This is a genomic window from Streptomyces sp. NPDC002573, from assembly GCF_042889625.1.
Taxonomy (GTDB): Bacteria; Actinomycetota; Actinomycetes; order Streptomycetales; family Streptomycetaceae; genus Streptomyces; species Streptomyces gibsoniae.
Genome location: NZ_JBIARC010000029.1, coordinates 1 through 115343 on the forward strand (window position 1 = coordinate 1; position 115343 = coordinate 115343).

Below are 115343 nucleotides of genomic sequence, written 5' to 3' on the forward strand. Positions count from 1 at the left end.
AGTGTCTAACTGCGTGACAACGTCGACAGACAGCAGCGGACGAGCGCGGACGCCTGCGGACGATCCCAGCAGGTGAGAGGTACATCGGCCCAAGGTCCGGCACCCACCCAAGTTGCTTCGGGACGAAGAGGTCGTGGGTTCAAATCCCGCCACCCCGACAGTGAAACACCAGGTCAGGGGCCTGATCCGCATCCCGGGTCGGGCCCCTGAGTGGTTTGTTGGGGTCTCCTGGGAGAAATCTGGGAGAAGATCTTGGAATCGCGCTCGCAGGCGGGCCTACGGGCGCGGCCGCCCCCGTAGCAGGTGCTTCAGCACAGCTGCAGGAGCGTGCGGGGGGACCGAGACAAAGACGTCGAAGCACTCCGCCTAGCAGCGGACGCGGATGTGTTGGCCACGACCAACCCTGCACCTGCACCTTCACCCTCGCCCCAGCCGCTCCACGGCAGCCGGAGCACCACCGCACCATCCCTGGGGGACACCTTGCGCACCACCACCGCCTCGGCCGCCGTCATAGCTGCCGCGCTCGCCCTCGCTGGCTGCATGTCCTACGACCCGTCCGAGTACACCAGCGCGAAGGAGGCCGGCGACATCCGTGAGTACTGCGTCGGCCTGTCCCACATGACCTACGACGCCACCCACGGCACCCTGACCAGGCAGTCCGCCGAAGGCTTCAAGCTGGTCCTACGCAGTTCAGCGGAACGCCTCGCCCAGCGCCGCGACGACGCAAAACACCTGCTCGCGGACACTGATGCCCTCTTCAGTGGCGATCCCAGCGGCGACATCAGCGCGTGGGGGCCTGCCCTGAACTGGTGTGACGCGCAGGGCTACCGCTAGCTATAGCGGAACTCCCCGGGCTGCCCGGCCCCGGACTGCCCGAGGCGAAGGTCCGTGAGGGACGGGCTCGGGTGCGTCGCGCGTCGCGCCGCACTGCGGAGCGCCGAAACCGGGTCCCCCTCGTGGTACAGCCGCTCCGACGTCTCGATGCCGTCGAGGAACTCCTGGTAGCGCACGGCGTACATGAGCTGGGCGAGCGGCTCGGCAAGCCGCAGGGCTCGGACCGGGTCGCTTCCGGGGGCGTGGGCCTTCCAGGCCTCGGCCCAGGCGCGGGCCGCCGTGGTCCGGGCGGGCTCGGGGAGGAAGTCATGGGCGCGCAGGCCGTCCACCACCGGGTTGCCCCAGTGGGCGTCCGCGAAGTCCAGGACAACCGGACGGCAGCCGTCGCTGCGCCAGTTGCCCGGGTGGAAATCGCCGTGCACGACCGTGTCGGGGAGCCCGCACTCCGCGAGCTGCCGCCAGCCGCCTGCCAACTCCCTTACCCTCGCCAGCTCCTGAGAGGTCAGCTCGGCCGCGACCGGGCCGTCGAGCAAGGCCTCCACCCGGTCCGGGAGCACGGCGGTACTCCAGTCCCGCAGACCGGCGGGCCGGTTCGACGCGAGGGATGCCTGTGCCGCGACGAACCGCTCCATCACCGCCGCCACCGTCCCGGATGAAGCGCCATAGCAGTCCTCGCCGGGTATGTGCTCCATGAGGATCCGCCGCTCGCCCCCGCCCAGCAGGATCGGCACCAGTCCGGGATCCACACGGGCGAACGCGCGCACGGTGGCCGCCTCGTCCGCCGCGAAGTGCGGGGTCGCCTTGAGCCAGACCGGTCCGCTCGCGGTGGGTAACCGGAACAGGCCGGCCAGGTTCCAGGTCCGCCGCTGTTCGACACGTCCGGTGACGGGACGGCCCGCCGCCTCCAGGGTGCGGCCTGCCCAGTCGATGAGTTCCCGCAGGCCCTCGGCGCGGGCCCACGGGGCGCGGAGCGCGTCGTCCCGCGTCAGCGGACCCTCGTCGAGGGTACGGGATTCCAGCAGTCCGGGCGCCGGACGCCGCGACGCCTCGACGTGGTACGTCGCGTGACCGTCCCGCCCTCCCTCACCTCCGTCCACCGTCAGCAGCCGCAGCACGAGCACCTGCACACCCAGCATCCCCTCGAGGCGGCTGATGACCGGCTCGACCTCCTGCCACCACGGCACCTCCACGGGAAAGGGTCCGACGACGCCCAGGACGTCCTCACCCGCGGTCACCCACGCACTGACGGTTCGGCTCACCGGGCCAGTGTGCGGGTGGGCGCTCTCCTTGGCATGCAAGTATTTGCCTGCATAACGTTGAGTGTGCGATCAGGGAGCGACTCCGAGCTGGATCAGGTCTTCAAGGCGCTGGCCGACGCCACGCGCCGGCGGCTGCTGGACCGGCTGCACGAGCGCGGCGGGCAGACGCTCGGCGAGCTGTGCGCACACATCGACATGACGCGTCAGTCGGTCACCCAGCACCTGGCCGTGCTGGAGGCCGCCAACCTGGTCAGCAACGTGCGGCGCGGACGGGAGAAGTTGCACTACCTCAATCCGGTGCCGCTGCACGAGGTCCAGGAGCGCTGGATCGACAAGTTCGAGCGCACCGCTCCCCTGAGCGGCTCCGCCTGATTGTCAGAGGGGTGTCATAGTGTTCGCGCACCTGCCTGTTGGCCTTGGGGGGAACCGTGGCCGCGTGACTGTTGACCTGCAATCCTGACGTCTTCGACATCGGGCGCCTCCGTAGCGATGGTCAGGTACTCGACTCTCTTGGACCATCGCACGTCACAGGGCTGATGTCGCGGCCGGCGATGACTTGTGTGACCGCGTGGGCGTGATGCTTGCCTGGCCCGGACAGGAAGGCCTGATCTTCAAAGTCTGCTCAGAACGCTAGGAACGGCAGCAGCAGTAGGGCCCCACCTACTCACGTGAGCAGGTAGGGCCGCGTCGCTGGGTCTCATCGGCACGTTCTCTGACGTTCCTGCAACAGGCCGTTGAGCACCGCGACCGGCGATGTCAGGCACATCACGAGCCGGCTATCAAGGGATGTCTCCCACTCAGCCGTGAGGTTCTGCAACAGGTCCTGACGCATGTCACGGGTGATGTGCGAGTAACGCGCCTGCACGGACCCATCGATATGCCCCATGCGCTCGTCCATGAGCTTCGGCGGGGTGCGGAACCCTTCCATGCGCGTCTTGTGCGTGGGGCGCAGCCCATGGGGGGTGAGCCCGTTGGCGACCGGCACCCAGCATGTGTCTGCTCGCGCTTGCGCGCCTCTGCCCCGCGCCGGCACCCCGGGCCAGGGGTTGGCAAGGACTGGCACGGGCCGCGCCTCCTGCGGCGCCTTCCTCGGATACCAGCCTGAGGCAGCCGGTGTGAAAAGCCACGTGGCGAATCCGTTCCGTCGCCAGTGCTCCGCCTGGTCGACGGCGCCGCCACCACGGATGAATCCGAGAGCCTCAACGGCCTCCAGCGGCTACAACGTCCGGCCGGTTTCCTTCCCTGTCCCTTTGGCCGGCGCGCGAGACTCGGAGTAGGCACTCGGAGGAGGGCACATGACCGACGACAGGCCCGCATGGGCGCGACGCATCGCTGCGGAACGCGCAGCACGCGACTGGTCGCACGCGACGCGGTCAGGGCACTGCGGGCGCAGGCCTGCTCGGCCCGCCGGCGGCGTTCGAGGAGCCAGTGCGGGAAGTAGCTGCCCTGGCGCAGTTTGGGGACGGCGAGCTCGACGGTGCCCGTGCGAGTGTCCCGCTCCCGCGGGCGATATCCGTTGCGGTGGTTGACTCGCTCGTCGCTGAACTGGCCGTATTCGGCATTGCAGAGGGCGTCGGCCTCCGCGGACATGAGGGCGTCGGCGAACGTCTTGACCATCGCTCGGAGCAGATCGGGACTCGCCGCGGCGAGGTGGCGTGCAAGGGCAGACTGTCGGGTGCGGTCATCGCGCTGATCTCCTTCGGGCTTCGAACCTCGAAGATCAGCCGGTGGCCGTTCATCTATGCGGGCACCATCCCGACGCCGGAGCAAACCCCCGGATCAGGTCGAACCCGTACACCACTTGCCTGGACGCAACCAAGGGTAGGTCCGGGGGCCTCAGTGTTGTCCCGGCCATTGCCGGGACAACACTGAGGGATTGGGTGTGGCGTTATGGCGTCTGGGTCTTCCAGATGCCGCGGCCGTGCGTGGCCACGTAGACCTGGTTGCCGTCCGGGCCCGGCGACAGGTAGACCGCCGGCGAGGTGGGCAGGTTCGTGCCCAGGCGCGCCCAGTGGCCGGGCGAGGTGCTGGTGAACACGCCCAGGTCGGTGGCGACTACGAGGGTGCCATCCTTGGTGACCAGCGCCGCGTTGGCCGGGGTGTCGGGGAAAGAGTCCGTGGCCGAGGCGTCGCCGCTGATGTCCGTCCAGGTCGTGCCGCCGTCCGTGGTCTTCCAGACATGGCCGTAGCCTGCGCCGGGGCCCTCGTTCCAGTGCCGCGAGAAGCCGTTGATCACCGCGTAGACCGTCTTGCCGGAGGCGTCGGACGGGTCGATGGTCAGACCGGAGATGTAGCGGTTCGGGAAGGCGGTGGGCAGGTTCACCTGGTGCCAGGTGCCGCCGTAGTTGGTGGCGATGCCCCGCCCGAAGGAGTCGTTGACCGAGGAGCAGGGGCCGCACCAGGCCGCCCACGTCACGTGGTTGCGGCTGGCGACGGCCGAGGCGGAGTGTCCCGCGCCCAGGTCGTACAGCTTGGTCCAGTCGGCTCCTGATGTGCTCTTCCAGGTTTTGGTGTTGCCCCAGACGTACTGGCCGCCCGCGACCCACAGGCCGTTGGGGTCGGTCTCGTCCGCGCTGAACGGGGCGGTGAAGCGGGCTCCCGGGTCGCCGGGCGCGATGTCGGCGATCACGTCCTCGGAGCCGTCGTCGCTCGCGGTGTAGCCGCAGTTGTTCGTGATCTGCAGCGCGAGGTCGACGTATTCGCCTACCGTCTGGCAGCCGTTGTCGGGGTTGACCAGCTGGTCGCCTCCGTCACCGCCGTAGGGGGAGACCATCTGACCGTCCGGGTTCAGCTGCTGCCCCTGGTAGGTGGCGCCCTTGGGCGCGAGCAGTGAGACGCCGTTGTCCTGCAGGCCGCCCCAGACGGCGTCGCCGCTGCCGTCGGTCATCTTCCCCGCGCGCACCGAGTAGTACTGGAGGTTGCGCAGGGTGCCCGATTCGTTGAGGTTGCGCCAGCCGGCTGTGGTCTGCGTGGTCGGGCGGGCGTAGGCGCCACCGTCGTTGCCGACGAACACCTCCGGCGTGCTGCCCTTCCACTGCGAGAAGGCGATCGCGTGCTGGTCGGAGTGCATCACGTCGCCGTCACAGGTGTTCTGCGCCGGGTCGTAACTGAAACAGGGCATGCCGAAGTTCCAGTAGCGGCCGACCGCCTTCCAGGTGGCGCCGCCGTTCCTGGACTCAAACATCTCCTCCAGGCCCAGGTAGACGTGGTTCGGGTCGCTCGGGTCGACCGCGATGACCTGGTCGTACCAGGCCTGGGAGCCGGGCTGGTAGCCGCTGCCGATCTCGTGGATCTTCATCGCGGAGCCGGTGGTCGACAGCGACGAGGACGTGGCGATCTGCTTGAACGAGCCGTTCGCGTTGCCGCTCTGGCTGACATACACGCCGGCGAGGACCGAGTACACCCCGGAGCCGGAGGACTTGTTGAGGAGTTTGGGGGACTCCATCGAGACGTACAGCCTGCTGCCGTCGGCCGCGTAGGCGAAGGCGGCGTTGCCGATCTCGGCGGGATTGATCGCACCGGTCGGGTTGGCGCGCTTCCAGGTGCTGCCCGCGTCGTCGGAGTAGTAGAAGCCGTTGTAGTCGGCGCCGCTGCGCCAGGCCACGTTGGCCAGCAGCTTGGTTCCATCGCTGCCGGGCTGCACGGCGATGTCGTTGGCGATGTCCGCGTAGTGGCTGTCCACTCCGCAGCTCACGCCGCTGATGCCGACGCCCGCGCAAGGTGCCAGGACCTTGGTCCAGGCGGTGGACTGGCCGGCCGACAGCGGACGCCGGAAGAGGCCGTGCGAGGAAGCCGCAAAGACGTACCCGGCTGCCTTGTCGAAGGTGACGGTGTGGATGGAGGCGGAGTCCAGCTCCGTACCGCCCACCTTGTCGTTCTCGCTGAAGGTGCCGGTAACCGGGTCCGCGAGACGGTAGACGCCGCTGCCCAGGTAGTTGTCGGAGGCGGTGGTGGCCTCGCCGGTGGCCAGCCACAGCGAGCCGTCGGGCGCGACCGTGAGAGCGCCCACGGACAGAGCGGGCAGCCGGTCGGCGATCGGTGTCCACGTCTTGCCGTCGTCGGTGGAACGGAACACACCGCCCCCGGCGGCGCCGGCGTAGACCACGCCCTGGTGGGTCGGGTCGGTGGCCAGGGCGGCGATACGGCCCGCGGAGTGGCCCGCTCCGCCACCGGAGTTGGAGGCCGAGTGATCGCGATAGTGCAGCGCGTCCTCGTTGTACGGCGAGGTGGTGACCTCGCTCCAGCTACCGGAAGCAACTGGCATGTTCTTGATGTGCGCCCAGGCGTCGGCGTACGCGCCCGGCGCGATCTGGCCGCCGGGCGAGAGTCTCGGCTCGTTGAACGCGTCGACGGATTCCATCAGCTCGTGGGACTCCTCGCCCGCCGTGTCATGGCGGCTGGAGTCCGTATCGCTCGCCCCGTACGCGGCGACGGGTCCCGTCCCCGCTATCAGGAGTGCCGCGGCGATGACGGCGAGTGCCGTTCTGCCGCCGCTCTCCGCCCCGCGGCGCGGTCTGCGCCGTGCGGAATACACACGCATGGACTGTCTCCGGCTTCTTCGGCGTAAGTCGCGGCCGCCCCTACGGCCGCACTGGATCTCCTACTGCCGAGCGCCGGAACCGTACCCCTGTGCACTCCTTCAACCCCAGACGTTTACAGCAACTTTATAGCCTGACAAACGTAACAATTGTCAAAAGTGGCCTCGTTCGCCGTCTCGCCTCTCAGAGTGAGAGCACACCTCACACTTGCAGCGCAGCCAGTCGCTTCTCTGTTACCCAAGGCAGCCTGCCCAGCCGGTGGCCGGGCGTGCCCATGCCGCGCTGGCGGCGCTGAACCAGGGCGGCGCCGGCGGTCGCGGAGACCGCCAGTGATCTCGCGTGTGCGATTTCCTGAGGGGACTTCGTGATAACGGGTGCATCGCACCCCGTCCACAAGCACCAGCAGGCCGCCGCCACCCAGCAGGGAAGGCAGAGGTGGAGGCGGTAGGTCTCAAGCCGGTCGTCCAGGGACGGGATGAAGCTGCGGTACAGCAGCGAAGTACATCAACCACCGCAACCGTGGCTGACTGTCGGTCGAGATAGCCGTTTTTCTACGTCTCGTAGTAGCTTGAGCGGTGGACGATGGCCTGGCCGAAGCAGCGAGGGAGGTGCCAGATGGCGGGCGGTAAGGACGAGCGGGGCGAGGCCCGGCGGCGTGCGCGGGGTGAGCTGGAAGCAGAGGTTCTGGCTGCCTTGTGGTCCGTCGGCGGCCCGGTGCCCGCGGCTGTGGTCCAGGAACAGGTGCCCGGTACCGCGTATACGACGGTGCTGACCATCCTGACTCGGCTGTGCGACAAGGGGATGGTGACCCGGCAGCGGCAGGGGCGCAGCCATGTCTATGCCCCGGTGGACGACCAGGCCGGGCACGCTGCCGCGGGAATGCACTCGCTGCTGGACGAGGGTGGGGACCGTGCGGCGGTGCTGGCCCGGTTCGTCTCGGATCTGTCGTCGGAGGACGAGCAGTTGCTGGAGCAGTTGTTGCACGGCGACTTTCCTGACCGGGGGTGAGGCGTGTTCTGGCCGGTGCCGATGTATCTGCCGTTGCTGGTGAGCGCGGTGCTGGCGCTGGTTGCGCCATGGGTGGGGCGCCGGATGCCCCCGCGCGTGGGTGTGTGGGCGATGGTGTGCGCGGCGGTGGTTGCGGCCGGAACCTGGGTGACCGAGCTGGCGATTCTGGCTTTCACCGCGGTGGGCCAGGTGCCGCTGGTGGCGGAGCAGGGGCCGTGGTCGGTGAGTGTGCTGGCGGCGGAGGATCCGGTGAGCCGGAACATAGCCGCGGTGTGTGCCGGGGTGGTCCTGCTCGTAGTGGTCAGCCTGACCGTGGCCTCCTGGCGCCGCGGACGTGCCTTGGTCGATGCCTGGCGGGAATGCCGGAACATCGCGGCAGGCGGGGACTTGGCCGTGCTCGACGATCCGGTGCCGGCGGCGTTCGCCGTGCTGGGCATGCCGGGGCGGGTGGTCGTCTCCTCCGGGATGCTGCGGCTGCTGGACGGCCCGGAGCGGCACGCTCTGCTCGCCCATGAACGGGCGCATCTGCGGCAGCGGCACCATCTGTTCTCGCTGGTGCTGCATCTGACAGCGGTGGTGAACCCGCTGTTGCGGCCATTGGAGCGGGCAGGGGCGTTCGCCGTGGAGCGGTGGGCGGATGAGGAGGCCGGGGCCGTGGTGGGGGACCGACGGCTGGTCGCCAGGGCCATCGCGCGGGCAGCACTGGCATCGAGCCGGGCCAAGCAGGCCGCTCTGTCCGCGACCGGCGGGCCGGTGCCCCAACGTGTGCAGGCGCTGCTGGCTCCGCCGCTCCCCCGCCCCAACATGATCATGGCGGCGTTCGTCGTCCTGATGGGGGCCTGCTGCGCGAGTCTGGCCGTCACGGCACACGACACAGAGCGGTTGTTCGAGGCCGCGATGCGCGCTCACGCCACCGCTGCGCAGCTGCGCACGCGCTGACCGCTCTCCCCAGGGGCCTTTGGCACCGGACTCCGGGCCGTCGGGCATGAGTGCCGGCTGCCGGGGGATCGTGTCCGATGTGAGCGGACGCTATCCACCGTGGCTGGGCGCGCCGTTGCAGCACGGCCCCTGGGGCGCCGCGTTCGCGGTCTTCGCTGTGACGCCGGGTGGCCTGTGGCTGTTGGCGCTGGTGCTGGAGCGCCGGCTGATGGGTCTTCGTACCGGGTTCGCGGCGGTGCTGCTCGGCGATCCGCTGGAGGCCCTGGCCGTCGCGCTGGGCGTGTGGCGCATGGGGGCGGCGGCGCCGGACGGGCCGGCGGGGCAGTGGTGGGGGCTGGCCTGCGGCGAGGTCTGGTTGTGCTTCGGCCTGGTGCAGTGGTGGGGAGAGCTGCGGGCAGGATCTTCACCTGCGAGCAGGCGGTGGCTCCGACCAAGATCTGGCACCAGCTGGTGGTCCATCCGCTGCTCGGGTACTGGCTGTGGACGGCCGGCGTGGGTGGCCTGCCGGCGCCCGGTGCGCGTCCGAGCGATGGCGCCGGGCGCGTGCTGATCGTCGCGTGTGTCGCAGGCTGGATGCTGATCAACGGGTACGACCGGCGCCGTCCGAAGCTCGGACATCCTCCGTACGACTGGCGAAGGCTTCGCCCCTTCCCACAACCCTGGTCGGCTTCGTCGCGCACGCTGAGCGCCTACCGGACCGGGATCGGCGCCGAGGAGCGGGTCGGCCGCCGCTGAGGGAAACCGTCCTCGCTCCAGCCGGCGTCCGAGGAAGGCTGGGGCGTGGAAGCGGCGGCGAACGCGATGCCCGTCAGCGCGGACCGGTACGGCTCGTAGCGCCGGATGGCCTGAGCGGCTGATCCGGGACAGTCGGGAGGCCGGTGCACGCGCCGGGCGGTTGAGGAATGCTCGTCGCGGGTCTCCTTCGGTCGCCGATCACTGCGCGCGCTGGGCGACGGTAAGGGGTTCGGCGGTCAGCACCGGGCGCAGCGCGCCGCGGTTCAGGGCTGCGACCAGCGGGGTGGCCCAGCGGCGCAGGGCCAGGCTGGTGAGGTAGGCGACGGGGAGGCCGAGGAGCGCGGAACCGAGGACGTCGTGGGGGTAGTGGGCGCCGACGTAGACCCGGGAGAAGCCCTCCACGACGGCGAACACCGCGGCGACCGCGCTCAGGCGGCGGTCCAGCAGGAACAGCGCGGCCACGGTCGCGGCGGCCACGGTGGAGTGTCCGCTGGGGAAGGCGTAGTCCGACGGCGCCGGGCAGGCATCGACCAGGTAGGCGTGGGGCATCGACCGGCAGGGCCGTGCCTCGGCAACGATCTTCTTGACCACCTCGGCGACGGCGAAGGCGGTCACCACCGCAACCGGTGCGGCCAGCGCGACGGTCATCGCCTGTGTGCCGCGGCGGCGCGCATTCCACCAGCCCATGACCATGAGGACCGCGAAGACGCCCAGGCCGAGGTTGGTCCAAACCTCCATCGGGGTGTTGAGCCACTTGGTGTCGCGCGCGAAGCCGGTGACGGAGGTGAACAGCGAGCCGTCGACGCCGGATCCGTCGAAAGCCAGTTGCGCGGTGGCGGCCGCGGTCATAGCGAGACGTCCTTCCATGTGAGCACGAGGCGCCGTGGAACGGCCCGGCGCCGTCGGCCGATCCCCCGCCCGCGATGGCATGTTGGTGACATCTGGGTGAATCAGGGGTGGCCGTCCACTCAACCTACTACATGTTGTAGGAGTTCACGGTCCGCCCGCGGTGTGCGGCTCAGCGCCGGATCGCGAGGGGCTTCCATCGGTGCATTGCGCTGCGGGCCCCTGTGTGCGTTCCGGCGCCCGGTCTGCCACCTGCCGCCGCGGCAGCCCGCAGAGGCGGGGCGGTACTGCGTCATCGGCGAGTCCCCCCACCTCTTTCGCCACACCCCCACCGAACTTCTACGTCGTGTAGTAGCTTTGCCGGTATCCGTTCCTCCGCCGGCCGTACGGCTGGGGCCCGCCCCTGTGATCGCCACCCTCGCATGCACCCTTGCCGCCGCCCTTGAGGCCGGAGTGCAGGCCGTCGCCGTGCCCAGCCCGATCGTCGCGGCCACCGCCGCCATGAGTTCGGCCAGAGTGCGCCGCCAGTTCGGCTGTGCTGGACATCTGTTCACGCTGGCTCTGTATGCCTTGACGCCAGTGGCGATTCGCGCGGCGGGCTGGGCGGCGCAAGGTCTTGATGAGTTCCGGCCACCGCTCCCCAATTTCTACATCATGTAGTAGCTTCGGCCTTCGATGTCCGCCGAGACCGAGTAGCCGCACTCGGCCGTGAAGGTGTGCGGCCCCGTTCTGCGCACGACACCGTCGGGACTTCGGGCATCTCCGGCTGTGCGCTGTTCCGTCAGGAGGCTGAACAAACGTGCCCCACCGTGATGACCTGGCGTCCGAGCCGGCGCCCTCCGCGCTCCCGCTGGGCTCGGGCCCCAGGCGGATCGTCCTCATCTCCGCGAGTGTCGGCGCGGGACACGACGGGGCCGCCGCCGGGCTTGCCGGCCGCCTGACCGCGTACGGATTCCTGGTGGACCGGTACGACTTCCTCGACCTGCTGCCCGCGCGGGCCGGCAGGTTGCTGTGCAGCGGCTACCACCGCCTGCTGACCTGGGCGCCGGAGGGCTACCAGCGCCTCTACAAGGCCACCGATCAGGGTTCATCACGCCCCGGCGCGCTCTGGCGGGCACTGTTCCGCGCCGCCGAACGCCGCACGCTCGCGGCACTGCCCCCCGACACGTGCGCAGTCATCTCGACCTATCCGGGGGCGAGCCAGGTCCTCGGCACGCTGCGGCGACGCGGGCTGCTGACCGTGCCCGCCCTCACCTACCTGACCGACTTCTCCGTTCATGCCATGTGGGTCGCCCCCGGCGTCGACGCGCACCTGGCCGTGCACCCGGTTCCGGCAGCCCAGGCCCACGCACAAGGCGCGGCCGGGGTCACGGTCGCCGGTCCCGTCACCGATCCGCGCTTCACTCCCGCCACCACGGAGCAACGGCCCGCCGCACGTGCCCGGTTCGGTCTTCCGGCGCGCGTGCCGCTGGCCTTGCTGGTCGCGGGCTCGTGGGGCGTCGGCCCGGTGAGGCAGGCCGCCGTCGAGATACAGAAGACGGGTATCGCCGTCCCCGTGGTGGTGTGCGGACGAAACCAGGCCCTCGCCGAGCAGTTGCGGCAGGACGGCATCGAGCACGCCTTCGGCTGGGTCGACGACATGCCGGGACTGATGCACGCCTGCGACGTGCTGGTCCAGAACGCCGGCGGGCTGACCTCACTGGAGGCCTTGGCCGCCGGTCTGCCGGTGGCCAGCTACCGCTGCATCCCCGGCCATGGCCAGACCAACGCCCAAGCGCTGGAGGAGGCGGGTCTCGCGGCCTGGATCCGCGAACCGGCACGTCTCGGCCCCGTGCTCACCGAACTCCTGCACGGGCCGCGCGGCCAGGCCCAACGCGCGACGGGAATCGCCCTGCACGAATCCGCCCCTGGCCCGCTACCCGCCATCACTGAACGAACCGGACACGGGCTCACACCGACCGCACCGTCCCCGACGGTGCGTCACGCCGGCGGGCGGCGGCTGGCCCTGACCGCCGTCACCGCGGCGGCGGCCGTGTCGCTGGGTGTCGCCGCCCCGCTGGCCCATGCCTACACCGAAGTCCCCGCCCGCTTCACCGCCGTAGCCCACTACCTGGACGGAGACAGGCGATGACCCCGGCCCGCCCCGCCCTGCTCGCTTCGGCCGCGGTCCTGCCCGCGCTCGCCGCCCTGCACGCGGCACCCGTGATCTCCACGTTCGGGCCGCTGCGCAACACGGCCATGCCGCGCCTGGCCGGCCAGGGCCGCCCGGACCATGTCGCCCTCACCTTCGACGACGGCCCCGACCACCTGTCCACCCCGCACTTCCTCGCACTTCTCGAAGCACGCGGGATCCATGCCACCTTCTTCCTGCTCGGATCGATGCTCGTCCGCTCGCCCGGGCTGGCGAGGGAGATGGCCGCCGCCGGGCACGAGATCGCCGTCCACGGCTGGCATCACCGCCCCTTGCTGGTGCGCGGCCCCCGTGCCACCTACGACGACCTCGCCCGCGCCCGCGACGCCGTGGCCGACGTCACCGGCCGGCCGCCGACGCTCTTCCGGCCGCCGTACGGAGTGATGACCGCCGCCACCCATCTGGCCTGCCGCCGCCTCGACTTGACCCCGATGCTGTGGACCGCCTGGGGCGAGGACTGGCGCAAGCGGGCCACGCCCCGATCCGTCGAGGACACCGTCCTGAAGGACCTGCGCGGCGGCGGCACCATCCTGCTGCACGACTCCGACTGCACCTCCGCCACCGGCTCCTGGCGCACCACCCTGCGGGCACTGCCCCGCATCCTCGACGTCTGCCAGGAGCATGGCTGGCAGGTCGGTCCCCTGCGCGAGCACGGACACCGAGCGCGGTGAAGTAGGGAAGAGCCCCGTGCCGGTCAGCAGGGCAGGCGAAGGGTGACAGCCGCGCCATGCCCCGCGTTGTCGGCATGAGCGGTGCCGCCGTGCGCGGTGGCCACCGCGTGCACGAAGGCCAGTCCCAGGCCGGATCCGTCACTGGTCCGACTGGCCTCGGCGCGGGCGAAGCGGTCGAACACCCTGGGCAGGAACTCCGGCGGAAAGCCCGGTCCTTCGTCCGTGACGCACACACTCAGTACGCCCTCGTGGACGGTCGCCTCGACGCGGACGCTGCCGTGCCCGTGCCGCATGGCGTTGTCGACGAGGTTGCTGACGGCCGGCCGCAGCCACCGGGAGTCGATGTCGACGACCACGTCGGTGGAGTCGACGGTCAGATCACGACCGGCCCGCTCGGCGGTACGTCGATGAGGGGTGACAGCGGCGTCGATGAGGTCCGCGAGACCCGCGGGAGCGCGCGTGACGTGGCCGGTGCTGCCGAGTTCCTCCAGACCCAGCAGCGCGTTGGAGAGGTCGATCAGTCGCTGGACCTCGGCGTCCACGGAGCGCAGGGTCTCGGTGAGTTCCCCGGTGGAGCGGGGGCGGTGCAGGGCGACGTCGAGTTCGGCGCGCATCAGAGTGAGCGGGGTGCGCAGTTCGTGGCTGGCGTCCGCGACGAACCGGCGCTCGCGGTCGGCGGACGCCTGGAGGCGGTCGAGCATGTGGTTGAGGGTGTGGCCGAGGCGAGTGATCTCGTCGTCGCGGTCGGTGGGCACGTCCAGGCGCAGGTTCTGGGTGCCGTCGGCGAGGGTGGCGGCTCCGCTGCGGTAGCGCTCGACGGGGCGCAGAGCGGCGCGGGCGGTGCGGTAGCCGACGTAGGAGGCGGCGATCAGGGTCAGGCCCGAGGCGGTGGCCAGTTGGGCGAGGAGTTCACGCAGCGCCTCGTCGCGGTGGCCGCGCCGGACGGCGGCGATCACGATCCGCCTTCGGCCGCCAGCCATGACGTGATGGGCCTGCAGGCGCAGGGTGTCCGAGGTGATCGGCAGCAGGGAGCCGACGTCATGCCGGACCGTGGCTCCGCGCGCGACGGAGTCCAGTTCGTCCGGAGTGAGCAGGATCTGGTGGCGGACGGCGTCGCTGGAGTCCAGCACCCGGCCGTGTGCGTCGAGGACCTGCTGGAGACTGCCCCTGGGGCCGGGCGGGAGCTGCGCCCGGTTGCGTACGGCGTGGTCGAGACTTCGCTGGTAGGTGGTCAGGTCGTCGTCGAGCTGCTGGTCAAGGGCTGTTTTGACCCGCCAGTAGACGAAGCCCGCCGCGCCCGTCAGGACCAGCGACATGGTGATGGCCACAGCCAGCACGAGACGCGTGACCACGGGCAGCCGCCTGAACCACGGCAGCAGCCGGCCGGGCAGGGTCACGGAGCGGTCTCCAGCCGGTAGCCGCGGCCCCGCAGCGTCGTGATGGTCGTACGGTCGAAGGCCCGGTCGACCTTGGCGCGCACCTTGGAGACATGCACGTCGATGGCGTTGCTGCGCAGGTCGGCCTCGCCGTCCCACACCTCCTCCAGCAGCCGTAGCCGCGACACCACGCACCCGGCGTTCTCCATCAGCACCTGGAGCACGGCGAACTCCCTTCGCGACAGCTCCAGTTCGGTGTCCGCGCGCCAGGCGCGCTGCCGCTCGGGGTCGAGGACGAGGTCGCCGACCTGGAGCCGGCCGGCCGGATCGGGGCGGCGCCGGGATATCGCGCGCAGCCTGGCGAGCAGTTCCTCCATGGCGAACGGCTTCACCACGTAGTCGTCGGCTCCGGCGTCCAGCCCGGCGACCCGCTCGTTGATCGCACCGCGGGCGGTGAGCAGGATCACGGGCACGTCGATGCCCTCGCCGCGCAGCGTCCGGCACACCTCCACGCCGTCCAGGCCGGGCAGCATCACGTCCAGCAGTACGGCGTCCAGCCGGGGGTCGCGAGCGGCGGCCAGCCCGGAGGGGCCGTCGTAACGGCCCTGGGCGGTGTGTCCGGACTCGGTCAGGTAGCGGACGACCAGATCGGTCAGGCGGGTCTCGTCGTCGACGACCAGGCAGTGCATGCCGTGCAGACTAGCCAAGCATCGGCCATGGCCCGGTCCGCGGGAAGCCTTCATGGTCTGGGGTACGGGACTCTCGGCCGTGTGCGGGCGCGTGAGCCGGCTCTCGGTCAGCCGATGGTGAAGTAGGCCAGGCTGCCGAGGCCGGCCAGGGTGCAGTAGATCGCGAACGGGATGAGGGTCCGGTTCTCGAAGTACTTCACCAGATAGCGGGTCGCGAGGTAGGCCGCGATGAAGGCGGCGACACTGCCCGCCAGCAGAGGCCCGCGCAGGCCGTTGCCCTCGGAGCCGAGGAGCGGGGGCAGCTTGAGCAGTGCGGCTCCGCCGATCACGGGGGTGGCGAGCAGGAACGCGAAACGGGCGGAGTCCTCGTGGTTGAGGCCCTTGAAGATGCCCGCGCTGATGGTGGAGCCGGAGCGGCTGATGCCGGGGAGGAGAGCGAGGATCTGGGCCGCGCCGATCGTCACGGCCTGGCGCATGGTCATCCGGGTGATCCGCAGGTCCGACAACTCGTCCGGGCTCAGGTGTTCCTCGTCCGGCGCGACGGCGTCCTCCGCCCGCCTGCGGCCCGTGCCACCGCGGCGCAGCCTTTCGGTGACGAAGAGCACGATGCCGTTGAGGGCCAGGAAGATCGCGGTCGGAACGGGGCGCCCGAGCGTCGTACGGAAGACCTTGTCGAGCGCGACACCGGCGATGCCCACCGGGATGCAGGCCATGATGATCAGCCAGGCGAGCCGCTGGTCCACGGTCTGGATGCGGCGCTGCGTGATCGACGTCGCCAGGCCGCGGATCACCCGGACCCAGTCGCGCCAGAAGAACACCACCAGCGCGAGCGCGGTGGCCAGGTGGAGGCCCACCAGTTCGTTGAGGTACAGGGACCCGTCGGCTGAGACGTCCAGGTCGTGCTTCCAGTGACCGCCCAGGAGGGCGGGGATCAGGATGCTGTGCCCCAGGCTGGAGACCGGGAACAGCTCCGTGACGCCTTGCAACAGGCCGACGCCTATGGCTTCGGGGTAGGTCAGAAGGGACATGGATGGCCTTTGGCTCGGAATGCAGGGTTGAGGCTTGGGGCGACGCTCGCGGCGGCTCCGGCCAGCCAGGAACGCACTACATCTTGTAGAACTCAGACCCCGGGATGGGAAGTTTTCATGTCGATGCCTGACAGGGTGCGCGCCTCAGGCGTTCCGGTCGGCCGCTCACCCGGTCAGGGCGATGAGTCGGTATGCCACGTAGGCGGCAGCCGGTCCGAGCGCCAGGAAGGTGGCGGCCAGCAGTCCGGCGCGGGTCGCGAGTCTCTCGCGCGCCTTCTCCGAGACGAAGGCCACCACCCCGAGCAGCATGACGGACGGCAGCACCAACTCGACGCTCAGATCCAGCAGGATCGCCGCGTCGAAAGCGGCGGTATGGGGGATCGAGGGGCTCATCCGACGTGCTCCGGCTCGGGAGTGGGCTGGGCGGGCACACCGTAAGCTACTACATGATGTAGAACTAGGGGTAGTCCGGTCGCGGGGGCGGCTCCTCGCGGATGCGTGGACCTTTCGCGTTGCCCGCGCACGAACGGTGGGGTGACCGGTGTGGTGAGAAGCGGGGGAGGAATCGGAAACCCATGTCCCTGGGGGTTGCTGCGTCCTGGTGGCCGCACGCGGTGGCCATGGTGAACGCCACCTGGCTGCTGTCCACTTTCGGCGCGTTCGGGGTTCTGGTCTGCATCTTCGCCGAGTCCGGGCTGCTCGTGGTCGGCTTCTTCCTGCCGGGCGACACATTGCTGGTGCCGGCCGGACTGTTGTGCGCCTCCACCGCCCGCGGCGGGCCGCATCTGCCCTTGCTCCCGGTTCTGCTCTGCGCCGCGGCGGGCACCATCGCCGGTGCGCAGGCCGGGTTCTGGACCGGACGGCGAGCCGGCCGTGCCGCTCTCGCCCGGGTCGGCAATCGGCGCCTGCGCGCGGGAGCGGACCGTGCTGAGCTGCTGCTGACACGCTACGGCTACGCGAAGGCGGTGGTGCTCGGACGGTTCATCCCAGTGGTGCGCACCGTTCTCAATCCAGTGGTCGGGGCAATAGGCGTGCCGGTGCGAGCCTTCACGCTGTGGCAAGCGATCGGCGGCCTGGCCTGGTCGCAGTCGCTCGTACTGGGTGGGTACTGGCTGGGCGACTCCGTACGTCATCCGGACGCCTGCCTTGTGCCCGCGGTGGCCGCGGTCGTCGTCTCCTTGGTCCCGGTGGCGCTGGAAGTGCTGCGCGGGCGCCGCACGAAGCGCGCCGACCGTGCCCCGTCGGCGGACGTGTGACCCAGCCACAGGCGGCGGGGTCCACTCCTTCGACGTCGCCTCCAGAGCCCCTTCGGTCAGTACTGACATCAGGCTTCATGGTTGCTTCATGCGTCGTCCCTATGGTTCCCGCTCATGAGCGAAGTGCTGGCGGTCAATGCCGCCGAACTCACCAAGACGTACGGCACATTGACTGCGCTGGACCGGATCTCGATCAAGGTTGCCGAAGGCGAGGTCTACGGTCTTCTCGGTCCCAACGGCGCAGGCAAGACGACGTTCCTGCGGATGCTGTTCGGACTCATCCGCCCGGACAGCGGCACCTTGGAAGTCTTCGGCCGCTCGTGGGACAAGCACGGTGTCGCAGTGCTCGAGGGAGTGGCCGGCTTCATTGAGAGCCCGAAGTTCTATCCCGGCCTCAGCGGCCGGCGGAACCTGCAGCTCCTCGCCGGATTCGACGGCGGGGCCGCATCCGACCGCATCGACGAAGTCCTCGACATCGTCGATCTCACCGAGCGGCAGCGCGACAAGGTGGGCGGCTACTCCTTCGGCATGCGCCAGCGCCTGGGCGTCGCCGCGTCCCTGGTGCGCGACCCGAGACTCCTCATTCTCGACGAACCCGCCAACGGGCTGGACCCGGCCGGCATCCGCGACATGCGTGCCCTGGTCAAACGCCTCGCCTCCAGTGGCCTGACCGTGCTGCTCAGCAGCCATGACATGGGCGAGGTCGAGCAGATCTGCGACGACGTCACGATCATGCGCACCGGGACGGTCGCGTACCACGGGTCGATCGCCGCCCTGCGCGAGCAGGCCCCCGCGCAGGCCCATCGCATAACCACCACCGACGACGCCGCCACCGAGGAACTCGTCCGCGCGCGCGGCCTCAAGGTCGACCGCACGGGCGACGGTCTCGCCGTCCACGGATCGCATGGGGACATCGACGCTCTGATCACCGACATCCTCGGAGCCGGCATCTTTCTGCGCGGACTGGGCCTCGACAAGACGCCCCTGGAATCGCTGTTCTTCATGCTCACCGAGCCCACGCCAGACGCACCCTCCCCCGAGATCGACACCCCAGTGACCAGCGGAGCGCACCGATGACCACGACCACCACCGGGGTTCCCCGCACTCCGGCCACGACCGCCTCCGCGGCGCCTGGGCGCACCACCCGGCGCCCCGGCACCGGGACCGTCCTGCGTTGGGAGATCGCCAAGCTCGTCGCACAGGCCCGCAGCCGCTACGCACTGCTCGTCTGCCTCATCGCGCCGATCGCCATCGTGCTCGTGTTCAACGGGCAGCAGCAGTCGCCCAGCGACACGATCTACGGTCGGCAGATCCACACCAGCGGATACGCAGCACCGCTGTTCATCCTCGCCTTCGGCTCTCAGTGGATCTTCCCGATGCTGGCAGCCCTCGTGGCCGGCGACATCTTCGCCAACGAGGACCAGCACGGCACCTGGAAGACCATCCTGACCCGGTCGGTCACCCGCGGCCAGATCTTCTGGGCGAAGACGCTCACCGCGACCCTGTTCACCGTCGTCTCGCTGGCCGTTCTGGAAGCGAGCACCATCGGCTCCAGCCTGCTGATCATCGGCACACGGCCCCTGGTCGGACTCGGAGGCCAGCTCATTCCCTCCGGCACGGCGCTTCCCCTGGTCATCGCCTCCTGGGCGACCGCCCTGGCGCCGCAGATCGGGTTCACCGCCCTGGCCATCCTGTTGTCGGTCAAGACGCGCAACCCCGCCGCGGGAGTCGCGGTGCCGGTCGCCCTCGGACTGGTCATGCAACTGGTCGGCACCCTCGGCGGCATCGACCTCACTCGCCGGTTCCTGCTGACCACACCGCTGGACTCGTGGCACGGACTGCTCGCCGAGCACCCCTTCTACGGCCCGCTCACATTCGGGCTGGCGGTCAGCGCCGCCTGGACCGTCATCTGCCTGGCGGGCGCCTACGTCTCGCTGCGCCGCCGCGACATCACCGGAGGCTGAACCGTGATCCGCACCCGAATTCTCACCCGTGCCCTGATCGTCGCCGCGGCGGTCGCCGCCGTGGCCGTGTCCACCGCCTTCAGCACGCCCGACGTCACCAAGGCCCGCGTCGAGCGAGCACTGGCCCCGACGTTTGCGAACCTGTACGTCCAGCAGGCTGCCGTCCTCGGGATCCCCGGTATCACCGTCGCCGGCATCGACGCCTCGGCGACCTGTGACCGCGGCGGCCCGAAGGTCGCCGATGTCGGCTCCGGAACGGACTGGATCTGCATGGTCACCTTCCACGACGACACCCACCAGGTGCGGACCGGGAAGTTCGAACTGCAGATCAGGGCCGACTCCACCTACGTCGCCGGTGGGCCCTCCAAGCTCATCGGCATGGCGACCATCACCGACAAGAAGTCCGGAAAGGACGTCCCCAACCCGGTGTTCGAGTTCGACGGCACGCTCGACCCGGACCACCCGTAGCGCGCGGCGGAGAGGCACCCCAAAAGCGGCTCTGCCTCGGGACGCACACGGGTCCCGAGGCAGAGCCGCGATCGGACGATTGAAGAGCGGCCGGTGCTCCGGCAGGCCTTCCCGCCGCCCCTCGCGCACGAGGGGCGGCGGGTCAAACGTGGTGCCGTGTAGGGCTAGTTGGTGAAGTACAGGTACTTCCAGGACCCGTACGTCGTCGTGTTCACGGTGTCGCCGGACGTGCCGTCGATGTACGAGGACCGCACCCGCGCCTTGACGCCGGACCTGCCGGGAGCCGGGATGTGGACGACGGACTTGCCGTTCGTGCCCAGGCTGAAGTAACCGGAACCGCCCGACTCCCACTTGCCGTTGACGTAGACCTGCAGTTCGAGGCGCTGCTTGCGGCCCGGGTAGTAGGTCATGGTCGTGGTGAACTGGGGCTCGACGTTCTTGTGGAACCAGTAGTAGAGGGTCGTGCCGATCTTCGCCGTCTTGTACTGCCGGGAGACCGCGAGGGAGTCGGCCACGTGCGCGTACGCCGTGGACTTCACCGTCTTGGCCGCGGTGCGGGTGTCGCCCTTGAAGACGGCGGTGACGTCCGTGTCCCGGACCATGTTGATGGTGACGGAGAGGTTGCCGCCCGAGTCGACGGTGCCGCTCTTCACCAGCTTGTTGGGCTTGTCGGCGCCGTAGGGGTTGGCCCAGATCTCGACCGTGCGGTTCTTGTACGTCGAGCCGAGGTGCGCGGTGAAGGTGACGGCCTTGTTGTAGTCGTACACCTTGCCGTTGTTGCTCAGGGTTACGCTCGGCGTCGCGAAGGAGACCTTGACCTGAGCGGTCGCGGTGGCCGCCGCGTGGGTGCCGTCGCCCGCGTAGGAGACCTTGTAGGTGGCGGTGCCGCCGGCGTGCGGGGTGTCGGTGAAGGAGTACGAGCCGTCGGCCTGCACGGTGACGGCCGGCAGCACCGTGCCCTTCGGGCTCTCCGCGTCGGTGCGAACGACCGTCAGCCCGGTGCCGGCGGGCAGCTGAGTCGACGTCGACAGCGTGCCGGAGACCGTGAGCTGCTTGCCGCCGGTCGCGGTGGACGGAGCGTGCACCGTCAGGGTGGGCTGCTCCAGCGCCGGGTTGCCGAGCGGGGTGACGACCCAGCCGTTGTTGGTGCCGACGAGGGCGAACAGCTCGGTGGAGTCCGGGGACCAGGCCAGCGGGGTCTTCGCCCCGTTGGAGCCGGTGTCGTAGGTACGGATCGGCACGGTCTCGTCCGGCCGGTAGACCGACACGGTGCCGCCGTTCGCCTGGGCGACCAGCCCGTTCGGGGCGATGTCGGCGTCGGTCCCCTTCGGGTAGGCGCCGTCGGCGGTGAACTTGCCGTTCGCGTACGCCTGCCGCTCGGTGCCGTTGACCAGCACGTGCGTGCCGCCGGGCACCAGGTCGATGTCCTGGATGCCGCTGTTGAGCGAGTAGTCGCCGTTGTAGTACGCGACCTGCTGCGGCGCGCCGGAGGAGACGTCGAGGACGGCCATCGAGTCGGTGGACAGGCCGGTCTCACCGACGGCGAGGACGCCGGGCCGGCCGGGGTCCGTGTCGAGCAGCGCCTGGCCCCAGAGCTTGCCGGAGTACTGGCCCGTCGTCACCGTGCCGTCGCCGGCCGGGTCGACCGAACCGAGGTTGCCGTCCCACTGGTCGCCGTAGGTGAACCACACCTTGCCGCCGGACACGGCCACATGGGTCGGACCGGTGGTGGTGGGCACGGTGTAGCGGGTCTTGACGTTCAGGGTGGCCGCGTCCAGCGCCACGATCTGGTGGTTGCCCGAGGCGGCCGCGTACAGCGTGCTGCCGTCGTCCGACAGGGCGAGGTCGGTGACGTCGGTGATGCCGTCCGCCTCGCCGACCTGGTTGCCGCTGTAGTCGGCGGCGAAGACCTTGCCGGTCTCGGCGTCACCGACGAAGACCCGGCCTATCGCGCCGTCGACGACGAAGCCGCCGACCGCGTACACGGGGGCGGGAGCCGCCGAGGCCGTACCGGCTGCGACGACGCTCAGCGCTGCCGAGCTGAAGAGAACCGCAAGCGCCGTCGCGGTTGAGATACTGCGCCTACGCATAGTTGTGTAACCCCCACGAGGAGTCCCGGCCTGAGACCGGGAGCCGATGGCGCCACGCATCGCCCGGACGTGACCGAAACTGTGCGGTGATGACCGGGGCGCGGTTGCCAGCGGCAGCGTATGTCATGGGTGTGACAGCCGATGAGCGTGATTGGTTGTGCGGCAGGGGACAACAACGTTCCTTGACGGGCGACAACTTGGCTCACCACGAAGCCCGGTGGGCGCGAGGTTCGCAAGGGCTTCGAGGGAGAACTCTGCTACGCGGGTGATCCCCGCTTCGCCTGCGTCGTCGCCGGGCCGGACCTGACGGCCGTCAGCCAGGCGGTCCAGCCCACCGCGTACGACCCCAGGACCTCGCCGCGTCGCAAGGGCATCAGCCCCGAAGTCCGACGGCGTGCCCGGGCCATCGGTGCGCGCGTCGCCGACTGACGCGGTCCGACGGTCTTTCGGTCAGCGGGACTTGAGTTCGTCGGCGTCCAGGCCGCGGTCGGCGTCGTGGGGGATGACGTACTGGCCCGGTTCCGGTTCGAGGCGTTTGCCGTCGAGATGGACCTCGGTCTTGTCCGGTTCGAAGGAGACCAGGCCGGTGATCCGCTCGACCTGCCGGTAGGCGTCGGGGTACGACCAGGCGGCGCGGTGGGCGTCGCCGATGTCGTAGTAGTCGCACAGGCCCTTGCAGGGGCAGAAGGTCTGGCCTTCCACGGGGCGTAGCCGGGTCTCGTCGATGTCGGCGCGGGGGACGTACCAGCGTGGGGCGAATCCGGACTCGTAGAGGACCACGGGGTGCTCGGAGCGGGCGACGACCGTGTCGTCCAGGCGGACTTCCAGCGTGCGGGAGGTCTCGCGGATGTCGATGCGGTGGTAGGGGTCCGCGGCGTGGCCGAGGATGCGTTCGTCCTCTTCGTAGAACGCGTCCATCGCGCGCCGGGCGAAGGCGATACGGCCCTGGAGTTCGGCGGCGTGCCCGGGCAGAGCGGTGAACTCCCAGGCGGCGCGCTCCGTGGTGCGGTCACCCGCGCGCGCCGCGTACCAGGCGGGTGTCGCCGAGGTCCTTGTGGTGGGTGACCTTCTCGGACGCGACCAGGGCCTGTTCGTCGACGTCCTCGCGGGGGAAGTAGGCGACGGGGTAGCGGCCCGGTTCATGCAGCAGGAGGACGTGTTCGCTGTCGGCGATCCAGGTGCCGTTGAACCTCACGCGCACACGGCGGCGCAGCGGTTCGGCGAACAGGAGGCGTTCGGGCAGGGGCTCAGGGGTGAGGAAGTGTCCGATCGCGCCGGTGGAGAGGGGGCCTTGCTGCCAGGACAGTCCCATGGCGGGTTCCTTCCGGGTGCGGGACGGCGGGTGGTCGTCAGGAGTCAGGGGAGGACGCGGGCGAGGAAGCCGCGGATGTGCTCGGTGATGGTGTCGAGGTGGCTTTCCAGGGCGAAGTGCCCGGAGTCCAGCAGATGGATCTCGGCATCGGGCAGATCCTGGGCGAACGCCGTGGCGCCGTCGGGGCCGAAGATCTCGTCGTTTGCGCCCCAGACCGCCAGCAGCGGGACCCGGGAGTCGCGGAAGTACCGGTGGACCTGCGGATAGAGGTCCACGTTGGCGGGGTAGTCGCGGAAGAGCCTGAGCTGGATCTCGGCGTTGCCGGGGCGGTCCAGCAGTGCCTGGTCGTGGACCCAGTTGTCGGGGCTGACCAGGCTCGGGTCGGCGACACCGTTCAGGTACTGCCAGCGGGTGGTCTCGGGTGTCAGGGCGCTCCGCATGGCGGCCTCGTTCTCCGGTGCCGGGTCCTTGGCGTAGGCGAAGACGCCGTCCCAGAAGGGCTTCACGAACCCCTCCTCGTAGGCGTTGCCGTTCTGGGTGATGATCGCCGTGATGCGGTCCGGGGCCTGGAGGGCGAGCCGCCAGCCGATGGGGGCGCCGTAGTCCTGCACGTACAGCGCGAACCGGTCGATGCCCAGGTGCTGGAGCAGGCCGGCGGTGACCTCGGTGAGGGCCTCGAAGGTGTACGGGAAGTCCTGCGGAGCGGGCGTCGCGGACTGGCCGAAGCCGATGTGGTCCGGGGCGATCACGTGGTATCGGTCGGCGAGCGCCGGGATCAGGTGGCGGAACATGTGCGAGCTGGTCGGGAAGCCGTGGAGGAGTACGACGGCGAGTGCCGCAGGGTCGCCGGCCTCCCGGTAGAAGACGTCGAGACCGTTGACGGTGGCGGGGCGGTGGTGGACTGGGGAGCCCATATCCCTAACCCTTCTGGAAGTTTTTACTGGTTATCCCATCCAGTCGAGCACGCCCCCTCTAACCTGTCAAGATGGACATCGAGGTTAGACTGAAGGTGCCATCTCCTCTCTCAAGCCTCCGTCCGCGGGCGGTCGGCAGCCAGCGCAGTCGGCGCAGCCCCGGCGGCCGGGTAACCTGTCTAGCAGGCTTGTGCGGTTAGGAGGCGCGGTGACGGACGACCGGGAAGAGCAGCGGGCGCGGCAGGACGTTCTGCTGGAGCTCCTCAACAGCACGCCGGTGGTCAACGGCGTGGTCCAGGACCAGCTGGCGGATCCGGCAGCGGCCAGGTCCTGGCAGCAGGCCCACGGCGGCAGCGGTACGGCAGAGGAGCACCGGCACCTTCTTCAGGCGCGTGACGCCCTCCAGGACGTGGTGCGCGGCACCCGGCCCGCCGCGTCGCTGGCCCCGCTCCTGAAGGACGTCACGTCCCGTCCGCACCTCATGCCCGCAGGGGTGTCGTGGGAGCTGGACACCCCTGCGGAGCGCCGGATGGCGGTGGAGGCGGTCATGGCGTGGAGCGGGCTCCAGGAGGCGATGCCCGGCCGGCTGCGAGCGTGCGCCAACCCGGAGTGCCGGCTGTTCCTCATCGACCGCAGCAAGACCAACAAGGGCCGCTGGTGCTCGATGGCCGTCTGCGGCAACCGCATGAAGGCGCGGCGCCACTATCAGCGGACCCGCGACACCGCGGGCGAGTGACGCCTCCGGGACGGGCCTCCGCCGGATACTCCATGTGATCGTCCGGGTGCGGCACGGCACGGTCCGTCGCCTTGCGCCGTGCGCAAGGAGCGGGTTCCCTCAGGAAAAGTGGGGGCTCGGCGCAGGAGGTCCGCAATGGCGACGCTGTTGTCCGTCAACGTGGGAATGCCCAAGGACGTCCCCTGGCAGGGCAGGACCGTCCACACCGGGGCCTGGAAGTCGCCCGTGCACGGCTCGCGGATGGTGCGGCGGCTGAACGTCGAGGGTGACGGGCAGGGCGATCTGGCCGGGCACGGCGGCGAGATCCGTGCCGTTCTCGTCTACCAGTTGCAGTCCTACCAGTACTGGCAGAAGCAACTCGGCCGGGACGACCTGACGTTCGGCGTCTTCGGGGAGAACTTCACCGTCGACGGCCTGCCCGACGACGAGGTGTGCATCGGTGACCGCTACCGCATCGGCGAGGCCGAGTTCGAGGTCACCCAGCCGCGCGTCACCTGTTATCGCGTCGGGATGCGCCTGGGCGAACCCACCATGGCCGCCCAGCTGGTCGCCCGCCACCGCCCCGGCTTCTATCTGCGTGTCCTCAGCGAGGGGCGCGTCCAGGCCGGTGACGAGATCACCCTGATCCGCAAGGGTCCCGAGGAACTCAGCGTCGCCGACACCGACGCGCTGCTCTACCTCCCCGACCGCGACCCCGCGAAGCTGCGCAAGGCGCTGAACATCCCCGCCCTCAGCCCCGGATGGCAGCAGTCCTTCCGCGAACTCGCCGCCACCCGGCAGCCCCAGCAGGAACCGGGATGGCCGGGCGAACTCACCGCCTGCCGGCAGCCCCGGGAAGAACCGGGATGGCCGGGCTTCAAGACCATGCGCGTCGCCCGTATCGTCTCCGAGACCCCCACCGTCTCGTCGCTATATCTCGACACCACCGACGACAGGCCCCTGCCCGAGGCCTGCGCCGGACAGTACCTCTCCCTCCGTCTCGCCGTCGGCGAAGCGGCCCCCGCCGTGCGCAGCTACTCCCTGTCCTCCACCCCCACCGCGGGCACCTATCGCATCAGCGTCAAACACGAGCCCCACGGGAAGGTCAGCGGCTTCATCCACAGCACGCTGCGCCCCGGGGATCTCGTGGACGTCGCCAGCCCACGCGGGACGTTCGTGCTCGAAGGGGGCACCCGCCCGGTCGTCCTCGTCTCCGCGGGGATCGGCGCCACTCCCGTACTCGCCATGCTGCACCAGCTCGCCGCGGCACGGGACACACGCCCCGTCTGGTGGATCCACATCGCCCACGACCGCGCCCATCATGCCTTCGCCGCCGAGGTCCGGGCGCTGCTGGCCCAACTCCCCCACGCCCACCAGCACATCTACTACACCGCGGAGGCCGCCCTCCGTCCCGGCGAGCCCGACGTCACCCAGGGCCGCCCGGCCCCTTCGTCGCCCGCGGCCGTGGGCATCCCCACCGACGCCGACGCCTACCTCTGCGGACCGACCGCCTTCATGGACGACTTCGGCGGTTATCTACGGGATCACGGTCTGCGTCCCGAGCGGATCCACACGGAACGGTTCAGCGCGCTCCCCGCCATCAATCCCGGCGTGGCGCCCACTGCCGCGGTCCGGCCCCATCAGCCGCCCGGGCCGCCGGGCACCGGCCCTTCCGTCACCTTCGCCCGCAGCGGCGTCACCACCCCCTGGACACCCGCTCACGGCTCGCTGCTCGACCTCGCCGAGGCCTGTGACATCCCGACCCGCTGGTCCTGCCGTACGGGCGTCTGCCACACCTGCATCACCCACCTTGTGTCAGGCGACATCACCTACACCACCCCGCCCCTCGAACTGCCCGAAGCCGGCACCATCCTCGTCTGCTGCAGCGAGCCGACCACCGAAGTCGTGCTCGACCTCTAGTACCCCAACAGGCGGGGCACTGGCTCCGATCAACCTCTGGCCTCCGTAGGCGTCCAACTCAGTGAGCGGTCGGCTCCGGTCGGCGCCGGGTTGCCGGGGGCCGGCCACGACGTGGGCGGGTCCGGAGACGGAGAAGTGGGGTGGCTGCCAGGGTGAGCGGTGAGTTGAGGCCGAAGCCATGTGCATCGCGGCGCTCGGTACCGGTCCCTCCCCTCGTGGGGACCGGTACCGAACGGCGCGGATCGGCGGGAGGCCGGATCCGTGACCGACGCGACAGCGGTGTCCGGGATGCATCCCGGCTCCACGGATCGCTTCGGCTCCCGCGGCCAGACCGTCGCCTCCACCCCGTCACTGCGGCGGAGGCGACCGAGAACGTGCGTCGTGAGGTGACTCTCGAACGCCGGGCCAGTGGCTTGTTCCTGACGATGCGCTTTGGTGCGCTCTGGGTCATGATCCTGCCAGTCGGTAGGTCCCCCCGAGGAGGCTCCGATGTCAAACCGGCAGCTTCATCGCAGGTCAGCCGTATAAAGTGAGTTTTCCGGTCCGGATGTCCAGCTGCGGGGGAAGTAAGGAGAGAAGGCCTTGAGCTCCGACTCAGGGGCACGCACAGCCTTCGCGGAACGTCTCGCGTTGTTGTACAAGGAGGCTGGCAACCCTCCTCTCAAGCGCGTGGCCGAAGCGGTCTACCGACTGCAGCGGGCCGACGAACGGGGGCGACCCGTACGGGTGTCGGCGCAGCGCATCAGCGACTGGCGGCGGGCCAAGAACGTGCCGGCCCAGTTCGCCGTGCTCGCCGCGGTGCTGCACGTCCTGATACCCCAGGCGCGGCGCGCGCGGCCCGCTCCGGTGTCCAAGGGCCTGTACGACGTGGCCCAGTGGCAGCGTCTGTGGGAGCGGGCGGTGGCCGATCCGGCCGGCGAACGGCCCGAGACGGCCCTCGAAGGGGAGGAACGGCCTCCGGCCGAGGCCCCGGACGTCAGCGGAGTGTGCCCGTACCGGGGTCTGGCCGCGTACCGGCGGCAGGACGCCGGATGGTTCTTCGGCCGGGAGCGGTGCACGGAGGCGCTCGTCGCCCAGCTCGGCGCGGCGGAGGAGTCCGGCGGGCTGGTCATGCTCGTGGGCGCCTCGGGAGCGGGAAAATCGTCCCTGCTGAACGCCGGTCTGGTGCCCGCGTTGCAGAACCGCGTGCTGAGCGACGAGGGCAGCCGGGCGCGAGAGGTCCTGCAGCTCGTACCTGGAAGCGATCCGCTCGGGCAACTGGTCCGGCAGGTCCCGGAACTTGCGCCCGTGATAGCCGACGCGAGGGCGAACGTCGCGTCGTCAGCTGCCGCGCGGGAAGCGGCGGCGCGAGACGCGGCCTCCAGGGAACCCGTGACCAAGGACCCCGCGACCATGGGCCCCGCCCTCAAGGACGCCTGCGCTCCGCACTTCCCGCACGCCGTGCGGGAGGCCGTCGCGGCCTGGGCTGGGCGTACGGCGTCCCCGTCCGCCCGGCCGGTCCTCATCGTGGACCAGTTCGAGGAGACGTTCACCCTCTGCGCCGACGAGGTGGACCGGCGCATCTTCATCCATCTGCTCCATGCCGCCTGCTCACCGGCCGGTCCCGGCGAGCGGGCCCCGGTGCAGATACTCCTCGGCATCCGCGCCGACTTCTACGAGCAGTGCCTCAGCCACCCCGAACTGTCCGACGCCCTGCAGCACCGCCATATGCTGCTCGGCCCGCTGACCACCGCGGAGCTGCGCGATGCGGTGACGGGTCCGGCCAAGGCCGTGGGACTCGAACTGGAACCGGGACTGGCGGAGCTGATCCTCCGTGAGGTGGGTGCGGACGGCCCGCGCGGCGCCCACAACGCGGGGGTTCTGCCGCTGCTGTCCCATGCCCTGCTCGCCACCTGGCAGCGCCGCAAAGGGGTACGGCTGACGCTGGCCGGCTACCGCGCGGCGGGCGGGATCCAGGGCGCGGTGGCGGCGACCGCCGAGCGGGCCTGGTCCAGTCTGGACCCGGCGGCACGCACGGCCGCGCGGCTGCTCCTGCTCAGGCTGGTGCGGCTCGGGGAGGACACCCAGGCCACCCGTCGCCGGGGCACACGGCGCCAGTTGTCACAGGAGTCGACGGACCCCGGCAAGACGGAGGAGTCCCTCGAAGCGCTGGTGCAGGCCCGGCTGGTGACCCTCGACGCGGACACCGTGGAGATCACCCATGAGGCGCTGCTCCACGCCTGGCCCCGGCTGCGGGACTGGATCGACGAGGACCGGAACGGCAATCTGCTGCGGCAGCGGCTGGAGGAGGACGGCCGGGCCTGGGAGGTCTCGGACCGGGACAACTCGCTGCTCTACCGCGGCTCCCGGCTCGAACAGGCCCGCGGCTGGGCGAAGTCCGCCGGGGACACCTATCTGACCCGCAGCGCCGTGCAGTTCCTGGCCGCCTCGGTCAGGCTGCGCCGGCGTACGGTCCTGATCAGCCGTGCCGCCGTAGCCGCGCTGGTCGTGCTCGCGGTGCTCGCGGCCGGTTCTGCGGTGGTCGCGTGGCGGCAGCGGGACGACGCCGTGTTCGAGCAGGTGCTCGCGGAGGCGGACCGGGTCCAGCACACGGATCCGTCGCTGGCCGCCCAGCTCGACCTGGTCGCGCACGACCTGCGGCCGGACGACAAGGGCACGTACAGCAGGCTGATCTCGATCGTGAACGCGCCCCTGGCCACTCCCCTGCTCGGTCACCACGGCGCGGTCTACCTCACCTCGTTCAGCCCCGACGGCAAGCTCCTGGCCACGGCCAGCTACGACCGGACCGTCCGGCTGTGGAACGTGGCCGACCGCAGCCGCCCCGAGCCGCTGGGCAAGCCCCTCACGGGTCACACGAGCTGGGTGAGCAGTGCCGTCTTCAGCCCGGACGGGCACACCCTCGCCAGCGCCGGGGACGACGGAACGATCCGGCTGTGGGACGTGACCGATCCCGCCCGTCCCACATCTCTCGGCGCGCCCCTGACGGGCCATGAGGGCACGATCTATCTGATCGCCTTCAGCCCGGACGGGCACACGCTGGCCTCCGCCGGCGAGGACCGCACCGTACGCCTGTGGAACGTGGCCGACCCGCGCAAACCGAAGCCGCTCGCCTCGCTGGGCGGTCACACGGCCGCCGTGCGCTGCGTGGCGTTCAGCCCCGACGGGCGCATGCTCGCGGCGGGGGGCGACGACGACACCATCCAGCTGTGGAACATGGCCGATCCACGCCACCCCGTGCGGCTGCGGACGCTCACCGGCCACACGGACCTGGTGCACTCGGTGGCCTTCAGCCCCGACGGGCACACGCTCGCCAGCGGCAGCGCCGACGACACCATCCGGCTGTGGAACGTCTCCGACCCCAGGCACGCGGAGTCGATCGGCTCGCCGCTCACCGGCCACACGGGGGCCATCTGGTCCGTGGCCTTCAGCCCCGACGGGGGGCGGCTCGCCGCCGCGAGCGCGGACAGCACGGCGAGTCTGTGGAACGTCAGCGACCCGAACTGGCCCTCGCAGGTCGGGGAGCCGCTCGCGGGCGGCAGCGGCGAGATGTACGCCCTGGGGTTCAGTCCGGACGGCCGTACGCTCGCCACCGGCAGCGGTGACAGCAAGGTCCGTCTGTGGTCGATCCCGGCCTCGGACATGGCCGGCCGCAACGGGGTGTTCCGCCCGGACGGCAAACTGCTCGCCACGGTCGCGAGCGACGGCAGGATCCGGCTGTGGAACGTGGCGGTCCCCGGCCACCCCCAGCTCATGAGCAAGCCCTTCATGCCCGCCGACGGCGGCCAGCGGTCGCTGGTGTTCTCCCCCGACGGCCGCACGCTCGTGGTGCTGACCGACAAGGAGTCGGTGTACCTGTGGAACGTCACCGATCCGACCCGTCCGGTCGCCACCGGGCCGCGCCTGCCCCTGAGGACCCGGTTCATGGGGTCGTACGCCCTGGCGTACAGCCCTGACGGACGGGTCCTGGCCACCGCCTACGACCAACGCACCATCCAGCTGTGGGACGTCAGCGACCTCTCCCGCGCCGTCGCGCTCGGCAAGCCGCTCACCGGGCACCGGGGCTTCATCAACGCCCTCTCCTTCAGCCCGGACGGGCATACGCTCGCAAGCGGCAGCGCGGACAGCACCGTACGGCTCTGGGACGTGACCGACCCCGCTCATGTGGCACCGCTCGGCGAACCGCTCACCGAGCACTCCGGGCCGATCAACGCGCTCGTCTACAGCCCCGACGGCCATACGCTGGCCAGCGGCAGCGACGACGACACCGTACGGCTCTGGAACGTCACCGACCCGCACACGGCGAGCGAGCTGGGTCCCCCGCTCACCGGCCACACCGAGGCGGTCACGTCGCTGACGTTCAGCAGGTCCGGGCAGACCCTGGCCAGCGGCGGCAACGACAACACCGTACGGCTGTGGGACGTCGCCCGGCCGCAGTCGGCCACCCCCATCGGCCAGTCGATGAGTCCCTACGCCAAGACGGGCAACTTCCTGTCCTTCAGCCCCAACAGCCATGTGCTCGGGGTGTCGAGCGGCTCGGACACGATCCGTCTGTGGCGCCTGGACTCCGACGAGGCGATCCAGCACATCTGCTCGGTCACCCGAGGCGTGCTGACCCCGCAGCGGTGGCACGAGTATCTGCCCCGGCTCTCGTACAGACCGCCCTGCGGCGGGTGAGGGTGCCGGGCGGCCCACGGGCGGATGTCACGTGATCCCGCTCACAACTCGCCGCTACGGCCGAGCAGTCGGCTCCCGCTGCCCGAGCGGCGTTGTTACGCTGGACCACAGCCCGATCGCTGGTGCATCCCCCGTCGCCAGCGGTCGGGCGCTTCCATGCCCGGGTGCGGGCCCTTCCGAGGACGCGGTTCCCGACGACCGGCGCGCTCCACCGGCCGGGCCCTCGGGCGGTCGTACGCTGATCTCCGGCCGTCGGCCGGCCCCGCCCGCCGCCGCGCCGGGCCCCAGACCCCGGATCGGGGAGCACCCGTGCCCAAGCCGTACGAGGGGATCGCGGACGATCTCCGGCGCCGCCCGCGCATCGCGGTCGTCCGCGACAACGGGCGCCATCAGTGGGAGAAGAACCGGGCGCGCGAGCCCCTGGCCGAGCGCGCCCGGACCGGCGCCACGGAACACGACACCGGCCTGAGGCGCCAGGACCTCACGATCCGGGCGAGATACCGCGAGATCGAGGCGCCCCCGGAGCTGGCGGAGGCGTTCGGGGTGCCCGAGGGCACCGCGCTCGTCGAACGGACCTACCGGACGCGGTGTGTGTCGGGGTCAGCCCCGTTCGGCCTGGTGACCTCGTATCTGGTCCGCGAACTGGTCGCCGCGAACCCGGATCTCCTGGACGAGCGCAACGAGCCCTGGCCCGGCAGCACCCAGAACCAGCTGTTCACGGTGGGCATCGAGGTGGAGCGGGTCGAGGAACGGATCACGGCACGCCCGCCGACTCCGCAGGAGGCCGAGGAGCTGGAGCTGCCGCCGGGCACGCCGGTGATCCTCCTCCGGAAGACGTCGTACGACATCGACGGCCGGGTGGTGGACGTCTGTGATGTCACGCTGCCCGGCGACCGCACGGAGCTGGTCTTCACCACGCCCCTGGAGAGGTGGTGAGCCGGGTGGACGGGTAGCCGGCTCATCGGTCGAAGGGCAGGTCCAGCATCCTGATGGCGTTGCCGCGCAGCAGCTTGTACGTCACGTCGGCGGGCAGTCCGGCCACATGCTCCGCCGCCACCTGCCGGGTGTGCGGCCAGGTCGAGTCGACGTGCGGGTAGTCGGTCTCGAAGGTCGCGTTGTCCACGCCGACGGTGTCGATCGCCTCGATGCCGTGCCTGTCGCGGAAGAAGCAGCAGAAGATCTGCCGGTAGTAGTACGACGACGGCGGCTCCGGGATCAGGTCCCTGACCCCGCCCCAGGCCCGGTGCTCCTCCCACACGTCGTCGGCGCGCTCCAGGGCGTACGGGATCCAGCCCATCTGCCCCTCGCTGTAGGCGAGCTTGAGCCGGGGGAACTTCACGAGGACCCCGGAGAAGAGGAAGTCCATCATCGACGCCATCGCGTTGTTGAAGCTGAGCGACGCCTGGACGGCGGGCGGGGCGTCGGGGGACGCGGCGGGCATCTGCGACGACGACCCGATGTGCATGTTGACGACGGTCCCGGTCTCCTCGCAGGCCGCGAAGAACGGGTCCCAGTAGCCGGAGTGGATCGACGGAAGGCCCAGATAGGTCGGGATCTCGCTGAAGGTCACGGCCCGGACGCCGCGTGCGGCGTTGCGCCGGATCTCCGCGACGGCCAGGTCGATGTCCCAGAGCGGTATCAGGCACAGCGGGACCAGCCGTCCTCCGCTGTCGCCGCACCACTCCTCGACCATCCAGTCGTTGTAGGCGCGGACACAGGCGAGCGCGACCTCCTTGTCGCCGGCCTCCGCGAAGGTCTGTCCGCAAAAGCGCGGGAAGGTCGGGAAGCAGAGCGATGCCTCGACATGGTTGAGGTCCATGTCCTCCAGCCGGGCCTTGGGGTCCCAGCAGCCGCGCCGCATCTGCTCACGGGTGATGCCGTCGAGGGTCATCTCGTCCCGGGAGAAGCCGACGGCCGCGATGATGCGCTTGTACGGGAACAGCTCGCCCTCGTACTGCCACCAGTCGGTGATCTGGCCTTCCGGGTCGGTGGTGAACCGGTACTTGCCGCCGACGTACTGGAGGTCACCGATGCCGGCGGTGAGGGGCTTCGGCCCTCGGTCCCGGTACTTGGCCGGGAGCCAGGTCTCGAAGAGGTGCGCGGGCTCGATCACGTGATCGTCCACGCTGATGACCTTGGGCAGGTCCTTTGTGCTGCCTTCCGTTCCCACTGCTTCTCCCCCTCAAAATCTGACGGAGCGTCAGATTCAAAAGTAGACGGCACCTACGGCGGCGGCAAGGGGCGGGGGCGCGGGCGGGACTTTCGCAGCACACCCAGTCCGTCTCGGGGCGGGACTTTCGCAGCACACCTAGTCCGTCTCGGGGCGGGTCCGGCCGATCTCCGGGGGTTCGGCCAGTTGCGACCGGGTGTGCAGGATGTCGCCGATGAAGAGGTCGTAGACGAGCACCCCGGTCACTCCGCCGATGAGGGGTCCGACGACGGGGATCCAGAAGTAGTCGCTGAAGGACCCCGCGAGGGTGCCGGGCAACGCGAGGTCCTGCCAGCCCGCGAGCCAGGTGAACAGACGCGGGCCGAAGTCCCGGGCGGGGTTGATGGCGTAGCCGGCGTTCGCTCCGTAGGACATGCCGATGGCGGCGACCGCGAAGCCGATCACCAGGGGGCCGAGATTGGCCTGCACGGCCGTGTTGCGCCGGTCGACGACCGCCACGATGAACATGACGAGAAAGGCCGTACCGACGATCTGGTCCACGAGCGGGCCCCAGATTCCGCCCTGATAGTAGGCCGCGGGAAACGTGCCGAAGATGGAGAAGGACGCGAGGGTGTGCCCGTTGGTCTTCGGGCCCGTCATGGCGCGGTCGAAGGTGTTGATCGCGTCGTGGTAGACGCCGTACACCAGCGCGGCCCCGGCGAACGCGCCGACCAGCTGCGACGCCATGTACGGAACCACCTTGAGCCAGGAGAACCCGCGGCGCACCGCGAAGGCCAGCGTCACCGCCGGGTTGAGGTGCGCGCCGCTGACGCCGCCGGCCACGTACACCCCGAAGGTCACGGCGAGCGCCCAGCCCCAGGAAATGAGGAGCCAGTCACCGGCGCCCAGGAAGAAGGTGGTGGGACCGGCCGTGCGGCCCGAACCCGGCAGCGCGGCGACCGCCATGGCCACCACACCGCACCCGAACGACACAAGGACGCACGTCCCCAGGAATTCCGCGAGGCATTCACCGAAAAGGCCCCCTCGGCTCCTGAGCCGTGAGGGATTTACCAGGGGCGGAATTTCCACGGCCATGACGGACCCCCTCAGGGAACGGTCCGGCCCGTGGAGCCGATGCCACCCATCCGGGCCTGCGTATTCGGATGTGACGACCTCCGCATTCCTCGCACGGAACACAGCACGACACAGAGCGGGAACACCACGAGTATGACTCAGAAAATGCACGGATCGCTGCCTTGTCCAGCACGATTACCCGTTCGGATGACACCGGATCGCGGGGGCGGTCGCCGCCTTTTCAGGAAAGGCGCCGAAGCCTTTCGGGGAGGGGCGCTCCGAAAGACCCGCCACGGAGGGGCTCATGGGGAGATCCTGCTCGGAAGCTCCCCCGCCCCTGTGGAACCGGCCTGTCCATAGGGCAGTCTTTCTCCTCGTGGCAGGCGTTCCGCAACAGAACGGGTCGAGCGACGCGGTCGCGCACATGGTGGTGTGCGGGGACGACGGACTCGCGCACCGGCTGGCCGCCGAGTTGCGCGGGGTGTACGACGAGCAGGTGACACTCGTCGTGCCACCCGCCACACGGGTCGCCCGGCAGCCGGTGGTGGGCCGTGCCCGCGCCTCCGCGCTGCTCGACCGGGTCTCCGCCGCCGTGACGCGCGCGGCGGGCAACGGCAACGGCAACGGCGCGGACGGTCGCACCGCCGGCGCCGGGGGCGTCCGCACCTCCCAGCCGCCCGGCGCGGTACGGCTGTTGGAGGCCTCGGAGGCCTCCGATGCCGTGCTCGCCGAGGCCGGGGTGGAGCGGGCGACGGCCCTCGCGCTCGTCTACGACGACGACGAGACCAACATCCGTGCCGCGCTCACCGCCCGCCGCCTCAACCCGCGCCTCCGGCTCGTGCTGCGGCTCTACAACCGGCGGCTCGGGCAGCACATCGAGGCGCTCCTCGACCAGGCGGCGACGCTGGCCTCCGGCGGGACCGACGGGGAGGCCGAGCCGTTCGACACGTCCACGACCGTCCTGTCCGACGCCGACACCGCCGCGCCCGCGCTGGCGGCGACGGCGGTGGCCGGCACCACCAAGGTGGTGCAGACCGACGGGCTGATGCTGCGGGCCGTGGAACGCCCGCCGCCGCGCCCCGGCGAGGTCGCCGACCCCGGACTGTGCACCCTGGCACTGCTGTCGGCGACGGCGAGCGATCCCGCCGGTGCCGACGGCTCCGAGGGCAGCGGCGAGCAGGGGCCGCAACTCCTGCCCGACGAACGGGCGATCGCCGGGGCCACCGGACGCGGCACGGTCGTCCTGGAGACCGTCTCCTACGCGGGTCCCGCGCTGCCCACCGGACGCAGCGTCGTCCCCCTGGGCTCGCTGGTCTCACGACGGCTGCGCTGGTCGTTCGCGGGAATCGTCGGCTGTGTCGTGGCGCTGGCCATCGCGTCGATGGCGGTCACCGGGGAACGTCCGCTGCGTGCCACGTACTTGACGCTGCTCGATCTGTTCGCGATCAACAACCCGGCCATCGGGGAGCCCGCGGGACGTCAGATCCTGCAACTGCTGTCCGGTCTCGTGGGGCTGTTGCTGCTGCCCGTGCTGGTGGCGGCCGTCCTGGAGGCGCTCGGCACCTTCCGCAGCGGGACCGCGCTGCGCAGGCCGCCACGCGGGCTGTCCGGCCATGTGGTGCTGCTCGGCGTCGGCAAGATCGGCACGCGGGTGCTCACCCGGCTGCGGGAGCTGAAGATCCCCGTGGTGTGCGTGGAGGGCGATCCGGAGGCGCGTGGCCTCGCCACGGCCCGGCGGCTGCGGGTGCCGGTCGTACTCGGCGACGTGACACAGGAAGGCGTCCTGGAGGCCGCCAAGATCCACCGGGCGCATGCGCTGCTCGCGCTGACCAGCGCCGACACCACCAACCTGGAGGCCGTCCTCTACGCCCGCTCCGTGCGGCCCGATCTGCGGGTCGTCCTGCGTCTGTACGACGACGACTTCGCGACCGCCGTGTACCGCACCCTGCGCGCCGCCCACCCGCACGCCCTGACCCGCAGCCGCAGCGTGTCGCACCTGGCCGCGCCCGCGTTCGCGGGGGCCATGCTGGGGCGGCAGATCCTGGGGGCTATCCCCGTCGAGCGGCGGGTGCTGCTGTTCGCCGCCGTGGACGTGGCCCGGCATCCGCAGCTGGAGGGTCGGACGGTCGCGCAGGCCTTCCGGGCGGGGGCCTGGCGCGTGCTCGCCCTGGACACCGCGGCACCCGGCGAGCGGGCCCTGGCGCCGGACCCCGAGACGGGCGGTCCGGGCCGTCCCTCCGGGCTGGTCTGGGACCTGCCGCCCACCTATGTCCTGCGGCCGGAGGACCGGGTGGTCCTGGCCGCTACGCGCCGCGGCCTGGCGGAGCTCCTGGGGCGCAGGCGGCGCGAGGGGGCGGGGGCTTAGGCGGGGCGGGGGCGCCGGGCGGGGCTTGGGCGCGGTCCGGCGGGGCGGGGGCGCCGGGTGGCACGAGGGGGTCGGGGCGGCGGCCGGGAGGCTTCGGTGGTGCGGCCATGCAGTCGTGCGGTCGTGCCTGGTCAGAGCGTTCCCCCGAAGAGTTTTCCACAGGCTGGGGACCTCGGCCGCACGATGCCGCCCGAGCCAGGCACTATGGGGCCATGACTGAGAGCAACGGGTCCACCTCGCCCGAGCGCGGCGAGGACATGCCGGACTGGGAGAAGCGCTTCCGGGCGCCGCGGGTGTCACTGCCGGACTGGGCGGAGGACGCGCCGCACCGCGCGTTGTTCGTCTCCAACGCGACGGGGACGTACGAGCTGTACGCGTGGGACCGCACCACGGGCGAGCAGCGCCAGGTCACGGACCGGCCGAACGGCACGACGGACGGGGCGCTCTCACCGGACGGCGAGTGGATCTGGTGGTTCGACGACACCGACGGGGACGAGTTCGGCATCTGGAGACGCCAGCGGTTCACCCCCGGCGCCTCGGGTGCGGACTCCGGGCCCGACGAGCCGGCGGCTCCCGGTCTCGCACCGTCGTACCCGGCCGGGCTCGTGATCGCGCGGGACGGGCGGACGGCGGTCGTGGGCCGCTCGACCGACGAGGACGGTTCGACGATCCATCTGGCACGGACCGGCCAGGACCCGGTCGAGATCTACCGGCACCGCGAGTCGGCCGGCGTGGGCGCCCTCTCGCACGACGGTGCGCTGATCGCCGTCGAGCACACCGAGCACGGCGACGCGATGCACTCGGCCCTGCGCGTGCTGCGGCCCGACGGCTCGTCGGTGGGAGAGCTCGACGACACCAAGGGTGGCAGGGTCGAGCTGGGCCTGGAGGTGCTGGGCTTCGCGCCGATCGACGGGGACACCCGCCTGCTGGTCGGGCACCAGCGGCGCGGCCGGTGGGAGCCGCTGGTGTGGGACGTCGCCTCGGGCGAAGAGACGGACCTGGCGCTGGAGCTTCCGGGCGACGTGGCCGCCGAGTGGTATCCGGACGGCTCCGCGCTGCTGATCATGCACAGCTTCGAAGCCCGCAGCGAACTGCTGCGGTACGACCTGGCGACGCACGAGCTGGTGCGGGTGCCCACGCCGCCGGGCACGGTGTCCGGCGCGACGGCCCGCCCCGACGGGACCGTGGAGTTCCTGTGGTCGTCGGCGGCCGAGCCGCCGGTGGTGCGGTCGACGTCGGGCGAGGTCGTGCTGGATCCGCCCGGGATGAAGTCGCCGGGGTCGGTTCCGGTGGAGGACGTCTGGGTGGAGGGCCCGGGCGGCCGTATCCACGCGCTGGTGCAGAAGCCGGCCGGGGCGACCGGGCCGCTGCCGACGGTGTTCGACATCCACGGCGGTCCCACCTGGCACGACAGCGACGCGTTCGCGGCGGGCCCGGCGGCCTGGGTGGACCACGGATACGCGGTGGTGCGGGTCAACTACCGGGGTTCGACGGGGTACGGACGCGAGTGGACGGACGCCCTCAAGCACCGGGTCGGGCTGATCGAGCTGGAGGACATCGCGGCGGTGCGGGACTGGGCGGTCTCGTCCGGACTCGCCGACCCGAAGCGGCTGGTTCTGACCGGCGGCTCCTGGGGCGGGTATCTGACCCTGCTCGGGCTCGGCACCCAGCCGGAGGCATGGACGATCGGGATCGCGGCGGTGCCGGTCGCGGACTATGTGACGGCATACCACGACGAGATGGAGTCGCTGAAGGCGATGGACCGGACCCTGCTCGGGGGCACGCCCGAGGAGGTGCCGGAGCGGTTCGAGGCGTCGTCGCCGCTGACGTACGTCGACGCGGTGCAGGCGCCGGTGTACATCTCGGCGGGGGTGAACGACCCGCGCTGCCCGATCCGCCAGGTCGAGAACTACGTGGCCCGGCTCACCTCACGCAAGGCCGTGCACGAGGTGTACCGGTACGACGCGGGACACGGCTCCCTGGTGGTCGACGAGCGGATCAAGCAGGTGCGGCTGGAACTGGACTTCGCGCAGCGCCATCTGGAGGGCTGACAGGCGGGACTCAGGTGCCCGGTCCGGCGTACGAGGAGGGCGCGCGAGCCTCGTACGCCGGGCCCCACGGGCGGGCGCCCGAACGCGGCACCGTACCGTGGAGGGCGTGTACCGGTTTCTGCTGACGCCCCGCTGGTGGGGGATCAACGTCTTCGTGCTGCTGGCCATCCCCTTCTGCATCTTCATGGGGTCATGGCAGCTGAGCCGGTTCGAGGCCCGGATGCACGAGCAGCAGAGGGCGAGCGAGCAGGTCTCGGCGGACCGCAAGGAAGCCGCCCGGCCGCTTCAGGAGCTGCTGCCCGTCGACCAGGGCACGTCCGGGAAGCGGACCACGGCCACCGGGCGGTACGGCAAGCAGCTGCTGGTGCCGGACCGGGTGCTGGACGGCAAGCAGGGCTTCTATGTGCTGACCTTGCTGCGCACCGACGGGGGCCGTGCCCTGCCGGTCGTGCGGGGCTGGCTGCCGGGTGACGCGAGCTCCGCGAAGGCGCCGGCCGCGCCGACCGGCGAGGTCACCGTCACGGGTGCGCTGCAGGCGTCGGAGAGCCCGGGGTCGAACGGGGTGGGAGGGGGCGGGGGGCTCCCCCCGGACGAGACCGCCGCGATCAGCGCGGCGTCCCTGGTCAACCTCGTGCCGTACAGCCTCTACGACGCCTGGATCACCCTCGACACGGCCGACAGCGGGATGCGGGCGGTGCCGGCGACGGTGCCCCAGAACACCGGACTGGATCTGAAGGCGTTCCAGAACCTGGGCTACACGGGCGAGTGGTTCGTCTTCGCGGGCTTCACGGTCTTCATGTGGTTCCGGCTGCTGCGCCGCGAGGTGGAGTACGCCCGGGACGCGGAACTGGGCCTCGTCACGGAGGGGCCGGGGGCCGGAGGCCCGACGTCCCCGGCGGAGCCGGAAACGGCCGAGGACGAGCAGGCCGCCGAGGACGAGAAGGCCGCCGCCGAGAGCGAGCCCCGGACCGCCGCGACCTGAGGCCCGAGCAGCCGGGACCAGTCGGCTCCGGGCGGCCGGACCAGCCGAGCCGGTCAGCCCCCGGCCACGGGACCCCGGCGGGACCAGCCGCCCCGGGCGTCCCGGGCGCCCGCGACAGGCTCAGGACGCCGGAAGTATCCCCGTGCGGTAGACCGTGCCGGCGCAGGCGTTGGGGACCGTCGTCGTGGCGGTGCCGGAGCCGGTCTCCGGGGTGTGGGAGACGACCACGCTGCCGTCGGCCACGGCGCCGTCCTCCGTCATCAGCTGCGGTGCCACTCCGGTGCCGCCGCCCTCAGGGGTCGTGCCGCCGCTCGTACCGGTGCTGTCCGAGGGGCTCGGGTCCGGTGAGGGTCCTCCGGTGCCGCCGCCCGTGGTGGGGCAGGTCTCCGACGGGACCCAGGCGAACTTGACCTCGTAGGCCGCGCCGGGCTTGAGCACCAGCGAGGTGGCCTGCTGGGACGGGTCGGGCAGCCCGGTGGCCGCGTCGCCCGCGACATGGTTCGCCACGCTGATCTTGGAGGCTTCCGCCGCGCCCTGCGGGGTCGTGGAGACGCTGCCGCCGGCCGAGACCGTACAGGGGGTGGTGGAGACGTTGGTGACGCGGAACGCGCCGTAGACCGTCCCGGTGGAGTCCGGTGCGCCCGCGGTGGCGGTCGCGCCGCCGAGCTGGGCTCCCGTGCACTCGGGGGCGCTCGCCGCGGAGGCCGTCGGGTTGACCCCGCCGGTGGCTCCGCCGGGCGCGCCCTTGCTCTTGTCGCCCTTGTCCTTCTGGCCGCCCTGGTCCGTGCCCTTGGTGGTGCCGCCGGAGCCGACCGAGCCGCTGGAGCCGCCGTCCGGGCCCTTGCCCTGCTCGGTGCCCTGCTGGGCCTGCGAGGCCTGACCGGCGATCGAGGGATCGGCGTCGGAGCCGGTGGCGTCGGAGACGTGCACGAGGGCGGGGATCGCCGTGCCGATGAACAGGGCGGCGGCCGCCATGCCGACCAGGGCCTGCCGCTTGCGCGCCCGCCGGGCGGGCACCGCGCGCCGCAGATGGTCCAGGGTGCCGTCGCGCGGCTCGATGTCGTCCACCGCGTGGTGGAGCATCCGCCGCAGCGCCAGTTCCTCCGGGCCGAACCGGGTCTCCGGGCCGTCCGGGCCGGCGCCGGGCCCGCCCGTGCGGCTCTCGAGGCCGCCGGGCGCCCCTGCGAAGCGGTCGGCGGTGGGCTCGTCGGGAGCGGTGTGCTCCGGCCGGGCTTCCTGGCGGCCCTGGTCGTCGGGGCGGTGGTTCACAGTTCCGTTCCCAGCATGCTGCTCGTGGTCGTCCTCGTGGGGCGCGGACCGGTCCGTCGGCTCGTGCCACACATCGGGCTCGTGTCGTTCGTGGGAGTCGCGTCCCGGGACGGCAGGGCGCCGCCGCTCCTCGTGCTCGCTCATGCCGGCGCTCCCATGGCGGTACGCAGCGCGGCGATGCCACGCGATCCGTACGCCTTCACCGACCCGAGCGATATCCCCAGCGTCTCGGCGACCTGGGCCTCGGTCATGTCCGCGAAGTAGCGCAGCACCAGCACCTCGCGCTGGCGGCGCTGCAGGCCCTTCATGGCCCGGATCAGCGAGTCGCGCTCCAGCTGGTCGTAGGCGCCCTCCTCCGCGCTCGCCATGTCCGGCATCGGCTTGGAGAGCAGCTTGAGGCCGAGGATGCGGCGGCGCAGCGCCGAACGGGAGAGGTTGACCACCGTCTGGCGCAGATAGGCGAGCGTCTTCTCCGGGTCGCGGACGCGTTTGCGCGCGGAGTGGACGCGGATGAACGCCTCCTGGACGACGTCCTCGCAGGAGGCGGTGTCGTCGAGGAGGAGTGCCGCGAGCCCGAGGAGGGAGCGGTAGTGGGCGCGGTAGGTCTCGGTGAGATGGTCCACCGTGGTGCCGGCGGCCGTCGTCTCCTCGGCGTTCTCACGCTGGCTGGGTATGCGGGCGGGCCGCGCTGCGGGCATGGGGGCGATCACCGGCATGCCGCCGGGCACGCCAGACATGCGGGGGCGGCGGGGCGGACGCAGGGCTGTGCCCCTCGCTCGTACGGCGGTGAATTCGAGTACCTCTGCCACGCCAGTTGGACACGTCTCCCCCCGGGAGGGTTGTACGCGACGGGCAACACCTTCGTGTCAGGCAGCACGTCCGTCTGCACATGCCCTCGTGCGCCCCCCAGCGCAGCGGACCGTGCGTCTAGTGCCCTCATGCGTACCAGCTCTTCCCCTATGCCCCATGTGTGATGGTGCCCGCCCCCCGGAGGGCGACCGCAAAGACGCTCCCCGCTCCGCAAGCGGTTGCGGGGCGGGGAGAGAAATCTTCGAACACCCGAAGGCTTCGATTCAAGTGGTCCGGACCACATGACGGGCCGTTGGAACCGACAGGGATCCTACAAACGATCCGGCCGACGACCAGCGGATTTTCTGTCGGGTGGGACGACGGCCGAAGCATCTGCGGCCCTACGGAGCCTCCCACTCGGACGCGACCAGTTCCGCGATCTGCGCCGTGTTCAGTGCCGAGCCCTTGCGCAGGTTGTCCCCGCACACGAACAGTTCCAGCGCGGTCGGGTCGTCGAGGGAGCGGCGCACCCGGCCCACCCAGGTGGGGTCCGTGCCGACCACGTCGGCGGGCGTGGGGAACTCGCCCGCGGCCGGGTCGTCGAAGAGGACGACGCCGGGCGCGGTGGCGAGGATGTCCCGCGCACGGTCGACCGTGACGTCGTCCTCGAAGCGGGCGTGGACGGTGAGGGAGTGCGCGGTGACGACGGGCACGCGGACGCAGGTGACCGCCACCCGCAGCCGGGGCAGCCCCAGGACCTTGCGGGACTCGTGACGGATCTTCATCTCCTCCGAGGACCAGCCGTCCTCGTCGGGCGTCCCGGTCCAGGGGACGACGTTCAGCGCCACCGGCTCCGGGAAGGGTCCCGTGTTGTCGCCCACAGCGCGCCGTACGTCACCGGGACTCGTCCCGAGTTCCGTGCCCGCCACCAGCGACAGTTGCTGGCGGAGGGTGTCGATGCCCGCGCGTCCCGCGCCGCTGACGGCCTGGTACGAGGAGACGACCAGCTCGCTGAGCCCGAACTCGGCGTGCAGCGCGCCGAGCGGCACGATCATCGAGAGCGTCGTGCAGTGGGGGTTGGCGATGATGCCGCGCGGGCGCACCCGGGCGGCGTGCGGGTTGACCTCCGGCACGACCAGCGGGACGTCCGGGTCCATCCGGAAGGCACCCGAGTTGTCCACCACGACTGCGCCGTGCGCGGCGGCGACCGGCGCCCACTGCCGCGCGACCTCGTCCGGTACGTCGAACATCGCCACGTCGACGCCGGAGAGCGCCGCCTCGTCGAGCGCGACGACCTCGACCTCCTCGCCGCGGACGGTCAGCTTGCGGCCGGTCGAGCGGGGCGAGGCGATCAGACGGATCTCGCCCCAGATGTCCGCGTGCTGGGACAGGATCTGGAGCATGACGGAGCCGACGGCCCCGGTCGCTCCCACGACCGCGAGCGTCGGCCGCCCGGTGCGGGCCGTCACCGGCGCTCCCCGCGGGGCACGCCCGGTTCCGGCAGATGGGCCCGCCGTACGGGACCCGAGGCCGGCCCGCAGCCCGTACGGTACGCACGACCGGATCCCGCACGGTCCGCGCGCGCGGAGCCCGCACGGCCCACGCACACGGACCCCGTACGGTCCTCGCCCCCGCGGGGGAGGCCGGTCATCGCCCGGTGCCTCCGTAGACGACGGCCTCGTCGCTCTCCGAGTCCAGGCCGAACGCGCTGTGCACCGCGCGCACCGCCTCCGGGACGTCGTCCGCGCGCGTCACGACCGAGATACGGATCTCGGAGGTCGAGATCAGCTCGATGTTCACGCCCGCGTCGCTCAGCGCCTCGAAAAAGGAGGCCGTGACGCCCGGGTTCGTCTTCATGCCCGCGCCGACGAGGGAGATCTTGCCGATCTGGTCGTCGTAGCGCAGCGAGTCGTAGCCGATCGCGGTCTTGCCCTTCTCCAGGGCGTCGATCGCCTTGCGTCCCTCGGTCTTCGGGAGCGTGAAGGAGATGTCCGTCAGGCCGGTCGCCGCGGCCGACACGTTCTGCACGACCATGTCGATGTTGATCTCGGCGTCGGCGATGGCGCGGAAGATCGAGGCGGCCTCGCCCGGCTTGTCCGGCACGCCGACGACCGTGATCTTGGCCTCGGAGGTGTCGTGCGCGACACCGGAGATGATGGCCTGCTCCACCTGCTGTTCCCCTTGCTCGATCGGGTCGCTGCTGACCCACGTGCCCTGCAGTCCGCTGAAGGAGGAGCGGACATGGATCGGGATGTTGTAGCGGCGTGCGTACTCCACACAGCGGTGGAGCAGCACCTTGGACCCGGACGCGGCCAGCTCCAGCATGTCCTCGAAGGAGATCCAGTCGAGCTTCCGGGCCTTCTTCACCACCCGCGGGTCGGCGGTGAACACGCCGTCGACGTCGGTGTAGATCTCGCACACCTCGGCGTCGAGGGCGGCGGCCAGCGCCACGGCGGTGGTGTCGGAGCCACCCCGACCCAGGGTCGTGATGTCCTTCTTGTCCTGGCTCACACCCTGGAAACCGGCGACGATGGCGATGTTGCCCTCGTCCAGCGCGGTGCGGATGCGGCCGGGCGTGACGTCGATGATCCGGGCTTTGTTGTGGACGGAGTCGGTGATGACGCCTGCCTGGCTGCCGGTGAAGCTCTGGGCCTCGTGGCCCAGGTTCTTGATCGCCATGGCCAGCAGGGCCATGGAGATCCGCTCTCCGGCGGTCAGCAGCATGTCGAACTCACGCCCGGCAGGCATCGGGGAAACCTGCTCGGCGAGATCGATCAGCTCGTCCGTCGTGTCGCCCATCGCGGAAACGACGACAACCACCTGGTTGCCGTTCTTCTTCGCTTCCACGATCCGCTTGGCGACGCGCTTGATGCCCTCGGCATCGGCTACGGAGGAGCCTCCGTACTTCTGCACGACAAGGCCCACGTGCGCTCCTCGCTCAATCCGTCTCTTTCCGCACCCGCGCAGTGCCGGTGCGGTCGGCTCAGTCTATCGAGCGACCGAATTTCCCTTCCGGGATACCGCATGGTGAGATGTCCCGCTCACATCGGGACCATCCCGGTTGTCTCCGGGTCCAGGACGGACGTTCGACGGTTTTCACCGCCGTCCTCCGCAGGTAATCCGGGCGCTCCGCACGGCACCTGCCCCCGCCGCGCACCGCGTACTCGGAAACGTGCCGCGTGTCACAGCGGCCGTTCGCCGGCTACCTGACCTGTCGCAGTCCGAGCGGTCGCGCGATCTCCCGGTCCATGACCCGGCCCGCCTCCTCCGCGAGGATCTCGTCACCGAGGTCCTGGTCGGTGTCGAGGCCGTCGAGCTCCGCCAGGGGCTGGTTCAGCCGCACGTGCGCGACCACGGACTGCAGCGCCCGCAGGGTCGCGGAGGCGGTCGCGCCCCAGTTGGAGAAGTACGAGAACTGCCACCACCACAGCGCCTCCGTGGTGCGGCCCGCACGGTAGTGGGCCATGCCGTGGCGCAGATCCGTGATGATGTCCGCGAGATCGTCGGAGATACGGGCCGGGACCGGAGCCGTGCGCGGCTCGTACGGGTCGAAGACCTCCGAGTAGACGTCGATCGGGTCCAGCATGACGGCGAAGCGCTCGCGCAGCTCGTCCACGTCAGCGTCCGGGCCCGCGTCCGGCTCGTAGCGCTCCTCGGGCACGATGTCCTCGTGCGCGCCCAGACGGCCGCCCGCGAGCAGCAGCTGGGAGACCTCCAGCAGAAGGAAGGGGACGGCCGAGTCCGGCTCGTCGCCCTTCGCGACCTCCGTGACGGCGACGAGGAAGCTCTCGACCTGATCCGCGATCTGGACGGCGAAGTCGTCCGGGTCCTGCGTCGTGGAGTGCAACGTGGCGTCAGACATCTAGGAGTCGTCTCCCCTCGAAGGCGCGGCCGAGCGTGACCTCGTCCGCGTATTCCAGGTCGCCACCCACCGGGAGGCCGCTGGCCAGGCGGGTGACCTTGAGGCCCATGGGCTTGATCATGCGGGCGAGATACGTGGCCGTGGCCTCGCCCTCCAGGTTGGGGTCCGTGGCCAGGATCAGCTCGGTGACCGTGCCGTCGGCCAGCCTGGCGAGCAGCTCCCTGATGCGCAGATCGTCCGGGCCGACGCCCTCGATGGGGCTGATCGCGCCCCCCAGGACGTGGTAGCGGCCGCGGAACTCGCGGGTGCGCTCGATCGCGACGACGTCCTTCGGCTCCTCCACCACACAGATGACCGACGGGTCGCGGCGCGCGTCACGGCAGATGCCGCACAGCTCCTCCTGCGCCACGTTGCCACAGGCCGCGCAGAAGCGGACCTTCGCCTTCACCTCGAGCAGCGCCTGGGCGAGCCGGCGGACGTCCGCCGGCTCGGCCTGCAGGATGTGGAAGGCGATCCGCTGGGCGCTCTTGGGACCGACGCCGGGCAGCCGTCCCAGCTCGTCGATCAGGTCCTGGACCACGCCTTCGTACAACGGACTGCCTTCCTGAAGAGCTTCGGTACGTACCGTAGCCGGGCCCGGTTTCTTGGTACGTACGGTAGTTGGCCCTCGCCTTCCACAGAAGGGACGGGCCGGTGGACTCAGAACGGCAGGCCGGGGATCCCACCGCCGCCGAGCCCCTGGGCCAGCGGGCCGAGCTTCTGCTGCTGGAGCGCCTGCGCGTTCTCGTTGGCCGCCTGGACGGCCGCGACGACCAGGTCGGCGAGCGTCTCGGTGTCCTCGGGGTCCACCGCCTTCGGGTCGATGACCAGGGCGCGCAGCTCGCCGGCGCCGGTGACGGTGGCCTTCACCAGGCCGCCGCCCGACTGCCCGTCGACCTCCGTCCGGGCCAGTTCCTCCTGAGCCCGCGCGAGATCCTGCTGCATCTTCTGGGCCTGCTGGAGCAGCTGCTGCATGTTGGGCTGGCCACCACCGGGAATCACGATCAGCTCCTGGTCTCGTTCGGGTACGGACGGCAGGTCGCGTACCGCTGTCTGGGCGGGATGTGCCGCCTGGCACGAGCCTACGTGGTCACCGGGACGACCGCTCCGGTAGTCCGTCCGGACCCGGGCCCGGGCAAGCGGCGGCACTCTTTCGAGTGGCATTGCGGAGCGGCCTCCCCCGGTGACGGCCCACTTCCGGGCGGAAAAGCCGGGAAACCCGGGTCCTCGTCGTCCGGGGAACGGTAGGAAGGATCCGGCGCTTCGGCACCATGCGTCACGAGCTCATCACGGAGCGTGTGCCGCGCGTGGGCGGGCGCACACCGCGAAGTGACCATCGCGGAACGTCACAGCCGTACGTAGGGAGTGCCGGGTGAGTCAGCCGGAGATGCAGCCCGAGGGTCCGCTCCAGGACGGGCGGGACGACGGCGCGGCGGGACTTCGGCCGGGCGACCTCGGGGGACGGCCGTTCCCGCACGGCGACTGGGGGGAGCCCGCCGAGCGGCTGGACGAGCTGTACCGGTGGGTGGAGCGGCGGGCGCTGGAGACGGCGGCCTGGTATCTCGCGAACCGGGTGTGGAAGCGCCGGGTCGCGCGGGCGCTGCGCGGGGGCGCGGCGGCGGGGGTGGTGTGCGGGGCCGCGCTGCCGCTGCTCGATCTGACCGGGCTCACGGACCGCGCCGTGCCGTGGGCGTATCTGTCGCTGCTGCTCGGCATGGCGTGCGTCGCGGGGGACCGGTTCTTCGGGGTGACCTCCGGGTGGATGCGGGACGTGGCGACCGCCCAGGCTCTGCAGCGGCGGTTGCAGACGCTCCAGTTCGACTGGGCGACCGAGAGCGTGCGGGAGGTGCTCGGGCCGACGGAGGGGACCGCGGGCGAGGCGGCGGAGCGGTGCCTCGCGGTGCTGCGGCGGTTCAGCGAGGACGTGACGGACCTGATGCGGGCGGAGACCGCGGACTGGATGGTGGAGTTCCGCCGGGGGTCCGCCCCGCTGGTGCTCCAGTCGGTGGGGGCGGCCGCGTCCCGGGCCGAAGGGGTGGCGCCGGGCCGGTTCACCCCGCCCACGGGGGCCCGGCCCAACATGCCGAGGCAACGGCCGCCGGACCCCCGGTGAGGCGGGCGGCGGCCGTCGGGGGCGATCAGCCGTCGTCGTCCGCGCAGAGCGGCAGCACCGCCGGCGCGGAGCACGGCAGATGGCCGTGCGTGCGGATCTCGCTCTCGCCGGTGCCCTGGCTGACGTAGGCGAGGAACTGCGCGGTGAGGGAGCCGGCGAGTGGGCGCCGGTAGGTGTAGGCGTACTCGACGCCGCGGTAGGGGTAGTTGCTCCGGCGGTACTCGATGTCCTCTATGGAGGCCGCGGCGCCGTCCAGCGGCACCCGGCGCAGGCCCTTGTGGCGGGCGAGGTTGAGTTCGCTGTAGCCGATGGCGCCGGGGATCCTGGCCACCGTGTCCAGCACCTTCTGCGTGGAGTCGAGTTCGCAGCGCATGACCGGCGCGGACCGGTCGTCCTGGTGGACGCAGTCCAGCGAGGTGCTGGGGGCCCGCTCCCAGGTGCCGAGCACCCGCCGCTGGAAGATCTGCCGGGTGCCGGAGTCGGCGTTGCGGCTGACGAGCACCACGGGCAGATCGGGCAGGTGCGGGTCGAGCTGCTTCCAGCGGGTCACCTGCCCGCGGTAGATACGGCGCACGTCCGCCAGGGAGAGCCCGTGCGGCAGGTCGACGCCCTCGTTGACGACCAGGGTGAAGGCGGACACGGCGACCCGCGTCCCGTCGAGATCGGAGACCACGCCCGCCCTCGGGGTGGGACCGTCGGAGAACGCGATCATGGCGGGGGCGCTCTTCGACCGGGCGCCCAGGGAGACGAGGTCCCCGACCCCTGCCTCGCTGCCGCGGGCGTCCACCCTGATGTCGGAGCCCTCGCACCTGTCCTCGTACTGCTTCGCCAGATCCCGCACCACGGGTGCGAAGGCCGTCGAGCCGGTGACCGTCAGGGTTCCGCGGGCGCAGCCGATGGGGAGCGGGTGGTCGTCGCGGGCGATGACGATGCCGGCGAGCGTGAGGACGCTGAGCGTGAGGGTGATGCTGATCAGCCGGGCGGCCCGGCTGAACAGGGGCGGCTGGTCGTCCGGGGTGGCGCTGCGGTTGGGGTGCACCTCACCGTCGTGGATGCCGCCTATGAGCCGTATCTCGCGGCCCACGTCGCCACCGGACAGCAGCACGAGCAGCTTGAAGTGCTCGCCCCGGTTCAGCGGGACACGCGGGATGCGCAGCCGGTTGCCCTCGTAGCCGAAGCCGCTCTCCGCGGTGAAGTGGTCCATGAGGTGGTCGGTGTTGGTCGGCTGCGTGACCGACACACCGCGGACGATGCGATCGGTGAACACCGCGGTCAGACCGTGGCTCTCGGGGCCGCTGTAGTCGCCGCCGCCGATGCCCTGCGAGCCGTCGTTCTCGATGCGCAGCAGGACGAGGGTCGCGTCCGCCATGTCCGGGGTCTCGTCGAAGAGGCCGAGGCGTCTGTTGGCGCGGCCGGAGCGGTCGCCGATCGGGTTGTCCATCTGGACGCGGTAGCCGATGCGTTTGCGCCGCGGCACCCGGCGTTCGTACCAGACCATGGCGACGGACGCGACGATGCCGAGGACCGCGGTTCCCACGGCCACGACGTTCTCTGGACTGAACCATTGCACCGTGGGTCCCCCACAACTCCCCGGAGCCGAATGTGGGGTCACCGTACGGCCGTCGGCGGCCGCACACAGGGTACGGGCGCCTAAGTTCGTGTGACGTTCAATCTGCCGTCAGGTGACGGGAGTTCAGCCTTGTTTGGTGTACGTGAGGGATTCGCCACCGCTTGTGTTCACACGGCGCAGACGGCCGTCCGGCAGGATCGTCAGCTCCGTGGCGCCGCCCGGGGTGCAGGCGGACGCGGGACGGCCCGACGCGACCGTGGAGGGGCCGATGTCCAACGGGCCCTCCGCGCCGGGCGATCCGGACAGCGCGGCCCGGAAGACGCAGTGGTACGTGCCGCCGTCCAGCGGGCCGTCCGCGGTCAGCGAGAGCACCGGTTCGCCCACCGCGCCCTGCTCGATGACCAGTTGGCGGGTGCTGTGGCCGCTCGCGCTGTCGATGGCGGCGGTCCACGTGCCGAGAAACGCAGCGGGTACGGCGCCGGCCGCGGGCGACCCTCCGGAGGGGTTCGCGGTGGCCGGGGCGGAGCCCGTGGGGGTGCCCGGGGCGGAGGTGGCGGGCGTGGCGGAGCGGTGCGCATGGCCGTGACCGCCGCCGGTGGCGGTTCCGTCGCCGCGCATCAGCGCGTACACCGAGCCGCCCGCGCCGAGCGCGACCACCACGGCGGCGACCAGCAGCGCGGCGGTGGAGCGGCCGCTTCTGCGCCGCGGCTCCGCCGGGTCCGGGTCGCCGAAGGGGTACGGGCCGTGCTGCCGGGTCGGGCCGGGGGTGGGGCCGAAGCCGCCGTGGCCGTATCCGGGCTGGGGGTGCTGCTGGGGGTAGCCGTACGCGGCGGGCGGCGGGGGCGGCCCGGCGGGTCCGGCCTGGGCGGGTGGACCGCCGGGCGGGGCGGCGCCGTACGGCAGGTCGGAGGCGGACGCGTGCTCGGGCGGCACCTCGGGAGCCGCGGGGGCCTGTTCGGCCAGGTCCACCGGGACGCGGGGGTCGACCGCGCCGGGCACCGGGGTGAGCCCGGAACCCGGGCCGGCGGTGGACCGGACGGGATCCGTGACCGGCCCCGCGGTGCCTTCGGCGGAATCCGTGGCACGCCCGCCTCCGTCGGCGCCCGAAGGGCCCGTACCGTCCCCCGGAGCCGCCGATTCCCCCGAAGCCGCCGATTCCGCCGAGGTCACCGAGTCCCCGAGGTCCGCCGACCCCGGCGCGCGCCCCGCGCCCCTCGCCGAGGCCACCCTCGTCGCGGTCTCCGCCGCGCTCTCCTCCGGGTCCTCCGTGTCCAGCAACCGCACGGCCTGGCGGCCCAGTTGGGCGACCAGGACGCCGGGCAGCCAGGGGTCCCGGCTGCGGCCGCCGGAGACCGTGTCCTCGGCGCCGGCCCGCTCCAGGATCTCCGCCGGGGTCGGGCGGGCCGCCGGGTCCTTGCGCAGACAGTCGCGGACGAGGTCGCCGAGGTTCTCGGGCACCCCCGTCAGATCCGGTTCCTCCTGGGCGATACGGAACATCAGGGCGTGCACCCCGCTGCCCCCGCTGCCGAAGGGAAGGGCGCCCGTGGCGGCGTACGCGAGGACGGACCCCAGGCAGAAGACGTCGCACGCGGGCGTGACGCGGTCGCCGCGCACCTGCTCGGGCGCCATGAACCCGGGCGAGCCGACCAGTGCGCCGGTGCGGGTGAGCCCCGCGCCGCTGAGGGTCTCCAGGGCGCGGGCGATGCCGAAGTCGATGACCCGGGGCCCGTCGATGGTCACCAGCACGTTGGAGGGCTTGAGGTCGCGGTGGATCAGCCCGGCGGCGTGGATGTCCTGCAGGGCGTGGGCGAGCCCGGCGGCCAGGACCCGCACGGACCGCTCGGGCAGGGCGCCGTGGTCGCGGGAGACGATGCTCTGGAGGGTGGGGCCCGCGACATAGCCGGTGGCGACCCAGGGGATCTCGGCCTCGGTGTCCGCGTCGAGGACGGGCGCGGTCCAGTACCCGCCTACCCGCCGCGCGGCCTGCACCTCCTGCCGGAAGCGCGCCCGGAACTCCTCCTGCTCGGCCAGCTCCCGCCGGACGAGTTTCACGGCGACGGTACGGCCCCGGTCGGACCGGGCCAGATACACGTTCCCCATGCCGCCGGCCCCCAGCCGGGCGAGCAGCCGGTACGCCCCGGCACTCCCCTTGAGCCGCACGCCCGGGGGGATCCCCAGCGGATCCCCGCCCCCCGGCATCTCCATCGCCGCCTCACCTACCCCCTGCGTGTGCGACAGACAGCCAGAGAATAACCGCAGAACATCACCGCACCGCGAGGAGCCGGCCACGGCAGTGCCCCGGTTCGGTCACGGGACGGAACGGGGCGTCTTGGGACGAGCGCCCCACCGTCGCCGCGCCCCCGGGCCCGCCCCACCGTCGCCGCGCCCTCGGGGCCGCCCCACCGTCGCCGCGCCCCCAGGCCCGCCCCACCGTCGCCGCGCCCTCGGGGCCGCCCCACCGTCGCCGCGCCACCGGGCCCGCCCCACCGTCGCCGCGCCCTCGGGGCCGCCGCGCCGGCAGGCACGACGGGCCGCGGAACACCGCCAGCGGGCCCGCCCTGTCGACAGACTGTCGCGTTCCGGGCCCGTCCGCAGACAGGACGCCGGTGTCGCGTCCGGGCACCGGACTCCTACGCTCGGGCGCATGACGCCTCAGACCGACCCCCAGGCCGGCGCCGCCGTCAAGGCCGCGGACCGTGCGCATGTCTTCCACTCCTGGTCAGCGCAGGAGCTCATCGACCCGCTCGCCGTCGCCGGTGCGGAGGGGTCGTACTTCTGGGACTTCGACGGCAACCGCTATCTCGACCTCACGAGCGGACTCGTCTTCACCAACATCGGCTACCAGCACCCGAAGGTCGTCGCCGCGATCCAGGAGCAGGCGGCCTCGATGACCACGTTCGCGCCCGCCTTCGCCGTGGAGGCGCGCTCGCAGGCCGCCCGGCTGATCGCCGAGCGCACCCCCGGCGACCTCGACAAGATCTTCTTCACGAACGGCGGCGCCGACGCGGTCGAGCACGCCCTGCGCATGGCGCGCATCCACACCGGCCGCCCCAAGGTGCTCTCCGCCTACCGCTCGTACCACGGCGGCACCCAGCAGGCGGTCAACCTCACCGGTGACCCGCGCCGCTGGGCCTCCGACAGCGGTGCCGCGGGCGTGGTGCACTTCTGGGCGCCGTTCCTGTACCGCTCCCGCTTCTACGCGGAGACCGAGCAGCAGGAGTGCGAGCGGGCGCTGGAGCACCTGGAGACGACCATCGCCTTCGAGGGGCCGGGGACGATCGCCGCGATCATCCTGGAGACCGTCCCCGGCACCGCCGGGATCATGGTCCCGCCGCCCGGCTATCTCGCGGGCGTCCGTGAGCTGTGCGACAAGTACGGGATCGTCTTCATCCTCGACGAGGTGATGGCCGGATTCGGGCGCACCGGCCGGTGGTTCGCGGCGGACCTGTTCGACGTCGTCCCGGATCTGATGACCTTCGCCAAGGGCGTGAACTCCGGGTATGTGCCGCTCGGCGGTGTCGCCATCTCCGGGCGGATCGCGGAGACCTTCGGGAAGCGAGCCTACCCGGGCGGGCTGACGTACTCGGGGCATCCGCTGGCGTGCGCGGCGGCCGTCGCGACGATCAACGTGATGGCCGAGGAGGGCGTCGTCGAGAACGCGGCGGAGCTGGGCGCGTCCGTCGTGGAGCCGGCCCTGCGCCGGCTGGCCGAGCGCCACCCGAGCGTCGGCGAGGTGCGCGGGGTCGGCATGTTCTGGGCCCTGGAGCTGGTGCGGAACAAGGAGACCCGGGAGCCGCTCGTGCCCTACAACGCGGCCGGTGAGGCGGCCGCGCCGATGGCCGCGTTCGCCGCCGCCGCGAAGGCGAACGGTGTGTGGCCGTTCGTGAACATGAACCGTACGCATGTGGTGCCGCCGTGCAACGTGACGGAAGCCGAGCTCAAGGAGGGGCTGGCGGCCCTGGACGCGGCACTGTCGGTGGCGGACGAGTACACGGAGTAGAAGGGATTCCCGGGACTCCGAACGCGTAAGGTGGCGAGCTCGTAGACCTGTACGAGCACGCCACCCGTACGTGACGAGGGAGAGACCGGACCATGCCCGGCAGCACCGGAAACGGCGCCGTGACCCGCAGCACCCTGCGGCAGCAGATCGCGGACGCGCTCCGCGACGAGGTGCTGGGCGGCCGGCTGCAGCCGGGGCAGGAGTTCACGGTCAAGGAGATCGCCGAGCAGTACGGCGTCTCCGCCACCCCGGTCCGCGAGGCCCTGGTGGATCTGTCCGCCCAGGGCCTGCTGGACGCCGTGCAGCACCGCGGCTTCGAGGTGCACGCCTACTCCCTCGACGACTACCGCGGCATGATCGAGGCCCGCGGCCTCGTCACCGACGGGCTCTTCCGGCGCCTGGTCGACAACGAGGGCAGGGCCGCGCTGGAGGGCCCCGGACTCACCGCCGCCCTGGCCGCGGTGCGCCGCCGCGGCGAGGAGGCCCAGCGCGCCGCCGTCGCCGGGGAGCTGAACGTCCTCATCGGCTACGACCTGCGCTTCTGGCGGGAGCTGGCCGCCCTGTACAGCAACCCCTATCTCGCCGGCTTCCTGCACCGGCTGCGGGTGCAGTCCTGGGCGTGCGCGGCCCAGCATCTGCGCCGGGTCACCCGGCTCCGCGGCCACCTGTGGTCCGGGTACACCGAGGTCGTCGACGCGCTCGCCCGCCGCGACCCCGCCGCGGCGAACGCCGTGATCACCGCGTACAACGCGCACTCCCTCGCTCTGGTCGAGCGGCTGGCCGAAGGATGAGCCGGCCCGGGGCCGCGGACGTCATAGAGGACATGCCGGCCATCTCCATCGACCTGTCCGTCGTCGTCCCCGCCTACAACGAGGAGGGGCGGCTCGGCCCCACCCTCGACGCGATCGCCGGGTATCTGCGCGACAACGAGAACCGCTTCGGCGCGTGGGAGGTCCTCGTCGTCGACGACGGGTCCACCGACGGCACCCGGGACGTCGTCACCGTCGCCTCGGTCCGCGACCGCCGCGTCCGGCTCGTCACCAGCCCCCGCAACCGCGGCAAGGGCCATGCCCTGCGTCTCGGTGTGCTCGCCTCGTCGGGCCGCCGGGTGCTGGTCACGGACGCCGATCTGGCCGCCCCGATCGAGCAGCTGGAACTGCTCGACAAGGCGCTGGCCCAGGGGCACTCGGCGGCGGTCGGTTCCCGCTCGGCGCCGGGCGCCACCATCGAGCGGCACCAGAGCCTCGCCCGCGAGCTGCTCGGACGGGCCGGGAACCTGCTGATACGCCGGGTCGCCGTGCCCGGCGTCCGCGACACACAGTGCGGTTTCAAGCTCTTCGACGGCGACCGGGCCCGCGAGGCCTTCGCCGCGTCCCGGCTCACCGGCTGGGGCATCGACGTGGAGATACTCCAGCACTTCCGGCGCTCGGGCTGGCCCGTCACCGAGGTGCCGGTGCGCTGGGCGCACCAGCCCGGTTCCAAGGTCCGCCCGCTGGACTACCTCCGTGTCCTCGCCGAGCTGACCTCGCTCAAACTGCGCTCGGTCCGCCCCGCCGACCTGCTGGCCACCGCCGCGTTCCTGCTGATGGCGGTGGCCCTGTACGCGGGCCGCTGGGCGGGCCCGAACCACCGCTATCTCCCGGACTCGCTGCAGGACCAGAACCAGTGGGAGTGGTTCTTCGCGGTGACGGCCGACAACCTGGCCCATCTCCGCAACCCCTTCTTCACCACCCTCCAGGGGTTCCCCGACGGGGTGAACCTCATGGCCAACACGGTGATGCTGGGGCTGACCGTCCCCTTCGCGCCGGTCACCCTCGCCCTCGGCCCCGCGATCTCCCTCGCCCTGGTGATGACGCTCGGGCTCGCCGCCACCGCCACGGCCTGGTACCGGCTGATCGTCCGGCGGGTCGTCCGGCACCGGGGCGCGGCCTTCACCGGCGCGGCGCTCGCCGCCTTCGCCCCACCGATGGTCAGCCACGCCAACGCGCATCCGAACTTCGTCGTGCTGTTCATGATCCCGCTGATCATCGAGCGGGCGCTGCGGCTGTGCGCGGGCACGCGGGTGGTGCGGGACGGGGTGGTCCTCGGCCTGATGGCGGCGTACCAGATCTTCCTGGGCGAGGAGCCGCTGCTGCTGGCGTCCGTCGGCATGGTGCTGTTCGCTGGCGCCTACGCCGCGCTGCACCCGCAGGTGGCGAAGGCGGCCGTGCCCCCGCTGGCGAAGGGCCTGGCGATCGCCGCGGCGGTATGTCTGCCGCTGGTCGCGCTGCCGCTGTACTGGCAGTTCGTCGGCCCGCAGAGCTACACCCGGGTGCTGCACGCCGACCACATGGGCAACAGCCCCCGGGCCCTGCTGTCCTTCGCCGAGCGTTCACTGGTCGCGGGCGACAGGGCGACGGCGGACGCGCTCTCCCCGAACCCCACCGAGCAGAACGCCTTCTACGGCTGGCCGCTGGCCCTGCTGACGTTCGCGATCGTCGCACGGCTGTGGGAGCGGGCGCTGGTCAAGGCGCTGGCGTTCACGGCGGGGGCCGCCGCGCTGCTCTCTCTGGGCCCGCGGTTCCAGATCCCCCTCACGAACATGACGGTCCCGGGACCGTGGGCGCTGCTCGCGGACAAGCCCCTGTTCGAGTCGGTCATCGAGGGCCGGGTCGCGATGGTGTGCGCGCCCGCGCTCGGCATGCTGCTGGCCGTGGCGGTGGAGCGGCTGGTGCGCACACCGCACATAGGCCGCCAGTTCATCGGCCTGACGGCGGTCGCCGCGGCCCTCATCCCGATCCTTCCGGCCCCGCTGCGGTCGGTGGAGCGGGCCCCGGTGCCGTCCTTCATCGCGGACGGGACCTGGCAGGCGTACGTCGGCAAGGACGAGACGCTGGTGCCGATCCCGCTGCCCGACTCGGGCAACGCGGAGGCCCTGCACTGGCAGACCGCGACGGGCCTGAAGTTCCGGCTGCCCGGCGGATACTTCAACGGCCCCTACGGCGACGAGCGGGTCGGCATCTACGGCGCCGCCCCCCGCTACACCTCCAGCATGCTGCGCGACATCAGCTTCACCGGGGTGGCACCCGTGATCGGCAAGAACTGGCGGGCGCAGGCACGGACCGACTTCGCCTACTGGCACGCGGGGGTGCTGGTGCTGGCCCCGCAGCAGTACCAGGACCGGTTGCGCCAGGCCGTGGACCAGTTGGTGGGGCGGCCCGGGAAGTGGGTCGGCGGGGTGTGGGTATGGGACCTGCACGACGTCGGGCGCCCGGCCCCCGCGCGCACTACGCTTCCTGCACCACACCGATGACCCGAGGAGCTTACTGTTGGCCTGTGACCTGTGGCTGGTCCCGCTCGTCGACGTGCTGTGCCATACGCCCGACAACCCGTTCGCCGAGGAACTCGCCCTCTACGACAAGGCGCTGGGCGAGGCAGGACTGCCGCCGGTGCCGGTGTACCAGTACATGCCGGGGCTGACCGGTGAGGTGGCGCCGGTCGCGGGATTCGACTACGACGCGCTGCACTTCCTGCGCCGCGCCTATCTGCTCCAGGTGTGCGGGCTCGCCGTGACCCCGGTCGACGAACTCGGCGGCGACTACGAACAGCTCCTGGAGATGTTCGAGTCGACGGCCCAGCAGTCGCATCTGGTGTGGCACTACGACCATGCGGGCGCCTATGTCCCGGTGGACTTCCCGCACCCCCTGTCGAACGACGAACTCCTCACGGGCGGCGGCCCGCTGGGGTCCTCCCAGGCGCTGCTGCGGGAGCTGGAGTTCGTGGCTGCGTCGATCGGCATCGACCCGGCGAACCCGCCCGTGCCCCCGGCCGCGCCGCTCGCCCCCACGGCGCTGGAGGAACCGGCGCGGCCCGCCCCGCACGACCCGAGCCCCTTCGCCCGGGAACGGCATGTGTGGCTGGGGCTGCACGCGGCGGCGACCCGGAGCCTCGCCCAGGGCTCGATGATCGTCTTCAGCTGAGGACCGGCGCGGCGCCCGCGTACGCGAGCGCGTTCCCCGGCCCGCCCGCGCTCCATGACCGCCGGAAGAGGTGAATCGGACACACGGGCCGCATAGGGGCATAACCACCCGGGCATGCCCCGCGCATGCGTTCCCTCGTCCTCGTCTCCGCCCTGGTCGCGGCACTCACCTCGGCCGCCGCCCCGTCCACGCCCGCCGCCGTCCCGTCGGCCCGTGCCGCCGCCGTGCTCCCGGGGCACGTGTACTTCTGGCCCGCGCCGAACCAGATGGGCCCCGGCGGCGCCTGGGACTACGCGCCGCCCGGGTACAGGGAGGCCGACCCCCGGGTCCGACGGCACGCGTACTCCTTCGACTCGCACGCCTCCGTGACCGTCTACGCGATCTCCTACGGGTCCGACGGCTGTCTGTACCGCGCGATCCGGCCCGGCGACCACTCCGAGAACTGGGAGTGGGCGCAGAAGTTCGACGGGGTCGGTGACACCACGATGGGCTGCCGGCCGGGCTGAGTCACCGATGCGTCCCCTCTTCCGAGCCGCTGCCGCGCTCCTCACCTGCGCCTGTTCCTCACCGGCTGTGCGACGACGGTGAGCACACCGGTCCGGTTCTCCCCCGACGACCTGGTCAGGGCGGCGACCCGCAAGCTCACCGACGACTGCCTCGCCCGCCGGGGCCTCGCCCTGCCCCGGCCCGGTGGGCCCGTTCCGTCGGCCGCCGAGCAACAGCGGGTCGACGACGCGCTGTTCGGGGCGGGCCGGGCGGAGCTGTCCCAGCGCCTGCCCACCGGCTATGTGGTGCGCGCCCATACCGGCGGCTGTCTCGCGGCGGCCCAGCGACGTTTGTACGGCGACCAGGTCCGCTGGTTCCGCACCTCGGTGGTCGTGGACAACCTCCGGCCGGAGGCCACCCGGTTCCACCGCTCCCTGGCCGAGGTCCGCGCCCGGCACCGCACCGAGATCGCCGAGTGGCAGCGGCTGCGGGCCCATGCCCTGACCGAGGCCACCGCCCTCCTCACAGCACGCCAGTGACATCTACACCGAAGGGAAACCCACCCCTATGAGCAAGCGCCTCGCCGCCCTCCTCGCCGCCACCGCCCTGTCCGCCGGGGCCGTCCTCGCCACCTCGGCCTCCGCGCAGGCGGTGCCCTGCGGCAGCGGCAACTTCTGTGTGTGGACGGACCCGAACTTCCAGGGCCTGAAGATCGAGCACAGCGGTGACGACCACTTCTGGGAGGGCGACATGGCCTGGCACGACTCCTCCTGGGCCGATCACGGCATCTCCGGCCCGGGCGTCAAGGACCATGTGAAGGTGTACTCCGCGCGGGAGCTGCTGGGTCATGTGACCATCTGCCTGGCCCCCGGCGAGGAGGTCGGCTGGAACGCCGCCGCGAACGACCAGGGCGCCTCCCACACCTGGACGATGGGCTGCTGACCGCCCTCCCGGGAACCACGGGCGGTGACCGCCGGGACGCGTGCACGCCCGGCGGTCACCTCATCTCCTCCAGAGGGGTCCCGTCTAGAAGACGGGGGTCCCGTTCTGGGTCAGCTTCCAGTTGGTGACCGCGAAGTCGGCCGGGTTCAGGGAGCCCTTCGCCGTCACGTAGTCGATCATCAGCTGGCGGATCTCGTTGGTGGAGCTGTAGGCGATGCCGGCCGCGGCGATGTGCGGGTAGCCGCTGCCGCCGTTGGCGCGGTAGTTGTTGACGGCGACGACGAAGACCTGGTCGTCGGCGACCGGGGCGCCCTTGTAGCTGAGGTTCTTGATCCTCGACCCCTCGGGCTGGGCGATGTCGATGTCGTAGTCGACCCCGGCGGCGGTGTCGTACATGTAGTCCCAGAAGCTGTTGGCGTTGGTGAGGGTCGCGGTGTCGACCTTCGTGCCGGCCGGGACCTGGTGGTAGTACTTCGCCCCGTACTCCAGGTAGTCCTTGAGCTGGGCGCCCGTGAGCTTCTTGCCGTAGAGCGTGTTGTCGTAGATGTAGAGCCCCGCGATGTCCTTGATCGTCACGTTGCCCGCGGGGATGTCCGCGGTCCGGCTGAACGGCGCGGCGACCGAGATGAGCGGGAGGGCGGCGTCGGCGGTGGACAGGCCGGTGGCGACGGTGGCCATCTGGACCTGGTGGATGAAGTCCATGATGGGGACGTCCTTCCAGCAGGACTCCGCCGCCGAGAGGTCCTGGGTGCAGGTGCCGACCGGCGTGTTGACGTACTTCACCACGAGGTCGTGGTCGGCCTTGAGGAGCCGGGTGATCTCCGGGTCCTCCTCGACGCCGTTGGGGTTGAGGGTCTGGGCCTTCTTGCCGGTGACCCGCCACTGTCCGTGGTGCAGTTCGACCTCGAAGTCGAAGACGGTCAGCCGCATGCCCCAGCAGTAGGGCTCGGACAGCAGGACGTCCTCGCCGGTCTGCTCGTTCTTGACGGTGTAGGAGGGGACCTCGACATGGGTGTGGCCGACGAGGATGGCGTCGATGCCGGGGACCTGCTCGGCGACGAGGTTGGAGGCGTTCTCGACGTAGGGCAGCTCACTGCCGTACGAGGACGAGCCGTCCAGGCCGGAGTGGTCGGTCAGGAAGACGATGTCGCAGCCGAGGGCGCGCAGCCGGGGCACGTACTTCTTCGCCTGCTCGACGAGCCCGGGGAAGACCATCTTCCCGCTGACGTTGTCCTTGTCCCACAGGGCGATACCGGGGTTGGTGAGACCGAGGATGCCGACCTTGATGTCGGGGGCGCCGGGGACACAGATCCGCTTCACGGTGTACGGCTGGAAGGCGGGGCGCAGGGTCTTGGCGTCCAGCGCGTTGGCGCCGAGCAGCGGGAAGTGGCACTGGCTCTCGAACTTGCGCAGAGTGTCGATGCCGTAGTTGAACTCGTGGTTGCCGAGCGCGGCGGCGTCGTAGCGCATGTGGTTCATGGCGACGGCCATGGGGTGCCGGGGGCCGTGCTTGCCGTCGGTGCCGGTGATGGGGTCGACGCGCGCGTAGTAGTACGCCAGTGACGTGCCCTGGATGATGTCGCCGGCGTCGACGAGCAGGACGCGGTCCTCGCCCTTCGCCTCCCGCTGCTGCTTGATGAGGGTGGCGACGCGGCCGACGCCGACGGAGTTGCCGGCCTTGTCGCTGTAGGCGGCGTCCTTGTAATAGTCCCAGTCGAAGACGTGACTGTGCAGGTCGGTGGTGCCCAGGATGGAGAACGACCAGGTGCGGGGCGCCTTTCCGGGCTTGTGACCGGCCTCGGCGGCCTGGGCCGTACCGGTGCCGACGGCACCCGTGGCGGCGACGGCCGCACCGGTGACGGCCGACTTCTGCATGAACTCCCGGCGGTTCATGGGACTGACGGGCATTCGGGGCTCCTGGGACTGGGGTCAGGGGGTCAACTGTGCGTGTTGTGCGGGGATTTACGGAACTACACGCGTAGATGGTTGCGGCACCGCGGTTGCGTGCGAAACCCCCAAGACCCCATGTACAGGTCAAGGATGCCCCATGGAATGACAACGCCCCCGGTGCGGCCGAAGCCTCACCGGGGGCGTGACGGAGGGATAACTCAGCGACTACAGGAACGAGTTGATCTCGATCGTCTCGTCACGGCCCGGGCCCACACCGATCGCCGAGATCGGGGCGCCCGACATCTCCTCCAGGGCCTTGACGTACCCCTGGGCGTTCTTGGGCAGGTCGGCGAAGGTCTTGGCCTTCGTGATGTCCTCCTGCCAGCCCGGGAGGTACTCGTAGACCGGCTTCGCGTGGTGGAAGTCCGTCTGGGAGTAGGGCAGTTCCTCGACCCGCTTGCCGTCGATCTCGTACGCCACACAGACCGGGATGCGCTCCCAGCCGGTCAGCACGTCGAGCTTGGTGAGGAAGAAGTCCGTCAGGCCGTTGACCCGGGTCGCGTAGCGGGCGATCACCGCGTCGAACCAGCCGCAGCGGCGGTCACGGCCGGTGGTGACACCGCGCTCACCGCCGATGCGGCGCAGCGCCTCGCCGTCCTCGTCGAACAGCTCGGTCGGGAAGGGGCCCGAACCGACGCGAGTCGTGTACGCCTTCAGGATGCCGATGACGCGGCTGATCTTCGTCGGGCCGACGCCGGCACCCGTGCAGGCGCCGCCCGCGGTCGGGTTCGACGAGGTGACGAAGGGATACGTGCCGTGGTCGATGTCCAGCAGGGTGCCCTGGCCGCCCTCGAACAGGACCACCTTGTCGTCGTCGAGCGCCTGGTTGAGGATCAGGACCGTGTCGGCGACATAGGGCTTGATCTGGTCGGCGTAGCCGAGCAGTTCCTCGACCACCTGGTCCACGGCGATCGCGCGCCGGTTGTACAGCTTGGAGAGGACCTGGTTCTTGACCTCGAGGGCCGCCTCCACCTTCTGGGTGAGGATCGACTCGTCGTAGAGGTCCTGGACCCGGATGCCGATGCGGTTGATCTTGTCGGCGTAGGTCGGGCCGATGCCCCGGCCCGTGGTGCCGATCTTGCGCTTACCGAGGAAGCGCTCCGTCACCTTGTCGACCGTCACGTTGTACGGCGTGATGATGTGCGCGTTACCGCTGATCATGAGCTTGGACGTGTCGACGCCACGCTCGTTCAGACCGCTCAGCTCGGAGAGCAGGACCGACGGGTCGACGACGACGCCGTTGCCGATGACGGGCGTACATCCGGGCGACAGGATTCCGGAGGGGAGGAGGTGCAGGGCATACTTCTGGTCACCCACGACCACCGTGTGGCCGGCGTTGTTGCCGCCCTGGTAGCGCACTACATAGTCAACCGAGCCACCGAGCAGGTCGGTGGCCTTCCCCTTGCCCTCGTCACCCCACTGAGCACCGAGCAGCACAAGTGCGGGCACGCGCGTACACCCCTTCCGGGCGGGGCATGTCCAAGGTCAGGGGCGTACGCGGAGGGTCCACCGCCGCGTGCACCGCGGCCGTCGTTGGCCGCAAACCGTCGGACCGGATGCCCCGGAATAGACGAAGCCCCTGGCGCAATAGCGCAAGGGGCTCTTGCACAAAGATGCTACCCGAGGAAGCGAGGCAGGACCGAGGTGGCGACTTCCGACCAGCTCCTCGTGGTCATCGACCCGGTCGCCCGTCACAGCGACGGTGAGTCCGTACGGATCGCGAAGGACGTGCTCAGCGCGCGTGCGGCGACGAAGGTGTGCCTCCCGGACGGCCCGGAGGAATTCGCCCGGGCCCTGGATCGCCGGGGCTCGCGGCGGCCGGTGGTGGTGGGCGACGACCGTGCGCTGCTGCGCGCGGTGACCCTGCTGCACCGGCGGCGGGAACTGGGCACCACGGCCCTGTCGCTGGTCCCGGTCGGGGCCGCGCTGTCGCTGGCGCGGACCCTCGGGGTGCCGACGGGAGCGGTGGCGGCGGCCCGGGCCGTCCTGGACGGGGCGGAACGGCGGCTGGATCTGCTGGCCGACGACAGCGACGGGGTGGTGCTCGGGGAACTGCGCATACCCTCCGTGCCGTCGGTGCCGCCCCAGCGCGACGGGGCGCACCTCGGCGAGGAGGCCGCGTCCGCGCGGCCGTGGCTGCGGGTGCGCCAGTCACTGGTACGGACCCTGGCCCGCCCGCCCCGGCTCGCCTCCCCGCCCCCGGACGGGCCGTCCCGGCTGCGGGTCGAGGTCGACGGGGTGACGCTGGTGGACCTGGACCAGCCGGTGGCGGGGGTGTCGGTGACGCCGGACTCCTCCGGGGCGGCCGTGGTGGAGGTCCGCCCGATGTCGGTGGGCGCGGAGGCGTCACCGCTCGCGGCGCGGGGGCGGACGGTGACGGTGTCGGGGGCGGACTTCCGCTACCGCGCGGACGCGGTGGTGAGCGGGCCGGTGCGGAGCCGGACGTGGACGGTGTGGGAGGGGGCCTGGGTGCTCACGGTGCCGGCTTCTTCGTAGCCGGTCCGTCGGGGGCCTGGAAGCCGTCGGTGTCGAGGATGCAGCCCAAGGACTCGGGGATACGGAGCTTCTCGCCGAAGGGTTTGCTGAAGCGCACCTCATATCCCTGTGCGGATGGCGAGCCGAACACGATGGCCTGCTTCTCCTGCATATCGAGGACCAGATAGACGGGGACGCCGGCCTTCCCGTAAGCCTCCACCTTGTCGGTCAGGTCATTGTCCCTGGTGGCCCTGGAGGTCAGCTCGGCGACGAGGGAGAGACCTTCTCCGTCCAGGTGGTTGCTGGTCGTTTCGTACGTCTGCTCGTGAGCGGCGTGGATATCCGGTCCGTACGCACGCTCGACAACCCGGAAAGACGAACAGGTGGGGGCCGTCCGATGATGTGGCCCTCGGGGAGGTAGGGCTCGAGTTGGGCGCACACCAGCTTCATGACGCGGGTGTAGTACCCCTTCGACCACGGCGACACGCCGATGTTCCCCCTGATGATCTCAGCCTTGTAGCCGTCGGGCACGTTCAGCTCTTCGAGGAGGTCCAACAGGTCCTCGAAACTGCTGCTGGGCTCCGTGCTGTTTGTCGTCGGTCGCTCCGTCATCGACGTCATGAGCGCTCTCCCCGTGGCGTAGACCAGCTACCACGCAGAGCAGTCGCCCCCTCACGTCTCCGTGATCGGTTCGGTTCAGTCGCGCCCGAACGTCCGGTCCCGGTGTATGCGCCAGCGTTCCATCATCGCCTCGACCTCTCCCTCGACGAACTCGAAGAAGGCGAGGGTCTCCGCGAGCCGCATGCCCGCCGGGGTGTCCGCGCCCAGGCTGGTGACCCCCTCGCGCAGGGCCTCCTCCCAGCGTTTGATGAGGGCCTCGCGGTTGGTGAGGGCCTCGTACCACTGGTTGCTGTGCACCCGGTAGCGCTCCCGGCGCGAACCCGGCTCCCGCTCCCGTGACACCAGATGCACCTGCGCCAGATAGCGCACCGCCCCGGACACCGCGGCCGGGCTGATCCGCAGCTGTTCGCCCAGCTCCGCGGAGGTGAGGGTGCCGGTGTCGGAGGCGAGCAGCGCGCCGAAGATCCGGGCCGGCATACGCGGCACGCCCGCCTCGACGAGTTGCGCCGCGAAGTGCTCCACGAACCGCGAGACCGACTCCGGGTCCCGCTCCACCGCCTTCGGCTCCGTCATCCCTGGATCATCTCCCCTGGTCAGCACCGCCATCGAGTCTACCGATGCTTTACACGCTTCCTTAACTTCACAAATTTCTGAAAGTAGCGTACGTTCCAAAGCATGACCAAGAGCTCCGACCTCGCCATCGAGGTGTCCGGACTGCACAAGTCGTTCGGCAGGACCCACGCGCTGCACGGCCTCGACCTGGCCGTCCGGTCCGGTGAGGTCCACGGCTTCCTCGGCCCGAACGGCGCCGGGAAGTCCACCACCATCCGCGTCCTGCTGGGTCTGCTGCGCGCCGACTCGGGCGCCGCACGGGTCCTCGGCCGCGACCCCTGGGCGGACACCGTCGAACTGCACCGGCGGATCGCCTACGTCCCCGGGGACGTCACCCTGTGGCGCAACCTCTCCGGCGGCGAGGTCATCGACCTGTTCGGCCGGCTGCGCGGGGGCCTGGACCAGGCGCGCCGGGCGGAGCTGATCGAGCGGTTCGAACTGGACCCGACCAAGAAGGGGCGGACGTACTCCAAGGGCAACCGCCAGAAGGTCGCCCTGGTCGCCGCCTTCGCCTCGGACGTCGATCTGCTGATCCTGGACGAGCCGACGTCGGGCCTCGATCCGCTGATGGAGGAGGTCTTCCAGCGCTGCGTCGAGGAGGAGCGGGACCGCGGCCGGACCATCCTGCTGTCCTCGCACATCCTCAGCGAGGTCGAGCAGCTCTGCGACCGGGTGAGCATCATCCGCAAGGGCCGCACGGTGGAGAGCGGCTCGCTCGCCGACCTGCGCCATCTGACCCGTACCAGCGTCACCGCCGAACTCGCCGGGCCGCCGAACGGACTGGCCCGTCTGCCCGGCGTCCACGACCTGGACGTCCAGGGCCACCGGGTCAGGCTCCAGGTCGACACGGACAAGCTGGACGCGGTGCTGCGGTCGCTGAGCGAGTCGGGGGTGCGGTCGCTGACGTCGACACCGCCGACGCTGGAGGAACTGTTCCTGCGCCACTACCAGGACGAACCGGCCCCCGGCGAAGAGTCGGTGGGGGCATCCGCCCGTCCGAGCGCCCCGCAGAGTCTGGGGGAGCGATGACCGCCGCGACGACGGCTTTCGCGGCGCGGACCGGAGGATCACGTCAGCTGGCCGGCACCGGAACCCTGTTGAGGTTCTCCCTGCGCCGGGACCGGGTGATGATCCCCCTCTGGATCGCGGTCAACGCGCTGATGGTGCTGTCGATGCCGGGCACCCTGAAGGGGCTGTACGGCACGGCGGCCGAACGCGCCGATCTGGCGGACCAGATGACCGCCAACAGCTCGCTGCGCGCGATGGTCGGACCGGTCTTCGGCCAGTCGCTCGGCGCGCTCACCGCCTGGCGCATCGGCGTCTACGCGGGGCTGCTCGCCGCGGTGATGAGCCTGCTCGTCGTCGTACGGCACACCCGTGACGAGGAGGAGAGCGGCCGCCAGGAGCTGATCTCGTCGGCGATGGTGGGGCGGCGCGCCCCGCTGACGGCGGCGCTGCTCGCGGCGGCGGTCGCGAACGCCGTCCTGGCCCTGGTGATCACCGTCGGTCTGGCGGGGCAGGGCGCCGCGGGAGCCATGGCGCTGGGGCTGGGCGTCGCCGGAGCCGGGCTGGTGTTCGCCACGATGGCGGCGATCGTCGCGCAGCTGACGGAGAGCGCACGGCTCGCGCGCGGGCTGACGGGTGCGGTGCTGGGCGCGGCCTTCGTGCTGCGCGCCGCGGGTGACGCCGGATCGAACGGCGGCTCGTCCGTGCTCACCTGGCTCTCCCCGCTCGGCTGGCTGGAGAACCTTCGTCCCTACGCCGGCGAACGCTGGTGGGTGCTGCTGCTGTTCGCCGCGGCGGTCCTCGTCCAGTGCGGGGTGGCGTACGCCCTGGCCGGACGCCGGGACATCGGCATGGGCTTCCTGACCGTGCGGCCGGGTCCCGCCATCGGCCGCCTCGGCTCGGCCGCCGCCCTGGCCTGGCGGCTGCAGCGCGGTGGTGTGCTGGGCTGGAGCATCGGCTTCTTCCTCGCCGGGGTCGTCTACGGCGGGATGACGGACGGCGCGACCAAGCTGGTCGGCGACAACGACAAGGCACGCCAGATCTTCGAGCGGATGGGCGGCCGGTCCGGGCTGACGGACACGTTCCTCGCCGCGATGGTGGGCGTCATGGGCCTGGTCGCGGCCCTGTACATCGTCGCCTCCATCCTGCGGCTGAACGGCGAGGAGACCTCGGGGCGCGCGGAGGCGGTGCTGGCGAACGCGGTGGGACGGCTGCGGTGGGCCGCCGGCCATCTCGTGATCGCCTTCGGTGGCGCGGCACTGCTCATGCTGCTGGCGGGCCTGGGCTTCGCGGCGGGCTACGGCAAGGAGACCGGCCCGATCCTGGGCGCCTGTCTGGTGCAGCTCCCGGCGGTGTGGGTGATCGGCGGTCTCGCGGTCCTGCTCTACGGGGTGCTCCCGCAGGGCGCGGTCGGGGCGTGGGGCGTGGCGGGCGCGGCCCTGCTGATCGGCTGGGTGGGCCCGGCACTGAACCTTCCGCAGACGGTCCTGGGCCTCTCCCCCTTCGGCCATCTCCCGAAGCTGCCGGGCGGGGAGATGCACTGGCCGCCGGTGCTCGTCCTGACGGCGCTCGCGGTGGTGCTGGTGGCCGGGGGGCTGGTGGGGTTGAAGAGGCGGGATGTGAGCGGCTGAGGGTGCCTCAGTCGACCCAGCGCTTCAGCTCCTCGGTGTCGAGTTCGATGCCGACGGGGGCGGGGAGGGTCACTTTCTCGCCGAACTTCACCGTGTGAGCGACCCGGTATCCGTCCTCCGGGTCGGGGTGGCTGTGCACGACAACCGAGAGGTAGTCCCGATCGATCAGCAAGTAGACGGGGATGCCCGCCTCGGCGTAGGCGCGCGGCTTCTCCACGCGGTCACGATTGTGCGTGTCCGAGTCGTACGACGTGACCTCGACTGCCATCAGTACGCCTTCGGGATCCGCCCAGTCGCCCTGCCCCGTGAAGTGCCCCACCGGTGTCAGAACCGCGTCGGGCAACGCCCGGCCCTTGCGATAGGCCTCCACCTGCAACCCCTGAGTCGGGTTGAGGTTGAACTCGGGCCGGGACTGCATGCACTGGCGGATCAGCCACATGATGATCTCGCCGTGGTTGCCGTTCGTCACCTTCTTGAGTCCGATCCGTCCGTCGATGAGCTCGAACCTGACGGTCTCGTCCTCACCGGCGGCGAATTCGGCGATGCGCTCGAACAAGTCCACCGGCATCTGAGACAACGCGCGCTCTGCCATGACCGTCATGGTGCCTCCCTTCGCAGGCCCGCACCAGCCTGCCGAGCCGGCGACGGCCGTCGCCCCGGACCGCCACATGATCAGCCGAACGGGCGATCAGCCGATCTCCACGCTCAGCCCCTCCAGGCCCCGGATCACGAAGTTCGGCTTTCGTCGCGGGCCCGCCGCCAGGCGCAGCGTCGGGGCCTGTTCCAGCAGGGCCGCCATCGACGCCGCCAGTTCGATGCGGGCGAGCGGGGCGCCGATGCAGTAGTGGATGCCCGCGCTGAAGGAGATGTGCGGGTTGTCTCGGCGGGTCAGGTCCAGCTTCTCGGGGGCGTCGAACACCGCCGGGTCGTGGTTCGCCGAGCCGAACAGCATCGCGATCTCCGCGCCCCGCGGGATGGTCGTGCCGTCGATCTCGATCTCGTCCAGCACCCAGCGCTCGAAGAGCTGGAGCGGGGTGTCGTACCGCATCAGCTCCTCCACCGCCGACGGGACGAGCGAGTGGTCGGCGCGCAGGGCCGCCAGCTGGTCCGGGTGCCGGAACAGCGCCCACCAGCCGTTCACCGTCGCGTTCACCGTCGCCTCGTGCCCCGCGTTCAGCAGCAGCACACAGGTCGAGATCATCTCCTGCTCGGTGAGCCGGTCCCCCTCGTCGTGGGCCGCGATCAGACCCGAGATCAGGTCCTCGCCGGGCTCCTTCCGGCGCGTCGCGATCAGCTCGCGGAGGTAGTCGGAGAACTCGGCCGACGCCCGTACCGCCTGGTGCGCCGTCTCCTGCGACGGATTGAGCTCGTACATCCCGCAGATGTCCGCCGACCAGGGCCGCAGCAGCGCGCGGTCCGCCTCCGGGACGCCCAGCATCTCGGCGATCACCGCGACCGGCAGCGGCTCGGCGACGTCCTTCAGCAGGTCGCCGCCGCCCGCCTCCACCAGCCGGGACACCAGGTCGCCGGCCAGCCGCCGTACGTACGGTGCCAGGCGCTCCACCGTCCGCGGGGTGAACGCCTTCGACACCAGCCGCCGGATGCGGGTGTGGTCCGGCGGCTCCAGGTCGAGCATGCCGTGATCGTTGAGCGTGTGGAACGGCTCGTGCTCGGGCGGCGGCGCCGTGCGGCCGAAGTCCTCGTGGGTGAAGCGGTGCTGGTACGTCCGGCCCAGGCGCCGGTCGCGCAGCAGTGCCGACACATCCGGGTGGTGCGGGACCAGCCACTGGTCGGTGGGCTCGTAGTGGAGCACCCGGCCGAGCGCACGCAACTCGGCGTAGGCGGGGTACGGGTCGGCGAGGAACGCCGGGTCCCACGGGTCGAACGCGAGGTCGGATGGGGCTGCCATGCACGGACGCTAGCCCGGCAGACCCCTCCGTGACCAGGGGTGCCGCGGCCGGCCGGATCAGCCCGGGGTCACCAGCCGCGCCTCGTACGCGAACACCGCCGCCTGGGTGCGGTCCCGCAGGCCCAGCTTCACGAGGATGCGGCTCACATGGGTCTTGATCGTCGACTCGGCGACCACCAGGCGCTCGGCGATCTCCGCGTTCGACAGGCCCTGCGCGATCAGCACCAGCACCTCCGTCTCCCGGTCGGTGAGATCCCCGTACGCCCCCTGCGCGGTGGTGACCAGGCGCGGCTTCTCGGACAGCTTCGCGAACTCAGCGATCAGCCGCTTGGTCACCGAGGGCGCGAGCAGGGCCTCCCCGGAGGCCACGACGCGGACCCCGTCGGCGAGCTGGCGGGCCGACGCGTCCTTGAGCAGAAAACCGGAGGCCCCCGCCCGCAGCGCCTGGTACACGTACTCGTCCAGGTCGAACGTCGTCAGCACCAGCACCTTCGCCGTGCCGTCCGCGGCGACGATCCGCCGGGTCGCCTCGATGCCGTTCAGCTCCGGCATCCGGATGTCCATCAGCACGACGTCCGGGGCCAGTTCACGGACCCGCTCGACGGCCTCCCGGCCGTTGACCGCCTCCCCGACGACCTCGATGTCGGGCATCGCCCCGAGCAGCACCGAGAATCCCTCGCGGACCATCATCTGGTCGTCGGCGATCAGTACGCGGATGGTGCCACAGCTCACGCGGCGTCCTCCGCCGTGGCCACCGGCAGGAACACCGTCACCTCGTACCCTCCGTCGGCCGTCTCCCCTGCCGTCATCTCCCCGCCCAGCATCGAGACCCGCTCGCGCATGCCCGTGATGCCGTGTCCCGCGCCGTGCGTCGACTTCGTCAGCGGGACATGTGCCGCCGGGCCGTTGACGATGCGCAGGCCCAGACCGCCGAGCACATAGCCCAGCTCCACCCGGGACGTGGCGCCCGGCGCGTGCCGCAGGGTGTTGCTGAGGGCCTCCTGGACGATGCGGTACGCCGACAGCTCGACGCCCTGCGGCAGCTCCCGCACCGCGCCCGTGACCACCTTGTCCACGGTCAGGCCGGCCTCCCGCACGTTCGCCAGCAGGGCGTCCAGGTCGGCCAGGGTGGGCTGCGGGGCGTCCGGGGCCTCGTAGTCCTCCGCCCGTACGACGCCCAGCACCCGGCGCAGCTCGGTGAGGGCCGCGACCGCGTTCTCCCGGATGGTGACGAAGGCCTTCTCCAGCTCCGGCGGCGGGTTCTCCACCCGGTAGGGCGCGGCCTCCGCTTGGATGGCGACCACCGACATGTGGTGGGCGACCACATCGTGCAGCTCGCGTGCGATCGTGGTGCGCTCCTCCAGCAGGGTGCGCCGGGAGCGCTCGTGCGCGGTCTCCGTCTGCTGGGCGGTCACCTCCTGCTTCGCGTCCCGGCGGATGTGCCAGACGGTGACGGCCAGCAGGGCGAGGGCGGAGAGCACCAGCATGGGCGAGGTGTCGCCGCCGTAGTGGTCCCAGCCGGACACGGCCTGGGCGGCGAACCCGTAGGCCGCGGTGAGCAGCCACATCCAGCCCGCGGTGCGCGGCCTGGTGCGGACGGCCACCACCGTCAGCACCGTCAGATGGGAGAGGAAGCTGCCGGGCGACCAGGGCCAGGCGCTGAAGTAGGAGGTCAGGACGGCGGTGGCCGAGGTCGCCGCGAAGGACAGCCAGAGCGCCCCGACCGGGCGGACCAGCGTCAGCAGCACGGGGGCCAGGGCGAGCAGACCGCACATCGCCCCGGTCGCGCCCCCCTCGTCGTTCGCCATGGCGAGGAGCATCGCCGCCACTCCGGCGGCCGCCACCACGATGTGCCGGCTCCAGGCCTTGTACGTGCGCACCCGGCCGGACAGCCGCCCGCCCAGCGGCCCGCCGATCGTCTTCGGGGGCAGCGGACGGTAGGCGAACGCGTCGTGGAACAGGTCCTGCCGCAGCCCGCTCAGGGCCTCCATGGCCGCCCGGTACTCCGGGCTGCGCGGTATGTACGGGCGGAACGCGTCGTCCGGCGCCGTCTGCGTCTGCGTCGTCTCGGTCACATGAAGAAGGTAGGCCCGCACACGGGCCAAGTCGTCAGCAGTGAGGGGGGTCCTCGGGGATCCGTCTCAAGTACTACGGGCCGGGCCCGCCCCCGTCCTGGGGGCGGAGTCGGTGTCCCTACGGCGTCCCTGGGGCCCGAGTCAGTATCCCGAGGGGCGGACCAGCCCCGACTCGTAGGCGAACACGGCCGCCTGGGTCCGGTCCCGCAGCCCCAGCTTCACCAGGATGCGGCCCACATGGGTCTTCACGGTCTGCTCGGCCACCACGAGGTGCCCGGCGATCTCCGCGTTCGACAGGCCCTGGGCGATGAGGGTGAGGACCTCGGTCTCCCGCTCGGTGAGGTCGCCGACGCGGTTCTTCAGCGGGGTCCGGGGTGCGCGGCCGAGGCGGGAGAACTCCGCGATCAGCCGCCGGGTGATCCCGGGCGCGAGAAGCGCGTCGCCCGCGGCCACCACCCGCACCGCCTCGGCTAGTTGGTCGGCGGAGGCGTCCTTCAGCAGAAAGCCGGAGGCGCCGGCGCGCAGCGCGTCGTACACGTACTCGTCGAGGTCGAAGGTGGTGAGCACCAGGACCTTGGGATGAGGGCTGTCCTCGGTGATGCCGCGGGTCGCCTCGATGCCGCTCATCTCCGGCATCCGGATGTCCATCAGCACGACGTCCGGGGCGAGTTCGGCGGCCTTCGCGATCGCGTCCCTGCCGTGCACGGCCTGCCCGACCACCTCGATGTCGGGCTGGGCGTCGAGCAGCACGGTGAAGCCCTGCCGCACCACCGTCTGGTCGTCGGCGATCAGTACCCGGATGCTGCCGCTCGTCATGGGGTCTCTTCTCCTGTCGGGGGCGGTGAACCGGCTGCGGAGACGTCGTGCCGGACGGTGGGCGCGGCCGGTGGTGCGAGGGGGACGACGGGTGCGTCGGCGGGGTCGGCGGAGGCGTCGCGCGGGGCGGACGGCGCGGGGTCGGCGAGCGGGGCGCTGCCGTCGCGGGGCAGGAACGCGGAGACCGAGAAGCCACCGCGCGACGTCCTGGCCGCGGTGACATAGCCACCCAGCATCGCCGCCCGCTCCCGCATCCCGAGCAGGCCGTGCCCGGCGCCCGGGGACGGCGGGGCGGGGCGCTTCGGGCGGGAGTTGACGACGTTCAGGTGCAGCCCGTCGGGGACATGGGTCACCTCCACGCGGACCGTCGAACCCGGAGCGTGCCGCAGGGCGTTGCTCAGCGCCTCCTGGACGATCCGGTACGCCGACAGCTCCACCCCCGGCGGATACGGCTGCACCGTGCGCCGGGTGTCGCTGATGTCCATGGTGACCGCGAGCCCGGCGGCGCGGGTGTTCTCCACCAGGGCGTCGAGGCGGTCGAGGGTGGGCTGCGGGGCCTGCGGGGCAGCCCGGGTGCCCGACTCCCCGAGGCCGTAGGGGGCCTCGGGGTCGGCCGAGCGCAGCACGCCGAGCACCCGGCGCAGTTCGGCGAGCGCCTCCAGGGCGTTCTGCCGGATGCCCGCGAGGTTCTCCTTCAGCTCGTCGGAGGGGTTCTCCGTCAGATGCACGGCCACCTGCGCCTGGATGGAGATGACCGACATGTGGTGGGCGACCACGTCGTGCAGTTCCCGGGCGATACGGCTGCGCTCCTCCAGCAGGGTGCGGCGGGACCGCTCCTCCGCGGTGAGCGTCGTCTGCTGCACCAGTTCCGCGCGGGCCTCACGGCGGCCGCGCAGGGCGGTGCCGAGCACCACCACGACCGCCGACAGCACCACCGTGAGGACGCCGGTGGACTGATAGTTCCCCGCGCCCCACAGGCCCTGGAGGAGGTAGGTGACCAGCACGGTCAGGACCAGTGCCTCCGCGGTGACACGGGTGCGGACCCTCAGGGCGAGCAGCAGCAGCACGAACAGGTGGGCGATGATCCCGGCCGTGGTCCACGGCCAGGTGAAGTCGCTCGCCTGGCCGGCGACCAGCGGGCCGTGCACCGCGACCGCCCCGAGCAGCGTCGCCGTCATCGACAGCCACCACGCGGGGATCGGCCGCCACAGGGCCAGCACCATGGCCCCGCTCTGGCCGATCCCGATGAGAAAGGCGTATCCGGAGGACACATCGCCGTGCGTCTGGAGTTGGGCCACGGCGCCGATCAGCACCCCGAGCGCGGCCAGCCACACGATTCCGTGCGGCACCCAGCGCAGCCAGACGGACGGGGGCAGCGGATCCGCCCGCACGGTCCACAGGTCGTCGCGCAGCACCCGCAGCCCTCGCCGGACGCGGTTCCCCCCTTGCATCACGCGCCCACCCTAGGACCCGGGGTGCGGGCTGGACCCGGGCGGTGGGACCGGACCACCCGGGGAGGGCGCCGGGCGCCGCGCTGTTCGCAGGCGCGGAAGGCCGTCCAGCACACCGTCAGGACGAGGGCGAAGACCGGGAGCCAGGCCAGGCGGGCCGCCGCCCAGCCCAGGTCGTCCGGGACGGTGTGCAGCCCCGGCAGGCGGCCGGCGAGCAGACCGGTCGCGGTGGTCGCCATCAGGGCCGTCTGGTGCCACAGGAATATCGTCAGCGCGGAGAGGTTCACCAGGGCCACCGCCGCCCAGGCGAGGGGCCGGCGCATCGCCCGGCGCAGCCGCGTCCGCAGCAGCAGGGCCAGCCCGCACTGGGCCATGCCGAAGGTGACCGCGGCCAGGGTCGGCGGATCGAGGTTGGAGACCGCGGCGCCGGGCACGCCGACCATCGACGCCGGGTACCCGCCCCACGCCACCAGCCCCGCCGTCGCCGCCGCACCGCCCGCAAGCAGCACCCAGCCCGCGCGGCGGCCGTCCAGCTCACCGCGTGTCCAGGCCGCGCCCAGCGTGTACGGCACGAGCCAGCCCGCCGGCAGGTTCACCCAGCCCAGCCAGCCGGGGCCGCCGAGTCCGAACCGAAGGAGGTCCACATGGAGAACGACGGCCAGCGGCCACAGCGGGTTGAGGCGCCCGACCAACGGGGTCGCCGCGGTCAGGGCCGCGAGGACCAGCAGGAACCACAGCGGGGACAGGGCCAGCTTCACCAGGGTGTGCACGGTCCCGGCGTCGGCACCGCCCGCGAGCAGGCCGCAGGCCGCCACCGTCCACAGGGCCGCCAGGGCCAGGACGGGCCTGAACAGCCGGGCCAGCCGGGCGCGCAGCCACTGCCCGTACGAGTCGCCCCGCGCGCGTGCCGACGCCAGGCCCTTCGTCGCCACATGGCCGCCCACCAGGAAGAACACGGCGAGCGTCTGGAAGACCCAGGAGACCGGGGCCAGCCAGGGCATGAAGTGCAGCGGGCTCGCGGTGTGCAGCGCACCGCCGTCCGCGACCAGGGCCGTCACCAGCCAGTGGCCGAGGACGACACCGAGGATCGCGGCAGCGCGCAGGGCGTCGACCGCGCGGTCCCGCTCGGCGGGCGTGGCGGCGGCCACCTGGTGCGCGAGGGCACGCACGCGGCCCGACGCCGTCTGCTTCGGTTGCGTCCGCTCACGCATGGGTGACCTCCGACGTCCTGCCGAGCGCGATCCGGGCGAGGTTGGCCAGGGAGACCGACCCGGGCGCGAAGTAGTCGCCGTGGCCGCCGCCGCCCGCGGCGAAGACACGGGCGCCGTAGGCCGGGGACACCGGGTCGGTGCCGAAACCGACGGCCGTGCCGAACAGGCCGGTGCGCACATGGGGCACGTCCGCGATCCAGTCGCCGCCGCCGCGGGCCGCCCAGACGCGGGCACGGGTGTGCAGGGCGGCGGCGGAGTCCGCCCCGGTTCCGGGACTGCCCACCAGGGCGATGTCCTGGACCTCTGCGGTGGCGGCCGCCCGGGCGCAGACCACGGAGCCGTAGGAGTGGCACAGGAGGGAGATGTCCGGCGACGGGCCCAGCGCCGCCCGGAGTTCGGCCACGAGCCGGTCCAGCCCGCGCGCTCCCTGCCCGGCGCGGCCCGTGGTGAGTGCGGCCGTGCTGAGCATGCGGGGCGTGTCGTAGCCGAGCCAGGCGACCACCGCGGTGCGCGGACCCGTGGCGCGGTGCAGGGCGAGCGCGCCCGCGCGGAACCGGGCGTAGGTGTCCAGGGTCGTGTCGGAGCCCGGGACCAGGACCGCGATGTGCTCCGCCGCCGTCAGGTCGCCGAGGACCTCGATCACGCGGCCGCCGCCCCGGCCGTCGAAGGCCAGGAGGTCACGCGCGGGGGAGGCCAGGGCGCGGTCCACCGCGGCGCGCTTGCGGTCGCCGTGCGCCGCGGCCATCCGGGACGCCTCGGCGGCGTCGGCGCGGTTGGCGTCGTACGTCCCGGCGAGCGTGACCGTCGACAGGGGGGCGAGCCGGGCGGGCGGCGGGGCCGGGATCCGGGGGCGCGCGGCGGCCGACAGAGGCACCACGACGGCCCCGGCGATCAGCACGGCGAGCAGGGCCCGGCGCGGCCGCCCGAGCCGCGGCCGGCCGCGGCTCTCCGGACGGGCGGTCCCGTCCGCACGGCCGTGCCCGCCCTGGTCCCGGCCGCTGTCGCCGCGCGCCGCCCCGTCGGCGTACGCGACCGCGGACGCCCCTCTCCCCCGCAAGCCCATCGTGCCCTTCCCCTCCCGACGGCCCGCTCATCGGGCTGTCACGAGAAGGAAGTTACGGAGCGTGATACGTCGTCGGCGTCACGCCGGAGAACCCATCCGGGAACTGGCTCTCAGGTATGACGGGTATGACCCGGGCGGGGTTCGGGGGCTACCACGCCAGTTGCGCGATCTCCTCCGCCACCACCGCGCACGCGTCCGCCGCCGGGTCGATCAGCGGGAAGTGGCCGACGTCCTCCAGCAGCGTCAGACCCACGACCTCGCCCGCCCGCGCCGCCGCCTCCGCGTACGACTCGGCGACCGCGAGCGGGACCACGATGTCCCGGCGGCCCTGGACAAGGGTCGTGGCGATACCGGTGGGCAGCAGGAGCGCCGGGTCCGCGTACGGCCGGCGCTCGGCGAACAGGGCCGCCCCGCCGAGGAGTTGGGCCGCCGCCCCACTGCACACATCGAGCTTCTCGGCGACGTGGAAGTCCGCGATCGGCGCGAGCGCCACGACACCGCGCAGCGAAGCCGGGCCGTCCGTGCGCCAGGGGGCGTCCGCCGGCAGCACATGGCGGGCCGCCGCCCACAGCGCGAGATGGCCGCCCGCGGAGTGCCCGGTGATCACCGTGCGGCGCTGGTCGGCCTGCGGCAGCGCCTCGCGGGCGAGCGCCGGAAGCGCGTCGAACGCCGCCGCGATGTCGTCGAAGGTGTCCGGCCAGCGGCCCGCCACCGGTCCCGCACCGCCGCCCGGGCCGTCGAAGCCCTCGGCCTGGGACGGGATGAGCGCGCCCCTGCGGTACTCGACGTTGGCCACGGCGAAGCCCCGGCGGGCCAGGAAGTCCGCGAAGGGGGTGATGTGCCGGCGGTCGTACGGCGCCCGCCACGCGCCGCCGTGCAGGACGACCACCAGGGGGACGGGACTCGCCGGGTCCACCTCCCGGGGGGCGTAGAAGTCGATCACCTGGTCGGGGTGGCCGCCGTAGGCGGCGGTGGCATCCGGTTCCACCGGCGGGTGCGAGAAGGCGGACGCCTCCTCCGCAGCGGACGCGTCGTCCGGCTCTGCGGGATCGCGGGGGGCGGCGTCGTCCGGCATGCTCCGACCTCTCTGCGGCGAAACGGGATGCGTACGCGGTGGCCGCGAGGAAATCGGCCGTTGGCGGGGACGGTATCAGGCGGGTGACGTGCGTACGCACGGGGTTGTCACGCTCGGTGAGGGCGCTGGGAGCGCCTGTCCGGGGCCGCCGCACGGCCCCGGACAGGCCGCCGTGATCACCCGGTGCTCAGGACACCACCTCCGCCAGCAGCCGGGCCGCCCGCTCCACGTCCGCGAAGCCCACGTACAGCGGGGTGAACCCGAAGCGCAGCACGTCCGGCGGGCGGAAGTCGCCGACCACACCGCTCTCGATCAGCCGCTTCATGACGTCACCGGCCTCCTCGCACCGCAGCGCGACCTGGCTGCCGCGCTCCGCGTGGGCCGCCGGAGTCAGCGACTCCACCCGGCCCTCGGGGACGTACGCCGCCACGCACTCCAGGAAGAAGTCGGTGAGCGCGAGGGACTTGGCGCGCACCGCGTCGATCGACACCCCGTCCCACACCTCGAGCGCCGCCTCCAGGGCCAGCATGGACAGGATGTCCGGTGTGCCGACGCGGCCGCGCACGGCGCCCGCCGCCGGTTCGTACGCGCTGCGCATGCCGAACGGCTCCACATGCGAGTTCCAGCCCGGCAGCGGGGAGTCGAAGCGGTCCTGCAGCTCCCGCCGCACATACAGATAGGCGGGTGCGCCGGGGCCGCCGTTCAGATATTTGTAGGTGCAGCCGACCGCCAGGTCGACGCCGTGCGCGTCCAGGCCGACGGGCAGGGCGCCCGCGCTGTGGCACAGGTCCCAGACCGACACCGCGCCCGCCGCGTGCACCGCGGCCGTCAGCGCGGGCAGGTCGTGCAGCCGGCCCGTGCGGTAGTCGACATGGTTCAGCAGCACCGCGGCGGTGCGCTCGGTCAGGGCGTCCGGCACCTCGGCCGGGGCCACCGGGCGCAGGGTGCAGCCGGTCATCCGCGCCGCGGACCCGGCGATGTAACCGTCCGTGGGGAACGTCGTCGCGTCGACCAGGATCTCGTCCCGGCCGTCCCCGTCCCGCGCGGCCATGCGCACGGCCGCCACCAGGGCCTTGAAGACGTTGACGCTGGTCGAGTCGCCCACCACGATCTGCCCGGGCGCCGCTCCGACCAGCGGGGCGATCCGGTCGCCGATCCGCTCCGGCGCGGTCCACCAGCCGCTCTCGTCCCAGGAGCGGATCCGCAGCCGGCCCCACTGCCTGCGGACGACGTCCTCGATCCGGCCGGGCACGGCCGCCGGGAGCGCGCCCAGCGAGTTGCCGTCCAGATAGACGACGTCGTCGAGGACGAACTCGGCCCGCAGTGCGGCCAGCTCGTCCGCCGCGTCCAGGTCCTTCGCCTTCTCGATCGGATCAGACATGTGACCTCGCCGTCCACAGCTCGGGGAACACGTTCTTCTGCGCCCGCTTCTCCAGCCAGGCGACCCCTGCGGAACCGCCGGTGCCCGCCTTGGCGCCCATCGCGCGCCGGGTCGCCACCAGATGGTCGTTGCGCCAGCGCCACACCAGTTCCGCCACATCGGTCAGCACCTCGCCCATGCGGGCGAGTTCGTCCGTCGGGTCCCCGGAGTACAGGGCGGTCCACACCGCCTCCACCTGCGCGGAGGGCTCGTAGCGCAGGGACACCTCGCGGTTCAGCACCGAGGCCGGGACCGCGTGTCCGCGCCGCGCGAGAAGCCGCAGCACCTCGTCGTACAGGCTCGGCTCGTGGAGCGCCTTCTCCAGTTCGGCATGCACGCGCGGCGCGCCCCGGTGCGGGACCAGCATGGACGCGGACTTCTCGCCGAGCAGGAACTCCATACGGCGGTACATCGCCGACTGGAAGCCGGAGCCCTCGCCGAGGGCGGAGCGGTAGGAGTTGAACTGCGCGGGCGTCAGATGCGCGAGCGGCCGCCATGACTCGTTCAGGGCGTGCAGTTCCCGTACGGACCTCTTCAGCGCGTCGATCGCCATCGGGACCCGGTCCTCGCGCAGGGCGCGCGCCGCGGTCTCCCACTCGTGGACGATCACCGTGAACCACAGCTCCATCACCTGGGTGGTGACCAGGAAGACCATCTCGCCGGGGTCGTCGGAGAGGGGCTGCTGAAGGTGGGTGAGCACGTCCGCCTTGACGTAGTCCTCGTACGGCGTCGTGCCCTGGAAGTCGAGATGCGGGGTCTCGGGCTCCTGAGTCTCTTCGGACCGATGAGCCTGGTGGGACATCGCTGTCTCCTGTTTGTGTGCTCCGGGTAGCGGTCCGCCCCTGCCGATGCCGGCACGGGGGCCCCGGTCCCCACCCGCATCCTGCGTGAGGCACTCGGGCCCCGCAAGGCCCGCCTGGTCACAGGCGGGCCTCGACCACCCTTTCGCCACCGGCCGCGTCGTCCGCGCCGCCGACCAGGGTGGTCTTCGCCGCCGGCCGGGACGTCCTCGCCGCCGGCCGGGCGCCCGGAACCGTCAGCCGAGCGTCTGGGCGGCGGTCGGCGAGGAGTCCTTCAGGAACTGCGAGCAGCGCTCGTACTCCTCCTGCTCGCCGATGCTGTGCGCGGCGCGCGCGAGGGCGTGCAGGGCCCGCAGGAAGCCGCGGTTCGGCTCGTGCTCCCAGGGGACGGGGCCATGGCCCTTCCAGCCGTTGCGGCGCAGGGCGTCCAGGCCGCGGTGGTAGCCCGTTCGGGCGTAGGCGTACGACTCGACGACGGAGTCCCGCTGGAACGCGTCGTCGGCCAGCTGTGCCCAGGCGAGCGAGGAGGCCGGGTAGCGGGCCGCGACCTCGGCGGGCGCCACGCCGTTCGCGAGGAGTTCGCGCGGCTCCGGGTCGTCGGGCAGATGGGTCGGGGGCGGGCCCCCGAGGAGGTTCTCATGAAGGGTCATGGGACCCAGTGTGCGCCATCACCCCTGACCGGCACCGGCTGCCCGCCGCCCGCCGCAGGGCCGCGACGGGCACACCGTCATGCCACCGCGCCGGTACCGGAGGCGCCGGTCTCACGCGGGGGTTCCAGAGGCGGGGTCGTGACACAGCCGTGGGCACGGCACTCGGGGTGCGGGCAGCCCGCCCGCGGGCGGCGCACGGTCGCGAAGGCGAGCACCGCGCCGACCACCAGGACGGCCGCGCACAGCGGCATCGCACGGCGGAAGGCGGCGTCGAAGGCGTCCGCCGAGCGATACGCCTCCGGGCCCATCCCGGTCACCAGCGGCAGCGCGGCCACCGCGAACAGTCCGGCCGCGCGGGCGGCCGCGTTGTTGATGCCGCTGGCCAGGCCCGCCCGTGCGGTGTCGACCGAGGCGAGCACGGTGGCGGTCAGCGGGGCGACCAGGGTGACCATGCCCGCGCCCATCACCAGCAGGGCGGGCAGCACGTCGACCACGTACGAGGCGTCCTTGCCGACGCGCGTCATCAGCAGCATGCCCACCGCGCACAGCAACGGGCCGACGGTCAGCGGGATACGTGGTCCGATGCGCTCGGCCAGCGATCCGGACCGGGCCGAGAACAGCAGCATGAGCACGGTGGTGGGCAGCAGCGCCGTGCCCGCCCTGAGCGGGGAGTAGCCCGCCACCACCTGGAGCTGGAGCGCGGTGAGGAAGAAGAAGCCGCCGAAGGCCGCGTAGACGCAGAGGGTCACCAGGTTGACCGCCGTGAACTGGCGGGAGGCGAAGATGTCGGGCGGCATCATCGGGTCGGCGCGGTGCTTCTCGACGTAGACGAAGGCGACACCGGCGGCCACGCCCAGGGCCCCCAGGACGGGCACGGCCGGGGAACCGGAGCGGGCCTCGATGAGGGCGTACGTCGTCAGCGCGAGGGCCAGGGCGCCGAGCGCGGCGCCGAGGGCGTCGAAGCGGCCGTGACCGTCTCCGCCGGCGGACTCGGGGACGTGCCGCAGAGCGATGGGCGCACACAGCAGCGCCAGCGGGACGTTGAGCAGGAAGACCCAGCGCCAGCCCGGCCCGTCCACCAGCCAGCCGCCGACGAACGGGCCGATTGCGGCGCCGATTCCGCCGCAGCCGGACCACAGGCCGACCGCCCGAGCCCGGTCGTCCGGGTGGAACGAGGCCTGGATCAGCGCGAGCGAGCCGGGGGTGAGCAGAGCGCCGCCGATGCCCTGGAGCGCGCGGGCGCCGATGAGGATGCCCGGGTTGGGGGCGAGACCGCACAGCAGGGAGGCGGTCGCGAACCACACCACCCCGATGACGAAGATCTTGCGGCGGCCGAAGTGGTCGCCGAGGGCACCGCCGAGAAGGATCAGACCGGCCAGCGTGACCATGTACGCGTTGACGGTCCACTGGAGGGTGGACAGGCTCGCACCGAAGTCACGGCCGATACGGGGGAGGGCGACATTGACGACGGTGGAGTCCAGCAGCGCCATGCTCGACCCGAGCACCGTCGTCACAAGGATCCACGTGCCCTGCGAGGATCCCACCCGAATGGCGGGGGCCTCCCGTGCGGTGACAGCCATGCAGCGATGATCCCGCGTCGGCGGCGTCAGGGCCAGACTCCCGACGGGCCCGGTGACCGGGCCCGTCGGGAGTCTGCGTGAACCTGCGGAGAACGCCGGTTACTTGATCTTGTTGCCGGTCGAGCGGAGGTTGCCGCAGGCCTCCACGACACGCTTGGCCATCCCAGCCTCGGCCAGCTTGCCCCAGGTGCGGGGGTCGTAGGTCTTCTTGGAGCCGACCTCGCCGTCGACCTTCAGGACGCCGTCGTAGTTCTTGAACATGTGGTCGGCGACCGGACGCGTGAAGGCGTACTGCGTGTCGGTGTCGATGTTCATCTTGACCACGCCGTTCTCCAGCGCCGTCAGGATCTCCTGCTCGGAGGAGCCGGAGCCGCCGTGGAAGACGAAGTCGAACGGCTGGCTGCCGGCCGGGCGGCCGTACTTGGCGGCGACGCCCTCGTTGAGCTCCTTCAGCAGCTCGGGGCGCAGCACGACGTTGCCCGGCTTGTACACACCGTGCACGTTGCCGAAGGACGCGGCCAGCAGGTAGCGGCCCTTGTCACCGAGGCCCAGCGCCTCGGCCGTGCGCAGCGCGTCGTCGACCGTCGTGTAGAGGGAGTCGTTGATCTCGTGGGAGACGCCGTCCTCCTCGCCGCCGGTCGGGGTGATCTCCACCTCGAGGATGATCTTCGCGGCGCGGGCGCGCTCCAGCAGCTCCTGGGCGATCTTCAGGTTGTCGGCGAGGGTCTCCGCCGAGCCGTCCCACATGTGCGACTGGAACAGCGGGTTCCGGCCGGCCTTGACGCGCTCCTCGGAGATCGCCAGCAGCGGGCGCACATACCCGTCCAGCTTGTCCTTCGGGCAGTGGTCGGTGTGCAGCGCGATGTTGACCGGGTACTTCTCGGCGACGATGTGCGCGAACTCGGCCAGCGCCACGGCGCCGGTGACCATGTCCTTGCTGTACTGGCCACCCAGGAACTCGGCGCCCCCCGTCGAGATCTGGACGATGCCGTCGCTCTCCGCCTCCGCGAAACCGCGCAGCGCCGCCTGGAGCGTCTGGGAGGACGTCACGTTGATGGCCGGGTAGGCGAACTTGCCTGCCTTCGCCCGGTCGAGCATCTCGTTGTAGACCTCGGGGGTTGCGATGGGCATCTGTCCGCTCCTTGTTGTGCGGGTGGGGTTCTGCGTGCTGAGGACCCTGACCTAGGGGGTGACGTCATCGTCGGCCCCATCTTTGCAGACGGAGCCGGATGCATCGGACACCCTGTCCAGCCTGTGGAAAACCCCTGCCTCAGTCCAGACCCAGATCGTCCTTCGAGTAGGCGAACACGTAGGGCACCCCCGCCTTCTCGGCGATCGCCTCGGCCGCGCCCGTCGCCCGGTCCACGATCGTGGCGACCGCGACGACCTCGGCACCGGCCTCCCGCAGCGCCTCGACGGCGGTGAGCACCGAGCCGCCGGTGGTGGAGGTGTCCTCGACGGCCAGCACGCGCCGGCCCGCGACCTCGGTGCCCTCGATACGCCGCTGCAGACCGTGCGCCTTGCCCGCCTTGCGGACGACGAACGCGTCGAGCGTCCTCCCGCGCGCGGCGGAGGCGTGCAGCATCGCGGTGGCCACCGGGTCGGCGCCCAGGGTCAGGCCGCCGACCGCCTCGAAGTCCAGGTCGGCGGTCAGGTCGAGCATGACCTGACCGACGAGCGGGGCGGCCACCCCGTCGAGGGTGATGCGGCGCAGGTCGACGTAGTAGTCGGCTTCCTTGCCCGACGACAGGGTCACCTTGCCGTGCACCACGGCCTTGTCCTTGATCTCCTGCAACAGCTCACCGCGTACGTCAGTCATGCCGCCAGCTTAAGGGCGGCGCCACGTCCAGGTCGTCGTGGCCTCCAGCGGCTCGATGGGAGTGACCAGGCGCGGAAGGGTGTTGAGGCCGTTCGGCGGGCCGGTCTGCGGTTCCACGCACACCGCCTCCGGCTGCTCGTCGTACACGACGACCCACTCCTCGCGGCTGGTGACCCGCAGTTCCAGCTGTCCCGGCCAGGTGACGGTGACATCGACACCGCCGGGCATGCCGAAGCAGTCGTCCCAGGGGCCGGGCTTCGGGTCGATGCGGTTGCCGGTGGGCAGATGGTCCTCGCCGCGCTCCTCCTGCCAGGCGGGCGCGAAGTCGAGGCGCGCGTCCTCGCCGCCGAGGCTCCGGTTGAACCACGGGTGCCAGCCGACCTGGGCCGGGAACGAGGAGTCGTACGTCTCCACCGAGATGGTCAGCGTGAGCGCGTCGTCGGTGAGCGAGGCGAGCTGGGTGACCCGGCCGGGATAGGGCCAGGGGGCGACCAGGTCGTAGGTGAGGACGGCCTCGGACCGCTCGGCGCGGACCACGCGCCAGGCGCCGTTGCGCGCGGTGCCGTGGATGGCGTGCGGCGGGGCGTTGAGGGGCATCTGGTGGACCGTGCCGCCGTCGCGGAACATGCCGTCCCGGATGCGTCCGCACCAGGGGACCATCGGGAAGCACCCGTACCGCTCGCCCTGCCGCAGCAGTTCCGCGCCGCCGACGCGCAGGCTCCGCACCCGCCCGCCGTTCGCCGGCGCCAGTACGACTTCCGCGTCTCCCGCGGCCAACGTGATCTCGTCGTTACTCACGAGGCCGACCCTACTTCCCCGATCAAGAGGACATGCCGTCGCCGGTCAGCGGCGGCGGCGCAGCAGGCGGCCCGCCACGACGGCCGAGGCCACGAGCAGGGCCGCGGCCGGGGCGGCCCAGCGGAGAGTGGCGGTGGCCGTCGTGGTCTCCGGGGCCGGAACGGGCGCGTAGCGGCCCCGCGGGGGCGCGTGGTCGACCTCCTCGGCACTGCGGCCGATCATCGTGCGCCGGGCGTGCGCCGCCTCGGCCGGAGGCTCGTCGTCGCCCTCGAAACCGGCCTCGTCGTCGTCCTCGAAACCGGCGTCGTCGTCCGCGAAGGGGTCGAGGGACGACGGGGGGATGTCGGCGTCGTGCAACGAGGGGGAGGACGTGGGGGAAGGGGAGGAGGGAGACGCGGGGGACGCAGGAGACGCCGGATCCGTCGCGTCCGTGGCGTCCGCGACCTCCGGGGTGTCCGTGACGTCCGTGACATCCGTGGAGTCCGTGGAGTCCGCCGTCTTCGGAGACACATCCTCGCCCGGCTCCACGGCATCCTCCGAGCCGGGCCCCGAGGAGGCCGCCTCGGCCAGGTTCTCCGCGCTCCTGTCCAGCAGCCGGGCCCCCGCCGGCGTCACCGCGTCCGCGGGCAGTTCCGCGATCCGGCCGTCCCCGGTGGCCCCTCCCGAGAACACGACCGTGGTGCCGCCCTCGGCCGGGCGCAGCCGCAGGGACAGGGACAGCTTCATCGCGCCGCTGCCGCGGGCCTCCGTGGCCTCGCCCTCCACCAGGTACGAGCCGTCTTCCTGCCCCGCGATCCGCAGCGTGCCGCGGTAGGTGATCGTGTGGCCGCCGATCCGTACCTTCAGCCGGCCGGCCACGGGGTCCGTGCCGGCGTCCTGTTGCAGGCCTGGGATCGCGCGCGCCACCCGCGCGGGGTCCGCCAACGCGTGGCGGAGCCGATCGGCAGGAACCGGAACGAACACCTCATGCTCCATGTCCCCCGAGCCTACCCAGCAGAACCCGAACCGCACCCGTACATCTCGGGATTCACACCGCAAGGAAGGACACGGGGCTCAGCGGGTGTACCGAGGGTGCAGCAGGGTCGAGGGCGGCAGGTACGGCGGCCGGGTGCGCGCCGCGTCCCGGGCGTCCGCCCGCAGGGAGGCGGGGTTCAGGGCGGGCAGCAGCTGCTCGCGCGGGTCCAGGGTGAGCACCGGGCGGGTGGGGGCCGCGAGCACGAAACCCCAGTCGCGCGGGGCCTGGGGCAGTCCTGCGGGGCGCCCGGTACCGTCCGTGCCGCCCGCTGACGCCCCGGCGGCGACGCGGTACGGGACCGTGCGCAGACCCGCCGCCCGGACCGTCGCCTCGACCGTCCAGAAGACGCGCGGGCGGGAGCTCACCGGGCCCGCGTGCACCACCAGCCGGCCGTCCGGCGCGAGAACGCGGCGGGCCAGCCCGTAGAACTCCTGGGAGTACAGCTTCGTGCTCGCCGCGATGCCGGGGTCCGGAAGGTCCGCGATCACCACGTCGTACGGTCCCTGGGTGCGTCTGAGCCAGCAGAACGGGTCCGCCGTGCGCACCCGGACCCGGGGGTCCGCGAAGGCGTGGCCGTTCAGCGCGGACAGGGCGCGGTCTCGGCGGGCCAGCAGGACCACCGCCGGGTCCGGTTCGACGACGTCGACCCGGAGCACCCCCGACCGGCGCAGCACCTCGCGGACCGCGAGACCGTCGCCGCCGCCGAGGACCAGCACGCGCGCGTGCGGTCCGCCGTCCATCGCGGGGTGCACGAGTGCCTGGTGGTAGAGGCGCTCGTCGCTGCCGTCCACCCGCAGCCGGCCGTCGAGGAAGAGGTCCAGGGGGCGGCCCCGGGTGCCGCCGGTGAGCACGGCCTCCTGGACGCCGCTGCGCACCGCGGCCCGGACGTGGTCCCCGTAGACCGCGTGGCGGGCGGCCCGTTCGAAGTCGCTCACCAGTGCGGCCGCCGTACCGAGCAGCGCCAGTACGACGACGTTGGCGGCCAGCAGCAGCCAGCGCCCCCGGCGACTCAGGTCCTGCCGGAACAGCCCGAGGACCAGGGCGCCGCCCGCCACCGCGTTGACCGCCCCGGTGAGCAGGGCGCCGGTGAGCTGCCCGAGCTGCGGGAGCAGCAGGAAGGGGAAGGCGAGGCCACCGACCAGCGCGCCCACGTAGTCCGCGGCGAAGAGGTCCGCGACGGCGCCGCCCGCGTCCTCGCGGCGGATGCGCTGGATCAGCTCCATCAGCAGGGGCACCTCGGCACCGATCAGCAGGCCGATCGCGAGCGAGAAGCCGACCAGCAGACAGCGTGGGCCGCCGGACCAGACGCCGCCCCAGTCACCGGTCCAGGCGAAGACCGCGTACAGGGCCATGGCGCTCGAACCGCCGACCAGCGCGAGCACCGCCTCCACCGCGCCGAAACCGGCTGCGGCACGGAAGCGGAGCCGCTTCGCGGCGAGCGAGCCGATGCCCATCGCGAAGACCATCACGGAGAGCACGACGGAGGCCTGGGTGACGGAGTCGCCGATCAAGTACGAGGCGAGCGCGACGAGTTCGAGTTCGTACACGAGTCCGCAGGCCGCGCACACGAACACACCGGCGAGGACGAGGAACCGTCCGGTGCCGGGGCGTACGGGCAGCCGCGCCTGGGCCGTGCCGCCCTCGCTCCAGGAGCGCGGTACGCCGGGTGGTGCGGGCGCGTGCGGTTCGATCACGTGGGAACGCTACGTCAGGGTCGTGGCGGGCTTTGTCACCCACACGTGTGGAACTGCCGTCTCCTCACACCCAGGAGGGGCTGAGCCGGGAGCGGTCGCCGTCGGTCCGCGCCGCCGGTGTCCGCACCCCCACCCGGGTCCGGGTCGCCACCAACTGGCCGTCCTGCGGGTAGGCGTGCCAGGTGCGCCAGTGGATCTGACCCTCGTGGTGCTGGGCCAGCATCGCCGTGAACGCGTGCGGACTGCCCGGGAAGACACCGGCCAGGCCATGAGGATGGTCGGAGACCAGGGCCAGCAACTCCTGGGCGCGGGCCGCGAAGGAACGGGGGGAGAGGACCTCGATCCGGGCCGCGAACTCGTACTCCCAGTCGTCGACCCGTTTGGCCACGCCCAGCGGCAGCGGGGAACTGGAGCCCGCGATACACGCCACCGTCTCCGAGCAGATGCCCGGCTCCTCCTCGAGAAGTACCTGGTGGGACGCACCGAGAAGTCTCAACTGAATCCGCGTTCCGGACAGTTCGAGGTCGAGCGTGGCGAGCGCGGGCAGCGGCTCGCGGCCCAGGGTCCAGGCGAGATCGGCCGCACGCGTGTCGGTGTAGGACGTGTTCAGGGTCGTGAGCATGGATCGGCTCCGCTAGCACGCAAAGTGAGAAGTGGGGTCCGGCGCACCCCGGTCATGGCGCCGGCGGACGAGGCCGGCCCGGCCAGTCGGGTGGTACGCCCGGTCGGCCCGGTGGGGAGGACGCTTGCGGGACAGGTGTCCGAAGGACGTCCGCGGGCTGCTTCGGTGGTTGAGAGGGAATCATGAACTGTGGCGTCGCCACAGCGTTTTTACCCAAGACCGCCCGGTTTCCATCCCCCCGAGGGCTCCACAGCGCATCTGTTCAACTACGGCGTACGCCAGGGGCATTGGCGCGGCTGACATATGCGCCACTACTGCCCCTGACCGGGCGCGCAGCCGCACGCGCCACGGAAGCCACACACCCACGCGCTCCCCCGATGGAGTGACCCTCCCGCACATCACCCGCACGTCACCCGCACCGCCCCCGGGCGGGCACGCCCGTGCAGCATGCCCGCCCCCGAGAACCGCGCCCCCTCAACCGACCCCCGTCTGCCGCATCCCCTCGGCTGCTCCCCCGTCGGCCGCCTCCCCTCGTCAGCTCCCGCCGCCGCATCCGCCCCCGCCGCACGACGACCCGCAGGACGAGTGGCCGCCGCAGGAGTGCCCCCCGCCGCAGGAGTGGTGTCCTCCGGAGTGGCTCCCCGAGTGGTGGCCGCCGCCGGACGAGGCGTCGATTCCGCCGGCCCACCAGCTGGTGTCGCTGCTGTTGCCGCTCCGCGAGAACCCACGCGACCGCGCCCCTCGGGCCACCGGCCGCCGCGCCGCCTTCCGGCTCCGCTTGCGGGCGTTCACCACGAGGCTCACCACGAGACCGACACAGACGACCACCACAGCGATTCCGAAGATCATGCCCCTGTCCCCCTTCTCTTCCTCGTCCCCGGGCGGCCCCGGCGGGCCCCTCCGTGTACCCGGGTGCACGAGGGATGCCCCCACCCCCGATCGACCAAAGCAGAGTTGAGGAACTTCTGAGGGTCCCCCCACGAAAAGGGCCTCTGACCTGCACAGAAGGTCAATTCGGGGCGCCAACTCTGGCGCCCGGCATGCGAATCCGCCCCGCCCGCTTTCGCAGAGGGTCCGGTACGAGTCGGTCAATAGCGTTCACCCTTATTCATTGCAACGCACTAGGTCGAGCCTGTTGCGTTAGATTCAAAGCCGTCGCAACGATTTTGACGCCCCACCTGCTTTTATGGTGACTTCGCGCAACGAATGTGTTGCCAGATATCCGAATGCAACGTAGCGTTTCCATTATCAGAAACGACGGGTCCAAGGAGCGCACGATGCAGAAGTTCGACACCCCCGCCCCGGTCTCGGCCGTGCTCGACATCCCCGCGGGACGCATCCGGATCATCGCCGGCGAGCGGGCCGACAGCACGGTCGAGGTCCTTCCCGCGGACGCCTCCAAGAGCCGAGACGTGAAGGCGGCGGAGCAGATCGAGGTCGCGTACGACGACGGCGTCCTGCGGATCGAGGCCGCCCCGGCGATGAACCGGATCCTCGGCAACTCCGGATCCGTCGAGGTGACCGTCCAGCTGCCCGAGGGCTCCCGCATCGAGGCGAAGGCGGCCGCCGCCGAACTCCGGGGCGTCGGACGGTTCGGCGACGTCGTCTTCGAGGGCCAGCAGGCCACCGTCGAGCTCGACGAGGTCGAAGGCGCCCGGCTCAGCACCCTCGCCGGCGACATCTCCGTCGGCCGCCTGGGCGGCCCCGCGGAGATCAGCACCGAAAAGGGCCACCTCCGCATCGCCGAGGCCGTACGCGGCACCGTCACACTGCGCACCCAGGCCGGCGACATCGCGGTCGGCGCCGCCCCCGGAGTCTCCGCCTCCCTGGACGCTGGCACCGCCTGCGGCCGGATCCACAACGCGCTCAGGAACACCGACGGCACCGCCGCCCTGGACATCCACGCGACCACCGCCCACGGCGACATCACCGCCCGCAGCCTGTAAAGGAGGGCACCTCTCATGACCGACCTGGCCATCGCGGCGAACGGACTGCGCAAGTCCTACGGCGACAAGACCGTCCTCGACGGCGTCGACCTGGCCGTCCCGGAAGGGACGATCTTCTCCCTGCTCGGCCCGAACGGCGCCGGCAAGACCACCGCCGTCAAGATCCTCTCCACCCTCGTCTCCCCCGACCCCGCCTCCGGCCGTATCCACGTCGGCGGCCACGACCTCGCCACCGCCCCGCAGGCCGTGCGCGCCGCGATCGGCGTCACCGGACAGTTCTCCGCCGTCGACGGCCTGATCACCGGCGAGGAGAACATGCTCCTCATGGCGGACCTGCACCACCTCTCCAGGCGCGAGGGACGGCGGGTCACCGCCGAGCTGCTGGAGCGCTTCGACCTCACCGAGGCGGCGAAGAAGCCCGCCTCCACCTACTCCGGCGGCATGAAGCGCCGCCTCGACATCGCGATGACCCTGGTCGGCGACCCGCGGATCATCTTCCTCGACGAGCCGACCACCGGCCTCGACCCGCGCTCCCGGCACAACATGTGGCAGATCATCCGCGAGCTCGTCACGGGTGGCGTCACCGTCTTCCTCACCACCCAGTACCTGGAGGAGGCCGACGAACTCGCCGACCGCATCGCCGTCCTCAACGACGGCAGGATCGCCGCCGAGGGCACCGCCGAGGAGCTGAAGCGGCTCATCCCCGGCGGACACGTCCGGCTCCGCTTCACCGACCCGGCCGCGTACCGAAGCGCCGCCGCCGCCCTGCGTGAGGCCGCACGGGACGACGAGTCCCTCGCCCTGCAGCTCCCGAGCGACGGCAGCCAGCGCGAGCTGCGCTCCATCCTCGACTGGCTGGACTCGGCCGGCATCGAGGCCGACGAGCTGACCGCGCACACCCCCGACCTCGACGACGTCTTCTTCGCCCTGACCGGCGGCGGCGCCGTCCCCCACCAGCCTGAGGAGGCTGCCCGATGAGCGCACCCCTGGCCCCCACCCGCCCGACCCGGCTCTCGCTCGCCCTGCGCGACTCCGCCACTCCGACACCCCGTCGGCGTACGCCGCCCTGCGCGTGTCAGCCGGGTGGTTGAGGAACTCCGGAGCTTCGGCGCAGGATGGCGGCCATGACCTCCAGCGCGCGCCCCTTCCTCAACCGCCGGCTCGCCGAGTTCGGGACGACGATCTTCGCCGAGATGTCGGCCCTAGCCCTGAGCACCGGAGCCGTCAACCTCGGCCAGGGCTTCCCCGACACCGACGGCCCGGAGCAGGTCCGCGAGGCCGCCGTGCGGGCGCTGCGCGGCGGGCGCGGCAACCAGTACCCGCCGGGCCCCGGCGTCCCCGAGCTGCGCACCGCCGTCGCCGAGCACCAGCGGCAGCGCTACGGCCTCGGCTACGACCCGGACACCGAGGTGCTGGTCACCGCGGGCGCGACCGAGGCGATCGCCGCGACCCTGCTGGCGCTGCTGGAGCCCGGCGACGAGGTGATCGCGCTGGAGCCGTACTACGACTCGTACGCCGCCTGCATCGCCATGGCGGGCGGCCGGCGCGTACCGGTCACGCTGCGGCCGCACCAGGACGGGGACGCGAGCTTCCGCCTCGATCTGGACGAGCTGCGCGACGCCGTCACCGACCGCACCCGGCTGCTGCTGATCAACACCCCGCACAACCCGACCGGCACCGTGCTGACCCGCGAGGAGCTGTCCGCGATCGCCGAGCTGGCCGTAGAACGGGATCTGCTCGTCGTCACGGACGAGGTGTACGAGCACCTGGTGTTCGACGACGCCGAGCACGTACCGCTCGCGACCTTCCCGGGCATGCGTGAGCGGACCGTCACCATCTCGTCGGCGGGGAAGACGTACTCCTTCACGGGATGGAAGGTCGGCTGGGTGACGGCGGCACCGGGCCTCGTCACCGCGGTGCGCTCGGCCAAGCAGTTCCTGACGTACGTGTCCTCCGGGCCGTTCCAGTACGCCGTCGCCGAGGCGCTCGCGCTGCCCGAGACGTACTTCGAGGAGTTCCGGGCGGATCTGCGTGCCAAGCGGGACCTGCTCACCGCCGGACTCACGCAGGCGGGCTTCGCGGTGTTCCGGCCGGCGGGCACCTACTTCGTCACCACCGACATCCGCCCCCTCGGCGAGAGCGACGGCTTCGCCTTCTGCCGCGCCCTGCCCGAGCGTGCGGGGGTCGTCGCCATTCCCAACGCGGTCTTCTACGACCACCGGGAGGCCGGTGCCCCGTTCGTCCGCTTCGCCTTCTGCAAACGCGTCGAGGTGCTGGCGGACGCGACGGAACGGCTCCGCAAGGCGTTCACGCGCTGACCACCGTCGAGATCGGCCGTTCCTCTCATCTGCTCCTGCTCTCCCCCTGCCCCCTCACGTCCACCCCCGGGCGTCGCGAACCAGGTGCTCGTGGAGCCGCGCCAGCCGGGGTTCGGAGAGGGTGCCGGAGCGTGTGGCCAGGTAGAGGGTGTTGATGGGAGGGATCTCCGGTTCCATCAGGGGGACCAGCGCCCCCGAGGCCAGTTCCGCAGCGCACAGATATGTCGGCAGGACCGAGATGCCCGCCGACGACGTGACGGCCGCGATCACGGCGCGCAGGTCGGGGACGACCACCGCCGGCGGACTCGGTGGCGGGGCGTCGAAGACCGTACGCCAGTAGCGGCGGATGATCGGAAGAGTCTCCGCGTACGCGATCATCGGGAGTTTCGCCAGGACCTTCAACTTCTCGCAGTCCAGGGCGTCCGCCGGGATCCCCGCGGCGATTCGGGGCGAGGCGAGCAGGGCGAACTCCTCGTCCGTCAGAGGAGTGAAGTCCACCCCGCGGCCCTGGGGCTGGATCGTGGACACCACGATGTCCAGGTGCCCGCCGCGAAGGTCCTCCAGAAGGTCCGACGCCATGCCGAGGCTGATGCGGACGTCGAGGCCGGCGGCGATGAGCTGGCTGATGGATGCCATGACCCTGGCGGTCACCAACTCCGCCGGCCCGCCCAGGCGGACGGGACGGTTCTCCGTGGTGTCGCCGAAGTGGCGGGAGACGGCTGCATTGATCTCGGCCATGTGCGCCTCGATCTCGTAGGCCAGCGCCTTTCCCTCCGCGGTGGGTGTCGCGCCTTGCGGCGTGCGGAGGAACAGCGGCTTACCCAATTCGCTCTCGAGACAGCGGATCTGCTGAGTAACCGCCGGCTGCGTGAGGCCCAATTGCCGGGCCGCCTTGGTGAACGATCCTGTGTGACAGACGGCGATGAAGGTCTGTAGCCATCCCAGCTGCATAGTCGTACCGGCCCCCCAACCGGCAGTGGCCGGGGTGTTCCGCGCTATGCGACCACCCCGCGCATCGCTGCGAAGGATACCGTTCGGCATCGCGGGGGTGTTCAAGCCCTTGTAAAATTGCGAAATCGCATCAGCGGGGCGGTAATCCGCCCCGCTGATCGTCAATCCGTTTCTTTTTCAACTGGTCAGTTGGTGCTCTGAAGAATTGCCAGTTCGGCGACCTTGGCGGCCGAAGCCGGGTTCTGACCCGTCACGAGACGGGTGTCGGCCACCGCGTGCTCGGTGAAGTTCGCGGCCTTGGTGAACTTCGCGCCCCGTTCGGTCAGAGCCGTCTCCAGCGCGAAGGGCACGACGTCGGACAGCCCCACGGCGGCCTCCTCCTCGTCGGTGAAGGACGAGACCTGCTTGCCGGCGACCAGGTGAGAGCCGTCCGCGAGGGTGAGGTTCACCAGGGCGGCCGGACCGTGGCAGACGGCGGCGACGATCCCGCCGCGCTCGTAGACGGCCGCAGCCAGCCGCGCCAGCTCGGTCGCGTCGGGGAAGTCCCACATCGTGCCGTGGCCGCCGGCGAAGTAGACGGCGTCGTAGTCGGCGGCATCGAGTTCCGCGGCGGTGGGGGTGGCGGCGAGCGCGGCCTCGTTGTCGGCCAGGAATCGGGCCGTGACGGTGTCGTCCGGCTTGATCCCGTCGCGCGGCGGCTGCCCGCCGGCGACCGACACGAACGCGATGTCCCAGCCGGCCGCCCGGAACACCTCGGCGGGGTGGGCGACCTCGGGAACGTAGAAGCCGGTGGTGCGGCCCGTGTCGCCGAGCCGGCCGTGCGAGGTGAGGGCGAAGAGAACCTTCGGCATGTCAATCCTCCAGTGTGAGGTGTGTCCGGTGAAGCGGGGTGCGGTGGGCGAAGGCGCCGATCAGGCGGTCAGCTCCGCCAGTTCGGGCAGATACACCCGCCGCAGCTTGCGTGCGACGGCACGCTCCACGTGCTCGGGCGTGTGGTAGCCCCACCACGCCCACAGGCTCGTGGCACCTGTGTCGCGCACCGCGAGCGCGTTGGTGATGTGATCGTCGATGAACGTCACGGCGTCCGGCGGGAGTCCGTCGGCCACGGCGATCTGCCGCACGGCCGTCCGCTTGTCCGAGCACGAGCCGACGACCTGGGCCACGGTGACGTCCAGACCGTGATGGGCCAGGATCTCCCACACGCTCTCCTCGTCCTTCGCCGTGACGATCGACGTGCCCCTGCCGCTGTGGCGGCGGAGCAGCCCGGCGATTCCCGGATACAGGGTGTGAAGGTCCAGCCACTCCGTACGCCGGCGCTCCCGCAGCGCGGCCCGTACCGCGGTCGCGCCGCGCACCAGGGCGTCGAGCCTGGGCCCCGGAATGCGGGCCGCGAGGGCCTCGAAGTCCGCCTGTCCCCGGATCGAGGCGGCGGCGGGGTCGCGCGCCACCATGAAGTCGTCGAGCAGCCGCGCGTAGGTGCGGACCGTGCGGAAGCGGGTGACGAACCCGGCGGGCATGGCCCCCGCCAGCTCGGCGATCGGCTTGGCCGCGACCGTGGCCGGGTCGTGGTCGGCGTAGTGGGTGACGACAGCGCACTCGGTGAAGGCGTCGGCGATGACGCCGTCGAAGTCGAGTATCAGCAAGGTGTCTCCTCAAGGCCTCGAGGATGCGAAGGGCGCGCGCCGTACGGGGGATGGGGGCGCGCCCCGCGCGGGTGGCGGCGGCCACTCAGGCCGCTGCCACCTGCTTCTTGTCGACCGTCTCGAAGACCTGCTGCATGAACCGGCCCACGTAGGCGTAGTAGGAGCAGGTGATGATGTGGCCGTCGACGATCACGTCGGAGTCCACGACGTCGGCGCCGGCGTTGATCACGTCGTCGCGCAGACCTATGTAGGCACAGGCGCGACGGCCCTTGAGCACGCCGGCGGAGACCATGATCCACGGGCCGTGGCAGAGGCCGGCGACGACCTTCTCGGCCGCGTCCATGGCGCGGATGAAGTCCAGGACACGAGCGTCCTGGCGCACCCGGTCGGGTGCCTCGTGGCCGCCGGTCAGGATGACCGCGTCGTAGGCCTCGACGTCCAGCTGCTCGAAGGTGATCAGCGGCTTGGCGGTCTTGTCCATGGGCAGCGGGACGCCGTACTTGCCGACGACATCGGCACCGTTGCGGGTGGCCACGTCCACGTGCCAGCCCTCTTCGAGAAGCCGGTAGTAGGTGTAGACCACGTCGTGGTCCTGGAATCCGGGGCCGGTGATGATGACGGCACTGGGCATGCGTGTGCTCCTTCTTCGGACGCGGTTGCTGGGTGGGGCGTTCGGTGCGGGTTCCGGCGTCGGGGCCGGCCCGGACGGTCAGGCGAGCGCGAGCGAGAGGTAGTACTGGTCCAGCGCGGGACGGCGCACGTCGCCCTGTGCGGGGGCGAGGATGTCCACCTCGCCGGTGACCACTCCGGTGAGACCGAGCGGGATGTGGAACAGGTCCTGCTCCTGGCGCCGGTAGAACACGTCCGCACCGGCCCGGATGGAGAACGCGAACTCCGCGCCCGGGGACCGGTCCCGCAGTCGCGCCTGCGGCAGATACGTCACCGGCTTCGCCGGCAGTTCGGGTGCCTCGGCGTGTTGCTGCTCGTAGGCCGTGCCCTGCCGGTCGTAGTTGTCACGCAGCCGGATCAGGTCGAACTTGTTGCGCGGTGCCTCGACCTCGACCAGCCACAGCGGGCCGGGGCCGATGCTCCGGGAGGAGTGGAAGGCGCCGCCCCCGATGCGCAGGACCGAACCGCCGCCCACCGGGATCTCGCCCGTCAGCGTGTCGGTCACGCCCTGCCCCGCGAGGCAGAGGAGATAGGTCAGCTTGCGGGGGTGTACGTGCATCGACGTGGACTCGCCCTCGTCGATCTTCAGGTTCCACACGTCGATGAAATCATCGACGTAGATGCGGTATTCAAGCCCCCACGGCTTGGGAATGATCTCGTTGAGGTGACTGTCCCCGTCCAGGCTCTCGTTTCCGATGCGGGAGCCTTTGCGGACCACTTCGTTCAGTGCGGCGAAATCCCGTGGACCAGGGTCGATTCTCACCGCCATATCGATCGGACTCAAATTCTGCGCCATCTCAGACATGTCGATCCCCCAGTCGAAACATTTGAGTGCGGACCTCCGGCTCGGGAAAGGACTGTAGCCGGACGGCCAGAATGGCCAAAATAGCTGGGGCAGTAGTCCCCGATAACCATCCGGGGGGCCCTCACTGAAGTAATGGCCCCCCCTCGGATTGCTTATTTGAAGCCGCCCCGGTGCTGTTGGCACTGTTTCCTGACGGGGCCGGGTCCGGGCCCGGTGACGTGTCCGAGCCGGCCGGCCCCGCACACATACGAATGGGGGAGCACTGGTGAGTACACCCACGTCCACAACCGCCCTCGCCACCAGGACATCCGGCGGGGCGCCGGCCCAGATCGGCTCCATCGCGGTTCTCGGCTACGAGGCATGCTCCGAGCAGGACACCATCACACCGCTGGAGATCTTCAAGGGCGCCGCCATGGTCACCAGCGGACAGATCGCTCCGTGGGAGCGGGAGGCCGCCAACCGCGAACTCGACGTGCGCCTGGTCTCCCTGGAGCCCGGCGTCGTCAAGATGCAGATGGGCACCAACGTCGTCGCCGACTCGGTACTGAACGACGACGACCTGTTCGACATCCTGTACATCCCCGGCGGTGTCGGCTCCGGCGCGCTGCTGACCAACGATCGTGTGCACAAGCTCATCCGCCGCCACCACGAAGCGGGCAAGGTCATCGCCGCCAACTGCTCGGGCGTCGGCGTCATCGCCCGCTCCGGAATCGTCAACGACGAGCCCCTGACCTGCGTGGCCGCGGTGGCCCGCGGACTGCGCGGCGAGGGCTTCAACGTGGCCCTCGGCCGCCGGATGTGGATCGCCAACACGGCCTCCCGCATCTGGACGTTCACCGGCTCCTACGGCGTGAACGGCGGTGCGGTCGCCATGGTGGCGCACTACTTCGGCCGGGAGGTCGGCACCATCGTCTCGATGATGTTCGACACCATCGGCGGCATCGGGGACGCGATCTTCGAGGAGACCGGGCCGGAGTTCTACCAGCACCCCGAGCTGGAGGAGTCCTTCCAGAACTTCTTCCAGCCGATGCTCTTCCCGCCGCTCGACGAGTCCGCCGAAGCCTGAGCGCCGACGCACCCGGGAGCCTCACATGCCCACACCGGTCGACCTCAGAGACCTCAGCTGGATCCGCGGCGCCCTGCAGACGGTGGTCGCGCTGGAGCACTCCACCATGCCGCTGTACTGCGCCGCGATGTACTCGCTCGAGGTGCAGAACTACCCGTCGTACAACATCATCCGCAGCGTCCTGATGGAGGAGATGGTCCACATGGCCATCGCCGCCAACATGGTCGCCGCACTCGGCGGGAGCCCCGCGATCAAGGGCCTCAAACCGACCTATCCCGGCAGCGGCGGCCTGCCCGGCGGGGTCGCCCCCGACCTGAGGCCGCGGCTGGCAAAGCTGTCGGGCGCCGCGCTGGAGTCGTTCATGCGGCTGGAAGCACCGCTCTTCGTGCTCAACGCCCGGCAGCGCGGCTCCTCCTATCCCACGATCGGCGCGTTCTACGACGCCATCCGAAACGCGATCACGCGCAACGCGGCGGCCGTCGAGCGGGCCGTACGCCTGGGCGGGCCGGCCAACCAGGTCGGCGGAAACCTCGGCTATCTCACGTTCGACAGGGACGACCCGGACCCGGTCGCCTCGTTTCTCCACGCGCTGGACATCATCACCGAGCAGGGTGAGGGCGGCGGCGAAGGCACCGTGGAGACGGCCGCCGAGATGTTCCAGAAGGAAGGCTCGCACTACGCCCGGTTCGCCGAGTTGCGCTACGGCCGGCGCTACCGACCCCTCGACGCGGTGCCCTTCTCCCGGGAGACGGAGCGCGACTTCTTCACCGGCGAGGAGATCGTCTGGCCGGTGGTCATCAATACCCTCGCCGTTCCCGCGGACGGCTACGAGGCGGTGCTGGCCCTCGATCCGCGCGGGCCCGAGGTACGCAAGGAACTCGAATCGTTCGACGACGCCTACACGCAGATGATGCTCGCGCTGGACACCACCTGGAACGGCCCGGTGGAGACCTGGTGGCCCTCGCTCGGTGCCGCGGTCACCCAGATGGACCAGATGCGCGTGCGTTCCTGCTTCACCATCATGCGCAACGAAATCCCTCGGGCGGTCGTCGCACGCCTGGAGGAGCTCTATCCCAGGGAATTCCGGTCCCTGGAGCGTTACACCGACCTGGCCCTGCCGGTCTTCTACGGGCCGCGTTTCCTCAACAACGCGGCCTGACCGGCGAAAGGCGCGCTTCGCCCCTTCAGCCGCCCGTAACCCCTTCGAACAGGAAGTCCTCATGACATTCGCCAGCGACAGGGTGACCGCGCCCTCCCGCCAGGCAACGCCGTCGCGGCGGGGCCTGTTCGCGGGGGTCGCCGCGGGCAATTTCCTCGTCCTTCTCGACACCTCCATCCTCAACGTCGCGCTGCCCGACGTCCGCTCCGATCTCCATGCGAGCCAGGCGGCCCTGCCCTGGGCCGTCGACGCCTACACGATCGTCTTCGCCGGCCTGCTCCTCGCCTCCGGCGCGGTAGCCGACCGGTTCGGCGCCCGCAGCGTCTACCGGGGCGCCGTGCTGGCCTTCGGTGTCCTGTCCCTCCTCTGTGCGACCTCGCCCGACGCCGCGTTCCTGATAGGCGGAAGGGCGCTGCTGGGCGTCGCCGCCGCCGGAATGGTCCCGGCGTCACTGGCACTGCTCGCCGGGCTGTACCCAGACCCGGCGGAGCGGGCCAGGGCCATCGGCGCCTGGGCGGCGGTCACCTCCACCGGTCTCATCGCGGGTCCCGTCCTCGGCGGCGCTCTCGTCGAACTGGGCGGCTGGCGGCTGGTGTTCCTGGTGAACCCGGTCGTCGTGGTCGTCGCGCTGCTCGCGTCCCGCGGACTGCCCGGGGGGCGCCCGGACTCCGTCCGCGCAGTGGACCGGGCCGGGATCGGGCTGTCGGTCCTGGCACTGGCCGCCCTCACGTTCGGCCTGATCGACGCCGGGACCGAGGGCTGGGGGCGTCCACTGCCGCTGCTGGCCCTGGCACTCGCGGCCGTCGCGTTCGCCGCCCTGTTCGTCGTCGAGCGCAGGGCCACCGCGCCGATCCTGCCGCCGGCCCTGGTCGGACTGGCACGGGTGCGGGCGGACATCGTGGCCGGTGCCATGGCCTCGTTCATCTTCTACGGGGTGCTGTACGCACTGACCCAGTGGATGGTCGAGGAGCGGGGCCTGTCGGCGTTCAAGACGGGTACGGCGTTCCTGCCGATGACACTGCCGATGTGCTTCATGCCGTTGCTGACCGGCCGTCTCGTCGCCCGGATCGGGGCGCGTCGGGTGATCCTGGTCGGGCTCGCCCTGGACACAGCGGCCGGTGGAGTCCTCGCGTTCGCCTCGAACGACACGCCGCTCGCCCTGGTCATCACGGCCCAGGTCGCCCTCTCCTTCGGTTCCACGCTCGCCATCCCGGCGGCCACCGCGGACATGGCCATCGCCGCTCCGAAGGAGCTCGCGGCCACCGGCCAGGGCGCGTTCAACGCCGGGCGGCAGGCGGGCAGTGCGCTGGGAGTCGCCGCACTGGCACCGCTGGCCACCCTGTCCTCCTCGGGCATCGTCCTGGCCGCCGGCGGGCTGATCGCCCTGCTGCTGGTGGTCGCAGCGCGTCCCGCGCCCGCGGCGGCCTGACCGAGCAGGAGACCCCGTACGGGCGCGCTCGATGCCCGCCGTTCGGCGTGGGCACGGGTGCACGCCCCATGCCCGCGCCACGTCCCCTCCCCTCTTCCTCCCCCGGACCTCTCACTGACAGGAGTAACTCGTGACGATCACCGCGACCGCACGGCAGTTGGTCAAGCCGGGCACCGAGGCCCGTCTTGACGCCCTGATGGCAGGGCTCGAACGCAACATCCGTGCCCACGAACCCGGCTGTCTCCGCTTCGACTACGTCATCTCCGCGGACCGGCCGGGAGAACGCCTGGTCATCGAGGAGTACGCCGACGAGGCCGCCCTCGAAGCGCACAAGCACACGTCGTACCTGGCGGAGTTCATCCCCCAGCTCCTGGAGTGCCTGCTCGAACCGCCGATCCTGGAGATGTTCCGGCCCACCGCGGACAGGGCGCCGCTGCCGGAGTCGTGCTTCCACGTCGGCGTCGTCGTACCGGACCTGGCCGAGGCCGTCGAGCTGTACTCGCAGTGGTTCGGCATCGAGTTCACCGAGCCTGCCACCTTCGAGATCCCGTATCTGGAACAGGGCGGGCAGGGCGGCCCGGGCCGGATGACGGCCGCCTTCTCGCGTACCGCGTATCCGCAGTACGAACTCATCCAGGCGGACGGGGACGGTGTCACCTCCATCGAACACGCCGGGAAGGTCCTGTACTACGGCGTGTGGGAGAGCGACATGGAGGGGCGGCTGAAGAAGCTGGAAGCCGCGGACATCACCGTCGACGCCTACTTCCGGCCGGGCCCCGGCGAGACGCCGTTCGCCCTGATCACCGGGCCCGACCTGCAGGGTGTACGGATCGAGTACGTGGACACGGCGGACCGGCCGGCCATGGACGAGTGGGTGAACACGGGCCGCTACCCGGGGCTTTCGGGCCGCTAGGGGCTGACGGATGGCGCTGTACCACGTGGGTTTCGCCGTTCCCGACCTGTCGGCGGCGATGCGCGAGTTGCGTGTCGCCGCCGGCGTGGAATGGGCGGAACCGCGCCCGGGACGGATCGGCGACTGGGACTTCCGCATCGTCTTCAGCCGTCCCGGGCCGCCGTTCGTCGAGCTGGTCGAAGGCGGTCCCGGCAGCCCGTGGGACACCTCGGCGGGACCGCGGTTCCCTCACCTGGGGTACTGGACCGACGACATCGGCGCCGGTGTGCGGCGGCTGGAGAAGCATGGCTTTCCGGCCGAGTTCTCCGGATGTCCCTTCGGCCGGCCCTACGCATACCACCATCTGAAGAGCATCGGGGTGAACATCGAACTCGTCGACGCCGTCCTCCAGCCGGACTTCCTGGCTGCCTGGCAGCCGGGCGGCGAGCCGATGGACGTCCTGCACGAACGAGCACTGGAGGAACAGTGAGCGCCAGCCCCACGCCCGTCACGCTGATCACCGGAGGGTCGACCGGCATCGGCGCCGAGACCGTACGGCGGCTGCTCAAGGCCGGTCACCGGGTCACCGCGACCGGACGCGACGCGGACAAGCTCAGGACGTTCGCCCGGACCCTGGGCGATCCGGAGGAACTGCTGCTCCTGCCCGGTGACGCCGCCGCCGCGGACGCGGTCGAGGAGGCGGTGCGGGCCACGGTGCAGCGCTTCGGGCGTATCGACAACGTCATCGCCAACGCCGGTTACTCCACCCACGACTCGGTGGCGGACGGCGATCCGGAGCTGATGCGCTCGATGCTTCTCACCAACGTCCTGGGGCCGACGCTGCTGATCCGCGCGTCGCTAGAGGAGCTGCGGAAGACCCGTGGCCGGATCGTGCTGCTCGGCTCGGTCGCCGGTCTCAAGTACGGTCCCGGTAACTTCTACTCGGTCACGAAGTGGGCTGTGCACGCCCTCGCCGAGAACACCCGCATGCTCGTCACCGAGTCGGGTGTCGGGGTGAGCCTGATCGCCCCCGGCAAGGTCGACACGCCCTTCTGGGACACACGCGGCGGCACTCCGCCCGGCCCCGCGCTCAGCGCGGAGAACATCGCCGACGGCGTCATGTGGGTGCTCGGCCAGCCGGCCGGCGTCGACGTGAACACCGTCACGATCCGGCCGACCGGCCAGGTCAACTAGTGCTGCGACCGGAAAGGTTTACCGGCTCGCGCCGCCCGGCGGCTGTCCGGCAAACCTTCCCGGCCACAGCACTAGGTCCTCTCGTCAAACTGCCGCCGTCCGCCCGGAGGGCGGGCTCTGCGGCGGCGTGGGGGCCCCTCCCGCTCGAGCGAAGCCGAGAGTGGGGGAGCGTGCTCTGGGGGACCCCCTGCTCGAAGAGCTTGGGGCAGTGCCGGGCGGAAGCCCTCGTACTGGATGTACGTGGGATTTCGCCCGGTGCGGCGGTGGGGGCACCGCCCGCGCGAGCGAAGTCGAGCGTGGGGGAGCGTGCATGGCGTCGCGGGGCAGGCGGGAGTTTGACGACAGGGCCTAGCGGCCTCAGAGATCACGTCCTTCTGACGCCGGACCCGAGCAAGGGCCCACCTCACCGGCGGTGGTGCTGAAGTTGCCCGTGGTGGGCCTGTTGTGCGAGTGCTGGTCACCGCGGTGCGCTCGGCCGAGCAGTTCGGCCGAGGGGCGGGCGCCCCGTACGCGGGAATTCGCCCCCGCACGGCCGCGCAAGCTTCGTAAACCGGGCGTGATCGGAGGATGGTTCCGGTGTGACCGACACCAGGACCATCCCGGCCCCCGCCCCACCGGGCCCGAGGAACAGCGACCGTGTCCGTCCGGCCGGGGACGGCCGACGGCTGCCGACGACGGCCGCCGCCGCCCTCGGGCTGTTCTTCGTCTCCCGGCTGTGCGGCGGCCTCGTGCTCGCCCTCGTCGCCCGGTCCGCGGGCAGGCACCCCCTGCTGCTGCTCGGTCGCTCCTGGGACTCCGTCTGGTATCTGGGGATCGCCTCGCACGGCTACGGACACATCCTGCGCAACCGCACCGGCATCCACTACGACCTGGCGTTCTTCCCGCTCTACCCGGGTCTGGTCCACACGGTCACCACCCTCACCCCGCTCGGCGGCGTCCAGGCGGGACTGCTGGTGTCCTGGACGGCCGCGGTGATCGCCGCGTACGGGATCTACCGGATCGGCGTACGGCTGCACGGCCCCGCCGTGGCCACCGTCCTCGTCGTGCTCTGGGGGCTGCTTCCGCACTCCGTGGTGCTGACGATGGGCTACACGGAGCCCGTGCTGACGGCGTGCGCCGCCTGGTCGCTGTACGCGGTCCTGACCCGGCGCTGGGTCTGGGCGGGGACACTGGCGGCCCTCGCCGGCCTGTCCCGGCCCAACGGCTGCTCGGTGGCCGTCGCGGTGCTCGCGTCGGCCGCGCACGAGGTGTGGCGGACGCGCGGTCGCGGAGTTTCCCACAGGCTGTGGACGGGCGCTGCGCTCGCGCCCCTCGGCTGGAGCGGCTATGTGCTGTGGGTCGGCCACCGCAGGGGCGATCCGCTCGGTGGCTACTTCACCGTGCAGCGGCTGTGGGGCTCGCGGTTCGACTTCGGGCACGGCGCGCTGCGCTTCACCGAGCACATGGCGCTGCACGGCACCCGGCTGCTGTTCCCGATGGCCCTGGTGATCGTCGGGGTGAGCAGCGTGCTCTTCGGGCTGCTGATCGCGGACCGCGCCCCGCTGCCGCTCGTCGTCTACAGCGGCGTACTGCTGGTGATCGCGCTCGGCGGCTCCGGGTTCTTCGAGTCGAAGCCGCGCTTTCTGCTCCCGGCCTTCCCGCTGCTGACGGTGGTGGCGCGGGCGCTGGTACGGACGGCGAGAGCCCGACCGTGGCACGCCACCATCGTGGCGAGCGCCCTGGCCGGGCTCTCTTTTGTCTACGGGGCGTATCTGGTCGTACTCGCCCGATCGCCCCTCTAGGGGGATCTACTCCCCGTCGTCCTCGGGCTTCTCCGCGTCGTCGACTTCCTCCGTGAGGCCGAGCTGCTCGACGAGCCACCGGTCGAACTCGATGGCGGCGCGCACCCAGCTCACGGTCGACGAGACGAAGTGGTCCAGACTCACGCCGGTGCCGATCAGCATCTGCGCCTCACCGATGAGGCGGACGGTGCCGTCGTCGTGCGTGTGGGTGTAGACCTTGGGCCACAGGGTGCGCCGGTTCCAGTCGTCGATGGACTCCAGCAGCTGCGGCTTCTCGTCGATCTGGTGGGGACGGTCGTAGAACGTCCGCACGGAGAAGACGGCCTGGTCGCCCTCGCCGCGGAACATGAAGTACGTACGGAACTGCTCCCACGGTGCGACGAGGTCTCCCTCTTCGTCAACGAGGTGCTTGAGCTCCATCTGGTCCAGGAGCTGCTTCACGAGGTCCTGATCCGGAACCACGGGGCCCGCCGGCGGCTGCGGCTCGGGCTGGCCCCCGAAGTTCGGAATCGAGGACGGGTCGATGCTCACCGTGTTCTTCCCTTCGTACGGATTCCGCCATCCTCCCTCATCCGGGGAGGGGGCTGGCAACCCTGAACGGGTCGTGTCCGCCGGGGGCTGACATGATCTGGCCGCTCTCCACCGCCGGACGGACCGGTCCGTCGGCCTTCGCGGGCGCCGCGCCCGAGGGCAGCCGGCGGATGCCACGGGCCGGCGTCGACGAGGTCGAGCTGACCGTGGTGTACGAGGACGGGCGCACCGCCCTCGTACACATCTACACCCACGCGGGCCGACCGGGCCCGGTCAGAGCGTCTTGCCGGACGCCGGGCCCACCAGCAGCCCGCTCCCGAAGGTGTCCACCCGGACCGTGTCGCCGTCCTTGACCTCGCCGGCCAGGATCTCCTTGGCGAGCCGGTCTCCGATGGCGGTCTGGACGAGTCGGCGCAGCGGGCGGGCTCCGTACGCCGGGTCGTTGCCCTCGTCGGCGAGCCAGGCCAGGGCCTCCGGCGTGACCTCCAGGGTGAGCCGCCGTTCGGCCAGCCGCTTGGCCAGGCGGTCGATCTGGAGCCGGGCGATACGGCTCAGCTCGTCCTTCGACAGCGCCGAGAAGACCACCAGGTCGTCGAGCCGGTTCAGGAACTCGGGCTTGAAGGAGGTGCGGACCACCTCCAGGACCTGCTCCTTCTTCTCCGCCTCGGTCAGGACCGGATCGACCAGGAACTGACTGCCCAGGTTCGAGGTCAGCACGAGGATCACATTGCGGAAGTCCACCGTGCGGCCCTGGCCGTCCGTCAGCCGTCCGTCGTCCAGCACCTGGAGCAGGATGTCGAAGACCTCCGGGTGCGCCTTCTCCACCTCGTCGAGGAGCACCACGCTGTACGGGCGGCGGCGCACCGCCTCGGTCAGCTGGCCGCCCTCCTCGTAGCCGACGTATCCGGGCGGGGCGCCGACCAGCCGGGCGACGCTGTGCTTCTCGCCGTACTCCGACATGTCGATGCGGACCATCGCCCGCTCGTCGTCGAAGAGGAAGTCGGCGAGCGCCTTGGCCAGCTCGGTCTTGCCGACACCCGTCGGGCCGAGGAAGAGGAACGAGCCGGTCGGGCGGTCCGGGTCGGCGATACCGGCCCGGCTGCGGCGTACGGCGTCGGAGACGGCCTGTACGGCCTCGGCCTGGCCGATGAGCCGCCGGCCGAGCCCCTCCTCCATACGCAGCAGCTTCTGCGTCTCGCCCTCCAGCAGGCGTCCGGCGGGGATGCCCGTCCAGGAGGCGACGACGTCCGCGATGTCGTCGGGGCCGACCTCGTCCTTGACCATCGTGCCCTTGGACGCCTCCTCCTCGGCCTCGGAGGCGGCCTCCAGCTCCTTCTCCACGCCCGGGATCTCGCCGTACAGCAGCTTGGAGGCGGTGTCGAAGTCGCCGTCGCGCTGGGCGCGTTCGGCCAGGCCGCGCAGGTCGTCGAGCTTCTCCTTCAGCTCACCGACCCGGTTGAGGGACTGCTTCTCCTTCTCCCAGCGGGCGGTCAGGCCCCGCAGCTCCTCCTCCTTGTCGGCGAGGTCGCGGCGCAGCTTCTCCAGCCGCTCCTTGGAGGCCAGGTCGGTCTCCTTGCTGAGCGCGAGCTCCTCCATGCGCAGCCGGTCCACGGCACGCTGGAGCTCGTCGATCTCGACCGGGGAGGAGTCGATCTCCATCCGCAGCCGCGAGGCGGACTCGTCGACCAGGTCGATGGCCTTGTCGGGCAGGAAACGGGAGGTGATGTACCGGTCGGAGAGGGTGGCCGCGGCGACCAGCGCGCTGTCCGCGATCTGCACCTTGTGGTGGGCCTCGTAGCGGCCCTTGAGGCCGCGCAGGATCGCGATGGTGTCCTCGACGGTCGGCTCGGCGACCAGCACCTGCTGGAAGCGGCGCTCCAGGGCCGGGTCCTTCTCGATCCGCTCGCGGTACTCGTCGAGGGTCGTCGCACCGACCATGCGCAGCTCACCGCGCGCCAGCATCGGCTTGAGCATGTTGCCGGCGTCCATGGCGGAGTCCCCGCCGGCGCCGGCGCCCACCACGGTGTGCAGCTCGTCGATGAAGGTGATGATCTGGCCGTCGGAGTCCTTGATCTCGGCGAGGACGGTCTTCAGGCGCTCCTCGAACTCACCGCGGTACTTGGCGCCCGCGACCATGGCGCCGAGGTCCAGCGCGACCAGCCGCTTGTCCTTGAGGGACTCGGGCACGTCGCCCTTCACGATGCGCTGGGCGAGGCCCTCCACGACGGCGGTCTTGCCGACACCGGGCTCACCGATGAGCACCGGGTTGTTCTTCGTACGGCGGGACAGCACCTGCACCACGCGGCGGATCTCCTGGTCCCGGCCGATGACCGGGTCGAGCTTGCCGTCACGCGCGGCGGCGGTGAAGTCGGTGCCGAACTTCTCGAGGGCCTTGTACTGGCCCTCCGGGTCCGGGGTCGTCACCCGGCGTCCTCCCCTTGTCCTCTGGAACGCGTTCAAGAGCTTCTTGGCGTCCGCGCCCTGGCCGGTCAGGACCTCTCCCGCGGCGCCGCCCTTGGCGGCGATGCCGATGAGCAGATGCTCGGTGGAGAGGTACTCGTCACCGAGGTCCTTGGCGCGCTTGCCCGCGTCGGCGATCACGGCCAGCATCTCGCGGTTGGGCTGGGGCGGTGCCACGGTCGACCCGGTCACACTGGGCAGACCGCCGAGCACGCGCTCGGCGCCGGCCCGTACGGAGGCCTGGTCGGCGTCCACGGCGGCCAGCAGGTCGATGATGTTCTCGTTGTCCTGCCCCTCCAGCAGCGCGAGGAGCAGATGGGCGGGGGTCAGGTCCGGGTGCCCCTCGGCGACGGCCCGGCTGCTGGCCGCGTTGATCGCGTCCCGGCTCCTGTTGGTCAGCTCGGCGTCCACGTTCCCGTTCTCCTCCTTGCGTCAGCCACGCTCAGCTGTCGTCAGTCCTTCATCTGACGCGAGCAACGTACATAAAGTTGAGTCTATTCCACTCAAGGCGCGGAACGGGAGGGCGACCGGCGAGGTTCCGCGGCCGAGAGCCTTTCGCTCACCCACCCGGGCGCGTCCGAGACGTCCAGTACCCCGGATCCGGGCAGGAGCAGCACCGGACCGCCCTCCCCGGCCCGGAGGGCAGCACGAAGGCCCGATCCGGCCGTAGGGGAATACGGGCCGGATGCGGGCGCGACTCGATGACCGCCGGGAGGCAGGGGGCGCGGACGGGCCGTCGAGGGGCCGCAGCAAGTGACATGAGGGGGCGCGCGTGACATCCGGGAGGCGCGCGCAGCGGTGTCATCACGGACGGTGAGGGGGTGGCTCGTGGGCGAACCCCGGGTAAGGACCGAATCCAGCCACCGTGGCAACGGGGCACACCCGGAGTTTCCGCACAAACTGCAGCGGCGTCACCGTGTTCAGGTCACGGTGACGCCGCTGCGGGGGGAAGCACCTGAGCGATTTGTTACGACGGGGGAATCGCGTCAGGCACTGCGGGGGGTGGCTGAGACAGTCCGCATGACCGGGGTGTCCGGTTCGACCAGCCGGTGATCGCGCTGGTCCAGATTCACAAAGATCATTCCGTACCGTATGGCGCACCGGACAGGCTGCGGCGCCCCCCGAGGCCGTCGCAGAAGCCGGTAGGCCCGCACATCGTCGTCCTCGTCGCGGGCGACGACGACAGGCTCCCCGAACACGGTCACCATCAGCGAGTCACCGTTGTGGGGGATGGCAGTGGCCAGGTCGATGAAGTGCCAGCCGGAGCGGTAGGCCGTGGCCATCTCGCGACGGAAGGTGCGGTCGTCCGGAGGAGTGGTCACATCAGCTCCACACGCTGTCATCTGGGCCGACGGGTGTGGCACTATCGCCGGCCGCGGAAGAAGCGGGTACCAACGACCAGACACTGTCCGCTCGTACGTCCTCCTTCGCGCCGGCGAGCCCACTCAACGTTCCGAAGGCCACAACGGCGGAGAAGGTGGCGACAAGCACCGAGCGAAGCATTCTCTTACCCATAGTCGGCTTCGTCCTCACTTGAAGGTCCCCTCTTCCCCCGTCGACTAAGACGATGGCTCATTCGGGCACGTCATGGCCACACAATCGGTGCATCATGTTCCTGCATGTTCAGGACCCTGGGGGGTGGAGGTTTGACAACCAATCGGGCTAAAGCGACACATCCCCATGCCTTGACCGAACTGTGCGAGGAGGGCGGGCGTCTTTACGCGAACGCCCTGCGCACAGGGCGTATCGCGCGCGCCGACGCGGAAGAGGCTCCGTGTCTCATGGAGTTCGCCCTCCTCCATCCCGATCCGGACGACGCCAACTGGCTGCGCCCGGTTCCGCCCTCGGTCGCCCTGGCCCAGCGGCTGAACCCGATAGAGCGTGAGATCTCCGAGCGCAGACGGCTGTCGACCAACCTGGCCGAAGCCTTCGAGCCGTTCATGGCCCTCAGCGCGCAGGTGACCGCGCCCACCCACTCGATCACGGTGCTGGAGGGGCTCGACCGGATCAACGCGGCACTCGACCTGGCCACCGCCCAGTGCCAGAACGAGATGCTGACGGTCCAGCCGAGCGGCCACCGCCCCGAACGCCGGCTCATCGAGGGCCTGGAGCGCGACCGGCCGCTGATCGAGCGCGGGGTGCGCATCCGCACCCTCTACCAGCACACGGCCCGCTACAGCCCGGAACGGCTGGCCTACGTGGACCAGTTCACCGACGGCAAGGCCGAGTACCGCACCATCGACGAACTCGTCGAGCGGCTCATCATCTGCGACGAGGCGGTCGCGTTCATCCCCATCAGCGACGACCGCCAGGTCGCCCTGGAGCTGCGGCACCCGGGCCTCGTCCGCTATCTGGTGAAGGTCTTCGAGTTCATGTGGGGCCGGGCGGTGCCGCTGCGAGCGGGCACCCCCTACGAGACCGATCCGGACGGCATCACGGACATCCAGCACTCCATCGCCAAGCTCCTGGTGGAGGGCCATGTCGACGAGGCCATCGCCCGCCGCCTGGGCATGAACGTGCGCACCTGCCGCGCCCACATAGCCAAGCTGGCCACGGCCCTCGGCAGCGGCAGCCGTGCCCAACTCGGCTATTTGATAGCGCAGTCGGGGATCCTGAGCCAGAACAACCCACTGGCCGGGGAAGGCGGCCCGGGGCCCCGCGAGGGGGGCTCATAGGCCGACGGGAGGCTCCGGGGCCCGACCGGTGAGGGGCAGCAGTTCGGGCGCCCGCGAGGGCCCGTCCAGGCCCGCCTGGGCGATCCGGACGCCCAGTTGGGTACGGCTCGCCGCGCCCAGGGTCTCGGAGAGCCGGGCGATGTGCGCCCGGCAGGTGCGGACGCTGATGCCGAGGCGTTCGGCGACCACGGCGTCCTGGTGGCCCTCCGCCAACAGCGCCGCGATCGAGCGTTCCCGATGGGTGATGCCGTCGATGCCGGTCTCCGGCAGGGGGGACGTCAGCGGGATCGCCAGGCGCCACAGCCGTTCGAAGATGGTCACCAGGTAGTCGATCAGGGCCGGGTGGCGCAGCTCCAGCGCGATGGTGCGGTCGGGGTTGGCCGGGATGAAGGCGACCGTGCGGTCGAACAGGATGAGGCGCTCGGGCACCTCGTCCAGGGTGCGGGCCTCGGCCGCCTCGCCCATCAGCTCCATGTAGGTGTGCAACCCCTGGCCGTGCCGGGCGACATGCGTGTACAGATCGCGCATACGGACGCCCCTGCGGCGCATCTCCAGCGCCCGGTGCAGACCCTCGGAGAGTTCGTCCTCGCGGCGGATGCCGCCGGGCTGGACCGTCAGCACCTCGCGCGTGCACCGCTCGGTCGCCTCGTCCATGGCGGCCCGGATCCGCGGCAGCCCGTCCAGGACACGGATCGCCACGCCCTCCGCGGAGCCCTGCTCACGGCCGCCGAGCCCGGCGTACCACTCGACCGCGGCCACCGCCGCCCCGACCCGCGCCTGGCTCGCGCTGACCTCCTCGTGGACGCCGCGCAGCAGCCGCGTCATGACCTCCTGCGGGGAGGTCGGCACCAGCCAGTCCATGTCGTCGGGGTCCGGGTGCAGCAGCGCGAGTTCCAGCAGACAGGGCACCGGCGCGGCGTCCGCGCGGGGCACCCGGCCCCGGCGTACGGCCCGGGAGTACACCCGGTTCCCGGACTCGCAGAGCCGGTCAGCGCCGTGCGGATGCGCGTCCGTCCCGTGCCCGGCCATCTTCCACTCCTGGCTCCAACTCCCGGCTCAGCGTCCTGCAGCGTGTTCGCAGCGCAACTATGCGCGGAGCCGCCCGCCTCCGCAACAAGGCTCCGCAGCACCAACGCCCACACTTGCCGGGAACGTCCCGGATTCTCCCTCCCTCCGGAAGTTCCGTCTGCACCCAGTTGACGGGAGGTCGGGGCGGGCCGGTCCGCCGGACGACGAAACGGCCGTGGTGGACGGGCGACGCTGCCCTCCACCACGGCCGTTGCTCCAGGAGCGGCGTGCCCGCTACTTCAGACCGATCAGCGTGCACGCGGCCTTGTACTTGGGGGTGCAGATGTCCCCGACGGTGTAGATGTCGTCCTGGATGACCGTGTCCTTGATGTTGTCCTTCGTCAGCGCGACCACCGGCACCAGCATCGACGGGATCTTCTGCCCCGTCGGGCCGTCGACCTTGTCCCGGGTCAGCGCGTCGAACTCGATCGAGCGACCCTGGACCTTGGCCACCGCCATCTCCGCGGCGTTGTTGGCCTCTTCCGGGTACGACTTGTACACGCTCATGTACTGCTCGCCCGAGACGATCCGCTGCACGGCGGCCAGCGAGGCGTCCTGCCCGGTCACCGGCGGGACCTTGCTGATGCCCGCCTCCTTCATCGCCTCGATGACGGCGCCGGCCACGTCGTCGTTGGCCGAGTAGACGCCCGCGATGTTGCTCAGACCGACGGCCTGGATCGCCTGGACCATGTTCGCCTTGGCGTTCTCCGGCTTCCAGTCCTTCGTGTCGTAGGTCTTGACGATGTTGACCTTGCCCTGGAGCTCGCTGAGCGCGCCCTCCTTGAACTGCGCCGCGTTCGGGTCGGTGACCGAACCGTTCATCATGACGACCTTGCTGGTCTCCGCCTTGCTGCCGAGCGCCTCGACGAGGGCGCGGCCCTGCACCTGGCCGACCAGCTGGTTGTCGAAGGAGATGTACGCGTCGATCGGCCCCTGGGCGAGCCGGTCGTAGGCGATGACCGGGATGCCCGCCTCGTTGGCCTTCGTCACGCCCGCCTTGAGGGACTTGGCGTCCACCGGGTCGACCAGCAGCACATCCACCTTGTCGGCGATCATCTGGTCGAGCTGCTCGCTCTGCTTGGCCGCGTCGGCGTCGGCGTTCTCGTAGACGACCTTGCCCTTGTCGTGGGTGAGGGAGCGCACCTGGTCCCGGATGATCGGGTAGTCGAACTTGTCGTACCTCGGGTTCTCCTTCTCCGGCAGAAGAAGACCCACTGTGATGTCGTCGCCCTTCTTCGGAGACGCGGAGCTGCTGCCCCCGCCGACTCCGTCCATGACGCCGCACGCGGCGAGAGAGACGGCCGCCGCGGATGCGGCCAGGGCTATGGCGGTTCGACGCACAGCGGTCCTACGGGTGGTACGAGCGTTCACATCAGATGCCTTCCGGGCGGGGGAGCAGCATTGCGACCCAAGTGGCTGAAAGCCAACGCGGCGACGGCATGCAGCGTCAAGGAGTACGGGTTAACGAGATGGCAACAGCATCCGGGTGGAAGTCAAGTGAAGACCAAGAAACCGCACCACCAGGGCCTTTGCCAAACCTCCCCCTGATGGAGATTTCCGCCGTCACCTGCGGAGACCCGGAAACCTACACTCCGTCAACTTTCCTGTGATTAGCCATCGTTCACGCCCGACACCAAACGTGATCTACATCACGCATCAGCACATCCATCACACTCCTTGCGTCGGCCGACCCTTGCCGCACCCCGCACACCCCGCGCAAAGGGAAAGCCGTGGGGTCGTAAAGATCTGTACAACCTCTTCCGCGTCTCGCGTGTCCTGGTCACGAGCGCCTTTCCGCGTCTCGATCCGATCAGAGGACCGAATGAACCCAGCCAGACGACGCGTCACCGCCGCGGCCGCCACCACCGTCGTGCTCGCCACTGCGGGCGGACTGCTCACGGCCGCCGCTCCCGCCTCCGCCGCGACCTCCTGCACCTCGCCGGTGTTCAAGCGGCAGTTCTTCGCGAACACCGGTCTCACCGGCACCCCGGGGAGGACCGACTGCGACAGCGCCGTCGACCAGAGCTGGAGCGGTGCCCCGGCCTCCGGGCTGCCGGCGGACCGGTTCGGCGTCCGCTGGACCGTCACCCGCGACTTCGGCTCCGGCGGACCCTTCGCCTTCAGCGCCGGCGGGACCGACGGGATCCGCGTCTACCTCGACGGCGTACGGAAGCTGAACCTCTGGTCGGACACCCGTGGTTCGCGCTCGACGGGCGTCAACCTCACCATCCCCAAGGGCATCCACACCCTGCGGATCGACTATGTGAACTGGACCGGCAAGGCCGCCGTCAAGTTCACCTACGCACCCCGGACTTCCGCCACCGTCGACAAGGTGAGGCCGCTCGCCCCGGCGGGCGTCACGGCCGCCTATGACAAGGCGACCCGCAAGGCGAAGGTCTCCTGGGCGAGGAACAAGGAGATGGACCTCGCCGGCTACCGCGTCTACCGCCGCCCGAAGGGCGCCACCGCCTGGACGAGGCTGACCGCGACGACGGCGACGACGTACACCGACACTCCCCCGGCGACCGGTCAGGTCTTCTCCTACGAGGTCCGCGCGTACGACAGAGCGGGCAACGAGTCGGGCGGCACCGCCGGTCCCCCCGTGACCACCGTCGACAGGACCCCGCCGGCCGCGCCCTTCGTCGAGATGGACCTCTGCCCGGGCGACCAGCCCTTCGCGGCCCCCGAGCTGGTCACCACCCTTCAGAACGCGGCCGACATCGCCCGGTACGAGATGCAGCGGCTCGACGCCGCGACGAGGACCTGGGCCACCGTGTACTCCGGCACCAAGGGCGCGATCTGCGACACCGGGTACCCCGCCGACGGCAGCAAGGTCACCTACCGGGGCGGCGCCCGGGACGTGGTCGGCAACTGGTCCGCCTACTCGGCCGCCACCACGTTCACCACCTTCGACCTGACGCCGCCCGCGACCGCCGCCGACGCCCGGGTCGAGTACCGGTCGGGCGTGCCCCACCTGGTGTGGTCCCCCGTCGACGGGGCCGCCTCGTACCAGGTCCTCCAGTACGACCCGGCGACCGGCGGCTACCTCGACGCCCTCCCCCAGAAGGGCACCACCAAGGGCACCGACGTCGTACCGCGCCAACTGCTCCCGGTGGCCGGCACCTACCGGTACGCGGTGCGCGCGCTGGACGCGAAGGGCAACGCCGCCGCCCCGGTGGAGGTCACGCTGTCGATGGCCGGCCGCCCCGAGGCGATCCCCGCGTTCCGGACCACCGCGACCCCGTTCGGCGAGGGCGTGACGATCGCATGGAGCAGCGCCGATCCATGGGCCTTCGACGAGAGCCCGCTGCTCACCTACCGGATCGTCCGTACCGACCCGGCGACCGGCGAGAGCACCGTCGTGGACAGGTGCAAGCCGAACAGCCCCTACGACGAGCCGCTCCAGGCCCCTTCGACGTACTGGACCTGGGCGGACAGTGACGCCCCCGCCTACGCCGGCAGCACGCAGATCAACGGCAGTTGCCGGGACGTCTCGGGCGAGTCGGAGACGACGTACGAGTACCGGGTCGTGACGGTCGACCCCTACGGGCACGAGTCGGGGCCCGGACCCGTGGCCACACAGACCACGCCGGACACCCGGCGCCCGGCCGCGGTCGAGAACCTGACCGCGGAGCAGCTCCCGCTCGGAGTCCGTCTGACCTGGACGCCGCCCGCCGACGACGACGTCACCGGCTACTACGTCTGGCAGGGCACCACCGACCCGGACACCGGTGAGACGGTCTGGAAGAAGAACTGCTGGACCGGCAGCTCCCTGGCCCCGACCGAGATCCTCTGCCCGACGGTCCCCGACGGCCGGGCCCATGTCTACCGGGTGGCCGCCACGGACGGCTCCGGCCTGTACGACGGCAGGGGCCCCGAGTTCTTCCACACCGCCGAGGTCTCGGTCACCCTGCCCGACACCCGGCCGCCCGGCTGGAGCGGCACCGAGGTGCGCCAGAGCCAGTACCCGGACCCGTACTTCGGCTGCTCCGAGAGCTCGGGCCTGGGCGACTGCTCCCTGCTGGCCGGGTACCGCGTGGAGCGCTGGGACCCCGCCCGGGGCGACTGGACCGTGCTCGCCTCGGGCCCGTCGGCCGACCACGGCAGCCACCTCGACACCACCGTGCACGAGGACCGGCTCGGCCTGTACTACTACCGCGTCGTCCACACCGACGCGTCGGGCGCCGAGAAGGCCGTGAAGAACCTGGCCTACGGCATCTGGGACTCCTGGCTCTGACCGCATGCGAAAGGGGCGGTACCGGAACGAGGTCCGGTACCGCCCCTGCGGGACAGGTCAGTCGCCCTGCTGCTGCCGCTTGGGCCGCCACACCACCAGCGCGCTGGTCTGCTGCACCTCCTGGTACGGCACCAGGTCACGGCGGTACGAGGCGTGCACCGCCGCCTCGCGCTGGCGCATCGTCGCAGCCGCGCCCTCCAGCGCGTCCTGAAGCTCCGCCACGCGGGACTGGAGCGCGACCACCTGGTTCTCCAGTTCGATGATGCGCTTGATGCCGGCCAGGTTGATGCCCTCGTCCTGCGACAACTGCTGCACCTGGCGGAGCAGTTCGATGTCACGGGCCGAGTAGCGCCGGCCCCGGCCCGCGGTGCGGTCCGGGGACACCAGGCCGAGGCGGTCGTACTGGCGCAGTGTCTGCGGGTGCAGTCCGGAGAGCTGGGCCGCCACCGAGATGACGTAGACCGGGGTGTCCTCGGTCAGCTCGTACGGGTTACGTCGACGGCCGTCCATCTCCTCATGCTCCCTTCGCCGCCTGGAACAGCTCAGCCCGCGGGTCCTCGTCCGCGGTCGCCTCGCGATACGCCTCCAGCGCGTCACGAGCCTTGCCCGAGACGTCCTTGGGGACACTCACCTCGACGGTGACCAGCAGGTCCCCGCGGGTGCCGTCCTTGCGGACCGCGCCCTTGCCACGGGCGCGCATCGTGCGCCCGTTGGGCGTGCCCGGAGGCAGCTTCAGCGTCACCGGGGGCCCGCCCAGGGTGGGCACCCGGATCTCGGCGCCGAGCGCCGCCTCCGCGAACGTCACCGGCACGCTCACCGTCAGGTTGTCGTCCTTGCGGCCGAAGACCGGATGCGGATTCACACGCACGACGACATACAGATCGCCGGCCGGGCCGCCCCGCTCGCCGGGCGCGCCCTTGCCGCGCAGGCGGATGCGCTGCCCGTCGGAGACACCCGCGGGGATGCGGACCTGCATCGTCCGGGACGACTTCGCCCGGCCGCTGCCGTGGCAGACCTCGCAGGGGTTCTCCGCGATCAGACCGCGGCCCTTGCAGTCCGGGCAGGGGTCGGTCAGCGAGAAGCCGCCGCCCGAACCCCGCGCGACCTGCCCGGTGCCGACGCAGGTCGGGCACACACGCGGAGTGCCGTT

Annotated in this window: 100 protein-coding genes and 3 pseudogenes (1 of these 103 running past the window's edge); 43 read left to right on the forward strand and 60 right to left on the reverse strand. The window is 71.2% G+C overall.

All coding sequences use genetic code 11. From position 1 onward, the window contains the following. The first annotated feature begins 480 nt into the window (after nt 1-480). Entirely contained in the window at nt 481-834 is a 354-nt protein-coding gene (locus tag ACFYX0_RS25545) for a hypothetical protein (protein ID WP_388973382.1), read from the forward strand. On the opposite strand, the gene ACFYX0_RS25550 is transcribed toward ACFYX0_RS25545, so the two are convergent. Further along, on the reverse strand, nt 831-2093 hold the full coding sequence (locus ACFYX0_RS25550) for an aminoglycoside phosphotransferase family protein (protein ID WP_388973384.1): 1263 nt from the start codon (nt 2091-2093) through the stop codon (nt 831-833). The two genes, ACFYX0_RS25545 and ACFYX0_RS25550, sit on opposite strands and share 4 nt — an antisense overlap. 87 nt (nt 2094-2180) lie before the next feature. On the opposite strand from ACFYX0_RS25550, the pseudogene ACFYX0_RS25555 reads away from it, so the two are divergent. Then, nucleotides 2181-2438, forward strand: a pseudogene (locus tag ACFYX0_RS25555) (ArsR/SmtB family transcription factor); the annotation flags it as partial. A 352-nt stretch (nt 2439-2790) separates the two neighbouring features. On the opposite strand, the pseudogene ACFYX0_RS25560 reads toward ACFYX0_RS25555, so the two are convergent. The 3 genes and pseudogenes from ACFYX0_RS25560 to ACFYX0_RS25570 form a co-directional block, all read right to left on the reverse strand. Next, nucleotides 2791-3303: pseudogene (locus ACFYX0_RS25560) on the reverse strand (LacI family transcriptional regulator); the annotation flags it as partial. A 119-nt stretch (nt 3304-3422) separates the two neighbouring features. Beyond that, nucleotides 3423-3722, reverse strand: a pseudogene (locus ACFYX0_RS25565) (transposase); the annotation flags it as partial. Nucleotides 3723-3981: 259 nt separating this feature from the next. Then, nucleotides 3982-6633 (reverse strand): WD40/YVTN/BNR-like repeat-containing protein, encoded by a 2652-nt coding sequence (locus ACFYX0_RS25570; RefSeq protein ID WP_388973386.1) that lies wholly within the window; start codon nt 6631-6633, stop codon nt 3982-3984. Between the two features lie 613 nt (nt 6634-7246). Here ACFYX0_RS25570 and ACFYX0_RS25575 point away from each other — a divergent pair. From ACFYX0_RS25575 to ACFYX0_RS25590, 4 genes are all read left to right on the forward strand, one after another. Next, nucleotides 7247-7639, forward strand: a complete 393-nt coding sequence (locus ACFYX0_RS25575) for a BlaI/MecI/CopY family transcriptional regulator (RefSeq protein WP_388973388.1) — start codon at nt 7247-7249, stop codon at nt 7637-7639. Nucleotides 7640-7642: 3 nt separating this feature from the next. Beyond that, nucleotides 7643-8578, forward strand: a complete 936-nt coding sequence (locus ACFYX0_RS25580) for a M56 family metallopeptidase (RefSeq protein ID WP_388973390.1) — start codon at nt 7643-7645, stop codon at nt 8576-8578. A gap of 79 nt (nt 8579-8657) precedes the next feature. Beyond that, entirely contained in the window at nt 8658-9128 is a 471-nt protein-coding gene (locus ACFYX0_RS25585; RefSeq protein WP_388973392.1) for a hypothetical protein, read from the forward strand. Beyond that, nucleotides 9122-9313: a hypothetical protein gene (locus tag ACFYX0_RS25590; protein WP_388973394.1), complete on the forward strand. Its 192-nt coding sequence runs from the start codon at nt 9122-9124 to the stop codon at nt 9311-9313. Before ACFYX0_RS25585 ends, ACFYX0_RS25590 begins: the two co-directional genes overlap by 7 nt. A gap of 198 nt (nt 9314-9511) precedes the next feature. Here the strand turns inward: ACFYX0_RS25590 and ACFYX0_RS25595 are convergent, their stop codons facing one another. Further along, a complete protein-coding gene (locus tag ACFYX0_RS25595) occupies nt 9512-10162 on the reverse strand; it encodes a phosphatase PAP2 family protein (protein ID WP_388973396.1) in 651 nt (216 codons plus the stop codon). 402 nt (nt 10163-10564) lie between these two features. Between ACFYX0_RS25595 and ACFYX0_RS25600 the strand changes: the two genes are divergently transcribed. From ACFYX0_RS25600 to ACFYX0_RS25610, 3 genes are all read left to right on the forward strand, one after another. Further along, entirely contained in the window at nt 10565-10819 is a 255-nt protein-coding gene (locus tag ACFYX0_RS25600; protein ID WP_388973398.1) for a hypothetical protein, read from the forward strand. A gap of 139 nt (nt 10820-10958) precedes the next feature. Continuing rightward, the gene (locus tag ACFYX0_RS25605) at nt 10959-12290 is read left to right on the forward strand and encodes a glycosyltransferase (protein ID WP_388973400.1); all 1332 of its coding nucleotides are present in this window, start codon (nt 10959-10961) and stop codon (nt 12288-12290) included. Next, complete coding sequence (locus tag ACFYX0_RS25610; protein ID WP_388973402.1) at nt 12287-13021, forward strand: polysaccharide deacetylase family protein; 735 nt, start codon at nt 12287-12289, stop codon at nt 13019-13021. Before ACFYX0_RS25605 ends, ACFYX0_RS25610 begins: the two co-directional genes overlap by 4 nt. A 23-nt stretch (nt 13022-13044) precedes the next feature. Here ACFYX0_RS25610 and ACFYX0_RS25615 read toward each other — a convergent pair whose 3' ends face one another. The 4 genes from ACFYX0_RS25615 to ACFYX0_RS25630 all read right to left on the reverse strand — a co-directional run bounded on the left by ACFYX0_RS25615 (nt 13045) and on the right by ACFYX0_RS25630 (nt 16507). Next, on the reverse strand, nt 13045-14418 hold the full coding sequence (locus tag ACFYX0_RS25615) for an ATP-binding protein (RefSeq protein ID WP_388973404.1): 1374 nt from the start codon (nt 14416-14418) through the stop codon (nt 13045-13047). Beyond that, on the reverse strand, nt 14415-15104 hold the full coding sequence (locus ACFYX0_RS25620; protein WP_388973406.1) for a response regulator transcription factor: 690 nt from the start codon (nt 15102-15104) through the stop codon (nt 14415-14417). Before ACFYX0_RS25620 ends, ACFYX0_RS25615 begins: the two co-directional genes overlap by 4 nt. An 89-nt stretch (nt 15105-15193) precedes the next feature. Beyond that, a complete protein-coding gene (locus tag ACFYX0_RS25625; RefSeq protein ID WP_388973409.1) occupies nt 15194-16114 on the reverse strand; it encodes an undecaprenyl-diphosphate phosphatase in 921 nt (306 codons plus the stop codon). A gap of 165 nt (nt 16115-16279) precedes the next feature. Continuing rightward, complete coding sequence (locus tag ACFYX0_RS25630) at nt 16280-16507, reverse strand: hypothetical protein (RefSeq protein WP_355912313.1); 228 nt, start codon at nt 16505-16507, stop codon at nt 16280-16282. Between the two features lie 182 nt (nt 16508-16689). Between ACFYX0_RS25630 and ACFYX0_RS25635 the strand changes: the two genes are divergently transcribed. The 4 genes from ACFYX0_RS25635 to ACFYX0_RS25650 all read left to right on the forward strand — a co-directional run bounded on the left by ACFYX0_RS25635 (nt 16690) and on the right by ACFYX0_RS25650 (nt 19802). Beyond that, a complete protein-coding gene (locus tag ACFYX0_RS25635; RefSeq protein ID WP_388973411.1) occupies nt 16690-17370 on the forward strand; it encodes a DedA family protein in 681 nt (226 codons plus the stop codon). 114 nt (nt 17371-17484) lie between these two features. Then, complete coding sequence (locus ACFYX0_RS25640; RefSeq protein WP_388973413.1) at nt 17485-18447, forward strand: ABC transporter ATP-binding protein; 963 nt, start codon at nt 17485-17487, stop codon at nt 18445-18447. Continuing rightward, nucleotides 18444-19334 carry an ABC transporter permease gene (locus tag ACFYX0_RS25645; protein ID WP_388973414.1) on the forward strand — a complete coding sequence of 297 codons (891 nt, stop codon included), beginning with the start codon at nt 18444-18446 and terminating at the stop codon, nt 19332-19334. Before ACFYX0_RS25640 ends, ACFYX0_RS25645 begins: the two co-directional genes overlap by 4 nt. A 3-nt stretch (nt 19335-19337) precedes the next feature. Next, the gene (locus tag ACFYX0_RS25650) at nt 19338-19802 is read left to right on the forward strand and encodes a hypothetical protein (protein ID WP_388973415.1); all 465 of its coding nucleotides are present in this window, start codon (nt 19338-19340) and stop codon (nt 19800-19802) included. Between the two features lie 164 nt (nt 19803-19966). On the opposite strand, the gene ACFYX0_RS25655 is transcribed toward ACFYX0_RS25650, so the two are convergent. From ACFYX0_RS25655 to ACFYX0_RS25670, 4 genes are all read right to left on the reverse strand, one after another. After that, nucleotides 19967-21892 carry an Ig-like domain repeat protein gene (locus tag ACFYX0_RS25655; RefSeq protein WP_388973417.1) on the reverse strand — a complete coding sequence of 642 codons (1926 nt, stop codon included), beginning with the start codon at nt 21890-21892 and terminating at the stop codon, nt 19967-19969. A gap of 450 nt (nt 21893-22342) precedes the next feature. Next, the gene (locus tag ACFYX0_RS25660) at nt 22343-22810 is read right to left on the reverse strand and encodes a DUF427 domain-containing protein (protein ID WP_388973419.1); all 468 of its coding nucleotides are present in this window, start codon (nt 22808-22810) and stop codon (nt 22343-22345) included. Nucleotides 22811-22901: 91 nt separating this feature from the next. Beyond that, nucleotides 22902-23204: a DUF427 domain-containing protein gene (locus tag ACFYX0_RS25665; RefSeq protein WP_388973421.1), complete on the reverse strand. Its 303-nt coding sequence runs from the start codon at nt 23202-23204 to the stop codon at nt 22902-22904. 44 nt (nt 23205-23248) lie between these two features. Continuing rightward, a complete protein-coding gene (locus ACFYX0_RS25670; RefSeq protein ID WP_388973423.1) occupies nt 23249-24118 on the reverse strand; it encodes an alpha/beta fold hydrolase in 870 nt (289 codons plus the stop codon). A 208-nt stretch (nt 24119-24326) separates the two neighbouring features. On the opposite strand from ACFYX0_RS25670, the gene ACFYX0_RS25675 reads away from it, so the two are divergent. The 4 genes from ACFYX0_RS25675 to ACFYX0_RS25690 all read left to right on the forward strand — a co-directional run bounded on the left by ACFYX0_RS25675 (nt 24327) and on the right by ACFYX0_RS25690 (nt 32363). Continuing rightward, the gene (locus tag ACFYX0_RS25675; protein WP_388973425.1) at nt 24327-24854 is read left to right on the forward strand and encodes a CGNR zinc finger domain-containing protein; all 528 of its coding nucleotides are present in this window, start codon (nt 24327-24329) and stop codon (nt 24852-24854) included. Nucleotides 24855-24989: 135 nt separating this feature from the next. Further along, nucleotides 24990-26753: an MOSC domain-containing protein gene (locus tag ACFYX0_RS25680; protein ID WP_388973427.1), complete on the forward strand. Its 1764-nt coding sequence runs from the start codon at nt 24990-24992 to the stop codon at nt 26751-26753. A 582-nt stretch (nt 26754-27335) separates the two neighbouring features. After that, entirely contained in the window at nt 27336-31427 is a 4092-nt protein-coding gene (locus ACFYX0_RS25685) for an AAA family ATPase (protein WP_388973429.1), read from the forward strand. A 309-nt stretch (nt 31428-31736) separates the two neighbouring features. After that, the gene (locus tag ACFYX0_RS25690) at nt 31737-32363 is read left to right on the forward strand and encodes a GntR family transcriptional regulator (RefSeq protein ID WP_388973431.1); all 627 of its coding nucleotides are present in this window, start codon (nt 31737-31739) and stop codon (nt 32361-32363) included. A 22-nt stretch (nt 32364-32385) separates the two neighbouring features. Here ACFYX0_RS25690 and ACFYX0_RS25695 read toward each other — a convergent pair whose 3' ends face one another. Both ACFYX0_RS25695 and ACFYX0_RS25700 read right to left on the reverse strand, forming a co-directional pair. Continuing rightward, complete coding sequence (locus tag ACFYX0_RS25695; RefSeq protein ID WP_388973433.1) at nt 32386-33597, reverse strand: amidohydrolase family protein; 1212 nt, start codon at nt 33595-33597, stop codon at nt 32386-32388. Between the two features lie 138 nt (nt 33598-33735). After that, complete coding sequence (locus tag ACFYX0_RS25700; protein ID WP_388973435.1) at nt 33736-34671, reverse strand: MIP/aquaporin family protein; 936 nt, start codon at nt 34669-34671, stop codon at nt 33736-33738. A 403-nt stretch (nt 34672-35074) separates the two neighbouring features. On the opposite strand from ACFYX0_RS25700, the gene ACFYX0_RS25705 reads away from it, so the two are divergent. The 3 genes from ACFYX0_RS25705 to ACFYX0_RS25715 all read left to right on the forward strand — a co-directional run bounded on the left by ACFYX0_RS25705 (nt 35075) and on the right by ACFYX0_RS25715 (nt 40048). Next, nucleotides 35075-37015, forward strand: a complete 1941-nt coding sequence (locus ACFYX0_RS25705) for an NAD-binding protein (RefSeq protein WP_388973532.1) — start codon at nt 35075-35077, stop codon at nt 37013-37015. A 212-nt stretch (nt 37016-37227) separates the two neighbouring features. Further along, on the forward strand, nt 37228-39066 hold the full coding sequence (locus ACFYX0_RS25710) for a prolyl oligopeptidase family serine peptidase (RefSeq protein WP_355912352.1): 1839 nt from the start codon (nt 37228-37230) through the stop codon (nt 39064-39066). A 106-nt stretch (nt 39067-39172) separates the two neighbouring features. Beyond that, a complete protein-coding gene (locus ACFYX0_RS25715; RefSeq protein ID WP_388973437.1) occupies nt 39173-40048 on the forward strand; it encodes an SURF1 family protein in 876 nt (291 codons plus the stop codon). Between the two features lie 120 nt (nt 40049-40168). Here the strand turns inward: ACFYX0_RS25715 and ACFYX0_RS25720 are convergent, their stop codons facing one another. The 7 genes from ACFYX0_RS25720 to ACFYX0_RS25750 form a co-directional block, all read right to left on the reverse strand. Then, nucleotides 40169-41461, reverse strand: coding sequence for a hypothetical protein (locus tag ACFYX0_RS25720; protein ID WP_388973439.1), 1293 nt, complete (start codon nt 41459-41461; stop codon nt 40169-40171). Beyond that, on the reverse strand, nt 41458-42054 hold the full coding sequence (locus ACFYX0_RS25725) for a SigE family RNA polymerase sigma factor (protein ID WP_388973441.1): 597 nt from the start codon (nt 42052-42054) through the stop codon (nt 41458-41460). The genes ACFYX0_RS25720 and ACFYX0_RS25725 overlap by 4 nt, the downstream gene beginning before the upstream one ends. 453 nt (nt 42055-42507) lie before the next feature. Continuing rightward, entirely contained in the window at nt 42508-43575 is a 1068-nt protein-coding gene (locus tag ACFYX0_RS25730; RefSeq protein ID WP_388973443.1) for an aspartate-semialdehyde dehydrogenase, read from the reverse strand. Between the two features lie 178 nt (nt 43576-43753). Beyond that, the gene (locus ACFYX0_RS25735) at nt 43754-45031 is read right to left on the reverse strand and encodes an aspartate kinase (protein ID WP_355912370.1); all 1278 of its coding nucleotides are present in this window, start codon (nt 45029-45031) and stop codon (nt 43754-43756) included. 277 nt (nt 45032-45308) lie between these two features. Next, nucleotides 45309-45968 carry a DUF5063 domain-containing protein gene (locus ACFYX0_RS25740; protein ID WP_355912373.1) on the reverse strand — a complete coding sequence of 220 codons (660 nt, stop codon included), beginning with the start codon at nt 45966-45968 and terminating at the stop codon, nt 45309-45311. After that, on the reverse strand, nt 45961-46560 hold the full coding sequence (gene recR / locus ACFYX0_RS25745) for a recombination mediator RecR (protein ID WP_388973444.1): 600 nt from the start codon (nt 46558-46560) through the stop codon (nt 45961-45963). The genes ACFYX0_RS25740 and recR overlap by 8 nt, the downstream gene beginning before the upstream one ends. Nucleotides 46561-46667: 107 nt before the next feature. Further along, nucleotides 46668-47009 (reverse strand): YbaB/EbfC family nucleoid-associated protein, encoded by a 342-nt coding sequence (locus tag ACFYX0_RS25750; RefSeq protein ID WP_311696463.1) that lies wholly within the window; start codon nt 47007-47009, stop codon nt 46668-46670. A 370-nt stretch (nt 47010-47379) separates the two neighbouring features. Here ACFYX0_RS25750 and ACFYX0_RS25755 point away from each other — a divergent pair, with 370 nt between their 5' ends. After that, entirely contained in the window at nt 47380-48120 is a 741-nt protein-coding gene (locus ACFYX0_RS25755) for an SLATT domain-containing protein (RefSeq protein ID WP_311696464.1), read from the forward strand. 25 nt (nt 48121-48145) lie between these two features. Here ACFYX0_RS25755 and ACFYX0_RS25760 read toward each other — a convergent pair whose 3' ends face one another. Further along, nucleotides 48146-49690, reverse strand: a complete 1545-nt coding sequence (locus ACFYX0_RS25760; RefSeq protein WP_388973446.1) for a PstS family phosphate ABC transporter substrate-binding protein — start codon at nt 49688-49690, stop codon at nt 48146-48148. 123 nt (nt 49691-49813) lie between these two features. After that, a complete protein-coding gene (locus ACFYX0_RS25765; protein ID WP_388973448.1) occupies nt 49814-51895 on the reverse strand; it encodes a protein kinase in 2082 nt (693 codons plus the stop codon). A gap of 439 nt (nt 51896-52334) precedes the next feature. Here ACFYX0_RS25765 and ACFYX0_RS25770 point away from each other — a divergent pair, with 439 nt between their 5' ends. The 7 genes from ACFYX0_RS25770 to ACFYX0_RS25800 all read left to right on the forward strand — a co-directional run bounded on the left by ACFYX0_RS25770 (nt 52335) and on the right by ACFYX0_RS25800 (nt 59077). Further along, nucleotides 52335-53690, forward strand: coding sequence for an aspartate aminotransferase family protein (locus ACFYX0_RS25770; protein ID WP_388973450.1), 1356 nt, complete (start codon nt 52335-52337; stop codon nt 53688-53690). Nucleotides 53691-53782: 92 nt separating this feature from the next. Continuing rightward, nucleotides 53783-54481 carry a GntR family transcriptional regulator gene (locus ACFYX0_RS25775; protein ID WP_388973452.1) on the forward strand — a complete coding sequence of 233 codons (699 nt, stop codon included), beginning with the start codon at nt 53783-53785 and terminating at the stop codon, nt 54479-54481. A gap of 32 nt (nt 54482-54513) precedes the next feature. Beyond that, nucleotides 54514-56982 (forward strand): glycosyltransferase, encoded by a 2469-nt coding sequence (locus tag ACFYX0_RS25780; RefSeq protein WP_388973453.1) that lies wholly within the window; start codon nt 54514-54516, stop codon nt 56980-56982. 16 nt (nt 56983-56998) lie between these two features. Further along, the gene (locus ACFYX0_RS25785) at nt 56999-57649 is read left to right on the forward strand and encodes a hypothetical protein (protein ID WP_388973455.1); all 651 of its coding nucleotides are present in this window, start codon (nt 56999-57001) and stop codon (nt 57647-57649) included. A 125-nt stretch (nt 57650-57774) separates the two neighbouring features. Next, complete coding sequence (locus ACFYX0_RS25790) at nt 57775-58155, forward strand: hypothetical protein (RefSeq protein WP_388973457.1); 381 nt, start codon at nt 57775-57777, stop codon at nt 58153-58155. A 78-nt stretch (nt 58156-58233) separates the two neighbouring features. Further along, nucleotides 58234-58674, forward strand: a complete 441-nt coding sequence (locus ACFYX0_RS25795) for a hypothetical protein (RefSeq protein ID WP_388973459.1) — start codon at nt 58234-58236, stop codon at nt 58672-58674. Between the two features lie 28 nt (nt 58675-58702). Then, the gene (locus tag ACFYX0_RS25800) at nt 58703-59077 is read left to right on the forward strand and encodes a peptidase inhibitor family I36 protein (RefSeq protein ID WP_355912399.1); all 375 of its coding nucleotides are present in this window, start codon (nt 58703-58705) and stop codon (nt 59075-59077) included. Between the two features lie 84 nt (nt 59078-59161). Here ACFYX0_RS25800 and ACFYX0_RS25805 read toward each other — a convergent pair whose 3' ends face one another. Together ACFYX0_RS25805 and ACFYX0_RS25810 are read right to left on the reverse strand one after the other, a co-directional pair. Further along, the gene (locus ACFYX0_RS25805) at nt 59162-60985 is read right to left on the reverse strand and encodes a bifunctional metallophosphatase/5'-nucleotidase (protein WP_388973461.1); all 1824 of its coding nucleotides are present in this window, start codon (nt 60983-60985) and stop codon (nt 59162-59164) included. 207 nt (nt 60986-61192) lie between these two features. Continuing rightward, nucleotides 61193-62476 (reverse strand): adenylosuccinate synthase, encoded by a 1284-nt coding sequence (locus tag ACFYX0_RS25810; protein WP_355912405.1) that lies wholly within the window; start codon nt 62474-62476, stop codon nt 61193-61195. Between the two features lie 195 nt (nt 62477-62671). Between ACFYX0_RS25810 and ACFYX0_RS25815 the strand changes: the two genes are divergently transcribed. Beyond that, nucleotides 62672-63523, forward strand: a complete 852-nt coding sequence (locus tag ACFYX0_RS25815; RefSeq protein WP_388973463.1) for a diacylglycerol kinase family protein — start codon at nt 62672-62674, stop codon at nt 63521-63523. Here the strand turns inward: ACFYX0_RS25815 and ACFYX0_RS25820 are convergent. The 3 genes from ACFYX0_RS25820 to ACFYX0_RS25830 form a co-directional block, all read right to left on the reverse strand. After that, nucleotides 63501-63842: a Uma2 family endonuclease gene (locus ACFYX0_RS25820; protein WP_388973534.1), complete on the reverse strand. Its 342-nt coding sequence runs from the start codon at nt 63840-63842 to the stop codon at nt 63501-63503. The genes ACFYX0_RS25815 and ACFYX0_RS25820 overlap by 23 nt on opposite strands. Beyond that, the gene (locus ACFYX0_RS25825; protein ID WP_388973538.1) at nt 63761-64123 is read right to left on the reverse strand and encodes a hypothetical protein; all 363 of its coding nucleotides are present in this window, start codon (nt 64121-64123) and stop codon (nt 63761-63763) included. Before ACFYX0_RS25825 ends, ACFYX0_RS25820 begins: the two co-directional genes overlap by 82 nt. A gap of 75 nt (nt 64124-64198) precedes the next feature. Next, on the reverse strand, nt 64199-64696 hold the full coding sequence (locus ACFYX0_RS25830; protein ID WP_355912414.1) for a MarR family transcriptional regulator: 498 nt from the start codon (nt 64694-64696) through the stop codon (nt 64199-64201). A 102-nt stretch (nt 64697-64798) separates the two neighbouring features. Here ACFYX0_RS25830 and ACFYX0_RS25835 point away from each other — a divergent pair, with 102 nt between their 5' ends. Further along, nucleotides 64799-65764: an ATP-binding cassette domain-containing protein gene (locus ACFYX0_RS25835; protein WP_388973464.1), complete on the forward strand. Its 966-nt coding sequence runs from the start codon at nt 64799-64801 to the stop codon at nt 65762-65764. Continuing rightward, the gene (locus ACFYX0_RS25840; RefSeq protein ID WP_388973466.1) at nt 65761-67371 is read left to right on the forward strand and encodes an ABC transporter permease; all 1611 of its coding nucleotides are present in this window, start codon (nt 65761-65763) and stop codon (nt 67369-67371) included. Before ACFYX0_RS25835 ends, ACFYX0_RS25840 begins: the two co-directional genes overlap by 4 nt. 7 nt (nt 67372-67378) lie before the next feature. On the opposite strand, the gene ACFYX0_RS25845 is transcribed toward ACFYX0_RS25840, so the two are convergent. The 19 genes from ACFYX0_RS25845 to ACFYX0_RS25935 all read right to left on the reverse strand — a co-directional run bounded on the left by ACFYX0_RS25845 (nt 67379) and on the right by ACFYX0_RS25935 (nt 87369). Next, nucleotides 67379-67972 (reverse strand): Uma2 family endonuclease, encoded by a 594-nt coding sequence (locus tag ACFYX0_RS25845; RefSeq protein ID WP_355912552.1) that lies wholly within the window; start codon nt 67970-67972, stop codon nt 67379-67381. 87 nt (nt 67973-68059) lie between these two features. Continuing rightward, on the reverse strand, nt 68060-69280 hold the full coding sequence (locus tag ACFYX0_RS25850) for a cytochrome P450 (RefSeq protein ID WP_388973468.1): 1221 nt from the start codon (nt 69278-69280) through the stop codon (nt 68060-68062). 57 nt (nt 69281-69337) lie between these two features. Next, the gene (locus tag ACFYX0_RS25855) at nt 69338-70012 is read right to left on the reverse strand and encodes a response regulator (protein ID WP_388973469.1); all 675 of its coding nucleotides are present in this window, start codon (nt 70010-70012) and stop codon (nt 69338-69340) included. Continuing rightward, nucleotides 70009-71355, reverse strand: a complete 1347-nt coding sequence (locus ACFYX0_RS25860) for a sensor histidine kinase (RefSeq protein WP_388973471.1) — start codon at nt 71353-71355, stop codon at nt 70009-70011. Before ACFYX0_RS25860 ends, ACFYX0_RS25855 begins: the two co-directional genes overlap by 4 nt. 141 nt (nt 71356-71496) lie before the next feature. Continuing rightward, a complete protein-coding gene (locus ACFYX0_RS25865; RefSeq protein ID WP_388973473.1) occupies nt 71497-72171 on the reverse strand; it encodes a response regulator in 675 nt (224 codons plus the stop codon). After that, nucleotides 72168-73622: a sensor histidine kinase gene (locus ACFYX0_RS25870; protein ID WP_388973536.1), complete on the reverse strand. Its 1455-nt coding sequence runs from the start codon at nt 73620-73622 to the stop codon at nt 72168-72170. Before ACFYX0_RS25870 ends, ACFYX0_RS25865 begins: the two co-directional genes overlap by 4 nt. After that, a complete protein-coding gene (locus ACFYX0_RS25875; protein WP_388973475.1) occupies nt 73622-74833 on the reverse strand; it encodes an acyltransferase in 1212 nt (403 codons plus the stop codon). Before ACFYX0_RS25875 ends, ACFYX0_RS25870 begins: the two co-directional genes overlap by 1 nt. Next, nucleotides 74826-75896, reverse strand: a complete 1071-nt coding sequence (locus tag ACFYX0_RS25880) for an alpha/beta hydrolase (RefSeq protein ID WP_388973477.1) — start codon at nt 75894-75896, stop codon at nt 74826-74828. The genes ACFYX0_RS25875 and ACFYX0_RS25880 overlap by 8 nt, the downstream gene beginning before the upstream one ends. Before the next feature lie 148 nt (nt 75897-76044). Next, complete coding sequence (locus tag ACFYX0_RS25885; protein WP_388973479.1) at nt 76045-76971, reverse strand: alpha/beta hydrolase; 927 nt, start codon at nt 76969-76971, stop codon at nt 76045-76047. A 187-nt stretch (nt 76972-77158) separates the two neighbouring features. After that, nucleotides 77159-78352, reverse strand: coding sequence for a kynureninase (kynU, locus tag ACFYX0_RS25890; RefSeq protein WP_388973481.1), 1194 nt, complete (start codon nt 78350-78352; stop codon nt 77159-77161). Further along, nucleotides 78345-79193: a tryptophan 2,3-dioxygenase family protein gene (locus ACFYX0_RS25895; protein WP_311696488.1), complete on the reverse strand. Its 849-nt coding sequence runs from the start codon at nt 79191-79193 to the stop codon at nt 78345-78347. The genes kynU and ACFYX0_RS25895 overlap by 8 nt, the downstream gene beginning before the upstream one ends. A gap of 234 nt (nt 79194-79427) precedes the next feature. Further along, nucleotides 79428-79841, reverse strand: a complete 414-nt coding sequence (locus tag ACFYX0_RS25900) for a DUF3151 domain-containing protein (protein ID WP_355912447.1) — start codon at nt 79839-79841, stop codon at nt 79428-79430. Between the two features lie 77 nt (nt 79842-79918). After that, nucleotides 79919-81421, reverse strand: a complete 1503-nt coding sequence (locus ACFYX0_RS25905; RefSeq protein WP_355912449.1) for an MFS transporter — start codon at nt 81419-81421, stop codon at nt 79919-79921. A 99-nt stretch (nt 81422-81520) separates the two neighbouring features. After that, complete coding sequence (gene fbaA / locus ACFYX0_RS25910) at nt 81521-82552, reverse strand: class II fructose-bisphosphate aldolase (protein ID WP_355912452.1); 1032 nt, start codon at nt 82550-82552, stop codon at nt 81521-81523. A gap of 139 nt (nt 82553-82691) precedes the next feature. Beyond that, on the reverse strand, nt 82692-83240 hold the full coding sequence (pyrE, locus tag ACFYX0_RS25915) for an orotate phosphoribosyltransferase (protein WP_311696492.1): 549 nt from the start codon (nt 83238-83240) through the stop codon (nt 82692-82694). 9 nt (nt 83241-83249) lie between these two features. Next, entirely contained in the window at nt 83250-84038 is a 789-nt protein-coding gene (locus ACFYX0_RS25920; RefSeq protein ID WP_388973483.1) for an aldose 1-epimerase, read from the reverse strand. 45 nt (nt 84039-84083) lie between these two features. Continuing rightward, nucleotides 84084-85013 (reverse strand): SRPBCC family protein, encoded by a 930-nt coding sequence (locus tag ACFYX0_RS25925; protein ID WP_388973485.1) that lies wholly within the window; start codon nt 85011-85013, stop codon nt 84084-84086. Nucleotides 85014-85091: 78 nt separating this feature from the next. Further along, on the reverse strand, nt 85092-86747 hold the full coding sequence (locus ACFYX0_RS25930) for a polyamine aminopropyltransferase (protein ID WP_388973487.1): 1656 nt from the start codon (nt 86745-86747) through the stop codon (nt 85092-85094). A 64-nt stretch (nt 86748-86811) separates the two neighbouring features. Further along, nucleotides 86812-87369, reverse strand: a complete 558-nt coding sequence (locus ACFYX0_RS25935) for a DUF2617 family protein (protein ID WP_388973489.1) — start codon at nt 87367-87369, stop codon at nt 86812-86814. A gap of 1277 nt (nt 87370-88646) precedes the next feature. Here ACFYX0_RS25935 and ACFYX0_RS25940 point away from each other — a divergent pair. From ACFYX0_RS25940 to ACFYX0_RS25950, 3 genes are all read left to right on the forward strand, one after another. Then, nucleotides 88647-89315, forward strand: coding sequence for a DUF4097 family beta strand repeat-containing protein (locus ACFYX0_RS25940; protein WP_388973491.1), 669 nt, complete (start codon nt 88647-88649; stop codon nt 89313-89315). A gap of 15 nt (nt 89316-89330) precedes the next feature. Next, entirely contained in the window at nt 89331-90293 is a 963-nt protein-coding gene (locus tag ACFYX0_RS25945; protein WP_388973493.1) for an ATP-binding cassette domain-containing protein, read from the forward strand. 137 nt (nt 90294-90430) lie between these two features. Next, nucleotides 90431-91633, forward strand: coding sequence for a pyridoxal phosphate-dependent aminotransferase (locus tag ACFYX0_RS25950; RefSeq protein ID WP_388973495.1), 1203 nt, complete (start codon nt 90431-90433; stop codon nt 91631-91633). Between the two features lie 54 nt (nt 91634-91687). On the opposite strand, the gene ACFYX0_RS25955 is transcribed toward ACFYX0_RS25950, so the two are convergent. The 5 genes from ACFYX0_RS25955 to ACFYX0_RS25975 all read right to left on the reverse strand — a co-directional run bounded on the left by ACFYX0_RS25955 (nt 91688) and on the right by ACFYX0_RS25975 (nt 95614). Beyond that, a complete protein-coding gene (locus ACFYX0_RS25955; RefSeq protein WP_388973497.1) occupies nt 91688-92584 on the reverse strand; it encodes a LysR family transcriptional regulator in 897 nt (298 codons plus the stop codon). 185 nt (nt 92585-92769) lie between these two features. Beyond that, a complete protein-coding gene (locus ACFYX0_RS25960) occupies nt 92770-93435 on the reverse strand; it encodes a type 1 glutamine amidotransferase domain-containing protein (RefSeq protein ID WP_311696502.1) in 666 nt (221 codons plus the stop codon). A gap of 60 nt (nt 93436-93495) precedes the next feature. Further along, complete coding sequence (locus ACFYX0_RS25965; RefSeq protein WP_388973499.1) at nt 93496-94227, reverse strand: HAD family hydrolase; 732 nt, start codon at nt 94225-94227, stop codon at nt 93496-93498. An 85-nt stretch (nt 94228-94312) separates the two neighbouring features. Further along, entirely contained in the window at nt 94313-94858 is a 546-nt protein-coding gene (locus ACFYX0_RS25970) for a DJ-1/PfpI family protein (protein WP_388973501.1), read from the reverse strand. 78 nt (nt 94859-94936) lie between these two features. Continuing rightward, nucleotides 94937-95614: a cupin domain-containing protein gene (locus tag ACFYX0_RS25975; RefSeq protein WP_388973503.1), complete on the reverse strand. Its 678-nt coding sequence runs from the start codon at nt 95612-95614 to the stop codon at nt 94937-94939. A gap of 352 nt (nt 95615-95966) precedes the next feature. Between ACFYX0_RS25975 and ACFYX0_RS25980 the strand changes: the two genes are divergently transcribed. The 7 genes from ACFYX0_RS25980 (at nt 95967) to ACFYX0_RS26010 (ending at nt 103222) form a co-directional block, all read left to right on the forward strand. Beyond that, complete coding sequence (locus tag ACFYX0_RS25980; RefSeq protein WP_355912495.1) at nt 95967-96767, forward strand: DJ-1/PfpI family protein; 801 nt, start codon at nt 95967-95969, stop codon at nt 96765-96767. A 25-nt stretch (nt 96768-96792) separates the two neighbouring features. Next, nucleotides 96793-97926: a ferritin-like domain-containing protein gene (locus ACFYX0_RS25985; RefSeq protein ID WP_388973505.1), complete on the forward strand. Its 1134-nt coding sequence runs from the start codon at nt 96793-96795 to the stop codon at nt 97924-97926. A 61-nt stretch (nt 97927-97987) separates the two neighbouring features. Next, nucleotides 97988-99355 (forward strand): MFS transporter, encoded by a 1368-nt coding sequence (locus ACFYX0_RS25990; protein WP_388973507.1) that lies wholly within the window; start codon nt 97988-97990, stop codon nt 99353-99355. A 130-nt stretch (nt 99356-99485) separates the two neighbouring features. Beyond that, nucleotides 99486-100268 carry an antibiotic biosynthesis monooxygenase gene (locus ACFYX0_RS25995; protein ID WP_355912504.1) on the forward strand — a complete coding sequence of 261 codons (783 nt, stop codon included), beginning with the start codon at nt 99486-99488 and terminating at the stop codon, nt 100266-100268. Between the two features lie 10 nt (nt 100269-100278). Then, nucleotides 100279-100737 (forward strand): VOC family protein, encoded by a 459-nt coding sequence (locus tag ACFYX0_RS26000; protein ID WP_388973509.1) that lies wholly within the window; start codon nt 100279-100281, stop codon nt 100735-100737. After that, nucleotides 100734-101441 (forward strand): SDR family NAD(P)-dependent oxidoreductase, encoded by a 708-nt coding sequence (locus ACFYX0_RS26005; protein ID WP_355912510.1) that lies wholly within the window; start codon nt 100734-100736, stop codon nt 101439-101441. Before ACFYX0_RS26000 ends, ACFYX0_RS26005 begins: the two co-directional genes overlap by 4 nt. A gap of 578 nt (nt 101442-102019) precedes the next feature. Continuing rightward, entirely contained in the window at nt 102020-103222 is a 1203-nt protein-coding gene (locus tag ACFYX0_RS26010; protein WP_388973511.1) for a hypothetical protein, read from the forward strand. Between the two features lie 6 nt (nt 103223-103228). Here ACFYX0_RS26010 and ACFYX0_RS26015 read toward each other — a convergent pair whose 3' ends face one another. From ACFYX0_RS26015 to ACFYX0_RS26025, 3 genes are all read right to left on the reverse strand, one after another. Next, entirely contained in the window at nt 103229-103753 is a 525-nt protein-coding gene (locus tag ACFYX0_RS26015; protein ID WP_311696512.1) for a YbjN domain-containing protein, read from the reverse strand. Between the two features lie 273 nt (nt 103754-104026). Further along, entirely contained in the window at nt 104027-106624 is a 2598-nt protein-coding gene (gene clpB, locus ACFYX0_RS26020) for an ATP-dependent chaperone ClpB (RefSeq protein WP_388973513.1), read from the reverse strand. A 575-nt stretch (nt 106625-107199) separates the two neighbouring features. Continuing rightward, nucleotides 107200-107535, reverse strand: a complete 336-nt coding sequence (locus ACFYX0_RS26025; protein ID WP_388973515.1) for a hypothetical protein — start codon at nt 107533-107535, stop codon at nt 107200-107202. Between the two features lie 297 nt (nt 107536-107832). On the opposite strand from ACFYX0_RS26025, the gene ACFYX0_RS26030 reads away from it, so the two are divergent. After that, a complete protein-coding gene (locus ACFYX0_RS26030; protein WP_388973517.1) occupies nt 107833-108888 on the forward strand; it encodes a helix-turn-helix transcriptional regulator in 1056 nt (351 codons plus the stop codon). Here the strand turns inward: ACFYX0_RS26030 and ACFYX0_RS26035 are convergent. Beyond that, nucleotides 108883-109917 (reverse strand): LuxR C-terminal-related transcriptional regulator, encoded by a 1035-nt coding sequence (locus tag ACFYX0_RS26035; RefSeq protein WP_388973519.1) that lies wholly within the window; start codon nt 109915-109917, stop codon nt 108883-108885. The genes ACFYX0_RS26030 and ACFYX0_RS26035 overlap by 6 nt on opposite strands. Before the next feature lie 273 nt (nt 109918-110190). Then, the gene (locus ACFYX0_RS26040) at nt 110191-111297 is read right to left on the reverse strand and encodes a sugar ABC transporter substrate-binding protein (RefSeq protein ID WP_388973521.1); all 1107 of its coding nucleotides are present in this window, start codon (nt 111295-111297) and stop codon (nt 110191-110193) included. Between the two features lie 481 nt (nt 111298-111778). On the opposite strand from ACFYX0_RS26040, the gene ACFYX0_RS26045 reads away from it, so the two are divergent. Then, nucleotides 111779-114193: a hypothetical protein gene (locus tag ACFYX0_RS26045; RefSeq protein WP_388973523.1), complete on the forward strand. Its 2415-nt coding sequence runs from the start codon at nt 111779-111781 to the stop codon at nt 114191-114193. A gap of 57 nt (nt 114194-114250) precedes the next feature. On the opposite strand, the gene ACFYX0_RS26050 is transcribed toward ACFYX0_RS26045, so the two are convergent. Together ACFYX0_RS26050 and dnaJ are read right to left on the reverse strand one after the other, a co-directional pair. Continuing rightward, nucleotides 114251-114703, reverse strand: coding sequence for a heat shock protein transcriptional repressor HspR (locus tag ACFYX0_RS26050; protein WP_311696519.1), 453 nt, complete (start codon nt 114701-114703; stop codon nt 114251-114253). Between the two features lie 4 nt (nt 114704-114707). Further along, nucleotides 114708-115343, reverse strand: the 3' portion of a protein-coding gene (gene dnaJ, locus ACFYX0_RS26055; protein WP_388973525.1) for a molecular chaperone DnaJ. Its footprint extends 534 nt past the window's final position; the window shows 636 of its 1170 coding nt (coding positions 535-1170); the start codon falls outside the window, past its right edge; it ends in the stop codon at nt 114708-114710.

Bases quoted from the DNA above. Each gene is read 5' to 3' on its own strand.
- ACFYX0_RS25570 (WP_388973386.1), bottom strand. From the start codon at position 6,633: ATGCGTGTGTATTCCGCACGGCGCAGACCGCGCCGCGGGGCGGAGAGC.
- ACFYX0_RS25575 (WP_388973388.1), top strand. From the start codon at position 7,247: ATGGCGGGCGGTAAGGACGAGCGGGGCGAGGCCCGGCGGCGTGCGCGG.
- ACFYX0_RS25595 (WP_388973396.1), bottom strand. From the start codon at position 10,162: ATGACCGCGGCCGCCACCGCGCAACTGGCTTTCGACGGATCCGGCGTC.
- ACFYX0_RS25610 (WP_388973402.1), top strand. From the start codon at position 12,287: ATGACCCCGGCCCGCCCCGCCCTGCTCGCTTCGGCCGCGGTCCTGCCC.
- ACFYX0_RS25625 (WP_388973409.1), bottom strand. From the start codon at position 16,114: ATGTCCCTTCTGACCTACCCCGAAGCCATAGGCGTCGGCCTGTTGCAA.
- ACFYX0_RS25630 (WP_355912313.1), bottom strand. From the start codon at position 16,507: ATGAGCCCCTCGATCCCCCATACCGCCGCTTTCGACGCGGCGATCCTG.
- ACFYX0_RS25635 (WP_388973411.1), top strand. From the start codon at position 16,690: ATGTCCCTGGGGGTTGCTGCGTCCTGGTGGCCGCACGCGGTGGCCATG.
- ACFYX0_RS25640 (WP_388973413.1), top strand. From the start codon at position 17,485: ATGAGCGAAGTGCTGGCGGTCAATGCCGCCGAACTCACCAAGACGTAC.
- ACFYX0_RS25645 (WP_388973414.1), top strand. From the start codon at position 18,444: ATGACCACGACCACCACCGGGGTTCCCCGCACTCCGGCCACGACCGCC.
- ACFYX0_RS25655 (WP_388973417.1), bottom strand. From the start codon at position 21,892: ATGCGTAGGCGCAGTATCTCAACCGCGACGGCGCTTGCGGTTCTCTTC.
- ACFYX0_RS25660 (WP_388973419.1), bottom strand. From the start codon at position 22,810: ATGGACGCGTTCTACGAAGAGGACGAACGCATCCTCGGCCACGCCGCG.
- ACFYX0_RS25665 (WP_388973421.1), bottom strand. From the start codon at position 23,204: ATGGGACTGTCCTGGCAGCAAGGCCCCCTCTCCACCGGCGCGATCGGA.
- ACFYX0_RS25670 (WP_388973423.1), bottom strand. From the start codon at position 24,118: ATGGGCTCCCCAGTCCACCACCGCCCCGCCACCGTCAACGGTCTCGAC.
- ACFYX0_RS25680 (WP_388973427.1), top strand. From the start codon at position 24,990: ATGGCGACGCTGTTGTCCGTCAACGTGGGAATGCCCAAGGACGTCCCC.
- ACFYX0_RS25700 (WP_388973435.1), bottom strand. From the start codon at position 34,671: ATGGCCGTGGAAATTCCGCCCCTGGTAAATCCCTCACGGCTCAGGAGC.
- ACFYX0_RS25705 (WP_388973532.1), top strand. From the start codon at position 35,075: ATGGTGGTGTGCGGGGACGACGGACTCGCGCACCGGCTGGCCGCCGAG.
- ACFYX0_RS25710 (WP_355912352.1), top strand. From the start codon at position 37,228: ATGACTGAGAGCAACGGGTCCACCTCGCCCGAGCGCGGCGAGGACATG.
- ACFYX0_RS25720 (WP_388973439.1), bottom strand. From the start codon at position 41,461: ATGAGCGAGCACGAGGAGCGGCGGCGCCCTGCCGTCCCGGGACGCGAC.
- ACFYX0_RS25725 (WP_388973441.1), bottom strand. From the start codon at position 42,054: ATGTCTGGCGTGCCCGGCGGCATGCCGGTGATCGCCCCCATGCCCGCA.
- ACFYX0_RS25740 (WP_355912373.1), bottom strand. From the start codon at position 45,968: ATGTCTGACGCCACGTTGCACTCCACGACGCAGGACCCGGACGACTTC.
- ACFYX0_RS25765 (WP_388973448.1), bottom strand. From the start codon at position 51,895: ATGGAGATGCCGGGGGGCGGGGATCCGCTGGGGATCCCCCCGGGCGTG.
- ACFYX0_RS25770 (WP_388973450.1), top strand. From the start codon at position 52,335: ATGACGCCTCAGACCGACCCCCAGGCCGGCGCCGCCGTCAAGGCCGCG.
- ACFYX0_RS25775 (WP_388973452.1), top strand. From the start codon at position 53,783: ATGCCCGGCAGCACCGGAAACGGCGCCGTGACCCGCAGCACCCTGCGG.
- ACFYX0_RS25780 (WP_388973453.1), top strand. From the start codon at position 54,514: ATGCCGGCCATCTCCATCGACCTGTCCGTCGTCGTCCCCGCCTACAAC.
- ACFYX0_RS25790 (WP_388973457.1), top strand. From the start codon at position 57,775: ATGCGTTCCCTCGTCCTCGTCTCCGCCCTGGTCGCGGCACTCACCTCG.
- ACFYX0_RS25800 (WP_355912399.1), top strand. From the start codon at position 58,703: ATGAGCAAGCGCCTCGCCGCCCTCCTCGCCGCCACCGCCCTGTCCGCC.
- ACFYX0_RS25805 (WP_388973461.1), bottom strand. From the start codon at position 60,985: ATGCCCGTCAGTCCCATGAACCGCCGGGAGTTCATGCAGAAGTCGGCC.
- ACFYX0_RS25825 (WP_388973538.1), bottom strand. From the start codon at position 64,123: ATGACGTCGATGACGGAGCGACCGACGACAAACAGCACGGAGCCCAGC.
- ACFYX0_RS25830 (WP_355912414.1), bottom strand. From the start codon at position 64,696: ATGACGGAGCCGAAGGCGGTGGAGCGGGACCCGGAGTCGGTCTCGCGG.
- ACFYX0_RS25835 (WP_388973464.1), top strand. From the start codon at position 64,799: ATGACCAAGAGCTCCGACCTCGCCATCGAGGTGTCCGGACTGCACAAG.
- ACFYX0_RS25840 (WP_388973466.1), top strand. From the start codon at position 65,761: ATGACCGCCGCGACGACGGCTTTCGCGGCGCGGACCGGAGGATCACGT.
- ACFYX0_RS25845 (WP_355912552.1), bottom strand. From the start codon at position 67,972: ATGACGGTCATGGCAGAGCGCGCGTTGTCTCAGATGCCGGTGGACTTG.
- ACFYX0_RS25850 (WP_388973468.1), bottom strand. From the start codon at position 69,280: ATGGCAGCCCCATCCGACCTCGCGTTCGACCCGTGGGACCCGGCGTTC.
- ACFYX0_RS25865 (WP_388973473.1), bottom strand. From the start codon at position 72,171: ATGACGAGCGGCAGCATCCGGGTACTGATCGCCGACGACCAGACGGTG.
- ACFYX0_RS25870 (WP_388973536.1), bottom strand. From the start codon at position 73,622: ATGCAAGGGGGGAACCGCGTCCGGCGAGGGCTGCGGGTGCTGCGCGAC.
- ACFYX0_RS25875 (WP_388973475.1), bottom strand. From the start codon at position 74,833: ATGCGTGAGCGGACGCAACCGAAGCAGACGGCGTCGGGCCGCGTGCGT.
- ACFYX0_RS25880 (WP_388973477.1), bottom strand. From the start codon at position 75,896: ATGGGCTTGCGGGGGAGAGGGGCGTCCGCGGTCGCGTACGCCGACGGG.
- ACFYX0_RS25885 (WP_388973479.1), bottom strand. From the start codon at position 76,971: ATGCCGGACGACGCCGCCCCCCGCGATCCCGCAGAGCCGGACGACGCG.
- kynU (WP_388973481.1), bottom strand. From the start codon at position 78,352: ATGTCTGATCCGATCGAGAAGGCGAAGGACCTGGACGCGGCGGACGAG.
- ACFYX0_RS25895 (WP_311696488.1), bottom strand. From the start codon at position 79,193: ATGTCCCACCAGGCTCATCGGTCCGAAGAGACTCAGGAGCCCGAGACC.
- ACFYX0_RS25900 (WP_355912447.1), bottom strand. From the start codon at position 79,841: ATGACCCTTCATGAGAACCTCCTCGGGGGCCCGCCCCCGACCCATCTG.
- ACFYX0_RS25905 (WP_355912449.1), bottom strand. From the start codon at position 81,421: ATGGCTGTCACCGCACGGGAGGCCCCCGCCATTCGGGTGGGATCCTCG.
- fbaA (WP_355912452.1), bottom strand. From the start codon at position 82,552: ATGCCCATCGCAACCCCCGAGGTCTACAACGAGATGCTCGACCGGGCG.
- pyrE (WP_311696492.1), bottom strand. From the start codon at position 83,240: ATGACTGACGTACGCGGTGAGCTGTTGCAGGAGATCAAGGACAAGGCC.
- ACFYX0_RS25925 (WP_388973485.1), bottom strand. From the start codon at position 85,013: ATGGAGCATGAGGTGTTCGTTCCGGTTCCTGCCGATCGGCTCCGCCAC.
- ACFYX0_RS25935 (WP_388973489.1), bottom strand. From the start codon at position 87,369: ATGCTCACGACCCTGAACACGTCCTACACCGACACGCGTGCGGCCGAT.
- ACFYX0_RS25940 (WP_388973491.1), top strand. From the start codon at position 88,647: ATGCAGAAGTTCGACACCCCCGCCCCGGTCTCGGCCGTGCTCGACATC.
- ACFYX0_RS25945 (WP_388973493.1), top strand. From the start codon at position 89,331: ATGACCGACCTGGCCATCGCGGCGAACGGACTGCGCAAGTCCTACGGC.
- ACFYX0_RS25950 (WP_388973495.1), top strand. From the start codon at position 90,431: ATGGCGGCCATGACCTCCAGCGCGCGCCCCTTCCTCAACCGCCGGCTC.
- ACFYX0_RS25955 (WP_388973497.1), bottom strand. From the start codon at position 92,584: ATGCAGCTGGGATGGCTACAGACCTTCATCGCCGTCTGTCACACAGGA.
- ACFYX0_RS25960 (WP_311696502.1), bottom strand. From the start codon at position 93,435: ATGCCGAAGGTTCTCTTCGCCCTCACCTCGCACGGCCGGCTCGGCGAC.
- ACFYX0_RS25970 (WP_388973501.1), bottom strand. From the start codon at position 94,858: ATGCCCAGTGCCGTCATCATCACCGGCCCCGGATTCCAGGACCACGAC.
- ACFYX0_RS25985 (WP_388973505.1), top strand. From the start codon at position 96,793: ATGCCCACACCGGTCGACCTCAGAGACCTCAGCTGGATCCGCGGCGCC.
- ACFYX0_RS25990 (WP_388973507.1), top strand. From the start codon at position 97,988: ATGACATTCGCCAGCGACAGGGTGACCGCGCCCTCCCGCCAGGCAACG.
- ACFYX0_RS26000 (WP_388973509.1), top strand. From the start codon at position 100,279: ATGGCGCTGTACCACGTGGGTTTCGCCGTTCCCGACCTGTCGGCGGCG.
- ACFYX0_RS26030 (WP_388973517.1), top strand. From the start codon at position 107,833: ATGTTCAGGACCCTGGGGGGTGGAGGTTTGACAACCAATCGGGCTAAA.
- ACFYX0_RS26035 (WP_388973519.1), bottom strand. From the start codon at position 109,917: ATGGCCGGGCACGGGACGGACGCGCATCCGCACGGCGCTGACCGGCTC.
- ACFYX0_RS26045 (WP_388973523.1), top strand. From the start codon at position 111,779: ATGAACCCAGCCAGACGACGCGTCACCGCCGCGGCCGCCACCACCGTC.
- ACFYX0_RS26050 (WP_311696519.1), bottom strand. From the start codon at position 114,703: ATGGACGGCCGTCGACGTAACCCGTACGAGCTGACCGAGGACACCCCG.